General features: G+C 63.8%; 93 protein-coding genes, 5 pseudogenes and 2 riboswitches (2 of these 100 running past the window's edge). Of the genes and pseudogenes, 36 read left to right on the top strand and 62 right to left on the bottom strand.

Features of this window, described 5'->3' with window-relative positions; all coding sequences use genetic code 11:
- Together PQB87_RS36845 and PQB87_RS36840 are read right to left on the bottom strand one after the other, a co-directional pair.
- On the bottom strand, positions 1-693 hold the 5' portion of the coding sequence (locus tag PQB87_RS36845; protein WP_081072693.1) for a helix-turn-helix domain-containing protein. The gene continues 240 nt to the left of window position 1, outside the view; only the first 693 of its 933 coding nucleotides appear in the window; its start codon is at positions 691-693; the stop codon falls past the left edge of the window.
- 236 nt (positions 694-929) lie between these two features.
- Positions 930-2,396 (bottom strand): efflux transporter outer membrane subunit, encoded by a 1,467-nt coding sequence (locus tag PQB87_RS36840; protein WP_124674217.1) that lies wholly within the window; start codon positions 2,394-2,396, stop codon positions 930-932.
- Positions 2,397-2,492: 96 nt separating this feature from the next.
- Here PQB87_RS36840 and PQB87_RS36835 point away from each other — a divergent pair, with 96 nt between their 5' ends.
- The 4 genes from PQB87_RS36835 to PQB87_RS36820 all read left to right on the top strand — a co-directional run bounded on the left by PQB87_RS36835 (position 2,493) and on the right by PQB87_RS36820 (position 7,989).
- The gene (locus PQB87_RS36835; RefSeq protein ID WP_021156923.1) at positions 2,493-3,110 is read left to right on the top strand and encodes a TetR/AcrR family transcriptional regulator; all 618 of its coding nucleotides are present in this window, start codon (positions 2,493-2,495) and stop codon (positions 3,108-3,110) included.
- A 76-nt stretch (positions 3,111-3,186) separates the two neighbouring features.
- Positions 3,187-4,308, top strand: a complete 1,122-nt coding sequence (locus PQB87_RS36830) for an efflux RND transporter periplasmic adaptor subunit (RefSeq protein ID WP_301863698.1) — start codon at positions 3,187-3,189, stop codon at positions 4,306-4,308.
- Positions 4,305-7,403 carry an efflux RND transporter permease subunit gene (locus PQB87_RS36825; protein WP_301863696.1) on the top strand — a complete coding sequence of 1,033 codons (3,099 nt, stop codon included), beginning with the start codon at positions 4,305-4,307 and terminating at the stop codon, positions 7,401-7,403. Before PQB87_RS36830 ends, PQB87_RS36825 begins: the two co-directional genes overlap by 4 nt.
- A gap of 151 nt (positions 7,404-7,554) precedes the next feature.
- Positions 7,555-7,989 carry a hypothetical protein gene (locus tag PQB87_RS36820; RefSeq protein WP_301863694.1) on the top strand — a complete coding sequence of 145 codons (435 nt, stop codon included), beginning with the start codon at positions 7,555-7,557 and terminating at the stop codon, positions 7,987-7,989.
- Positions 7,990-8,090: 101 nt separating this feature from the next.
- Here the strand turns inward: PQB87_RS36820 and PQB87_RS36815 are convergent, their stop codons facing one another.
- Positions 8,091-9,224 carry a lipid II-degrading bacteriocin gene (locus tag PQB87_RS36815; protein ID WP_111940923.1) on the bottom strand — a complete coding sequence of 378 codons (1,134 nt, stop codon included), beginning with the start codon at positions 9,222-9,224 and terminating at the stop codon, positions 8,091-8,093.
- 159 nt (positions 9,225-9,383) lie between these two features.
- On the opposite strand from PQB87_RS36815, the gene PQB87_RS36810 reads away from it, so the two are divergent.
- The 4 genes and pseudogenes from PQB87_RS36810 (at position 9,384) to PQB87_RS36795 (ending at position 13,147) form a co-directional block, all read left to right on the top strand.
- The gene (locus tag PQB87_RS36810) at positions 9,384-9,716 is read left to right on the top strand and encodes a hypothetical protein (RefSeq protein ID WP_111940921.1); all 333 of its coding nucleotides are present in this window, start codon (positions 9,384-9,386) and stop codon (positions 9,714-9,716) included.
- Between the two features lie 717 nt (positions 9,717-10,433).
- Entirely contained in the window at positions 10,434-11,849 is a 1,416-nt protein-coding gene (locus PQB87_RS36805; RefSeq protein WP_301861659.1) for an ISNCY family transposase, read from the top strand.
- 141 nt (positions 11,850-11,990) lie between these two features.
- Positions 11,991-12,404, top strand: a pseudogene (locus PQB87_RS36800) (DDE-type integrase/transposase/recombinase); the annotation flags it as partial.
- Positions 12,405-12,616: 212 nt separating this feature from the next.
- A complete protein-coding gene (locus PQB87_RS36795; protein ID WP_233345184.1) occupies positions 12,617-13,147 on the top strand; it encodes a hypothetical protein in 531 nt (176 codons plus the stop codon).
- An 89-nt stretch (positions 13,148-13,236) separates the two neighbouring features.
- Here the strand turns inward: PQB87_RS36795 and PQB87_RS36790 are convergent, their stop codons facing one another.
- From PQB87_RS36790 to PQB87_RS36770, 5 genes are all read right to left on the bottom strand, one after another.
- Positions 13,237-14,298 (bottom strand): helix-turn-helix transcriptional regulator, encoded by a 1,062-nt coding sequence (locus PQB87_RS36790; protein ID WP_111941157.1) that lies wholly within the window; start codon positions 14,296-14,298, stop codon positions 13,237-13,239.
- A gap of 316 nt (positions 14,299-14,614) precedes the next feature.
- Positions 14,615-14,767, bottom strand: coding sequence for a hypothetical protein (locus PQB87_RS36785; RefSeq protein WP_181523061.1), 153 nt, complete (start codon positions 14,765-14,767; stop codon positions 14,615-14,617).
- A 118-nt stretch (positions 14,768-14,885) separates the two neighbouring features.
- A complete protein-coding gene (locus PQB87_RS36780) occupies positions 14,886-16,364 on the bottom strand; it encodes a GTPase (RefSeq protein ID WP_181523062.1) in 1,479 nt (492 codons plus the stop codon).
- Between the two features lie 49 nt (positions 16,365-16,413).
- The gene (locus tag PQB87_RS36775; RefSeq protein ID WP_181523063.1) at positions 16,414-18,198 is read right to left on the bottom strand and encodes a dynamin family protein; all 1,785 of its coding nucleotides are present in this window, start codon (positions 18,196-18,198) and stop codon (positions 16,414-16,416) included.
- A 36-nt stretch (positions 18,199-18,234) separates the two neighbouring features.
- Positions 18,235-18,495: a hypothetical protein gene (locus tag PQB87_RS36770; RefSeq protein WP_146756331.1), complete on the bottom strand. Its 261-nt coding sequence runs from the start codon at positions 18,493-18,495 to the stop codon at positions 18,235-18,237.
- A gap of 22 nt (positions 18,496-18,517) precedes the next feature.
- Between PQB87_RS36770 and PQB87_RS36765 the strand changes: the two genes are divergently transcribed.
- The gene (locus PQB87_RS36765) at positions 18,518-18,721 is read left to right on the top strand and encodes a hypothetical protein (protein ID WP_146756332.1); all 204 of its coding nucleotides are present in this window, start codon (positions 18,518-18,520) and stop codon (positions 18,719-18,721) included.
- On the opposite strand, the gene PQB87_RS36760 is transcribed toward PQB87_RS36765, so the two are convergent.
- Positions 18,708-19,520, bottom strand: coding sequence for a GTP-binding protein (locus PQB87_RS36760; RefSeq protein ID WP_111941165.1), 813 nt, complete (start codon positions 19,518-19,520; stop codon positions 18,708-18,710). The genes PQB87_RS36765 and PQB87_RS36760 overlap by 14 nt on opposite strands.
- Positions 19,521-19,586: 66 nt before the next feature.
- On the bottom strand, positions 19,587-19,997 hold the full coding sequence (locus PQB87_RS36755; protein WP_233345181.1) for a hypothetical protein: 411 nt from the start codon (positions 19,995-19,997) through the stop codon (positions 19,587-19,589).
- A gap of 556 nt (positions 19,998-20,553) precedes the next feature.
- Here PQB87_RS36755 and PQB87_RS36750 point away from each other — a divergent pair.
- On the top strand, positions 20,554-21,024 hold the full coding sequence (locus PQB87_RS36750; RefSeq protein ID WP_233345180.1) for a helix-turn-helix domain-containing protein: 471 nt from the start codon (positions 20,554-20,556) through the stop codon (positions 21,022-21,024).
- A gap of 139 nt (positions 21,025-21,163) precedes the next feature.
- Here PQB87_RS36750 and PQB87_RS36745 read toward each other — a convergent pair whose 3' ends face one another.
- Both PQB87_RS36745 and PQB87_RS36740 read right to left on the bottom strand, forming a co-directional pair.
- Positions 21,164-21,373 carry a 5'-nucleotidase gene (locus PQB87_RS36745; protein ID WP_233345196.1) on the bottom strand — a complete coding sequence of 70 codons (210 nt, stop codon included), beginning with the start codon at positions 21,371-21,373 and terminating at the stop codon, positions 21,164-21,166.
- Between the two features lie 4 nt (positions 21,374-21,377).
- The gene (locus PQB87_RS36740) at positions 21,378-21,788 is read right to left on the bottom strand and encodes a 5'-nucleotidase (protein ID WP_233345179.1); all 411 of its coding nucleotides are present in this window, start codon (positions 21,786-21,788) and stop codon (positions 21,378-21,380) included.
- A gap of 69 nt (positions 21,789-21,857) precedes the next feature.
- Here PQB87_RS36740 and PQB87_RS36735 point away from each other — a divergent pair, with 69 nt between their 5' ends.
- The 5 genes from PQB87_RS36735 to PQB87_RS36715 all read left to right on the top strand — a co-directional run bounded on the left by PQB87_RS36735 (position 21,858) and on the right by PQB87_RS36715 (position 30,227).
- Positions 21,858-23,009 carry a helix-turn-helix transcriptional regulator gene (locus tag PQB87_RS36735; RefSeq protein WP_309251662.1) on the top strand — a complete coding sequence of 384 codons (1,152 nt, stop codon included), beginning with the start codon at positions 21,858-21,860 and terminating at the stop codon, positions 23,007-23,009.
- Between the two features lie 202 nt (positions 23,010-23,211).
- Complete coding sequence (locus PQB87_RS36730; protein WP_111941169.1) at positions 23,212-24,474, top strand: hypothetical protein; 1,263 nt, start codon at positions 23,212-23,214, stop codon at positions 24,472-24,474.
- Positions 24,471-26,471 (top strand): phospholipase D-like domain-containing protein, encoded by a 2,001-nt coding sequence (locus tag PQB87_RS36725; protein WP_111941171.1) that lies wholly within the window; start codon positions 24,471-24,473, stop codon positions 26,469-26,471. The genes PQB87_RS36730 and PQB87_RS36725 overlap by 4 nt, the downstream gene beginning before the upstream one ends.
- The gene (locus PQB87_RS36720) at positions 26,468-29,935 is read left to right on the top strand and encodes a helicase-related protein (RefSeq protein WP_233345178.1); all 3,468 of its coding nucleotides are present in this window, start codon (positions 26,468-26,470) and stop codon (positions 29,933-29,935) included. The genes PQB87_RS36725 and PQB87_RS36720 overlap by 4 nt, the downstream gene beginning before the upstream one ends.
- A gap of 100 nt (positions 29,936-30,035) precedes the next feature.
- Positions 30,036-30,227, top strand: coding sequence for a DUF445 family protein (locus PQB87_RS36715; RefSeq protein ID WP_309568974.1), 192 nt, complete (start codon positions 30,036-30,038; stop codon positions 30,225-30,227).
- A gap of 104 nt (positions 30,228-30,331) precedes the next feature.
- Here PQB87_RS36715 and PQB87_RS36710 read toward each other — a convergent pair whose 3' ends face one another.
- From PQB87_RS36710 to PQB87_RS36695, 4 genes and pseudogenes are all read right to left on the bottom strand, one after another.
- A complete protein-coding gene (locus PQB87_RS36710; RefSeq protein ID WP_111941175.1) occupies positions 30,332-31,969 on the bottom strand; it encodes an AAA family ATPase in 1,638 nt (545 codons plus the stop codon).
- A 432-nt stretch (positions 31,970-32,401) separates the two neighbouring features.
- A complete protein-coding gene (locus tag PQB87_RS36705) occupies positions 32,402-33,049 on the bottom strand; it encodes an EcsC family protein (protein ID WP_111941177.1) in 648 nt (215 codons plus the stop codon).
- 704 nt (positions 33,050-33,753) lie between these two features.
- Positions 33,754-34,471, bottom strand: a pseudogene (locus tag PQB87_RS36700) (integrase); the annotation flags it as partial.
- A gap of 2 nt (positions 34,472-34,473) precedes the next feature.
- Positions 34,474-35,385, bottom strand: coding sequence for a 5'-nucleotidase (locus PQB87_RS36695; RefSeq protein WP_111941179.1), 912 nt, complete (start codon positions 35,383-35,385; stop codon positions 34,474-34,476).
- A 1,377-nt stretch (positions 35,386-36,762) separates the two neighbouring features.
- On the opposite strand from PQB87_RS36695, the gene PQB87_RS36690 reads away from it, so the two are divergent.
- The 3 genes and pseudogenes from PQB87_RS36690 to PQB87_RS36680 all read left to right on the top strand — a co-directional run.
- Positions 36,763-37,332, top strand: a complete 570-nt coding sequence (locus PQB87_RS36690; protein WP_146756333.1) for a hypothetical protein — start codon at positions 36,763-36,765, stop codon at positions 37,330-37,332.
- A 553-nt stretch (positions 37,333-37,885) separates the two neighbouring features.
- Positions 37,886-38,692 carry a hypothetical protein gene (locus PQB87_RS36685; protein ID WP_146756334.1) on the top strand — a complete coding sequence of 269 codons (807 nt, stop codon included), beginning with the start codon at positions 37,886-37,888 and terminating at the stop codon, positions 38,690-38,692.
- A 482-nt stretch (positions 38,693-39,174) separates the two neighbouring features.
- Positions 39,175-39,339: pseudogene (locus PQB87_RS36680) on the top strand (helicase-related protein); the annotation flags it as partial.
- A gap of 156 nt (positions 39,340-39,495) precedes the next feature.
- Here PQB87_RS36680 and PQB87_RS36675 read toward each other — a convergent pair.
- The 4 genes from PQB87_RS36675 to PQB87_RS36660 form a co-directional block, all read right to left on the bottom strand.
- Positions 39,496-40,068, bottom strand: a complete 573-nt coding sequence (locus PQB87_RS36675) for a hypothetical protein (protein WP_146756335.1) — start codon at positions 40,066-40,068, stop codon at positions 39,496-39,498.
- A 765-nt stretch (positions 40,069-40,833) separates the two neighbouring features.
- Positions 40,834-41,424: a hypothetical protein gene (locus PQB87_RS36670; RefSeq protein ID WP_146756336.1), complete on the bottom strand. Its 591-nt coding sequence runs from the start codon at positions 41,422-41,424 to the stop codon at positions 40,834-40,836.
- 37 nt (positions 41,425-41,461) lie between these two features.
- Positions 41,462-43,876, bottom strand: a complete 2,415-nt coding sequence (locus PQB87_RS36665) for a dynamin family protein (RefSeq protein ID WP_111941189.1) — start codon at positions 43,874-43,876, stop codon at positions 41,462-41,464.
- Entirely contained in the window at positions 43,877-45,187 is a 1,311-nt protein-coding gene (locus tag PQB87_RS36660) for a hypothetical protein (RefSeq protein WP_146756337.1), read from the bottom strand.
- Between the two features lie 375 nt (positions 45,188-45,562).
- On the opposite strand from PQB87_RS36660, the gene PQB87_RS36655 reads away from it, so the two are divergent.
- Positions 45,563-46,704, top strand: a protein-coding gene (locus PQB87_RS36655) for an IS3 family transposase (RefSeq protein WP_111941195.1) whose coding sequence is annotated in 2 segments (ribosomal slippage) — positions 45,563-45,815 and positions 45,815-46,704 — 1,143 coding nt in all. Because the reading frame shifts where the segments join, the coding sequence is not laid out codon by codon here.
- Positions 46,704-47,213: a zinc-binding dehydrogenase gene (locus PQB87_RS36650; protein ID WP_489245141.1), complete on the top strand. Its 510-nt coding sequence runs from the start codon at positions 46,704-46,706 to the stop codon at positions 47,211-47,213. The genes PQB87_RS36655 and PQB87_RS36650 overlap by 1 nt, the downstream gene beginning before the upstream one ends.
- A gap of 127 nt (positions 47,214-47,340) precedes the next feature.
- On the opposite strand, the gene PQB87_RS36645 is transcribed toward PQB87_RS36650, so the two are convergent.
- Positions 47,341-47,679 (bottom strand): hypothetical protein, encoded by a 339-nt coding sequence (locus tag PQB87_RS36645; RefSeq protein WP_146756338.1) that lies wholly within the window; start codon positions 47,677-47,679, stop codon positions 47,341-47,343.
- Between the two features lie 184 nt (positions 47,680-47,863).
- On the opposite strand from PQB87_RS36645, the gene PQB87_RS36640 reads away from it, so the two are divergent.
- Complete coding sequence (locus tag PQB87_RS36640; RefSeq protein ID WP_060063925.1) at positions 47,864-49,306, top strand: sensor histidine kinase; 1,443 nt, start codon at positions 47,864-47,866, stop codon at positions 49,304-49,306.
- A 13-nt stretch (positions 49,307-49,319) separates the two neighbouring features.
- On the opposite strand, the gene PQB87_RS36635 is transcribed toward PQB87_RS36640, so the two are convergent.
- Entirely contained in the window at positions 49,320-49,793 is a 474-nt protein-coding gene (locus tag PQB87_RS36635; protein WP_059688183.1) for an acyl-CoA thioesterase, read from the bottom strand.
- Positions 49,794-50,036: 243 nt separating this feature from the next.
- Between PQB87_RS36635 and PQB87_RS36630 the strand changes: the two genes are divergently transcribed.
- Entirely contained in the window at positions 50,037-50,975 is a 939-nt protein-coding gene (locus tag PQB87_RS36630; protein ID WP_489245125.1) for a response regulator, read from the top strand.
- Between the two features lie 661 nt (positions 50,976-51,636).
- On the opposite strand, the pseudogene PQB87_RS36625 reads toward PQB87_RS36630, so the two are convergent.
- Positions 51,637-52,436, bottom strand: a pseudogene (locus tag PQB87_RS36625) (Fic family protein).
- A 192-nt stretch (positions 52,437-52,628) separates the two neighbouring features.
- Between PQB87_RS36625 and PQB87_RS36620 the strand changes: the two are divergent.
- On the top strand, positions 52,629-52,943 hold the full coding sequence (locus PQB87_RS36620) for a hypothetical protein (protein ID WP_027792681.1): 315 nt from the start codon (positions 52,629-52,631) through the stop codon (positions 52,941-52,943).
- Positions 52,944-53,124: 181 nt separating this feature from the next.
- On the opposite strand, the gene PQB87_RS36615 is transcribed toward PQB87_RS36620, so the two are convergent.
- The 5 genes from PQB87_RS36615 to PQB87_RS36595 form a co-directional block, all read right to left on the bottom strand.
- Positions 53,125-53,310: a hypothetical protein gene (locus PQB87_RS36615; protein ID WP_489245123.1), complete on the bottom strand. Its 186-nt coding sequence runs from the start codon at positions 53,308-53,310 to the stop codon at positions 53,125-53,127.
- A gap of 515 nt (positions 53,311-53,825) precedes the next feature.
- Positions 53,826-54,068 (bottom strand): hypothetical protein, encoded by a 243-nt coding sequence (locus tag PQB87_RS36610; protein WP_059699325.1) that lies wholly within the window; start codon positions 54,066-54,068, stop codon positions 53,826-53,828.
- Positions 54,069-54,135: 67 nt separating this feature from the next.
- Positions 54,136-54,699, bottom strand: a complete 564-nt coding sequence (locus PQB87_RS36605; protein ID WP_060084675.1) for an Hsp20/alpha crystallin family protein — start codon at positions 54,697-54,699, stop codon at positions 54,136-54,138.
- A gap of 341 nt (positions 54,700-55,040) precedes the next feature.
- A complete protein-coding gene (locus PQB87_RS36600; protein WP_059688187.1) occupies positions 55,041-55,448 on the bottom strand; it encodes an Hsp20/alpha crystallin family protein in 408 nt (135 codons plus the stop codon).
- A 15-nt stretch (positions 55,449-55,463) separates the two neighbouring features.
- Positions 55,464-55,904: an Hsp20/alpha crystallin family protein gene (locus PQB87_RS36595; protein ID WP_153490874.1), complete on the bottom strand. Its 441-nt coding sequence runs from the start codon at positions 55,902-55,904 to the stop codon at positions 55,464-55,466.
- A 249-nt stretch (positions 55,905-56,153) separates the two neighbouring features.
- On the opposite strand from PQB87_RS36595, the gene PQB87_RS36590 reads away from it, so the two are divergent.
- Together PQB87_RS36590 and PQB87_RS36585 are read left to right on the top strand one after the other, a co-directional pair.
- Positions 56,154-56,537: a hypothetical protein gene (locus PQB87_RS36590; RefSeq protein WP_489245121.1), complete on the top strand. Its 384-nt coding sequence runs from the start codon at positions 56,154-56,156 to the stop codon at positions 56,535-56,537.
- A gap of 229 nt (positions 56,538-56,766) precedes the next feature.
- Positions 56,767-56,946 (top strand): annotated as a pseudogene (locus tag PQB87_RS36585) (hypothetical protein); the annotation flags it as partial.
- Here the strand turns inward: PQB87_RS36585 and PQB87_RS36580 are convergent.
- The gene (locus PQB87_RS36580) at positions 56,904-57,212 is read right to left on the bottom strand and encodes an H-NS histone family protein (protein WP_111941207.1); all 309 of its coding nucleotides are present in this window, start codon (positions 57,210-57,212) and stop codon (positions 56,904-56,906) included. The pseudogene PQB87_RS36585 and the gene PQB87_RS36580 sit on opposite strands and share 43 nt — an antisense overlap.
- A gap of 106 nt (positions 57,213-57,318) precedes the next feature.
- Complete coding sequence (locus PQB87_RS36575) at positions 57,319-57,591, bottom strand: flagellar transcriptional regulator FlhD (protein WP_226127175.1); 273 nt, start codon at positions 57,589-57,591, stop codon at positions 57,319-57,321.
- A 317-nt stretch (positions 57,592-57,908) separates the two neighbouring features.
- Between PQB87_RS36575 and galU the strand changes: the two genes are divergently transcribed.
- The 4 genes from galU (at position 57,909) to PQB87_RS36555 (ending at position 62,127) form a co-directional block, all read left to right on the top strand.
- Positions 57,909-58,793, top strand: a complete 885-nt coding sequence (gene galU, locus PQB87_RS36570) for a UTP--glucose-1-phosphate uridylyltransferase GalU (protein WP_021158092.1) — start codon at positions 57,909-57,911, stop codon at positions 58,791-58,793.
- Between the two features lie 29 nt (positions 58,794-58,822).
- Entirely contained in the window at positions 58,823-59,422 is a 600-nt protein-coding gene (locus PQB87_RS36565; protein WP_233345176.1) for a phosphatase PAP2 family protein, read from the top strand.
- Between the two features lie 312 nt (positions 59,423-59,734).
- Positions 59,735-60,928 carry a hypothetical protein gene (locus PQB87_RS36560; protein ID WP_060063991.1) on the top strand — a complete coding sequence of 398 codons (1,194 nt, stop codon included), beginning with the start codon at positions 59,735-59,737 and terminating at the stop codon, positions 60,926-60,928.
- A 71-nt stretch (positions 60,929-60,999) separates the two neighbouring features.
- Positions 61,000-62,127 carry a sialidase family protein gene (locus PQB87_RS36555; protein ID WP_489245139.1) on the top strand — a complete coding sequence of 376 codons (1,128 nt, stop codon included), beginning with the start codon at positions 61,000-61,002 and terminating at the stop codon, positions 62,125-62,127.
- A gap of 63 nt (positions 62,128-62,190) precedes the next feature.
- Here the strand turns inward: PQB87_RS36555 and PQB87_RS36550 are convergent, their stop codons facing one another.
- From PQB87_RS36550 to PQB87_RS36445, 22 genes are all read right to left on the bottom strand, one after another.
- Positions 62,191-63,126, bottom strand: coding sequence for a KpsF/GutQ family sugar-phosphate isomerase (locus tag PQB87_RS36550; RefSeq protein WP_059485706.1), 936 nt, complete (start codon positions 63,124-63,126; stop codon positions 62,191-62,193).
- On the bottom strand, positions 63,104-63,937 hold the full coding sequence (gene kdsB / locus PQB87_RS36545; protein ID WP_489245117.1) for a 3-deoxy-manno-octulosonate cytidylyltransferase: 834 nt from the start codon (positions 63,935-63,937) through the stop codon (positions 63,104-63,106). The genes PQB87_RS36550 and kdsB overlap by 23 nt, the downstream gene beginning before the upstream one ends.
- A complete protein-coding gene (locus PQB87_RS36540; RefSeq protein ID WP_021158098.1) occupies positions 63,921-64,472 on the bottom strand; it encodes a KdsC family phosphatase in 552 nt (183 codons plus the stop codon). Before PQB87_RS36540 ends, kdsB begins: the two co-directional genes overlap by 17 nt.
- Complete coding sequence (gene kdsA, locus PQB87_RS36535) at positions 64,469-65,314, bottom strand: 3-deoxy-8-phosphooctulonate synthase (RefSeq protein ID WP_111941217.1); 846 nt, start codon at positions 65,312-65,314, stop codon at positions 64,469-64,471. The genes PQB87_RS36540 and kdsA overlap by 4 nt, the downstream gene beginning before the upstream one ends.
- A 50-nt stretch (positions 65,315-65,364) precedes the next feature.
- Positions 65,365-66,447, bottom strand: a complete 1,083-nt coding sequence (locus PQB87_RS36530; RefSeq protein WP_489245115.1) for a glycosyltransferase — start codon at positions 66,445-66,447, stop codon at positions 65,365-65,367.
- A 54-nt stretch (positions 66,448-66,501) separates the two neighbouring features.
- A complete protein-coding gene (locus tag PQB87_RS36525; RefSeq protein WP_489245113.1) occupies positions 66,502-67,476 on the bottom strand; it encodes a glycosyltransferase in 975 nt (324 codons plus the stop codon).
- Positions 67,473-68,003 carry a serine O-acetyltransferase gene (locus PQB87_RS36520; RefSeq protein WP_301861652.1) on the bottom strand — a complete coding sequence of 177 codons (531 nt, stop codon included), beginning with the start codon at positions 68,001-68,003 and terminating at the stop codon, positions 67,473-67,475. The genes PQB87_RS36525 and PQB87_RS36520 overlap by 4 nt, the downstream gene beginning before the upstream one ends.
- A gap of 1 nt (position 68,004) precedes the next feature.
- Positions 68,005-69,204, bottom strand: coding sequence for a capsular polysaccharide export protein, LipB/KpsS family (locus tag PQB87_RS36515; protein WP_301861651.1), 1,200 nt, complete (start codon positions 69,202-69,204; stop codon positions 68,005-68,007).
- Positions 69,205-69,232: 28 nt separating this feature from the next.
- A complete protein-coding gene (locus PQB87_RS36510) occupies positions 69,233-70,465 on the bottom strand; it encodes a lipopolysaccharide biosynthesis protein (RefSeq protein WP_489245111.1) in 1,233 nt (410 codons plus the stop codon).
- A 63-nt stretch (positions 70,466-70,528) separates the two neighbouring features.
- Positions 70,529-72,766: a polysaccharide biosynthesis tyrosine autokinase gene (locus PQB87_RS36505; protein ID WP_060063883.1), complete on the bottom strand. Its 2,238-nt coding sequence runs from the start codon at positions 72,764-72,766 to the stop codon at positions 70,529-70,531.
- A 54-nt stretch (positions 72,767-72,820) separates the two neighbouring features.
- The gene (locus PQB87_RS36500; RefSeq protein WP_042973863.1) at positions 72,821-73,255 is read right to left on the bottom strand and encodes a low molecular weight protein-tyrosine-phosphatase; all 435 of its coding nucleotides are present in this window, start codon (positions 73,253-73,255) and stop codon (positions 72,821-72,823) included.
- Entirely contained in the window at positions 73,252-74,427 is a 1,176-nt protein-coding gene (locus PQB87_RS36495; RefSeq protein ID WP_059813363.1) for a polysaccharide biosynthesis/export family protein, read from the bottom strand. Before PQB87_RS36495 ends, PQB87_RS36500 begins: the two co-directional genes overlap by 4 nt.
- A 183-nt stretch (positions 74,428-74,610) precedes the next feature.
- Complete coding sequence (locus PQB87_RS36490) at positions 74,611-75,687, bottom strand: sugar transferase (protein ID WP_489245109.1); 1,077 nt, start codon at positions 75,685-75,687, stop codon at positions 74,611-74,613.
- Positions 75,688-75,774: 87 nt separating this feature from the next.
- The gene (locus PQB87_RS36485) at positions 75,775-75,945 is read right to left on the bottom strand and encodes a hypothetical protein (protein ID WP_155632041.1); all 171 of its coding nucleotides are present in this window, start codon (positions 75,943-75,945) and stop codon (positions 75,775-75,777) included.
- A 566-nt stretch (positions 75,946-76,511) separates the two neighbouring features.
- Entirely contained in the window at positions 76,512-77,483 is a 972-nt protein-coding gene (locus PQB87_RS36480) for a GlxA family transcriptional regulator (protein ID WP_059688279.1), read from the bottom strand.
- 765 nt (positions 77,484-78,248) lie between these two features.
- A complete protein-coding gene (locus PQB87_RS36475) occupies positions 78,249-78,566 on the bottom strand; it encodes a hypothetical protein (protein WP_489245107.1) in 318 nt (105 codons plus the stop codon).
- Positions 78,567-78,868: 302 nt separating this feature from the next.
- Positions 78,869-79,783 carry an ABC transporter ATP-binding protein gene (locus PQB87_RS36470; protein WP_048027214.1) on the bottom strand — a complete coding sequence of 305 codons (915 nt, stop codon included), beginning with the start codon at positions 79,781-79,783 and terminating at the stop codon, positions 78,869-78,871.
- A 45-nt stretch (positions 79,784-79,828) separates the two neighbouring features.
- Positions 79,829-80,803: an ABC transporter permease gene (locus PQB87_RS36465; protein ID WP_021158112.1), complete on the bottom strand. Its 975-nt coding sequence runs from the start codon at positions 80,801-80,803 to the stop codon at positions 79,829-79,831.
- Positions 80,804-80,867: 64 nt separating this feature from the next.
- On the bottom strand, positions 80,868-82,727 hold the full coding sequence (gene atzF, locus PQB87_RS36460) for an allophanate hydrolase (RefSeq protein WP_174414834.1): 1,860 nt from the start codon (positions 82,725-82,727) through the stop codon (positions 80,868-80,870).
- The gene (uca, locus tag PQB87_RS36455) at positions 82,724-86,329 is read right to left on the bottom strand and encodes an urea carboxylase (RefSeq protein ID WP_489245104.1); all 3,606 of its coding nucleotides are present in this window, start codon (positions 86,327-86,329) and stop codon (positions 82,724-82,726) included. Before uca ends, atzF begins: the two co-directional genes overlap by 4 nt.
- On the bottom strand, positions 86,326-86,982 hold the full coding sequence (locus tag PQB87_RS36450; protein WP_027792692.1) for an urea amidolyase associated protein UAAP2: 657 nt from the start codon (positions 86,980-86,982) through the stop codon (positions 86,326-86,328). The genes uca and PQB87_RS36450 overlap by 4 nt, the downstream gene beginning before the upstream one ends.
- Before the next feature lie 11 nt (positions 86,983-86,993).
- Positions 86,994-87,749: an urea amidolyase associated protein UAAP1 gene (locus PQB87_RS36445; RefSeq protein ID WP_027792693.1), complete on the bottom strand. Its 756-nt coding sequence runs from the start codon at positions 87,747-87,749 to the stop codon at positions 86,994-86,996.
- Positions 87,750-87,806: 57 nt separating this feature from the next.
- Positions 87,807-87,940, bottom strand: a riboswitch (guanidine-I (ykkC/yxkD leader).
- A gap of 202 nt (positions 87,941-88,142) precedes the next feature.
- Here PQB87_RS36445 and PQB87_RS36440 point away from each other — a divergent pair.
- The 3 genes from PQB87_RS36440 (at position 88,143) to PQB87_RS36430 (ending at position 92,470) form a co-directional block, all read left to right on the top strand.
- On the top strand, positions 88,143-88,304 hold the full coding sequence (locus PQB87_RS36440) for a hypothetical protein (RefSeq protein WP_174414832.1): 162 nt from the start codon (positions 88,143-88,145) through the stop codon (positions 88,302-88,304).
- A 70-nt stretch (positions 88,305-88,374) separates the two neighbouring features.
- Positions 88,375-88,496: riboswitch (guanidine-I (ykkC/yxkD leader) on the top strand.
- 138 nt (positions 88,497-88,634) lie between these two features.
- A complete protein-coding gene (locus PQB87_RS36435) occupies positions 88,635-89,657 on the top strand; it encodes an ABC transporter substrate-binding protein (RefSeq protein WP_060063862.1) in 1,023 nt (340 codons plus the stop codon).
- A 668-nt stretch (positions 89,658-90,325) separates the two neighbouring features.
- On the top strand, positions 90,326-92,470 hold the full coding sequence (locus tag PQB87_RS36430) for a flavin monoamine oxidase family protein (RefSeq protein WP_111941231.1): 2,145 nt from the start codon (positions 90,326-90,328) through the stop codon (positions 92,468-92,470).
- A gap of 117 nt (positions 92,471-92,587) precedes the next feature.
- Here PQB87_RS36430 and PQB87_RS36425 read toward each other — a convergent pair whose 3' ends face one another.
- On the bottom strand, positions 92,588-92,776 hold the full coding sequence (locus PQB87_RS36425; protein WP_021158119.1) for a hypothetical protein: 189 nt from the start codon (positions 92,774-92,776) through the stop codon (positions 92,588-92,590).
- 137 nt (positions 92,777-92,913) lie between these two features.
- On the opposite strand from PQB87_RS36425, the gene PQB87_RS36420 reads away from it, so the two are divergent.
- Positions 92,914-93,099, top strand: coding sequence for a hypothetical protein (locus tag PQB87_RS36420; RefSeq protein ID WP_174414830.1), 186 nt, complete (start codon positions 92,914-92,916; stop codon positions 93,097-93,099).
- Positions 93,100-93,390: 291 nt separating this feature from the next.
- Entirely contained in the window at positions 93,391-95,502 is a 2,112-nt protein-coding gene (locus PQB87_RS36415; protein WP_489245101.1) for a radical SAM protein, read from the top strand.
- A gap of 104 nt (positions 95,503-95,606) precedes the next feature.
- Here the strand turns inward: PQB87_RS36415 and PQB87_RS36410 are convergent, their stop codons facing one another.
- The 4 genes from PQB87_RS36410 to PQB87_RS36395 all read right to left on the bottom strand — a co-directional run bounded on the left by PQB87_RS36410 (position 95,607) and on the right by PQB87_RS36395 (position 104,215).
- Positions 95,607-97,937, bottom strand: a complete 2,331-nt coding sequence (locus PQB87_RS36410) for a putative bifunctional diguanylate cyclase/phosphodiesterase (protein WP_489245099.1) — start codon at positions 97,935-97,937, stop codon at positions 95,607-95,609.
- Positions 97,938-97,990: 53 nt separating this feature from the next.
- A complete protein-coding gene (locus PQB87_RS36405; RefSeq protein ID WP_489245098.1) occupies positions 97,991-100,093 on the bottom strand; it encodes a putative bifunctional diguanylate cyclase/phosphodiesterase in 2,103 nt (700 codons plus the stop codon).
- Positions 100,094-100,657: 564 nt separating this feature from the next.
- Positions 100,658-102,355, bottom strand: a complete 1,698-nt coding sequence (locus PQB87_RS36400; RefSeq protein WP_431208787.1) for a M4 family metallopeptidase — start codon at positions 102,353-102,355, stop codon at positions 100,658-100,660.
- A gap of 645 nt (positions 102,356-103,000) precedes the next feature.
- Positions 103,001-104,215, bottom strand: a complete 1,215-nt coding sequence (locus PQB87_RS36395; RefSeq protein WP_502291571.1) for an MFS transporter — start codon at positions 104,213-104,215, stop codon at positions 103,001-103,003.
- A gap of 401 nt (positions 104,216-104,616) precedes the next feature.
- Here PQB87_RS36395 and PQB87_RS36390 point away from each other — a divergent pair, with 401 nt between their 5' ends.
- Positions 104,617-105,147: a P-loop NTPase family protein gene (locus PQB87_RS36390; RefSeq protein ID WP_174414826.1), complete on the top strand. Its 531-nt coding sequence runs from the start codon at positions 104,617-104,619 to the stop codon at positions 105,145-105,147.
- A gap of 34 nt (positions 105,148-105,181) precedes the next feature.
- Here PQB87_RS36390 and PQB87_RS36385 read toward each other — a convergent pair whose 3' ends face one another.
- From PQB87_RS36385 to PQB87_RS36370, 4 genes are all read right to left on the bottom strand, one after another.
- Positions 105,182-105,931 carry an SDR family oxidoreductase gene (locus PQB87_RS36385; RefSeq protein WP_489245095.1) on the bottom strand — a complete coding sequence of 250 codons (750 nt, stop codon included), beginning with the start codon at positions 105,929-105,931 and terminating at the stop codon, positions 105,182-105,184.
- A gap of 237 nt (positions 105,932-106,168) precedes the next feature.
- Entirely contained in the window at positions 106,169-106,576 is a 408-nt protein-coding gene (locus PQB87_RS36380) for a VOC family protein (protein ID WP_174414824.1), read from the bottom strand.
- 321 nt (positions 106,577-106,897) lie between these two features.
- The gene (locus PQB87_RS36375; RefSeq protein WP_301861638.1) at positions 106,898-107,812 is read right to left on the bottom strand and encodes a hypothetical protein; all 915 of its coding nucleotides are present in this window, start codon (positions 107,810-107,812) and stop codon (positions 106,898-106,900) included.
- Positions 107,813-108,383: 571 nt separating this feature from the next.
- The gene (locus PQB87_RS36370) at positions 108,384-112,718 is read right to left on the bottom strand and encodes a YadA-like family protein (RefSeq protein ID WP_489245093.1); all 4,335 of its coding nucleotides are present in this window, start codon (positions 112,716-112,718) and stop codon (positions 108,384-108,386) included.
- A gap of 1,146 nt (positions 112,719-113,864) precedes the next feature.
- Between PQB87_RS36370 and PQB87_RS36365 the strand changes: the two genes are divergently transcribed.
- Positions 113,865-114,671, top strand: a complete 807-nt coding sequence (locus tag PQB87_RS36365; protein ID WP_042973870.1) for a response regulator transcription factor — start codon at positions 113,865-113,867, stop codon at positions 114,669-114,671.
- A gap of 22 nt (positions 114,672-114,693) precedes the next feature.
- Here PQB87_RS36365 and PQB87_RS36360 read toward each other — a convergent pair whose 3' ends face one another.
- Positions 114,694-115,343: the final stretch of a TonB-dependent siderophore receptor gene (locus tag PQB87_RS36360; RefSeq protein ID WP_489245092.1), read on the bottom strand. The gene runs 1,531 nt beyond the window's last position; the window shows 650 of its 2,181 coding nt (coding positions 1,532-2,181); the start codon falls outside the window, past its right edge; its stop codon occupies positions 114,694-114,696.

Genomic DNA, 115,343 nt, shown 5'->3' with positions numbered 1-115,343 from the left:
GCGCGCGAGATCGGCGATCGACGGATTGTCGTGCAGGTGGGACGCGAAATAATCCTCGATGCGCCGCATCTGCCAAGGAGCGAGTCCGGAGCGGCGTGGCCGGAGCACCGGATCGGCTCGGCCATAGCGTGTGACGACGTGTTCGCAAAACGCCAGCGCGAGGTAATCGATGAACAGCGCGCTCGTCAGGTCGGGCTGCTGCAGGACCGTCTGCAGCGTATGCGACAGACTGAACAGCACCGGGTCGCTGGCGCCGAGATGCGGCTGCACGAGTCCTCCTATGCGCCGGCGCCGCTTTTGATCGGTGAACTCCTCGATCGCACCCTGGGCCAGATAGAGCCGCATGGTATCGAACGGCATGTCGAGACGGCGCGTCGGGCTCGCGCGCAGGTCGAGCAGATAACAGCTGCCGGGACTGCACGATGCGGACGCGTCGAGGTTGCCGCTTGAATAACGGAGGCCGGGATCGGGGCCGAGTATCAGCGGCATCTGGAAGACAAAGGCTTCCTCCGGTTGCGGCGTGAGCGAGCGCCCCGGTTGGGGCCGCGGGTTGATCAACCGGGTGAACGAGATCGGTTGCCCGTGGGAGAAAACGCCGGCCCGTACGGTGGGCGCATCTCGCAGGAGAAACCGCCTGGCGAGCGTGTCGTCTGCAACGGGTTGCCCGAAATCGACAGGATCCTTGTCGTTCATTCATCGCGCCCTGGAGTGCGCCCGTTCGGGCGTGGTGTGCCTTTACCCGGCGGCGTGTTCAAACGAAATCTGGCCCAATTTAGCGCAATTCGATGACGGCCGCGCGATGGGTGTTGTGACGCGCGAGACGCTGTCCGATTGCGGGCGCGACGCGCACCGCAATGGCGCGGTTCGCACTCGCGCGGACCCGGAAAGTGCGCGGGTTTCGTTGCACGCGCCAATGCTGGGCGGTTTCGTCAGCGTGAAGTCAGCGACGTCTGCCCGACGTGCGATGCCGGATCCCAGCCGCCACCGAGTGCCTTGAACGTCGAGATCGCCGCACGTGCGGATTCCGTTTGTGCTTGCGCACGCGCGTCGGCGGCCTGGAGCAACGTCTCGTTGGCGTGCAATACGTCGATGAAACTCGCCGCACCGCTGCGGTACGCGGTCATCGACGCATCCTTGGCGCGGGAAAACGACGACTCGGCATGCGACAGCGTGGCCGCCTGCGCCTGTCGGTTCACCAATGACGAGAGCGAGTTTTCGACGTCCTCGGACGCGCGGAGCACGGCCTGCCGATAGGCCGCGAGCGCTTGCGCGTCGGCGCCTTTCGCCGCTTCGACATCGGCGCCGATGCGCACGAAATCGAACAGGCGCCAGCGCAGCCCGACGAGGCCGGCCGCCTGGTTGGCGCCGCCCGAGAACAACGTGCCGGTGGCGGCGGCGGTCGCGCTGCCGAGGAAGGCGTTCAGCGAGACCGTCGGGTAGTACTCGCCGATCGCGGCGCCAATGCGCGCATTGGCCGCAGCGAGGTGACGTTCGGCGGCGATCAGGTCGGGACGTCTTTGCAGCAGATCGGCCGGCGTGCCCATTTCCGCGAGCGACGGCGCAACGGGGATCAGGGACGGCGGGCTCAGCTCCGCGCGGTGCGTGCCGGGAGGGGAGCCGAGCATCACGTCGAGGGCGTTCGACGCTGCATCGAGCGCCGCGAGCAGGACGGGCACGCCGGCCTGAACCTGGTCGAGCGCACCCTGCGCCTGCTGAACCTGATAGTCGGCCGCCGCGCCTTTCGAATACAGGAGTTTCACGTCCGAGAGCAGCGCCTGCTGCGTCTGCACCTGCCGGGTCGCGATGTCCAGACGGGCCTGAAGCCCCCGGATCGTGACGTAGATATCAGCGGTCTGGGCCGCGACGGCAAGGCGGGTGGCGACTGCCGCCGCCTGCGTCGCCGAGTAATCGGCGAGCGCGGCTTCACGCTGACGGCGCAGACCGCCAAAGATGTCGATCTCCCAACCGGCCTCCAGGTTGGTTTCGTACTCGGTGCCCCAGCGCGAGTAACCCGGCGTGGCATTGAGCAATTGTCCCAGCGGCGTGTCGACGGACTGATAGGCGCGTGCGGCCGACGCAGAGACGGAGGCCGACGGAAGGAGCGCCGCGTTGGCCGTGCCGAGGCGCGCACGCGCCTGAGTGATTTGCGCAACGGCCTGGGCCAGGTCCAGGTTCTGCGCCAGCGCCAGCGAAACGTAACGCGTGAGCAGCGGGTCGTTGAAGCTTTCCCACCACGCGGACAGATCGGCGACCGGAGCCTTTGCCGTGCCGGCGGGCGGCTGGGTCATGTAGTGCTGCGCCAGCGGCGCATCCGGGCGGTGGTAGTCGGGACCCACGGCGCACGCCGAGAGGGCGGCGACGCTGGTCAGGAGAACAAGTGAACGGTGCAGGGGCATGATCATTTCGGGAGCGCAACGGTGAGCGGATATTGTGACCAATATACAATATGGTCACACGTTGTCAACTCGCGAGTGAGGGGCTAAGCTTGAGACATGAACAAACCGACTCCCTCCGCCTCCCCGTCCCGCGGCCCCTCGGACCACGAAGTTCGCGCCCAGATCGTCGACGCCGCAACGGAATACTTCAGCCGCTACGGCTACGAAAAGACCACCGTTTCCGACCTCGCGAAGGAAATCGGGTTTTCAAAAGCCTATATCTACAAATTCTTCGATTCCAAACAGGCGATCGGTCAGGTCATCTGCGCGAATCGCCTCGCCGCGATGATCACCGCCGTCAGGGAAAACATCGACGGCGTACACAGTGCGACGGAAAAATTTCGCCGTATGTTCAAGACCTTGCTTTCATCCGGAAGCGAGCTCTTCTTCCAGGATCGCAAGCTTTACGACATCGCCGCCGTGTCGGCCGCATCACCCTGGCCATCGGTCCAGGGTTATGAGGACCAGATCCGGCAACTCGTCGCCGAGATCCTGCGGCTCGGGCGCGAAACCGGCGAATTCGAACGCAAGACCCCGCAGGACGAGGCGGTGAACGCGATCTTCCTGGTGATGAAGCCCTATTTCAATCCGCTGCTGCTCCAGTACAACCTCGAGGGTGCGGAAGAGGCGACGACCCAACTTGCGAACCTGGTACTCAGAAGTCTCGCTCCATGAATCTTGTTGTGACTGTTGACTGAATTGGTCACCGGTATCAGAATGAGGGCTCCTGTTCTTTGCGAGAGGGGACCTCATGTTCCGGCGCCATCATTTTGTCTACACATTGGGCGTGGCTTCGCTTGCGCTCGCGGCATGCGGCGAGCATCCGGCCGCCGATCCGCGTACCGAGGCGCCACTTGTGCGTACGAGCGCCGTTCACGGCGCGGCAGGGGCGAGCCGGTCGTTTTCGGGTATCGTGGGCGCCCGCGTTCAGAGCGATCTCGGTTTCCGGGTTCAGGGCAAGGTCATCGAGCGGCTGGTCGACGCGGGCCAGACGGTCAAGCGCGGCCAGCCGCTGATGCGCATCGATCCGATCGATCTGGGGCTGCAGGCCCGTGCCCAGCAGAAGCTCGTGGATGCCGCGCAGGCGCGCGCGACGCAGACGGCCGCTGACGAGGCGCGCTATCGGGATCTCGTCGCCGCAGGCGCGGTTTCGGCATCGACCTACGACCAGCTCAAGGCGGCGGCGGACTCCGCCAAGGCCCAGCTCGTCGCGGCGCAGGCGCAGGCCGTGCTCGCCAACAACGCGTCCGGATACGCCGTCGTCATGGCGGACGCCGACGGCGTGGTGGTCGAGACGCTGGCGGAGCCCGGCCAGGTCGTCGCGCCGGGACAAATCGTCGTGCGGCTCGCGCATGCCGGCCCCCGCGAAGCCGTCGTCCAGCTTCCCGAGACGCTGCGTCCCGCATCCGGCTCGATTGCCGAGGCGACGCTGTACGGCGCGGCCCAGAAGCCTGTTCCCGCCGTCCTGCGCCAGCTCTCCGACTCCGCCGATCGGCTGACACGGACCTACGAGGCGCGGTACGTCCTCCAGGGCGCGCTGTCGAATGCGCCGCTCGGCGCGACCGTGACGCTCGATCTCGCCGGCGATGCCGGCCACGCACCCGCCGGCATGGTGGTCCCGGTCGGCGCCGTGTTCGATCCGGGCACGGGCGCCGGGGTCTGGACGGTCGACCGGGCCCAGTCGCGCGTGACCTGGCGCAAGGTGCGTGTCACCGCATTGAGCGACGACAGTGCGACGGTGACGGGCGACCTTCGCGACGGCGACCAGGTCGTCGCGCTCGGTGCCCAGTTGTTGCACGACGGAGAGCATGTGCGTCTCGCCAACGACAAGATGATCGCGGCATCCGTCTCCGCGCAAGGAGCGGCGCAATGAGCGGCTTCAACTTGTCGGCGCTCGCGGTGCGGGAGCGCTCGGTCACGCTGTTTCTGATCATCCTGATCTCGATCGCAGGCGTGGTTGCCTTCCTGAAACTGGGGCGGGCCGAAGATCCGCCCTTTACCGTCAAGTCGATGACGGTCATCACGGCATGGCCCGGCGCGACCGCGCAGGAAATGCAAGACCAGGTGGCCGAGCCGCTCGAAAAGCGCATGCAGGAACTGCGCTGGTACGACCGGACCGAGACCTATACGCGTCCGGGGCTGGCCTTCACCACGGTGACCTTGCTCGACAGTACGCCGCCCGCGGACGTACCCGAGGAGTTCTATCAGGCACGCAAGAAGCTGCATGACGAAGCGGGCAACCTGCCGCCCGGCGTGATCGGCCCGCTCGTCAACGATGAGTACTCCGACGTAACGTTCGCGCTGTTCGCGCTCAAGGCAAAAGGCGAGCCGCAACGAGTGCTGGTGCGCGACGCCGAGGGATTGCGCCAGCGGCTTCTTCATGTGCCGGGCGTCAAGAAGGTGAACATCATCGGCGAGCAGGCGGAACGGATCTATGTCTCGTTTTCGCACGACCGGCTCGCGACGCTCGGCGTGACGCCCCAGGAGATCTTTGCCGCGTTGAACAACCAGAACGTGCTGACGCCGGCCGGTTCGATCGATACGGCGGGCGCGCAGGTCTTCATTCGTGTCGAAGGCGCGTTCGACAAGCTGCAGACCATTCGTGACACGCCGATCGTCGTTCAGGGCCGCACGTTGAAGCTCTCCGACGTGGCGACCGTCGAACGCGGTTACGAAGACCCGGCCACGTTCCAGATTCGCAACAACGGCGAACCGGCGTTGCTGCTCGGCGTCGTGATGCGGGACGGCTGGAATGGGCTCAACCTCGGCAACGCGCTCGACGCGGAGGTCGCATCGATCAATGCCGGGATGCCGCTGGGCATGAGCCTCACGAAGGTGACCGACCAGGCCGTCAATATCCATTCGGCCGTCGACGAATTCATGGTCAAGTTCTTCGTCGCGCTGCTCGTGGTGATGGTCGTGAGCTTCGCGAGCATGGGATGGCGCGTCGGCATCGTCGTGTCGGCGGCGGTGCCGCTGACGCTCGCGGGGGTCTTCGTCGTGATGGCCGCCACGGGCAAGAGCTTCGACCGCATCACGCTCGGTTCGCTGATTCTCGCGCTGGGCCTGCTCGTCGACGACGCGATCATCGCCATCGAAATGATGGTCGTGAAAATGGAGGAGGGCTACAACCGCGTCCAGGCGTCGGCTTACGCGTGGAGCCATACGGCCGCGCCGATGCTGTCGGGCACGCTGGTCACGGCGGTCGGCTTCATGCCGAACGGCTTCGCGCGCTCGACGGCCGGCGAATACACGAGCAACATGTTCTGGATCGTCGGCATCGCGCTGATCACCTCGTGGGTCGTGGCCGTCGTCTTCACACCGTACCTCGGCGTCAAGCTGTTACCCGACATTGCCGTGATCGAAGGCGGCCACGAAGCGATCTACAACACGCGGAACTACCAGCGCTTTCGCCGTTTCCTCGGGCGCGTGATCGGCCGCAAGTGGATGGTCGCCGGGATCGTGGTGGCATCGTTCGTGGTTGCCGTGATGGGCATGGGACTGGTGAAGAAGCAGTTCTTCCCGACGTCCGATCGCCCGGAAGTGCTCGTCGAAGTGCAGATGCCCTATGGGACGTCGATCGAGCAGACCGCGTCGGCAACGGAAAAGGTCGAGGCGTGGCTTGCGAAGCAGCCGGAAGCGCAGATCGTGACCTCGTACATCGGGCAGGGCGCGCCGCGCTTCTATCTGGCCATGTCTCCGGAGCTGCCGGATTCGTCCTTCTCGAAGATCGTGATCCGCACGAGCGATGAGCACCAGCGGGAAGCGCTCAAATTCCGTCTGCGCAAGGTCGTCGCCGAAGGATTGGTGCCCGGGGCGCAGGTTCGCGTCACGCAGCTGGTGTTCGGCCCTTACTCGCCTTACCCCGTTGCGTTCAGGGTCATGGGCCCGGACGCGGGGACGTTGCGCACCATCGCCGCGCAGGTCGAGCGGACCATGAAGGCCAGCCCGATGATGCGAACGGTGAACGCCGACTGGGGGCCGCGCGTTCCCACCGTGCATTTCACGCTCGATCAAAATCGTCTCGGGTCGTTCGGGCTGACGTCCAGCTCGGTCGCGCAGCAACTGCAATTCCTGCTGACCGGCATTCCCGTCACGCACGTGCGCGAGGACATTCGTTCGGTGGAGCTGGTCGCGCGTTCGGCGGGAGACTCCCGGCTCGACCCGCAACGGATCGAGGGATTCACGCTGATCGGTAACGCAGGGCAGCGGGTGCCGCTCTCGCAGGTCGGCAAGGTCGATATCCGCATGGAGGATCCGATCCTGCGCCGTCGCGATCGAACGCCGACGATTACCGTGCGTGGCGATATCGCCGAAGGATTGCAACCGCCCGACGTGTCGACCGCGATGCTCGCGCAATTGCAGCCCATCATCGCGAAGCTGCCGGGCGGCTACCGGATCGAGGAGGCCGGCTCCATCGAGGAGGCCAACAAGGCGACCAATGCGCTCGCGCCGCTGTTCCCGATCATGATTGCGCTGACGCTGCTCATCATCATTTTCCAGACGCGCTCGATTGCCGCGACCATGATGGTGTTCGCGACCAGTCCGCTGGGTTTGATCGGCGTGGTGCCGACACTCCTGCTGTTCAATCAGCCCTTCGGCATCAACGCATTGGTGGGGCTCATTGCGCTCTCCGGCATCCTGATGCGCAACACGCTGATCCTGATCGGCCAGATCGAAGAGAACACGCGTGCGGGCATGGCGCCGTTCGATGCGGTAGTGGAGGCCACCCTGCAGCGCTCGAGGCCCGTGATCCTGACTGCGGTTGCCGCGATGCTTGCGTTCATTCCGCTGACCCATTCCGTGTTCTGGGGCACGCTGGCCTATACGCTGATCGGAGGAACTTTCGCCGGAACGATACTGACGTTGGTGTTTCTGCCGGCTATGTACTCGATCTGGTTCAAGATCCGGCCCGGGGCAGAGGAAAGCCACTCTGCGCTCGAACCCAGCGCCAGCGTGACTTCGTAGACATGTGGGCTCCGGGCGATGATGGTCTCGCCCCGGGGCCGTCGATGTGAATCAGCAACACGACGCGTCCGGCCGGAACGCAACGCCGCGCAATGGGCACGCTTCATTTTTCCGGTCAGTAGCGCACGCTTGGCGCGCCTCTTGGCGCGAAATGCTCTACACGAAAAATGTGCCTTTGGAGGATGCGCTCCAGCAAATGACAATGCGCGCTGGGGCGCCGGGCTTCTTCGGCAAGCGCGAGGATCCCGGCGAACTGACGCATGCGGTCCGCGTGGTGGCAGAGGGCTTTCCTTGCTTCAGCGCGGAACTGGCCGCGCAAACGGACTCAAGTGCCACGCCCAACCCGCGCGTGACCAATACGAAGGTGGCGAACAGGGATGCTGCGCCGTCAGCCACGTCGGGACGGTCGACCGACCTAGGTTTCAGCTCGCGGTGTCATACCCGGCGCGCTCTACACCGTATGATCGCCAGCGATAGTCACTTCGACCGCGCGAAGACAAAAACTGCCGTGAATAGCCTGACGTCCAACCAGCCACTCGCCGATGACGAATTCTTCCGCCCTGCAGAGTTTTCCGACCGTCAGTGATACCGTGATTTACCGATTGTGAGATGTCAGCCATAGGGCGTGCATACTTCTTAATTCTGCCGCACTATGGCCGGCGATTTTGCATACGATGGTATTACAGATTAACGGGGCGGGCGCTGACGACCACCGAATGATGCACGGTGAACAGCATCTCCGGGATTAGCGGGCTGCTGATAGGCTACGGGTTTCTTTCCGCTGAACTGTATGTTTTGACTGCCGGTGAAAAGAATGTCGTAATCTTTGTGCCCAAATGTGCCAAGTAGGCCGAGAAATTTTGTGAGTACCTCTTGCGTAACTGTTCTATTTGAGTCGTATGCCTTGTATCGATCGGGATTGAGCGTAAAGCTACCATTGAAGACGTAGTCGCCTGTTGCGCCTACTTCCAGTGTTCCAGTGACCCGGCCGCCAACTCGACCAATGACGCCCGCAGCCCAAAGGTCCTTGGTTTGGTGGTTGAATAGATTGGTCGAGAACTCGGCGTCGAACGGGTAGGTGCCTGGTCCGTATGCTGGATTTTGAACAGCCTGATTGATTGGCCCAAAATCGTCTAGACTCATTTTTAAATTAAGGGACGCAATATTCATGGTCCGCTGGGAGCCGTCTCCAAACATCCAGTAATAGATCGCCGCTACAGACATGAACGGCGTGCCATAAAATTTGAACTCTGTCGCCGGACGCGAAGGCAGATTATTGAAGTACCACGTGCTGAAGGTGCCGAACAGCGTGCTCATGCTCCCTACGTTCGTGAATGCATACTCGGTGGCACCGGGCTGATTGGTGTAGCCACGGTCTGCCAGCCAGAGTGTGATCAACCCGTAGACGGCTGCGTGGGAACGCACCGCGGCTTCAGTGGCGTTCTGTAACCCTGTAGCAAACTCGACCAGAGCACCCGTGGAATCTCCGCGTTCGATGGCATCAAGAATTTTCTTGCCGTTGACCAGAAAAAAATCGCCGACCTTAAATACTGGGCCGGTGATGTTGCCGTTTGTGAGGACAGGAGGCAATCTGAACGGGACGACTTCGCCAGTTCCCAGCGTACCAGACCCGGGATAGTAAGGGTCCGTAATGGGCGAGGCCGAGATCGTGATCGCGGGCAACGTGGGATCGCCGGCAGCGAAGCTTTTTGCCGATTTCAAGAGCCCCACCAGCGATGCCGACCCCGAGGCAAGCAACATGAGACGCCGGATGTGATTCGTATCGGCCGGCTGTACATTTTTTGACGACTTCTTATCCATAGCGGCAATTCCTAGACAATGTGTAATTTGACAGGAATCCGAAATGCAATGTAAGGTGAAAGTAGGCGCAAGTGAAAACAGAATGGCAAGCTGTTTCGGTGCAGAGGGTTTTCAATCAGCGACAAACCCGACATTTGAGTCTTGGGAGTGCTTTGTGAAATGGAGATGACAAAATCGTGGTTTTTAGCGGTCGGCCTTCCGGCGTTGATCTGTTTGTTTAGTTTTGGCTATGCGTTGTTTCATGCCTTCCGGCTCGGTCGGACGCGGCCGACGCGTGCGGCTCGGGTTTATTGGATCGCATGCGCATCGGCGATGGTGCTGGGCACAGCTATCACCATCGACATTGCCAGGCGGTCGCCTGATGCGACAGCATTGGCGTCGCTGGGGATGCTGATTGTCGGCGTGGGGATCTTGGGCGTTTTGGTGGGGGCTGTGGTCCATGCTGCAGCATGGATGGCTCGCCACTGCAGGCGAAAACGCACTACCAGCTAATCGCACGCGCCACTCAGAAGATAGAGCCGAAGGGCTTCTGCAGCGAACAAGCACCCGCATGCCACTTGCAGAAATACGACCCTTGCTCGACGCAGATACGCCGCTGCTTGGCTGTCACGTAGACGGCGGAGTCTGCAACAACGCGTGATCGAGCATGCGTATAGCGGGACTCCCGTGGACCGTTGCGTGCCCCTGTGTTCGGCGATGACGGCAACATGATCGGCGCGACGATCGCGAACGGCTTGGTGCCAGCATTGAAATCAGTGCCGAGATCGCCGCTGGCCGCGCACGGTCGATCTGCGTGCGTGTGATGTACCGGCCTCGGATCACGCATCGCATGTCACGGGTTGCCGGCTAGGTACGCGCTCAGGAGATCAATCAGGCGTTCGGATGGCGCTAGTATCGAACTCGGCCAACTTTAGCGGGCAATATTTTTCCGTTTTCTGAAGCCGCCCCAAGTTCTCCCGCAGCCCGAAGACGATTGGCGCGCAAATGCAATCGGCTTTTCGAAACTGGGCATTCGGAGCGATGCTGATCTGTTTGTGTCTCGAAAAAACATGTTTGGACAGGTGCTTTTTGAATTTTACATAATATGTATAATCATTTTTTTTGATTGTAGCAGCTATATCCTAATGTCGTGTTCTGGCTATTTACAGATGTCGTGTTTTTGACTGCTGGCATGCTGGACGGCTCGTTGAGCAAGCACGGGGGCCGACCATGCAGCCAGCCGGATTGGTGACACTGACGATGCGAGAGCTTGATCGACTCAAGGTAATCCAGGCCGTGGTGGACACGGGCTTGAAGCCTGGGCGTGCGGCTGAACGGCTGGGCCTGAGCGTGCGCCAGGTGGAACGGCTGATCATCCGATATCGAGAGCAAGGAGCCAGCGGCGTAGCTTCGGGCCGTCGCGGCCGGCCGGGCAACCGCAAGCTCGACGACGGGCTGGCGTTACGTGCCCTGACCGTTATTCGCGATCGCTACGCCGATTTCGGGCCGACGCTGGCCTGCGAGAAGCTCTGGGAATGTCACGGCATCCGGTTGGCCAAGGAAACGGTCAGGAAGCTGATGACGGAGGCTGGTTTGTGGATTCCTCGCCGGCAGCGACCGCCGAAGGTTTATCAGCCACGAGCGCGTCGGGCGTGCCTGGGTGAACTGATCCAGATCGACGGCAGCGACCATCGGTGGTTCGAGCAACGGGCGCCGGCCTGCACGCTGCTGGTGTACGTCGATGACGCAACGAGCCGGTTGATGATGCTGCACTTCACGCAGACCGAATCGACCTTCAGCTACTTCGAGGCCACGCGGGCATATCTGGAGCGCCACGGCAAGCCGGTGGCGTTCTACAGCGACAAATACAGCGTGTTTCGCAATACGAGTGCCGGCAAGACAGGCCAGAGCGTGACGCACTTCGGCCGGGCCATGTACGAACTGAACATCGACACGTTCTGTGCGAACAGCAGTTCGGCCAAGGGACGTGTCGAGCGTGCACACCTGACGTTGCAGGATCGGCTGGTCAAGGAGTTGAGACTGCGTGGCATCAGCACGGTAGCCGACGCCAACGCTTATGCGCCCTCCTTCATGGCCGCCTACAACGCGCGCTTCGCGAAGCCGCCGCGCAGCGACTTCGACGCGCACCGGCCGCTGCGGGATGACGAGGATCTGGATGTCTTGCTGACGTGGCGCGAAACACGGCGGGTCACGAAGGCGCTGACGGTGCAATACGACCGGGTGCTGTACCTGCTGGACGACACACCGGAGAATCGGGCGTGGATACATCGCGACATCGAGGTGTGGGAGTACCCGGACGGGCGCATCGAGCTTCGAGCGGCGGGTCAGATTCTGTCGGCCCGAGCCTATGACCGGCTGGCCGAGGTGGATCAAGGCGCGATCGTGGATCACAAGCGCTTGAGTCATGCGTTGCAGGTCGCACAAGCGTTTCAGGCGCAGCGCGACAGCCGGCGGATCGGAACCGCGCCGTCGCGAACCCATCGAGGGCTGCCAGTGCGGGCGAACGAAGCGCATCCCGGCACGAAGAAGCCACGCCGGTTCACGGAGGCAGACATGGACGCAGCAATTCTGCAGGTTACATCTCAAGCGGAATCGAACCGGCGGTCTGCCAAGGCCCGCGGGTGAACGTAAGCGCCCTGCTGCTTCAGGCTCGGCGCTTCAACACGGCATGACGGAAAACCGATGAAACATGCGACATCTGTATTTAGCTGGCGCTACGACATCTGAATCCGGGTATGACATGATGTAAGAGCAAAGTTGTAATGTCGCCGGGTGCGCGCGGCACTGGGCAGGCAGAAGGTCTTCATCTCAGAGAAGGTCGTTCGGCGGTTGATGAAGCAGGAGCGCTTAAGCGCAGCCACAACGAGGCGACGTCGATACGGCTCCTACGCCGGCGAAATAGGTCCTGCTCCAGAAAACCTTATCAACCGGGATTTCCGGGCCGCAGCGCCGAATGAAAAGTGGCTCACAGACATTGCGGAGTTCCAGATTCCTGCCGGTAAAGTCTATCTGTCTCCGGTCATCGATTGCTTCGATGGGCTTGTGATCAGTTGGTCGATCGGTACGCGACCACACGCCGAGCTTGTGAACACAATGCTCGATGCTGCCATCGAAGCAATCGGGAGTAGCAACAGCCGGCCTGTGGTCCATTCAGATCGCGGCGCGCACTATCGCTGGCCATCTGGTATCCCCTGTCGCGTTGTTCAGGCTTTCATGGAAACGCCGCGTCGGCGCCTTCGTCCGCAAGAACGATAGGCCGGCAACGAGACAATTCATGTCCCGCAGACGGCCCCGTGTCGCAACGAGCGGAAAGCGATTGCGTGATTCGCGACAGGGTATGTCGCAAGCACGTCGCATACTGTCCGTCAGATTCAGGAACAGGAGATGCACACGTGAATACCCGCATGACGAAACCGGCGAGCGGCGAGCGCGCCGACCTGGCGCGACTAACTCGTTGTCACCGCAACTATTCCACAGCGCTGCGTATCGCATTGCGCCCGTGGGGATTCGATGCCTGCGTCGTCCAGTCGTGGATCAACGCACTGCCTACGCTGGATCGGGCTATCGCGTGGGAGATCGCGACCGATCGACGGGCGCCCGGCGCGGATATCGTGGTCCACGTCGTCAGGCCGGCGCCGGCAGCGCGCGGCCAGTTCTGCTGGAACGGCATCGGTGCGAACTATGCTCTCAGGCAATCGCTCGCGGCGTGTGGCACGGAGCTAGCACTTCTGATCGGCGATTCGAACCAGATGCCGGCCGAGTGCGTCGGGCACTGGGTCGCCGCCGGGGCATTGCCGCCGGCCGCAGCGCTTGCCAGGCTCGGCCGATTGATCGCGGCGTGCGCAGCGCCGCAGCAGCAGACGCAGCCGCCGGTGCGGCGCACGCTCATGCGCCTGATCTCGCGCGATCTGGACATGGCCTGAATGGCTTCGCGCGGCGGCCGCAGACGGAACGCCGCGCCGCCGCCCGCTTGTTTCTACTACAACGACGAATGCCTCCGCACGTCAAGCGGTCACTCCGGCCGCTCCGCAGCGTCGGCGCGGCTTGCACCGGCCGGCTTACCGTACATACGCGCAAGCTCGCTCGCCTCCCGCACGAACTCGGCACGCAAACCGGCGGGCGCAAGCACCTCAACGTTCGGCCCGAACGAGCGCAACCACCACCGCAACCGCTGGCTCAACAGCACCGTGCCCTTGACGAAAAGCGCATCGCCGTCGCGCGTATGCGCCTGATCCTTCGACATGGGTGCTTCGAGCAGATGCTCGCCCGCACCTTCGACGAACTTCAGCTTGAGCATCACCTCCTTCTCGACCATGAAGTCGAAGCGACGCTGTTGCTTCACATAGGCATCGAGCGAAAAGGTCGGCGGATAGTCGAAAGTTTCGAGCAACGCGCTGGCACGCGTGAAGCGGTCCATGCGGTACATCGTCGGTTCGGTCTTGCCCGGAGTGCCGCCCACCAGGTATACGAGCCCGCCCACCTCCACGAACCCGAGCGGGAGAATGATCCTGGCCCGGTCGTTGTCGGTGTTGTGACGCGGGCGGTAGACGATTTCGAGCTTGCGCTCTTCAAAGAGCGCGCGCGACACGATTGCGAACAATTCCCGGTCGATCAGCGGGTAATGCAGCGAGAAGCCGCCGCTTTCGACCGCGACCTTGCTCGCCCAGCGCGAATAGCGCCGCTCGGTTTCATTGCTCGTCCGCTTCAGCCGTGCTTCCGCGACGTCGAACATTGACGACAGCGATTCGGCCACCAACTCCGGAATCTGGCGCGACGAAAAGCGCCGCAACGTCTGCAGCGCGAGCGCCTCGTCGAACGTCATCATCGAGCCCGCCTTCGCGGCCATGCCACTCGCGCCCGCCTTCTTGCGCCACACCAGCGCCGTGCCGCGTTCGAGCACTTCGACGAGCCCGTCGCGCTCGAGCTTTGCGAGGCGCCGGTTGATCGTCCTGACGGTTGGCGTGTCCAGCGCGGTCCGCGACAGCCAGCGGTGAATGTCGGGGGTGCTGATGTAGTCGTTGTGCGTCGCCGCGTCGGGCAACGCGCGCATGATTTCGCGATCGAGATCGGACATGATGGGTAAGCGTGTCTCGCAAAGGGTCGATCACGCTATATCGGCCGGCGACGCGTATTCTTAAGCGCGCCGCATCAACGCTTCGCGCGACGCAAGCCCTTCAGGCGACGCAGCACGTGATCGAGCAGTGCTGCACGGTGCATCGAACGGACCCGCCGGGCGCAGATCCAGGGCGGCGCTACCGCATGCCGGACATTCAGGTTGAACGATGACCACGTCGCTGCGCGGCCTCAAAACGCGGCGCCAGCCGCACGCGCGGCACGTCATCCTGATCGGGGAAACGGGGATCCGCACGGCACGAACCCCAACCAGGCGGTCAGGCCGGGGGCGATGCGCCGTTCGCGGCGTTCACAGCATCCCGGCGCACCTTCTCGATGTACTTGCTCAACGCAACCGTGGAAAAGACGCCGACCGCAAACGTGATCGCAAATGCGGCAAGGCTCTCGAGCGGTGAATTGTTGTTCAGCATGATGGATGCTCCGTGGGTGTGCATGCGTGATTCGTTGTGTCCGTTCGGAGGATAGCCTTGCATCGCGACATTTCGTGTCGCGATGCACGGGGCAATGCGATGCCGCAAGCCGGCCGGACTAAAACCTGATGGCCGCGAAGGCGGTCACGCGCGCGGCCCAGTCGCTGCGATCCCGTTCCAGCCCACCGGCCTTCGACCGCAATTCGTCACGCTTCGTCTGTAGCGGTTGCAACTGCTCGTGCAAGGCGAGCGCGATGACTTCGTCGACGCTTTCGATCAGCCCCGAATAGAGCTGCGAGCACGTCTCCTCGATCCATTGGCCGCGTTGCAGCGCCCGATCGTGCCGGCTCTGGTTGTCACGCTCTTCGCCGTGATATTCGCGTGCGACATCGATCGCGACCGCGGCCAGCTGAATCACCGGCGCGGCCTTGTTTGCCCATGAGCCGAGCGTCTTCGACCAGCGCCCCTTGAGCCCGGGAATCTTCAATTTGCGCCCGAATTCCAGCAGCGTCTTGATTTCGTCCTGGTGGACGCCTCGCAACCTGCCGAGCGCGGCGTCGAGCATCTTGCCGGTGAACTCCCCACCGCATTCGTCTTCCGCGAGCGGATACTGGAGCCCGTCGGCGGCCAGCGCAGCGCCGATCCGGCCTTTGATGTTGCGCTTGAGCTCCTGTTGCAGCCACGTCTGTATCGTCTCGCTTACCGATTCGGCGACCTGCGTCAACATGGCGAGAATGGCGTCGTTCGATCCGCCGCGCGCAATGGCGTCGCCGATCGCCGGACGCTTCAGCGTCAGCTCGCTGCGGATCTTGTTCGAAGCCGCATTCGTCAGCAGCCTGAATTCGCGTGTGACGTGGTCGATCTGCGCATCGACCGCACGCATGTCGGTTTGCGCGGGCGCCTCCTTGTCGATCGCGTCGGCAACGGGCTTCAAAAGCGAACGGTCCAGGCCTTCATGGATCTGCTGCAGCAGTTTCCTCTCCCCGTCGAAATCGACGAGCCACTGCCGGAACCGGAGCATGAACACATCGAAGCGCGCATGCTCGAGCAGCACCGCCTTGTTTTCGAGCCGCGCGCGGCAAGCCGATTTGACGTTCATCAGAATCGTGGGGATCGCATCGAGACGCTGCGTGTCGAATCCCCGCTGCTCGGCATGGTTCAGCATCGCTTCTGCGAAACGCGCCTGAACCTCCTCGATGTGCCCGGGGGTGCCGTCCTCGTAGTTGAGCACGATGAAAAGTGGCCGCTTCCGTTCCAGCAGGTCGAAGATCCGACCCATGATGTCGCTCGAATCCTGGTCCTCTTGGCGCAGCACGAACACGATCAGGTCGGTGCGCTCGAGCTGTGCGAGGCTGATCGCTTCGTGCTCGATGGGCGCGTTGATCCCGGGCGTATCGAGCAGTACATGACCATCCCAGTCATGGACATGCACCTCGTCGGTCGTGGGAACGTCTCTGACCTTCGCGACTTCGCGCCCGACCAGCGTGTTGATCAGCGTGCTCTTGCCTGCGTTGTACGCGCCGAACAGCATGACGTGAATCTTCCGCTCGTCGATCCGCGCGTGCCAGTCGGCGGCAATGGCTTGCACGCCCGGCATGTATCGCTGCGCCAACGGGAGTGCCTCGTCGAGCAGCGTCTTGTATTGTTCAAACGGACTCATGTGCAATCTCCTCTTTCAACGCTTCCAGTTCATGTTCGCTGACGGATACGACCCGATCGACGCGCTCGACTTCCCGCATCATCAGTTCGATCGACGCCTTGAAGCTTTCCACATATGCAGTGACCGCGTTCGGCAGGCGCTTGCGCAAGTCCTGCTCGATCTCGGCATGCAATCGCTCGTAGCTCACGCCGACGGTCACGCGCTTGCGCTCGGTGTCGACGAGGTAGTCGCCCCCCTTCTCGCCGAGGAACGTGCTCGCCGCGCCGGCCAACAGGCCGCCGACGGCTTCGCCCACGCCGACGCCCGCGAAGGTTCCGAGGCCGGGAAGCAGGATCGAGCCGAGCACGGCGCCGAGCGCTGCGCCGGCCGCGCCCGCAGCGGCCGCTTTCTTCCAGCGACCTTTGGTTTCCTCGTATTCCTCGCTGACATCGTCGAAACCACCATATTGCCCGTCGCTCATCGCGAGCAGCGCCGCGTTGATCTCGCCCGCGTACTCCTCGAGCTCGCGCGCCAGGTGTTCGTCGATGGCGCTCCGGCTCAGTGCCGAGAGTTCCCGGTACACCGCTTGGGCGTCGCGACGCTGCTTGTGGCGCTCGAGCAGGCCAGGCAATTCGCCGAGAACCTCGTCCACGACGCGTACCGCGATGTGCGGGCCGTTCTTGTCGAGCGCCTGGACGGCATCAAGCGCCGTGTTCTTCACCGTGTCGAGATACGGGCGAATCTCCTTCTGCAACGAGCCGGCCACGTTTCTTTCGAGGTGATTGATCGTCAGCTCGACGGCCTTGCGCTCCTTGTACTTCGCGGCTTTCTTCAAGGTTGCACGCAGTTCCTCGTAGAGGCGCTGAAAGCCCGCTTCGTCGAGCGCCGCATCCGGATCGCCGCTTGAGCGAACGACATGGGCCGAGACCGACACCGGCCGGCGAACCAGTTCGACGTCCATCTCCGACTGATGGAGCTTCGTCCGTGCGCGTTCGAGCACGTCGCTTTCCTGCAACGCTCGGTTTTGCGCCGACTTGTTCCGCAGAACCTTGACGATTGCGCCGTCAACCTCGTCTTCGTCCGTGACGTCGCTTTTGGTGATGACCGGGACAAGCGGTTTGCGGCTCTTCAACTCCGCGCTCAGCGCGTCGAGCTCCTGCACCTGGCCGGGCGACGTTGAACTGGTGAGCCACAGTACCGCGTCGGCGCTGTCCGTGAACCGCTTCGTCAGGTCGCCGTTTTCCTTCGTGACCGAATGCAATCCCGGCGTATCGAGCAAGATCAGCTTTTCCCCGAGCTTGACGCCCTGAATGCGGGCGGTGGCCTCCGTTGCCGCTTCGACGAACGGCCCCGGAGCGTCGACAATCGCGTCGGCTACGAGGTAGAAATACTGGACCCGTTCTCCGTGGTGCCTGAAGCGTTCGCCGAGGAAATTGCAGAACGAGCTCTTTCCGGCATTGACTTTGCCGAACACCAGCAGGACGGCCTTGTCGCCGAAGGCTTCGCTCAGACGCCTCATCGGCGCGCTGCTGTCCCGATCACGTGCCCACCCTGCAATGCATTCCGTGATCCGCTTGCGCAGTTCCTCGACCTGTCCCGTCAGCGCACTGCCCTGCTTGAGTCCGCTCGCCTCGGCAGGCTCCATCTCCAGCCGGCGCGCCAGCCTTGACGACCACCCGTCGAGTTTGGCGAGATCGTCCTTCATCGCACGGGCGACATGCTCGAATTTTTCCAGCTCGCGGACAAAGCATGCTTCCTGGGTTTGCGGTTTCGCGATTTCTTTCACTTCCATGCCCCGTTGGCTATCCGTTGTTCTCATGCGGCACGCTCACGCCTGAGCGGATCGCGCGTCGCCGGTTTCCGGCGCGGCAGCCAGCGCCGCTTCGCTCTTCGACGAGAGCGAGTGCAACGTCCGCGCGACGTCTTCCAGGCGGTCGATTTCCGTCTTGACGACGTCGATCGAGTCGCGATTCGCACACATCTTCGCCGTGTCCTCGAAGCGACGTTCGAACGCCGCGTAGACGCCGGCATCCGGACTGGCCGAGCACGCGCGAACCAGCGCATCGATTTGCGCATCGGGAATCGTCATCTGATGTTTCTGGAAAAAGCTCTTGAACGCGATGGCCGACTCCTTTTCGGCGGCGAGTCGCAGCGCGTCGCGCGCCGATGTGGATACGACGCGGTTCGACGACGAAGAGTCGGAAGGCGAAGGAATGGCCTCCGCGATCCTGTTGATGCCGTCGGCGACGGATTCCAGCGCCGATTCGAGCAAATCCGTCAATGTCGAAAAGAAGGCCATGGTCATACCTCGCTGAATTTCTTGTAAACGTCGGCTTCAAGCCGCCAGAATTCGCGCTTGAATTCCGCAATCATCTGGTTTCGATCCAGCTTCAGCATGGCCAGCCGATCACGAAGCGCTGCATCTGCGATTGCGAGATGACCTCGCAGCACGTTGCAGCACGTCAGCAACTCGCCGGCGCGCGCTGCATGGACGTGGGCGGCGACTTGCGTGATCCGGCTCTTCAGCGCGCGCATGCCGCTCTTTTCGATCATCAGATGCTTGCCGTCCTCGCGCCCGCGCTTGTAGCGCGTTGCCGAGACGGGAAAGACCTCCAGCGCGCCGACCTGGTCGCGCACGATGCGCTCCACGTCGGCGAGCGTGGCTTCGTCCACCTGGTCGATCTGGGTCAGCACGACCAGCGCCGCGCGCCCCGAATGCATGGTGTCGGCGGCAAGGTCGGTGACCAGCGCCTGTTCGCTGCCATCGAGTTCGCCCTCCCGAACCGAGTGGACGAACAGGCGAATGTCGGCCACTTCCCACGTACCGCGCAGCGCAAGCCGATCGTCTTCGGACATGACGTCGGCATCGAGGCCCGGCGCGTCGAGCCAGCGCACGCCGTCTTGCTCAAGTGCGTCCAGTTGCGTGGTCTGTCGCGCATCGGATACGGCGAACACGCTTACGCCGATCAGCTCGTTCAGCAAGGAGCTCTTGCCGTGGTTGAATTTCCCCAGCACGGTGACGACCGGCGACCTATCGGCATCCGCCAGTTGCTCGAGACGCGAGATTTCCGCGTCGCGTCCGGGAAAGTACGCTCGAATTGCTGTCAAATTCATGAAATCAACGGTTTGAATGACGACACAAGGAGCGCGCGATGCAGCTGCGCGCGGCAATGCACCCGGTCAGGGCCGGCTGCCGGTCGGAAATGGCCATGCGGCGGCAGGGTTGAGGGCTGTCTTGGGGCCCGCCATCGGCTGCTGCGATGCGGGTACGTCAGGCATCATTTCCGGAGAGCCCCTGACTACGCGTTTGGGCTTCATCGATTTGCCGCCGTGCGTGCGCGATGGATCGGGAGACTTCCGGGGCGCCACCTTTTTGGTCGCGGAAGCGATGACAGGCGATGAATCGGGGCCAGGGGAAACGTTTGCGGGAGCCGCTTTGCCGCGATAACCGAATACCTGCTCCGGCGTAAAGCGATATTTCGTGATGCTCGCCCTTATTTCGTCGAGTACTTGCTGAACTTCTTCAAGGTACGCCTTCCGGGAAATCACCGTGGAGGACTCACATTGACTCGTCACCTTCCGCGAGGACATTTTTCATACTCTCCATGTGCGGGAACCGTGCACCCGAAGATGCAACGGGTTTTCCCGGTACAACGCCATAGCCACACGATTTCACGAACGAATCTCATTCATGCCGGATCGTCCGGAATCTGGGAACAAGGCAACGTTTTGTTAACGGAATGCAATATGCATTTCTTTATAGAGCCCAGTCAAATTTCTCGTTCGTGTTGCTACTGGAGGGCGAATCGGATATTCACGCCGGCGAACGGGCCCAGAGAGGAAGTGTGCCGTGCGATTCGGACAATTGGTGTCCCGATGGTGGATTCGATTCCGCAGCGGCGTGAACAACGATGTGTATGCATCGATCACGACTCCGATGCCGGAGATGCATAACCACATTCGACATCAAGACACCGTATGTCCGAACGGGCGTCGACAATACCAACTCGACAACTACAGGACAATATTCTCGATGCCATTCTCATCGGACATGCGGTGCCCGACGTTCCAGGCTTGGAATTGCCCCCCGAAAGACGATTCGGATAACAAAGTACATCTGTCTGCCAATGCACGGCGAGACCAACCGATGGCTGATGACCTCACTTTCAATCACGGGGCAATCAACCCCGCCGCCATGAAAATTCCGCTGAACGAGCGGCCCATGTCCGAGAAAATGCAGCATGTGGCCAACTGGATCGCGTGCAACTTCGACAAACCCGTCAAGGCGCGACAGGCCGCCGATCTCGTCGCGATGAGCGAGCGCACCCTGCTGCGTCACTTTACGAGCGAGATCGGCGTGACACCCAGCGCCTATTTGATGCGTGTCAGGCTGGCACGCGCGTGCGCGATGCTCGAATTCACCGCACTCCCGGCAGACTCGGTCGCTCGACGTTGCGGGCTCGGGAGCGGCGAGCATCTCGCGCGCCTGTTTCGCCAGCACTTCGGCAAAACCCCGATCGAATATCGGCGAGCGCATGCGGGCATGCGTGCAGCGGAGCGCGACTGCGCAAGCGACGCGCCCGAACCTTTTTCGCGCGGCGACGCTGCCGGCCGCTGATGCGAACGAAGTCCTCGCGCCGGACGCAATTTCGGAGGCGCGAGGTTGCAGCTAACATACGAGCCGGCCGAGTGCCGGCGAAGCAGAACAGGAAATGACCGGCAATCGGCCTGGAAATCGATTCGATGCATGCCGGAATCTAAACGAGCGACGGGCGGCCCGGCGCCCGATTCAATCTCGGCAATCTTTGGTGCGGCCCGCTGTAGGACTCCTTATTGATACCGTAGGGCACATGCCCCGTCGTTATTTGTCGCGACGCTGGCTTGCAATTGCGAACGTGGAGGTCGAAGAAGATGTCGGGTCGCGATTCGACGAGGAAAGGCACCTTGGGCAGGCCGCCGAGAAACATCGCCTCATCGATGGTCACGCCCCAGGCTGGCACCCATCGGGCCCAGCGAACGATGCGGCACCGCACCGCTCGTGAATATCGCACGCCCGATTGCGATCCCGTTATGCCGTGCCGACGTGTACACCCGAAGGCTGGTCACCGGATCGGTGCGCGACAGAATCGCGACCTCGACGTCATCCGCGCCGTTCGTGTTGAATGCAAGCAGCTTGCGCAGGAGCGGAAACGCGGCGCCGGGACCGGCCGGCACGTCCGGTCGCGCCGCCTGAATCGCGCAATACGCGGCCGGGTCGTCCTCCCTGAACACCATGTTTTCTTCCTCGAAATCGAAGAGCACCCGTGCGAACACGGCAACCGTCACCTTACCAATTGCATTCATCGAACCTTCCGTCGGCCGACAACGCATCTTGCGTTGCATTCGGGACATTTATCGTCCCGATCCGTCTCGCCGATTTCGCCGTCTCACTGATCGAAAAGGGGACACTGAATGACCCTGTTCACCATACAATCGTTAAAAATGGCTCAAAGGCCAAAACAACGACAACGACCACATTCAACGGGAACAGGCATGGCCACCTCGAATCTTGACGACGCAATATTTCGCATCCTTCCAACAGAACGGGATTCGGAACCATGGCTTGCGACACCCGAGGTATATCGGCGCCTGGAGGACCGCGGGCACCGGGTCGGTTACATCAGGAAGGTTCGGCGACATCTCGCGACACTGGAAAATGACAACCTGGTCGTCTCGATCGAGAACGGCCGTGAGTTGCTCTGGCGGCGCAAGCCGTGGCTCGGGGGAATGAGCAAAGCAGTCAGCCCGATGAGCACCTCCGAAGCCGTGGCGTTCCACCCCCTTCAGCGCTTTGCCGGAGACAAGCTGCCCAACGCGGTGACCAACGACATTGAGCCGCTCTTCAAGGCTGCGGAAATCCGCCTGTCACGGGAAAAGGATGACAGCCGGCGCTATCGCGCATGGGCGGACAAGGTCGATTCGGACGATGGGACCTTTGCGCTCAGACGCCCCCCGCTCAACTCGGAGATTTTCGAGACCGTCGTCACGGCAACGTTCTTCGAACGGGAATTGCTTGTGCAGTACCGTCCCGCATACAAGGCCGACCAGCCGGACGAGACTAAACCGAGCCCCTTGTGGCCACTGGCGCTCGTCGAGTCGGGCGGCGTCATGTACATGGTCGCGCAAAATCCCGCCCATGCTCCGCGGCCCGAGGCCGGCAAGACGAAGTGGCTGCGCACGCTTTATCGCCTGGATCGCATCACCTCCGCTGTCGAATCGGGCGAGACCTTCGACTATCCCGACGACTTCAGGCTACGTGCCTATATCGACGCGGAACAGGTTTTCGACTTCCTGCCGGAGCCCCCGGCACTGCTGGAGCTCGCGTTCGAAGGGAGTGCTGGAAATCACTTGAAGGACACACCGATAGCCAAGGACCAGAAGGACGAAACGATGCCGGATGGTCGATTAAAGATAACAGGCAGGGTCGTTCCGAGTCTCAAGTTGAGATGGTGGTTGCGCTCGCTGGGTTCTGCCGTGGAAGTGCTCGCGCCGCAGGCACTGCGTGACGAATTCGCGCGCGATTACGCGCAGCTGGCTAAGCGCTACGGGCCGATGAACCGCTAACGGCAGCAGGCAGCCCTTCGGTCATACCGGCTCAGATGCGGATACCGCGTGCAGGTTGACGGGCCGGCATTCAGGACGCTGCGCGCTCACGTCAACACACGCTCTCGCGTTGCACGCCGGAAATGAATCCGCACAACGGCATTCTGCCCGGATGGCTGCCTGCTCTCAATAAAAAACGACCTCTGAATGTGAAAGATCCCATATGAAGTTCACGGAATATGTCGTGCTGGATCGCGCGGCGCAGGCCATCGATCCATTAGGATTTCGTCGGCCCGCTGGTGCGTTGCAGGACTTGCTGTTTCCGCAGTTCACGGTACTGACACTGCGTCCGGCGTACCTCGGCGCGCTGTGTTGCTTTCTCAAGATCCTCGACGAAGGGGAGCTTGACGACACGGCCGGTTTCGCGCGTCGGTTCCGCGTACTGGAAATCTTCTGGGGCATCGCGAACGCGAAGGCGGACGCCCCAGTGATCAATATCACCAAATACCGGGAGCTGTGCGAAGGCGATATTCAGCTCTCGGCGATTCCGAAGAGACACTCGATCTATCAGCGATTGTCGTATGGCACGCTCGGCCATTACACCAGCGCGGCAATCCGATGGGGGCTCGTCGACAGGCACGGCAAGCGCCTGGAACCACATGGCGCCGCGCTGGCGGACGGCTTCTCGTCCAGACGCTCCAGCGTGCCGCTGCGCGACGCACTCACACGCTGGGCTCGCGCCGAATCGTTCTCGCCGGAGGAAATGGAGGCATTCGGCCGGAATTTTGGCATCACCGCGCCCGCGTCATTGCGCGAACAGCAAACGTGGAAGCAAGTCATCCGTGATTGGTGCGCCAAGAATCCGCGAACGGCGCCGCTCTGGGTTGCGCCCATCCAGATCGGCGACATTTCGGCCAAAGATGCCGGGCACTCAGATTACGTCGCCTTTTTCCAGTTGCTTCGCCACAGGTACCCCGGCTTGAAGAACGAGATCGATGCACTCTGGAACTTCGAACGCCTTTCGGCGGCCTCGCTATTCATATTTGAATTGCGCGTCGCAGCCATGGAATTCGGCGGCGGCTTCGAGAACGCTACACCGCCCGACCCTCACGCCCTGGCCGCGAATATTGTCGCGTTGGCCAGCGCATACATGACGGCACCGTTGTTCCAGGATGCGCGAGCGCTTTTCCGCACCCTGTCCGATTGCCGCCCCGACTATCACGCGTTGACACGATGCATCGTCGAGCATCACATCGAGCACCAACGTGCCAAAGGCACTTCGCCGATCATCGATCACGACGAGCTGATCGTGATGGGACGTGTCGACGCCGAGACGATGCGTCAGACCCTCTCCGACACGCAGAAAGCACACGACATGAAAGATTGCCTCGACAGGATCCAGTTCCGGTATCGTCGCCAATGGCACTTCGACAAATGCCGCCACTGGTACGACTGGGCCGAAGATCGGACGGAGGCGCAGCAATGACAACCCGGATTGCCTCGCTGCGAGATCACTTCGGTGAAATCTTCGAGCGTTCGGATCGCGATCCGATCCAGTATATTGTCGCCCTCACCTACGAATTTGACGACCAGCAGGTGCTCAACCTGAGCGCGCTCCAGCCACTCGGCAAGCCGTTCGAGCCGCGCATGACGCACCTGGCGCGGATAGCGCAGACAGTGCCGGTCATGATCTATGACGCGCGCAAGACCGGTGCCGATTTGAGGCTGCCGCACTTCATGGAGTTGTTGCCCGTCCGCATGCCGGTATACACCTGCCATCATCCCAAGGCCTACTTGGTCATCACCGCTTCAAGCATCCATTTGGTGATTGGCTCGATGAACCTCACGCGGTCGGGTCTGTTTGCCAATCGCGAGGTATTCGACACATTCCGCTGGACCGACAAGGAGACGGAAGATCGAGGGGTGCTGGCTGAATTTGCAAGAATCCTGCGAAGCGGCTACGCGCCGTTCGACTCCGCACCGCTCGCCGCAGCACTCACGGAGATCGGGCGGCGCCTCGAGCGCTGGCGCGATCTTCCGGACACGGGTCAAGCCGTGCTGATTCACCAGGGTTATGACGCACGGCATGGGCTCGCAGCTCTCGCTGAGCAGTGGACGGTGATCTACGGATATCGCGCTTCGCCCGAACGGATCATTGTCGTATCGCCCTTCTTCGACAGCACGCCGGAAGGTCGGGTACTGGTCGACGATATGCGCGAGACTTTTCCGCAACTGACGCAGCTTGACGTCATCACGGACGAAGCCGTTTCAGAGTATCTCAGTCAGCGTCACTTCCGTGGCTTCGCGTCTACGCGGCTTTCTTTGATCCCGAAGAGTATTTCCGGTCAGGAACGTACGCGCATCGAACAAGCGAACCAGCCGATCGACACGACCGACCATGCAATCGAACGCAAGCTTCACGCCAAGATCGTGATCCTTGCCCGCGGCGACGACGCGCTCGTTTATCTCGGCAGCGGCAATTTCACGCGCAAGGCCTGGCACGGCGGCAATCGCGAGCTCGGCGTTGCGCGCCCCAGTCGCGGAAACGTCGACTCACTGCTGAAAAGCCTGTGCCGCAGCCTGTCGGTCGACGAATCCGACCGCTTCCACGCGTTGCCGGCCACTCAGCCGGCAGCCATTGCCCCGTCCGACGACGACTACGTATCGCTACCCCACTATCCCGACTTCGTGCAAGGTATCGAATTGCGCACCTCGGAGACGTCCGATCACATGGTGTTCGTCGTGAAGACGCCGGCAAACCAGGTCGATCGACTCTCCCTATACAACGTCACGTGGGGCGCTGTTGATTTACGTTTCCACGACGGTCTATCGCAGCCTCTTGACCGGGGGCTGCTGGCCCGTTGCCTGCTGGGCGGACGAAACCTGCGATTCAGTCTGCGTGACAATCCGTCGCTGCACCACTATCTGCCATTCCGGCACTCGACGGAGTTATTCGCGCACCGCGAGCACTATGTCTTTCCGACGGCCGAGGACTGGATGTACCACCACCTCTACCCGGACCAACCGCTCGATCGCGACCCCGACGAGTACATACCTGGCGACTCACCGGCTGTCGAGGACGATCCGGCGGTCCTTGCCGCGGCAACCCGCGACCAAAACCCGGTCATTCGCATGCAGGGCTACCTGAATCTGTTCTCGCGTATCGAAAAGGAATTCGGCAAGCGTGCGAAGTCCTGCGCCGAAACGACCGTCTCAGAGCTTGCCGAACGATGGGAGCGGGAGATTGCATCGCCGCTTGTTACCTTTGCCGAGGTAATCGCGCATGAAAGCAAGGCGGCGCCCACGTCTACCGATACCACTTTCAAGCTCGGCGAACTTGCACTGCTCGCCTCCAGGCTTGCATCGATCCACAACGCGGGGAAGCCGCTGCTCGATCGCCTTCGCGCGATGCTGCCTGCCGACGATTCCGACCGCGTCGTTAGTGCATACCTTCGGTTCTGCCATTCGCAAATCCAGCCATGACATCGATAGACTTCGACAAGATCATCCGCACGACAGCACCTCGGCGCGAATATCAGGCGGACTGGACGCGGCAACGCGAAACGGCCAAGGCCTTCCTGTCACGCTTTGAAGACGGCTTCGATACCCAGCTCCTTGCCGATGAGGTCGGCATGGGCAAGACGTATGTGGCGATGGCGCTGCTTGGGGCGATGCTGAGAGGAAAACCCAGGAGTCAACGCCGCGCGCTCCTGATCACGCCACCCAGTGCCGTCCTGCGCTCGAAGTGGGAGCAAGAGCTACGCAGCTTTGGCGACACGTATCTCGGCACCGAAGGCAAGAAGGTGGCACCGCTGCGGCCGTTGATCGTCAGGGACTATTGGCAGTTGGTGGCCAATCTGCACGACTACGACAACGATCCGGTGGGTCGAGTATCGGACCGACGCCAGGGAAGCGTTCTAAATTCGTTCTGGATCTGGTGCAGGACCAATCAGTTATTGCGCCATCCCAATACGAACTTTCGTGCTAACGACGGCTACGACCGAAACTCGGAGGCCGCATTGAGCTTTACTTCAGAAATATCGATCTCCGGTTGGTGGGCCTTTCTGGATGCGCTCAGGGCGGCTCAAGAGCCGTTGGTTCGCGAGATGGCATCCCGGCTTCAGACGTATGAATACGACGACGCACTCGCATGGCTCAACGGCGTTTTCAGGGAGTTCACTGCTCAACAGAGCCGCTATGTTCCGGAAGTTCTCATTCTCGGGATGTCCGGGCTGCGGCGACCAAAGCTCAATCAGTGGGAAACGCAACGATTCTGTACCTTCTTGCTCGGCGTCCTCCTCGCAGGCGCGTGGAAACAGACGCGGGACCCCATCATCAAGGCGCTGGACGACGAGAACGTGATCGTGTCCGGGATGACCAGCGAGAAGCTCAAGCAGCTCGAGCGCGCCGATCTGTACAGAACACGCCACTGCGTGAAGCGTGTCATGGACAAGAGCGAGAGGTTATCGAGCGAATGGGACAGACTGCGCGCCAACCCGGATGCACACGCCATTCGCGCGTTTTTCAGGGAGCTAATGGATGCAGTCATCCTGGAGAAGATCGCCGAATCCGGCATCGAGTTGGCCGTGGTAGACGAAGCGCACAACTGGAAGGACGGCAACAACGGGGGGAACACCTTCAAGACAGTCTTCGCCCCGTCCATTCGTTACAAGCTGCTGATGTCGGCCACGCCATTCCAGCTTGCCGAAGGCGAGATGCGCCGCGTTTTCGATCGCGCGGCCATGCCGGGCAGCCGAACCCAGGCGGTCCTGTCCGAAATTTACGCGCCACAAGGTGTCGTCACGCAATGCCTGGCGGCCAATGACCGCTTTCGCAAGCAATGGGACCGTCTGGCAGACGATCCCGACGCAGTATCGGTACTGCACGAGACGACCACCGGCGCTTCCGCGGCCATCATGAGCGAGCGCATCAAGGTGCTCGCCGAAGACCGGCTGGTCAATCCTAATGTGCGCGCCATGTGCGATGAAGCGTTGAAGTACCGCGACGCGGTCCACAAGTTGACCGATGCTCAACGCTCGATCGTGATCCGCCACACGAAGTCTCGAGCTCATCGCGCCTTCCACGCAGGTCAAGACTTTACGAAGATCGATCTGCAACCGCAGCGAACGGCACTGTATGAAACCCGCGGCATGGCCGAAAATGCCGACGCGTTTATCCATTACCTCGCCATGCGGCTCGATCAGCAGCTTCGCATCCGCGGCAAATTCATCGACACAGCCAACGCACATTTGATGGGCGGACTGACATCGAGCAAGTCCGCCTTCAAAAGCAGTGCGACGGCGCTCAAGGATATCCCGGTGCACGTGGATGCCGTCACGCAAGGCTACATCACCATGTTCGACAACGCGCTTCAGCATCATGAGCACCCGAAGGTTCGCGCCACGGTGGACAAAGCGCTCGCGAATTACCGGAATGGACGCAAGACGCTGATATTCTGCGAACGCGTGGACACGCTCAAGGAGATCGAAGGCCTGCTGCGCGACGGCATGGAGAAGGCATCATCCAGCGGAGCGTCCGGATTTGTCGAGCGGCGCAAAACAATGCTCGAACGTTCCGAACTCGTCGACATGCGGCTGATGCGCATGTTGTGGCTATGCCGCTCCGCATCCGGTACGGACGAATTTTCAACCAGGGTTGCAGGGATTCAACCGGCAGCGATGGAGTTTGCTGCAAGTACGCTGGCGTACATCGGGGTCAACGTTACGCCACGTCGTGTGCATCGTCTGATGGATATCTGGGCCGTCTCCGAGGTAAGGGGCCGCTTTGCACCTCCGAAGGCGACTCATACGCTTCTCGCTGCGCTACGCGATGCCTTTCATGACCAGCAGCAATATGACCATGGGCTGGTGCGGTCAATTCTCGGCACCGAGATCGGAAAACCGGCCGACGTCGCGGCTGTTCGCACGGAAGTACTACCACATGCCGAAACCTGGTTTGCCGATACGATCAATATCTGGGAGGGAACAGATAGCGCGGCGTTCCACAGTCTGATATGGCGCCTGCTCGAAAACGAAGCGGCCATGCTGCTGCAGAATGACGGCAAGCCATCGGATGTCGCAAGATCGTTCTACGACACCTACGTAGCACTGCAGCGAGGACTGAGAAAAGTCATCCTGCGCCCGGACTTGTTCCGCGAATACGTCAAGGACGTGGTGCTGTCCGATCGCGCCGCCATCGCCCCGGAGCAACTCGCGAACGCGGTATACCGCGGCATTCGTGCGCCGCGCGGCGAGGGTGAATCGCCGTGGAGCCGAATGCACCGATTTGTGAGTGCACTCGTTGAAGCCAACGGCAGCATCAATCCTCATGCGTCGACCAATACCCAGCGCCGCAGCCTGTGGCGCGGAGTCAATATCCAGCCGACTCGCCATGGCGCCAACGATGACGAAGGGGAGGCCAAGGTCGGAGACGATGATTTCGCAGTTCAAACTCTATACGGCGCGATCAAGCCGGATCGGCGCGTTGTCCTGTGTGCAGCGTTCAACTCCCCCCTTGCCCCCGACATTCTGATCTGCACCTCGATCGGCAGTGAGGGCATCGATCTTCACAAGGAGTGCGCGGAGGTCATTCATCACGACCTGCCATGGAACCCCGCCAAGCTCGAACAACGCATCGGACGTGTCGACCGCGTCGGCAGCCTCGCAGAAACATCGGGCCAATGGGTTCGTGTCGGCATACCGTTCCAGGAGCAAAGCTACGAGAGGCTCCAATACAGCGTGCTGCTTGCGCGCGCCCAACGCTTTCAAGTGCTGCTGGGGAAGCCTGACTTCGAGCTGAATTCCCTGGACGAGGAATCAGGGGACGATAACGACGGCGATGTGAAGGAGCTTGAGGCAGATATCGATGCCACTAACGACGAGCCGTCCCCATCATTGCCCGAGGGATTTTTGCAATGGCTATCCGTTGACTTGTCCCTTGCCCGATGAAATCCAGGCCTAAAACGCACTGGCGAGTGGCGGCCGCGGCGATGAGCGCAACCATGGCGCTTGCGTCCTGCATGCTTACCCGTCGTCGATTACCTGAACGATACTGGACGAACTGCGCCCAAGGATCGGTGGCTTCATCTCGAGCAAGATGAAAGACGGGAAGAATCACGAGATCGTGGAGAAACTCGAGCTGAACATCGGTCGTGACCTTCAGTTCATCCGTCTGAACGGCACGCTCATCGGCAGTCTCATCGGGCTGCGGATCCACACGATTACCGTGGTCCTGCATTAGGACGACGTGGGGTGGCGCGCGAATGATGCCAATTCTCGTCAGGATCATTCGCACGAGTCCTTTCAACAGGGATCTTCCCGAACGCGGCCGGGTAATCCGCGCCCTCAGGCGTCAGGATTTCCCGCGGCAGCCAGGCGCCGCTCCAGCGCCTGTGCTGCCGCCTCGGACATCACGACTTCCACGTGCATGCGCGCCCTCGTCAATCCTACAAACAGCAGACGCGGCCACAGCGCGTCGGATTGATCGAAATCGACCTCAGTGAGCACAATTGCGGGCGCGGACTGCCCTTTGAACCGACGCACGGTTTCGATCGTCAGGTTACCCTCGGAGTAGACAGGTTGCCCGAGCTCGTCATAGTCTCCCGTGAATTTCACAAACGTCCATTCCGCCAGCGTGTCTTTTACGAGCAGTTCCGAGTGCCCCCGTCCACGCCAGCACAACACGACAATGTCCTGGAGCGGGTAGCCGAGTTGCACGCACCTGCGAACCGCATCGGCGGTCGCGTGCGCAACGCTCTTCTTGTCTGAGCCATAGACCGAAAATTCCGGCGGCACTCCGGTCAGAGGCGCACATGGCGCAATCGGCTCGTCGGTCAGCCGCAAAAGATTGATCGTCTCGGCGATTCTGCGCGGGCTTCGATAGTTTTCCCGGGCGGTAATTACCACGGCATCGCCGATTTCGATCTCGGCCCGATCCGGGTAGACGCATTGCTCGGGGTCGTCGAGCATGTAAATGCGACCGTTCTCGTGCACGCGCGAGATCAATGACTGCACCCATTCCGCCTGCATGTCCTGCAGTTCATCGATCACCAGCACGTCGAGATCCGGGGGGGCTCGCTCCTGCTCGTCAAGGTAGCGCCTTGCGAGTTCTTCGAAGTCTGGCTGTATGCGCGGTCGACCTGCTGCCTTCCAGCACAGCTGGTGGAAGCTGCTCACCTCGACTCCCGATGGCGCGAACTCTCGCATCTGATCGGCCAGAGGCCGGTTGAAGCAGACATAGGATGCCTCTTTCCGGGCGACTCGGGCCTGTCGTAGTAGCGCGAGCGCCAGTTGAGTCTTGCCCGACCCCGCCGTCGCCCGCACATGGAAGACACCGCTCGCAACGTGAATACGCGGTACCCACCGCGCCAAGCCGCCGGAAATGGCGTCGACTCGCCGCTGGAGCGTCCCCACCAGCGCCGAAATGTCGGGCTGGACGGGCATGCGGTCGAGCAGGAACGCCCGCACCTGCTCTTTTGTCGGATCGGACCGGCCGGCCCCTAGCCGGCGCTGTATGAAACCAACAAGGTCCTTGCAGTCATCCGCGTCCGCGATACGCTCACGCGGGTAGCCGATTGTGCCTGCATCGCCGATACGGTAATGAGGCAACACGAGGCAATGCAACAGGCGCACATCGAGACCTTCCGTTTTCAATCGCTGCAAGATCGAGCCGAACTGCCAGCCAGCCTGCCGACCGATATCCTTCCGTTGTGCGCCGTATTGCTTAAACATGCCGTCGACGTTCGCCTCGATCTCTCCCGCCTTCACCTCCAGCACCGCGATGTCACCGGCGCTGTTGATGACCACGATGTCAAGCTCGCCATGGCTGTCGTGATGAGGCTCGGCACGTGTCCAGTCGACGCCATGGAACAACTCGTAGCATTCGGGCAGGCCGTCGGCCAGTCGCCGGAGCACGTCGAATTCGACATGCTCGCCTGCGGACGTCACATGAATTTCTGAAAGTGGAGGATGAACTTTGGCCATTTTCTTTCCGGTTGATCATGCTCACGCGTGATACATCGGCAAGCTATCATGCGGAGCCTGTGCTTCCGATATCTCTGAAACCTACCAGAACCGCTAGCAAATGTGCTCTGCCTTTTTTGCCCGACAACCCGAGCGATGATCTCGGGTTATCGCTCTGTCATGCCCATGGTGCGTCGCGGCTCGATGCAGGATCACCTGCTGCTTCACGCTTTCAACGAGCACCGGTTCGTATCGATCTGTCGCACCGGAGCTTTGATCAAGGCCTGATACCACGCCGAGCGGCCTCACGGCCCGCTCGGCTGCTTGCCGCCCGAGCAACTTGCCAAGGCACATGCAGAGCATCAGTTTCTTGGCCTTGGCCTCGGACTCTGCCCGCGATTCGAACTAGGACCAGGAACAGACCGACTCCAACTCGGTCTATCATCAGGGCTGTCACTCGACGTTTTCGACAATCTTTCCAGTAATAAAGATATCGCGCGCTGCATTACCGATCATGTTGGTTACCGTGGCATCAAACGCCGCGCCAATCACACCACCGAGAAACGGAACCATCTTCGTCAGATTAACCACGCCAGTGCTGCCGGCCTTTGTGACCAATCTGAATCCCACCGCCTGATTTATCTTGGTGATGACTGCCCCGCTAATCTTGTTGATGGCGATCTGAGCGGCCTTCTTGCCGGCCTGGATGCCGACGTCGCGCAGGATCTCCATTGTCCCGTCGCCGGCCAGACAAGCCAGCACCAGCGTTCTGATCTTGTCGTTCTTTAGATCATGACCACCCATTTTTGCGATGGCAGCGATCATCCGGATTTGCACATACAACACCGAGGCCAGGTTGGTCGGGATCGTAACCGGCATCGTTGCGAAGCCACCAAGCCCCGTGACGAAGCCGGCAGCGCCGGCTTTCGTATTTTGCCAACGGATGAGCGAGTCGACCTTTTCGACCAGTGTCCCGTCGTGCTTCGAATATTCAGCGGCCATATCTTCCGCCGAATCGGTGCCCATAACTCCATTAACGGCTTTATCGTAAGTCCACTGCAAAGCCTCGATGATTTTTTCTTGCGTAATAAGATCGCCCAAGATTTTTCCCGGAAGTTAAGAATCTGGAAAATACAGAATTAATAACAAAAACATTTAAATGAAACCGAGCCAGAAATTGTGCTGGCGCACACGATCGCCTCCAGGCGCGCCACAAAGCCGTTTCCGGTTGGCGGACTCCGAATGAGCAGCCTCTAGAACAACATTGACATCGCCATCAAGATCGGTCTCGCCCTCCTCAAGTATCGACAGCGATGTTTCTATCAGTGGCCTGCTTGGGTATGTCCGCTATTCCAAGTGAGATGTGCGGCTCACGATTGCGTTACCGAGGTTAACGGCGCGGCGCGCGAAAACATGAGGCTGTGCGCCGTGAAATGCAATGCGGCGTGAGTTCCGTTGCCCTATCCAGGAGCCGAGCGCCTACCAGTTCGTGAGTCGATGACGCTGCGCGCGGATAGCCTCGACGGCCGTCATGGATCTCATCAAGCATGGGCGATTGCGTTCACGCTTGAAGACAACTCGAGCTGTGACTGGTGTTGACACCGCCGCGAAGCTTCGCGTTTACCGCTTCGCGATCCGGGCGCCGAGGGCTGACGGAGCGGTAAAATGCTTAAAAGCGGCCGTCAGGTTGAACAGCGTTTGATGCCCTCGTTTCGCTAGTAACGGCGGTATTGTTCAATGGCATTGAGACGTTCGGTGTCCCGATATCGATTTACCTGTGCGTGCCGCTCACCCTGACGTTACGAAAGTCGAAAGTTATTGGTGACGCGGTCGCGAATCAGTTCACTTGCGCGAAAGCCGTCGCGTACCCGAAAGCCAGGGTGAAGCGCATCCGCTGCGCCGCGGCAGACTCCCAGCCGTACGACCACTCGAAACCATTGGCGATCGTCCGGACGAACAACCACTACCCTTCGGTGAACGCATGCGACATGTCGAGCGCGCTCGCGCGTTGCGTGTCGCGCACCTTGATGCCGACAAACAGATTCGCCAGCGGATAGCGTTGCTCGATCGGCCCACGGAACAATGCGCCGAACGCGGACAGCGTAGGGAGCCGACCGGGCCGACAGGCCGCCCGAGAGCGGACGCCAGTCGGTCGAGCCACGCGGCCGCACCGGACCGACCCAGCGTATCCGCGCCGTCGGGCGACGCAGGAACGCACGGTACGCAACAGCGTCCTCCGTGGTCAGCGACGGCAACGCCCGTCCGCGTTCGATGATCGCCCACAGGATCAGCCGTTCAGCTTCTTTCCCGTGGCCGCGCTGCGTCGCCGCGGACTCGTGCAACGACGGCCATGCGTGCACCGCCTAGTAGTTGTTGTCCGTATCGAGCGGCAGGTGGCGCGCGGAAGCTGCCGGCCGAGCCGTCGACCTCGTGCCGCAGCCGCAATTGCTCCCACGGCACGATGCCGCTGCGCGGCACGGCCGCGAAGAGCGTCCTCGCCCGCTCGAGCAATTCCGCGTCCGCCATCATCGAAATGCAAGCTCGGGCTCGTTGTTGATTCCATAAGGCACATGCCCCGTTGTGACATGCCGCGACGCCGACTCGCAGTTGCGCAGATGGTCATCGAAGAAAATGTCCGGTCCAAATTCGGCAAGGAAAGGGGCTTTCGGCCGACTGCCGAGAAACATCGCTTCGTCGATCGTGACACCCCACGACATCAGCGTCCGAATCGCGCGCTCGTGTGCAGGCGCGCTTCGCGCCGTGACAAGCGCCGTCCGCACGGTAACGGGCAACTTGACCCCGTTCCGCAGCCAGCAAAGCGCATCGAGGAAAGGCTTCAACGGGCCCGGCGGCAACGGTGTACGTGCGTTGCGCACTTCATGGTCGATGAACTGCTCCAGTTGCATCAATCTGAAGATGCGCTCCGCCTCGTCACTAAACAGCACGGAATCGCCGTCGAAAGCAATACGCAATTCGCCGTCGTCCTGCAGGCGTGTTGCAGCCGAAGGCTGGAGATAAACTTGGGCGGCTGGAAAACCTGCTGCCATGGCCGCACGAACATCGACCGCATTTGCCGACAGAAAGAGATTCGCTCCGAGCGGACCGAGATAACGATGCGGTGCCGCCCCGCTGGTAAAAATGGCGCGTCCGATGGGCAATCCATGATGTCGGGCCGAGGCGAAAACCCGCAGGCCGGTTACGGGGGCATTGCGTGAAAGAATCGCGACTTCGACATTGTCCGCACCGCCGCCGTTGAAGGCGAGGAGTTTGCGCACGAGCGGAAACGCGGCGCCCGGGCGAGCCGGTAGGTCGAGCCTCCCTTCTTGCAGTGCAAGATACGCGGATGGATCGTCTTCTTGAAATGCCCGGTTCTCCTCTTCAAAGTCGAACAGCGCCCTCGCCGACACTGCGACCATCACCTTTTCGCCTGGAATCATTCGCACCTCCCTCGACGCACGGCAAAGTCATCGTACTGCGGATTTGAGACATTTCATGTCTCGTTCGAAACGTCGGTTACCCTCGGCCCGACCGCTTGCGGGCGTGTGCCGATTTCACCGCCGCAAGACAGTGCGCGCATCTCGGGTGGGTCCCCGCCGGCTCAAGAGAGATAGCCAGCCGCGCCACCTTTCCCGCAAAGCCAGGTTCAGTCACGGTTGTCCCGGCCGTTTCAACTGACGACGCGTAGAGCAGTCCGGTGTTGGGGCTTCGCGTGTCGCGGTACCCACTCCTTAAGCAAACGCTCGTATTCCACAAGGTATTCCCGGTCGCGCATAATGAGACATTCGCGCTCCAGCTCGGCCTCGTCACTCTTACCCGAGTGCACAAGTGCGGCGTACAGCACTGCCCTGAGGCGGATGTAAAACAGATGCGTCCTGCTCCCCGGAGCCAGAGCGCACCGACATTCGCCTGGAAAGTCATCATCGACGGCCCGCAGCGTCGAGCGTGCCTTCCATTCAGCGATATCGTATTCGCGGTTGACAAGATGCAATGCGGCGCCGACTGACCCAGCGCACAGCAAGCCGAGTTGGTCGATAAACTCGTTCTGGGCGAGGTCCGCCTGGAAAATCTCCTGGCGTAACTGCGCCGTGGCCTCGAATTCCTCGTCCGCGCGACGGGCAGCTTCGCAAGGCTCAATCCACGCATATTCCTGACCAGCGACAACACCGTGCGGTAGCGGTAAAGCGGCTCGGCAATCGGAAGAAACGGCTTGGGCCCGGCAAGCGTCAGCCAGTCTCTTGCTCCGAAAAGCTCCGCAGTCAACTGAAAAGCATGAGGCGCGTCAAGCCGCAACGCCCCCTCAAGGCGGCTGGCGAAGGTTCGGACGCTCACCCTAGGCAACGCGGCGAGTGGGGTATCGGATGCGTCCGGCTCGTAGCATGCCGGAGGCATGTCAATCAGTTCCCATGCCTGCTCTTCGAGATCCTGCTGCGGCTGGATGTGGCCGAGCACCTCTCCTACGCGGTACCAGCTCAGCATCACGCTCGCCCGACCGATGGCGTCACTGCCGGTCTCGGGCGTGATTCCCGGCAACAGCAATTGCAGCCGCGTTGCCTTTGCTTCCATTCGTCGCTTCAATTCCTCACGGAACGGACCCAACGCCGGCCCTTCCCAAGGCGGCAATTTCAAGGCGGTCGCCAACAGGCAAAAGCGCTCGTACAATCCCTGCTCACTAATGAGTGAGTCAATCGCTCAAGTTTTTCCTCGGTCGGCGGACGTCGCCGCGCGCACGATATGGACGTATCGGGGAAGCGGGCCGCATTGCACCGCCTGTGGACGACACATTGTGAAGCGGAATCGAGTCATTCCGTGTCCCATTGATTACGACCGTGACGTGCGTCGCGAGTGAGCACAAGGAAAGCCATCGGCCCTCCGATGCGCGTCGGCTCACCTCTCCTCGCTTTGTTGCGACGGCAACCGTACAGCAGCATATGTGCATCCTGTTCAGACCAGATTCCGGTGCGCGCAGACGCAGGAAAATTGAAATCGAGACATCGAATGTCTCGGTACCACCGCAGAATGTCGACTTCTCTCGCGACAGGAGGACGTTCGATGGCGTTCAACGTGGATCTCGCCGCACAGTATATGTTGAAGCCCTCCCTGAACTGGAAGCGTGGTATCGGAACGCAGCCAAGGAGACGACCGATATTGGCGTCGACCGAGCAAGCATTCGCGGTATCGGCACCGGTCACCGAGGAGAAACCAATGGTCCTTTGGCTGCCTACAATGCATGGGCAAACGCGCAACTGGTCAAGCTGATTCGCGGCGTATGGCACATCGCTTCGTTCGCGTCGGTCTCGGGCTTTGAGACATGGCACGCCCTCCTGCTCGAATCCGCCGAAGCGTATTGGGAAATGAGGAGGTATCCTGCGCTGCCACGCAGCTAGGCGTATGGCATGGTCCACTCATTCATCAAATGGCTCCGCACTAGCCGGCCGGCGCTGGCACGGGCTGTCCTTGAGCACGACCATATCATCGTCAATGGTCCGGCGCTGGAAGCGTTTCATCGGGTTTGGACGGCGGGTCCCGTATGGTCACCGCAGATGACGCCTGTCGAGACGTCCGCTTCATACGGCGAGATTCAGGAACTCGTGCGGAAATTCTGCCGTCAGTTCGGTGGCCCCCCTTGCTAGTCGACGTTTTCGCGCGAAACCAGGGTTTCCACCTCGCTGCCATGTAGGCAAATGCGGTCGCATAGTCCGAACAGCCCGAAATGTAGACGAGCTCTGGCTGCCACGCGGCCTACACCGTGGGACCTTGACGACATGCCGCATCTGCATCCACGAATTGCATTCACGGCCGACCTGCTCGGATTGAACTTCGCTCGAACCGGTTGTGAAGACAGTCTGAGGGACACCGTACTGCATCGACTCGAAGAAAAATGCACGCGCCTGACGTGCCGTTTGCCGGGCCTCGCCCGGACGGCGGCCGAGGAGACCATTGCACAGTCGCCGATTCATACACGCGCTTGCGGCGCCGGGCTACTTCGAACAAATTTCCGCCAGCCGCTGGTTGGTGGCCGAGACGCTGCCAGCCGCCATCGACGCGAGCAACGCCAAACTTCCGCTCACCGACGGACAACGTGTCTATGCCCGTCACTTCGCCAAGCGGCTTGCGAAAGCGCTCGAACTCGAACAGCCTGACGCCCACGAACTCGCTGCGCGCCTTTATGGAGCCAGGAGCAGGCTGGCCCTCGTCGGGGAAGTCCCGCTCGTACGACCCGGCGAGGCCTTGTACGCGTATCGAGAATTTGCGCCGGACTCCAGTTCCAGCGGGTTCTTGCCCCCTTCTCTGGGATGCGCACGATTGACCGCCGAACTCGACACGGTTACCCGCTTCGTACACCCGGAGGCTGCAATTCACGCAGCACGAGCGGCGATTGTGCGGAGGCCGGAGTTTTCGACAGCCGCGCGAATCACCGTGGATGCGCTGCGGAACCTTGGTGCAACCGGAGAAGCCCTTGCCTGCACGAATCGCACGTTGCGCGCACTGAGGAACATTAGTCTTCTTGGCTCCCTGCGCCTTGCCCCTTCCCGGGTCGAGAATGTCGACTATTACTGGTTGCGCTGCATCCGCATCGTCGCGATGACAAGGCTCACGAGGTTTGACAACGCTGCTCAGGAGCGCATCGGACTGGTCGCGGAGGTCGACGCGGTTGGCACTCCGGGAGCGCCACAGGTAGCACGATGGCTGTGTCTGACCACGACACCTGGCGGGACCCGCTGGTCGGACACTATGACGTTGTGACAACGCTGTTCACAATACGCGGAGCCCAATAGTCGTGTGCACCGGCACCCTGGTCCTCGCGACCGTCGAATACATGCGCACGGCACAGCATCGCCGGCACCACCAACATGAATGCCATCGGACACCCCGTTATCGCGTGCGATACCAGTTGGAGGGCCACCCCACCCACGAGGCGCTGGTAGGCCCGAACCCACGACGATATCTGGTGGCAGACATTCGTGAAAGCAAGCCTGGAGACATTGTCGAGGTAACGTTGACCGAAGACCGGGACGGCATCGTGGATTGGATAAACAAGACGAATGAAGAGTTTTGGATGGATGCGACGGAGTATTGGGGGAAGGATGCGACTGAGGCCACCGGAAGAGCAACGGGACCTCCGCGGGCTGGGATTTGCTGAAGTCACTTGTGAGACACGCTCGGCGCTAACCCGTTGTCGTGCGACATGACGCAGAGATGGACGACGATGAAAGAATGTCGAGAAATTCAACCTGCCGTCCGCGCCGCTTGTTCTGATCGCCACGCCGAAGGCACAGGAAGGCATCGACATGCACCATTATTACCGACATGTCGTGCTCCTCGACCTCGCATGGAATCCGGCGGCAATGGAGCAGCGGATCGTCATCGCATCCCAAAGCGCTGCGAACTGATGCACGTGTTGCTTGGCGCCGGCCAGTGGCTAGATGCAGAACAGGAAATCACGGACTTGGACGAGTACAAGATGTCCTTCCCCGCGTAGTTTTCCGGATTTTGCTTCATAGACACACTCTGCCATCGCAAGTCACCTTGCTATGCCGTGAATTTCCTCAATCGTTCACCGCCATCTCGAAGGCATCGGCAACTTCGTGACCTTCCAACAAGAGCGTCAGGATTCTTTCCTTGTATCGAATGATGTCCGCGGGGAGTTCAGCTTTATTGTCACGGTAGTATGCATACAACAGTTCGCCGGCGGCGTCTTTCTTGCGCTTGACGAGCGACGTCACGCGCTCGATCTCATCGACGACGTGCGCGTTGAACGATGGCATCTCACGTTGCCAGTCGAACGCGAAAACTTGCTGCTGAATGTCGTCGGCTGAGTGGAACCCGGCATAGCCTCGCCCGGGCTGACCAGAACCCTTGCCAATAACAATGCCGGCGAGATCTGGCAAGCCGCGCTGGAGGCAAAACATCCTGACGACATCGAGCTTTTTGCCCAACGAAACCGGAATCGAATTCTGGATTCCGCTGTCATCGGGATACCGCTTCTTTGCGAGATCGATCAATTCCCCATATTCGATCAGTTGCTTCTCCCTTGCACAGTCCACCAGAATCGGAAAATACAATGCGCCAAGGCGAAGCGAATGCGCAGTCGGGCGCGGCCGATCGATCGTAGTTGTCATTGATTGAGTCATGTTCCTGTAGTTTGAGTCATACTCCTGTACCAACGGCCCCTAACATCACGGCAGTCAAAAGTCCTCGGTCCAACAGCTCTAGAACCCCAGTTTATCCCGGTGAGCGTTCTTCATCGCGTAGTCGAGCCCAATGACAAGGATGCACATGTGCGGGTAAGGTAACGAGCCGTCCGGATACTCGAGGAACGCCTCAAATTTTCTATATGCAGCGTTTCCGCAATCGAACGGCACATCGATGTATGTCGACCCGCGATCACATCGCGTCGCCAGACGGATCGTCGAAAAACGTGACGAACAGCACATCGCGCTGCTTGCGACGCGCAATGGCGTCGATATGCTCGATCATTTGCGGCATCGCAGGTCCCGCTCGAAAGAAGCAACCATTTTGGCGCCAAATCGCGACATTCGCTGTCCCAATCCGGATCGGCCGGCTGGTCGGTTTTGCTCGATGCCTCATCGATCCCGGTCAACGCCGATCCCGATATGTGTTCCACCATCATATGCCACCACGCAAGCGCAACGAGCAGAATATGGAATCCCTCCGCGAGTCTGCCGTCGCCGGTCAAGTTCAGGGCGATGTCTCCCTCGCATCACTGCCAAATGGGTGGCGTGCCCAATGGATCACGTTCGCTCAATGGGAGTGATAGCTTCTAATCTTCCTCGGTGAATGTAATCGTTGCGTTACGGCGGTTGCACCCGCATGAAAAAAGGAAGCGTGCGCTTCGAATTTGCGTCGCCGCGCATGCGTTTCGTTTATCGCTTGAATCCCAGAGGACCGAGCGCGACACCTGGCGGGATGGCATAGTACTCACCCACCCGCACGCCGTCCCGCTTGGCCGTCTGCCGGAGCAGCATCGCCGCGCTGAGGCGGGAAGCCGGCACGTCTCGGTTGTCGCCTGATAATTCGAACGAGACGACGATAACGGAATTTTCATGATGCGGAAATTCGGCCGCCGGGATCCAACCGCTTTGATCGACCGTCCGGTCCCATTCTTCACGTGTACCGGCCCACCAATGCGAGCCCCGCACAAGCAGGTCGTCGGCAGTTCCGGTATCTGCAACGTTCGTCCCAAGTTTTCCCGCAGTCGAACTTACCGCAAGAATGATCGCCCGCGCGCTGATCTCTGCCGTCTTAGCCGCTCGTTCCAACGGCAAGTTACGCTGCCGTAGCTCATGATGTTGTACATCGCTTTGCTCCGGCACATCCCGCAGCTCCGCTGCCTCACCTCGCTCGCTGCGATGCAGTGGTTGGCCAGACTCCCTTGACCTCCGCCGAAGCGCTGCGCCACCAAGAAGGGCCAAAAACAACGTCAGCCCAATCAACAACAGGTTCTCCGCTTCCATGTTTCCTCGCTTGACCGATGCTTCGTTTGCAGAGAGCTCAGCACGCGCCCCGCCAACGACGGCTGCACTCGACCGTTTCGAGCGTCTGCCGAACCACGTCTCGATACTTTCCGACGCTGTCGATCCTTGTCCGCGCGCCTTCTTCGACTTCTGCCAGACGCTGCTCTAGGGCGTTCCGATAGATCTTGATACCGTCTTTCAGACGCTCGTCGAGCAGCGCGTCGAAACGTGAAAGTGCGCCCCGGATCCAGGTGCCGACGTAGATCTCGAACTGCCCCAACGTAATAGTCGACGAAAATCCTTCCAACACTTGCTCGAATGACGCAACTTCAATGCCCTCGCGCATCGTCTCCCGCATCACCATACGTTTTTGCTCAACCTGCGATTTACCGATCCAGAGCTTCCACCAGACTCGCTTCTCGACATACTCTGTCTCCTCGACTTGCTGACGCTCGGTGGTACGCCAGGTCGTCATGGTCGGTGAAAACGGGACACGAGGCAGTTGCAACGGCACGATGTCGACTGGACCTCGGAACACTCCTTGAAGGCCCGGGAGTCCCGCTTCGGCGATCACGGCAGATGCATCCGCCTCCGTACGCTCGACAATAACGGCCGCACACGCTTCCAATGCAAGACTCATGCGCGCCGCCTGAATCACCGACTCTCGCTCGATGAGTTCACTCGCGGCGGTCGATAGCATCCGCCCGAATTCGGACATGGCATCGCGCACCTGCTTCGCCTCTGCGGCCTCGAACTTGCCGCCTGAACGCCAATGTTTGGCATACGGCCCTTCGTGCAGTTGGTCAAGCGCCGCGTCGAGCTTGATGAACGAAGGGACGGATTCGATCGATACATCGTCCGCAACTTCTCCGTTCATCCTGCAGTTCAGAAAATGCAAGAGCCTGAACAGCGGCCCATTGACCGCGTCCATCGGCGCATCAGACAGCGCCGACAGTTTTCCCGGCTCGTCGTTAGCGCCGCCGAGACCCAGCTTGGCTTCAACGTGCGGCACGGCGACGCTTAGATTGTCGATGAGGTCGCCGTCGCCATTTGCGGCCTCCGTCAGAGGGTTTAGCGGTATCAGCGCCTCCTTCTTCACAGCCTTCAATCGCTGATGCAATGCTTCGAGTTTCGCGCCGATTTCCGCGATCTTCGATGTCTCGTCGTACTGATACGCCTCGACCAATGCGTCAATTCCCTCGAGAGCTGCTCGCGCCGGGACATACGCCCCGTCCACCAGATCGGGAATGAGAAGTTCGGGCAGATTGGATTTCAGGTGCGACGCCAGCCGCGACTGGAACAGTTCGAGGCGCGACTGATAACGCGCTTCCCCGAGGAACCAGCGGCGCTGCGAGTCTGACCAGTCGGACGGCGCACGCGGCAGTGCATCAAGTTCGCTGTCGGAAAACAGAGTCGCGTATTCTTTTGCGAGCTTCCGCAACACGGCTTCGTCGTTGCTCCGCCCCAATGCGTCGGCCAACACTGCATACAGCGCCGGCTCACTCGAGAGCGCCACCGGCTCGATCGCCGCCGCTTCGCCGGCGTATTCGGGCAGCGCTTGTATAACCCCTTTCCGGATCTGCTGCGTCACGTGGTCAGTGAATGAGCGTTCACTTTCTTCCGGATTCTCGTCAGTCCGGTAGGCATCGATGCGATTCAGAACGAATAGCATACGCGCGGGCGAACCGCCAAGCTGCTTGACCTGATCGACGACTTGCCGCAGCAGCGCTTCCTGCTTGCGCGGATCGGTTTCCAGCGAGTTGTAGGCGACGAAACAAAGCGCTTTGCGCGCGTATTGGCGCATCACCGCGCCATTCAGATCGTCATTGACGTATTTCAGGCCAGGCAGATCGATGATCGTCAGGCGCGAGCCGCGCGGCAAACCGAATTCCTCATGGCGCAGCCCCATGTTGGTTGGCCACGTGATGTGGATGCGCGGCGGCTCGAGGCCCGCACCGTCACCGTCCGCGCCACCGGTGACACGGTCACGGTACGCCTTCATCGTCGCTTCGAGACGTTGACGTACGTCTTGCGCGCTCAATGCATCCCATTCGCCAACCGTCCATGTCGCACCGCGCGTATCCTCAATGACGAGACGGCGGCGCGCGTCGTCATGACGAACGATGACAACGCCCGCGCTCATTTCCTGAACAGCCTTCGGAAGCAGGGCATCGCCGATGAGCATGTTTGCGAGCGTGCTCTTGCCGGAACTCGTGGTCCCCGTCGTGGCGATCACCACTTCGGGTTCGAGCGCGGCGGCCTCGAAAATCCCAACGGCATCGCGAAGGGTATCGATATGAGACTCGACGTCATTTCCCAATCCCGCCCACGACGCGCCAATCGCGTCGCGTAGCGTACCGGTAATACGCGCGATATCGTCGGCGACAGACCGCCAGCGACTCGCTAACCGCGCGAGAATCAGCTGCACCGACTCTTGTTGCGTGTTGTCCATCTAGATCAACTCCTTGGAAATTCGTTCACGCGCATCGGCCAGGGCGGCCGGGCCGACGCGCAGCAGGTCCAGCATGTCCGCTGTCGCGAGGCTTCGATCATGGGGCAAGCCGAGTACGCGAGAGAGATCTGCCGTTGCGATTTCGTCATCGGCGCTCCCAAGTGGCCAGCCGGACAGTCGCCGCCACGCAGCGTGATCCTCAAGCGTCCGCAACTCGAGGAGCGCAGGCGCGGGCGCGTTCGCCTGATGCGCAAGCGCATGCCGCACATCCCCGAGGCCGTCGTCCCAGTGCAGTATCGCGGCGGGGCAATACGGGACAATCCGGCCGCCGTGGAACTCGATGAGGGTCGCGCTCTGCCGCGTGGCCCGATGCAAGTAGACGTATTGTGCGACCAGAAAACCCCGCTCTTCTGCGAGTGCGAACAATGACGCATGTTCGGTCAGCGCATGAAGCTCGCCCTGGATTGCGTGGCGGAGCCTGTCGATTTCCCGTCGTGCATAGCGCGGCGCTTCGTCAAGCTGATCCCGCGCGTCGACCTCGATTCGCAATGCAAAAGCACACGCGATGAATAGCGGCATCCGGTCTGCCGAGCCGACACGCAACGCTGCGAGGCGAGTCTCGACCCACGCCACCAGTTCAATCGCGACATCAACAATACGGCGCAGATCGGCCGTCGGCGGCTGTCGACCCGCCTTCATCTCCTCGGAACACGTCCGGTAATACCTGTGCAGCGTGCGCATCTGCTGTTCGAGTTCCTGAGCCTGACGTATCGCCTCGGCCGAGGTCAATGCGGCATGCACGGACTGGAACTCCTTCATGACTTCCACACGCAGCACGGCGAGGTCGCGCCCGATACGATCCTGATGTTCGACGATGAGACCCAGCGTGTGTGCATTCTCGCGAATCAATCCGTCAAGATAGTTCACCGATTCGCCAAGCAAGTATTCGACACGATCGACTTTCTCATCGATTTTCGCCACGCCATCCAGCAGCGTATCCACCTTCTTGTCGAGTTTGTGCACTTTCCAGGCAGTCCATGCGCTCACGCCGAGGTTCAGCAGGCCAACTCCGAGATTGGCTGCCTGGAGATATGGATTGAGCGCTTCCATTCCCGTGCCCAGCGGGAGTTGCGAAGGCAGCTTTTGCTGGAGCGAATCGGCCGGCAGCGTTGAAAGTACGTGCGGTACTACTGCTCCCGATGGGAGGTGACGAGTGCCGAGCCCGCCATTGGAAAGCACTTCGACCACGTAATCGTTACTTTCACCACCCTTGAAAATGACGGGTGCGAGATAGTCCAGCAGTGTGTCCATCTAGTTCGGTCCTGATTGGCCAGCCTGTCATGCGAAAAATTCAAATTGCGTGTTTCTCATACATGAACTTCGCTGACGAGAAAGCGCGTCGACACCGTCGGCGTCGGACGCACTGAGATAACAACCCCATCGAGTAAACGACTAACGGTTTCCTTTCATTTCTTGACAACCGGTTAGCACCCATACTCGGATATCGGTAACAAAAAATGGATCTTTAGCTCGAGCCATGCGTTACACGTGGCACGTCGCTGTAAGATGCTAAGGCTGGCCCAATTTCCGTCCCGGTATTAGTTTTGACCCTGAACCAAGAAATAGTCCGGTGCAAAAGTAGAGAAATTCGGCATGATGTGTCCAAGCGGACACGAAGGCCATGCCATGAAGACGAGCAAGTTTACGGAAGAGCAGATCGCATTTGCCCTGAAGCAAGCCGAGCTGGGTACGAAGGTCGAGGAGATCTGCCGCAAACTCGGAATAAGCGAGGCGACTTTCTACAACTGGAAGAAAAAATTCGGAGGGTTGGGGCCTTCTGAGCTGCGCCGCTTGCGCCAGCTCGAAGAAGAAAACGCGAAGCTGAAGCGGCTTGTGGCGGACCTGAGCCTGGACAAGGCCATGCTGCAGGACGTACTCGCAAAAAAGCTCTGAAGCCTGCCCGTCGGCGCATGTTGATCGATGAATTGCGTGATCGCTATCGAACCAGCCTGACGAAGACTTGCGCGTTGTTTGGCATGTCTCGTTCGCTGTATCGGTATCAGTCGGTTGCGCGTGATTCGTCGGCGCTGCTCATGCGTATCAAGGAAATCACCGCCACGCGCGTGCACTATGGGTATCGGCGCGTTCACGTGGTCCTGCGACGGGAAGGCTGGCGAGATAACTGCAAGCGCGTCTACAGGCTGTATCGGGCGGAGGGCCTTTCACTGCGGCATAAGCGGCCACGACGTAACAAATCGGCTCGGCTGCGACAGCCCAAGCATATCGTGACCGCGATCAACGAAATCTGTAGCATGGATTTCGTTGCAGATGCCCTGTTCGATGGGCGACGCCTTCGGACTCTGACCATCGTCGACAACTACACACGGGAATGCTTGGCCATCGAGGTTGGACAAAGCCTGAAGGGAGAACATGTGGTTGAAGCGCTGACGCGTATCACCGCCATGCGCGGGCACCCGGCCACGATCAAGGTCGACAACGGCAGCGAGTTCATCTCGAAGGCAATGGATCGCTGGGCGTATGAACATGGCGTTGAACTGGATTTCAGCCGGCCGGGCACGCCTACTGACAACGCCAAGGTCGAAAGCTTCAACGGGCGCTTCCGGCAAGAATGTCTGAACGCGCATTGGTTCTTGTCATTGGCCGACGCGCAGAGCAAAATCGACGACTGGCGCACGTACTATAACGAGGTTCGTCCCCACTCCGCATTGCAGTGGATGACGCCCGCCGAATTCGCCCGTCAGGCAAGGGAATCCGCCTCGCCTGACAACTCAACCAAGCCGGAAATCTCCACTTCCGACCGGGACTAATTCTGGTTCAGGGTCACCAGGCTATCGCGCTGCTCGCGGAGGAGCCTGGCGCGCAGGTGGTAGTCGCCGGCTACGATGACGAGCAGCGGCTTGCCGGCGTGCGCGCGCTCGGCATCGGGCGGACCGTCGACCTCAAGTACCTGTCGCCGCACGATGCCGCCGCACTGGCCGGAACGGATGCGTCCGACATCGTGATCGACGCGGCCGGCGTGCAGTCGGCCGTCGACAGCGGCCTCTCGGTGCTGCGCGCATCCGGCGTGATGGTGCTATGCGGAATTCACGCAAATCGCGTCGCCTTCGACGGCGCGCGCTTCGTGCGGATGCGTCACCAAATTCGCGGCACCTACCGTGCCACGCACCAGACCTGGCGGAACGTGGTCGATTTCGTGGTCGCCAATGAGGTGCGCCTCGCTCGGCTCATCTCCCATCGATTGCCGTTGCACGAGGCGCTCCAGTCGTTCGAGCTCGCCAAATCCAAGGTCAGCGGAAAAGTCATGCTGATTCCATGATGGCCGTGCCGCGGCCGTCGGCATCGAATTTGATTCGATAATCCGTGCGATTTTCGAGCATCGCGAAATATTCGCGAAACTCGGTGTTAATGCGTGGCCCGCGGTGTTTACCGCAAGCGTGAATCTGTTATCCGGCTGACGTCATTTTTCCGTGACAGGGAACGCGGGTTCCCGGAAAGATGTATCGGGCCGGTCGATTACTCTTGATTTCGTGTTCGATCGGCGCGATTGCTTCGAAAAATCGCTTGAAAATCGAGAACAGTTCATCCGCTGATCGAACAGTTGGCTGCGGCAAATTGTTGCATTGTTCGAATTCCCGCTTCACCCGATCGGCCGCAGCATCTGTTACTGCGCGGTTCCCGGCATTTGTCATGGCGATAGTTCGCGCGATCGCAATAACGAATGCAATCGTGAATGCATGGCTCGCATGCGGCAAAGTTTTGGCCCATGGCCAGTTCCTGATCACGACGGCGATCGATTATCCTATTCAGGATCCGCCACGCGCACGATCCGCAATCGAGATGCGCGAAACCCTCGTGGACCAACCCGCCCGCGCTCGCTCGCCTGCCGCTGCGTGCTACTCTCGCAACCGGCACCGGCCAGGACAGTACAGTGGTGCGCGACCAGTGAACATTGTGGATTCACGCATCATGTACTCGATCTTGCCCGCGTTCGTCTCTGCGTTGTTTCTCGGGTTCGGCCTCTACGTGCTGGCCACCAAGGGCCTCACGCGGGTATCCGTCCCGTTCGCCTTGATGTGCGCGGCGACCTTCGTCTGGCAGGGAACGTGGGCCTTCCTGTTCCAGACGAGCGACGCGGACGTCGCCAACTTGCTGGTCAAGGCTGGCTATCTGTTCATCCTGTTCCTGCCGACGACCTTCTATCATTTCGTGACGGAGATCGTGTCGCGTCGGGACGAGCGGCCGTTCATGTTCGCCTCCTACGGCCTTTGCGTGCTGCTGGCCGTGCTGCTGGTCACGGGCAATGGGGTCGTCGATGGATTCCGCCTGCATTTCTTCGGCCCGTATCCCAACGCGGGCCCCCTGCATCCGCTGCACGTCGTGCAGACCGTCCTCCTGGTCGGCCGCAGCGGCTGGCTCCTGATCGAGGCACGACGACAGACGCGCGCGCGGGATGTCCGGCAACTGCTCACGCAATGTCTCGTCAGCCTGGGCCTCTACTCGCTCGCGGCCACCGACTACGCAGTGAACTACGGCGTCGAGTTCTATCCGGTGGGGGTATTGTTCATTGCGATGAGTCTCGGGATTCTCGCGACGTCGATCGTCCGCTATGGCCTGATGGGCCCCTATCTCCTGGCCGCGACGGTCGCGCACGAAGTGGCCACGCCGCTGGCGGCGATCGGCCTGCATGCGGACGAGCTGCGCAACGTCCTGCCGGCACTGCTGCGCGGGTATCGGCTGGCGGTGGAGCACCGGTTGTGCGCCGACAGCTTGTATCCGGGGCAGTTGGACCGGCTGCCGACGCTAGCATCGTCGATCCGGCGCCAGGTCGACACCACGAGCACCGTGGTCGAAATGTCCCTGGCGTCCTTTACGCTGGACCGCCTCGATCGCCACGGCTTCGCGGCCTATCCGATACGGGCCTGTGTCGACGCCGCGGTGGATCGTTTTCCCTTCCGTCCGGGTGAGCGCGACCGCGTGTCGGTCGGCGCGATCGATCCGGACCTCCGGTTCTCCGGAACCGACTCGCTCGTGATCTTCGTCATCTTCAACCTGCTGAAAAACGCCCTGTATGCGATCGACGCAAGCGGCCGTGGGCAGATCGAGATCGACGCGCATCGCAGCAACGGTTATTGCGTGGTGCGTTTCAGCGACACGGGCCCGGGCATCGCTCCCGAGGTGCTCCCTCAGATCTTCGACGCCTTCTTCTCGACCAAGTCGCACGGGTGCGGCGCGGGCATGGGCTTGAGCTTCTGTCGCCGCGCCTGCGAAGCGCTCGGCGGCACCATCGCATGTGAATCCATCCCCGGCGTCCGGACCACGTTCACGATTCGGCTGCCGGAGCCCGGCTCGCCGGCGGACCAGGCATTGCGCGATCCACCGGCGCCCACCCGGCACTATCGCATCGGGTAAGGCAGTCTCACCTTCAGTTCGCGGCGGACGGCAGGATCAGTTCATACGCCTTGACGCGCTCGATGATGCCCGCCGGAAACCGGCTGATCCGCTTGTCGGGACCGGCAAACACGATCTGCTGGTACCCCAGCGACACCTGTCGTCCGTCGACGTAGAAGCGAAACAGCAGATACGCCGAACACTGCCGAACCTCGAACGTATTGAGGAAGCAGTCGACCCGCTGGAACGGGAACGTCTCCTGGACGTATTCCTGATGCGCGCGCTTCGTCACGAACGACCCGCCGGCCGCCAGCAGGTTGTTGTGGATGCATTCGTGAAACCAGCGTTCACGGCACACGCCCTGCCATTCGAAGTAGCGTGCGAAATAGGTATTCATGAAGGCATTGGAATCCTTGAGGTAAATGTCGACCACGTGGTGGAAGGTTTTTTCGGACAGATGCGCCGTTTCATTGGAAAGGACGTGAAGAATCGCGTCTTGCGTCAACATGGATAACTCCTTGAATCGCTACTGGCGGTAGCGGCGCATTCCTTCAACGAGAAGGAATGGCCAGATTCTCGCCGTGCAATTCCGTTGAGCGCTTCGGTCAATACATGCCAAATTAGTGGTTGACAAATGGTTGATGTAAATCCCACTTTCGCCGGATAATTGGCGCGGTCATGCAACGCGGCCGTCATTTGTGGAAACGCGTCTCCGTTATCGAATCTTTTTCTGCGATTTATCGACACTCGTATGCAAACCTTCGTCAGGCAACCGGTGCTCTATCCCGTGTCCGTGGTGTTTGTCGACGACAACCCGGATTTCCTGCAGGCGCTGCGGGGCGCATTTCCGGACGAACACCTGAACCGCTTTTTTACGCAACCCCGGGTGGCGCTCGACTTCGTGTCGTCGCGTGACGTGGAGATGCCGCCAACGGCCGCGGACTATTTCGGTGCGGAGAAAAAAGGCGGCAATGCGATCGGCGAGGATGCGCTCACCGATCCCGCCCGATTCGAGGCGGTGGGCGCGGTGGTCGTGGACTTTTCGATGCCGGAGGTCGACGGCATCCAGCTTCTTTCCTCCATCCGCAACGCAAACTGCATGAAAATCCTGCTCACCGGCGTTGCCGACGAGCGCGAGGCGGTGGACGCGTTCAACGCGGGACTGATCGATTGCTTTCTGAAGAAAACCGACGTCGAGATGCCACGCAAGCTGGCAACCGTGCTGGACAACGCGAAACGCAAGCACTGCGCGGCTCGCGGGCACATCAGCCTGCATGAAGCAGGGTCGACCTACCGGGATCCGAGGATCGTCAAACTGATCGACGAGGTGGCCGCGCGGGAAGGCATCGTCGAATACTACTGGCGCCCCAATCAGGACGCGGTGCTGATGTTCGACGCCGCGGGCGCGCCAAGCGTATTTCTCGCCTGGAATGAGGAGGACTGGTCGTTTCACTGCGATATCGTGTCCGACGCGAACGGTCCGGCCGAATTGCGCCAAGGCATGGAGGCGCGCAGCGTCATGCCGCTGTTCTGGCCATCGCAGGCCTATCGGCCGGGCCTCGCCGACGTCAAATGCGCGGCGCCCCTGCCCGTTCCGGGATGGAACGGCACGTTTTACAGCTGGACCCGTCTGGACGATACGGCCACCGAACGCGAGCTGCCCACGTTGGCAAAATGGCGTCACGCTTGAGGGATCATCCGCCTGTCTTCAATCAGGTCGTGCTGTCGTCGAGTCGGCAAGCACTCGATTTGAAGCAATCCCTGTCAATGTTGACAGTTATCTGCGGCACGGACTTTTGTTTCAATAGCGCCCTATTCCGAGGGCCACCCACTATTCCAATCAGGCGGCACATTCATCCAGGGCAGGTATCAGAAGCGCGGAAGGGCCATTCAGCAAGCGACTGATACCGCTGAGTATTGTTTCAGGTGCCGCTTCCTTGGCGGATCTGGTTCGATCTACGCCGATAAAACGCAGCAAAATCAAGGCTCCCTGATATCCCCACGCGACCTCGATCGGCCGGCAGCACGTTTCCGGCCGGCGCCCATCGCGGTCGATCGTGATCCCGTGCCGCGCGTGTCGCCGCGCGGCGCTTGCACGGCGAGACCGGGTGAATTCTGCCCCAGACATTTCGATGTGCTCGATCTGCGCGTGCGTATTGCAGGTGTCGTCGCCCGCGAGAACGTGATCCGCTCAGGACCTGCTGTATGAGGGCGATATCTGATCCAGGATGTCGTTGAACGCCCCTTCCGATACCGAGACGAAGGGCTCGAAATGCAGATCGTCTGCGCGTCCAAACGCTCAATAACGGGTTCGTTTCTTATAAATTCTTCTGAAACCAGTTCATATTTGATTACGGCCGAAAACCCGGCGACGGCGGAGCCGTATCCGGTGCGGGTGCATGACGCAGCCCGAGCACGTCGAGATACGTGCCAAGCGAGCGTTGTGCAGATTCGGCAACCAGTCGCGTGATGTCGCCGTATTCGCCACTCACGCATGCTTTGTCGAGCGCGTCATAGTAGGCAAGCCGATCCTCTTTGCGGATGATCGCGGGCGGATAGCCCGCCTTCATCAACTCGAAGTTGAGCAGCCGCCGCCCCGTCCGCCCGTTGCCATCGATGAACGGACGGATCTTCACGAATCGCGTGTGCAGTTCCGCCGCCCGCTCGACCGGATGCATGTCTCCGGCCGCCTCATACCAGTCGATCAGCGCGGCCATTTCAGCAGGCAGATGCATGAAATCCGGCGGGGTTGTACTCGCACCCGCGATCACCACGTTTTCGCGGCGATACCGGCCCGCTTCCTCAGCATCGATGCCCTTCAACACGAGACTGTGGATGTTGCGAATCTGCCATTCCGACAGTGCCTCCGCTTTCGCCACGATGTCCTCGACATAGCGATCGCGTCACGATGGTTTGTCGCCTCGAAGTGCTCGCGAAGGGATTTTCCGCCGACCGTGATGCCCTCGAGCACCACCTTGGTTTCTCGCAGCGTCAGCGTGTTGCCCTCGATCGCGTTCGAGTGATACGTTCACTCGAGCAACAACTTTTCGCGCAGCGAGGCGACGGTGTGCTGTGGCAGCGGACGCGCGGCGTCGAGTGTCGCCTTGTCGGCGTCGATCGTGTTCAGCAGCGCGGAAGTTTGATTCGGCATTTGCTTCTCAAGGCGAGGTTCACTATTCGTCAGCATATATCCCAATGGGGACAATCCTCAGGGAGACACATCGATGATCACACCTCGAAGGCCCACTTCCTCGCAGCGCCCACCGCCATTGCACGACATGGCCGATTTTCGGTGGATCCTCGGGCAGCGTTAGAATAGCGCCCCTTCTCATGGGAGACGAAAATGTCCTGGTTCGTTTACGAAGTACCCGAATACCACGAAGACGCTGCGCGCATCGAGCCCTTCAGCGACCTGCGCAACCGTGTGTTGAAAGTCGGTGACCCGGCCATGGCTGAAGAACTGGAAAGCGTTCGCGAGAACGCCGCGGCGACCGCAGACACGCCCGAGCGCCCCCTGCGGACTCCGGAAAATCCGCACGTCTTTCCGATTCCTTACGCCGAATCCATGATCCTGGTCGGGTTCATCTTCGATCTGAAACGCGAATTCCGGCAACTGGTCGTGTCACCCGTGGAGATGCCCTGGCTGAAAGACGCGTAAGAGGCGGTCGGAACGGAAGCGCGACCTCGCGCTCGCGTGCGCGCTACCCGTTGACGTTTGGTCAGGCCCGGCACTCACTCGCGGAAGAAACCGGTGGCGGCGTCGGGCATCGACGCAGGAGCGAACGTCGGCGGCAACGCGAAGGCGCGACAGGCGCAAGGTGCCCGTGATCGGCGGTTCTCTACAACAACGACAACTGAGCCGGCATGCTAGTGCGACCTGCCTGATCGCTTTCGTTTACCGCCAAGTCCTGCCGGTCCATGGACTGAGCATCTCCGTCGTCCTGTCGATATTTCCGCGCCCAATCGACGCCAAGCACATCAGATGAGAACACAACGCCGGGCGCAATCTGAACAAGCTGGCTCATCTGCGGATTCTCCTAAGCAGTCTGAACGTCGAAGTGTGCGGCTGCATAACGTGCACTGCAGTTCCACACCTCGACGCCGTCACGGGTAAAGGTAGCCCATCCGTCCTTGACGATCACCTCTGCACCGGGAAAGACGTCACCATATCCATTTGCCGTGGCAGCGAAAACCGTTCGCTCGCGACACGTCGCCCAGTATTTCCCGTTTTCCAGGGTTAGCGGCTTTGTGCTCAATCGTCGACTCGACTCATTGTTTGATCAAAAAACGATCGCGGCTCTTTGCTCCCGCAATCCATTGAGGCGCCCTGTCAGGGGCATGAGCAAGGTAAGCGCAATTCCCTATCATAAGCCGTGACGTCATGACATCTCTCGTTATCGGCCCGGTATTGACCCTACCCTTTCCCGTCGCTTGTATTCACGGTCGCTAACCGGCCGTAGCCACCGGAACCGGGAGCGAATCGCCCATCAATTCCGCAGGTGCCTGCTTCGCGCCCGGCCCTCGGCTTTCGACCGGCACGCTAGATCCGCCGGACATACCGCTCTGAAACGACCGAGCGTTGCTGGATCCATGCGACGGCAAGCTCCAGCGCTTCATCGCGTGCCTCCTGGGCGTTGGCGAAATCGCCATCGACGCCGAGCGTGCGTGTCTCGCCGGCCCGGTCGGTGACAATGGCCGCTGCCGCGTAGCGGCTGTTTCCGGTGACGGTTACCACCGGCCGGACCTCGCAGCCGTGATACTCCATGACGTTGTCCGTTTGCATATGACACCTCCTGCAGCGTGTTGCACCCAAAGCGGGCCCGGCGATGCGAGATCTTGGCGTGCTTGCCCTAGCCAATATCGATCGTGCGACTGGCGGACTGCACCGGTTCCGATTTCGGCACGGTCAACGTGAGTACACCGTTATCAAACTTTGCCAGGGTGTGGTCGGGATCAGCGTTTTCCGGCATCGGGATCGTGCGCATGAAGCTTCCATGGGCGCGCTCCAGCCGGTAGCAGCCGTTTTCCTCGCTGCGCACATCCTGCTTTTTCTCTCCACGCAGCACGATTGCTCCATCCTCGACGCTCAACTTCAGATCTTCGCGCTCCATTCCGGGCAGTTCGGCGGTCACGCGCAGCACCTGCCCCTCATCGACGACGTCGATGCGCGGCTGGAAGCGCGACGAGCTGAAGTCGCCAAACCAGCGTTCGAGCGCGCCACCGCCTGCAAACGGGTCGTGAAAGAACGCCTCCATTGCACGCCACGGGTCGCGTGAGAACAATCGCGGGATGTCAGGCCACGAAGCCCGCCACTGTTCGCCTGTCGGCGTGCTTTCCGCGCCTTCCGCATCGGATTTGCGGGCAGTTCCGCGAAGGAACTTGAAGGGGTTCCACTTTTTCAAATCGGTATTCATGGCGTCCTCCGATTCAGCTTCAATCTGATTTCACCGCGTACTCGACCGCATCGCGCCGCGCTTCGGTCGCGCTTGTCCAGCGTTCGCTGAAACGCGGCGGATGCCGGTCGGCCTACACCTCATCGTTCCGTTCGATTCGGACTATCCGGACGATAGCGATGTAGCCATCCAGTGCGGACAGGCGGATCACGATCCGTCGCACGGGAATGGCGCGGAGATCGATCACGTGTCCTTTCCAGGACTCCTGCGTAACATCAGACACCCGCCCCCCTGCACCTGGTCCGCGCAGGCGGCAGCGCGATCGCTGCCGCCCTGGTTGCCGGCCTGCCGTTGCCGAAGGATCAGCCGGTCCTGACTTCAACACGCCGTGGGCGCGCCTCGTCGCGGCGCGGGATTGTCAGCTTCAGCACCCCGTCCTGGAGGCTCGCCTCGATCCTTGACGTATCGAAGTCCGGTGACAGCGTGAACGTCCGGGCGAAGTGCGGTTCGCGGACCTCCGCATGCTGCAGCCGCAGATTTGCCGGCGTCGGCACCGCCGCCTCGGCCTCGATCGAGAGGCTGTTGTCGTGAACCTTGACGTCCAGCTTGTCCCTCGTCACGCCGGGCAGATCCGCCCATAGCGTGACGACCTGGCTGTCCTCGTATATGTCGACAGCCGGGACGAGCGTGATCCGGCGCCTGGGTTGTTCGGTGCCGCGACGTGCGACGGTGGACGGGCCGCGTTCGGCCAGTTGGGTCGTGTCATTCATGATCGGCTCCTCGGATTACCGGATAGTGATGGCGCGCGGCCTGGACGATTCGCGCCTGCCGACACTGATCGACAGGCAGCCATTTTCGTAGCGCGCCTGGACCTTGTCGGGATCGGCGGTGTCGGGCAGCTCGATGACGCGCCTGAAGGCACCGGCAAAGCGCTCCTGCGCATACGTACGCGTCTCGCTTCCGGTGTCGGGCTGTGTCGATTTGCGTTCGCCGCTGATGGTCAGCAAGCCCTTGTCGATCGATACGTCGAGTTCGGTGGCGTTGATGCCCGGGGCGAAGGCGACGATCTCGATCGACTCGTCGGTCGCACCGATATTGATCTGAGGAAACGCGCCAAGCCGGCCAGCGCGGATGCTGGACGGGAAGCCGCCGAAGCGTTGCGCCATCTGCTGCTGCAGGCGGTCGAACTCGCTGAAGAGGTCGGTTCCGAAGTAAAGATCGCTCATGATCGTATCCTCCTTGAATGCAGCCGGGAGGCGAACGGGCCTACGCGCTCCAGTTCGCCTGCCAGACTGTCGGCAAACAAATCGAAACACGCAGCGCGCGGGATCCGGAGGCCCGCGCGTCTGCCTGAGCGAAACCTAAGATAGGCACTCTGCGAAAAATTTCAAGGTGCGTCGGCAGATTTTTGCACTTGAAATTCCGGTGCTGGAACCTATCATCGCAGCGGCTTGGAACTGCATGCGGAGGACGCCATGGAATTCGACACGGACTGGCTTACGCTGGGCAGGCATCGTATCCGGCTGCGCTCGACGAAGGGCTTTCCGACCGAGACGATGCGCACTGTGACCGAGGTCGTCAGGCTCGCGATCGACAACAACATGAGCGCGCGGGCGCGACTCGTCGAGGTCGTCTGCCGGCACGAACAGACCTACGACGTGCTGGTCGGCACGACGATGGCGGAGGACAAGGTTTGTGCGCCGCAACTTGAAGCCGCGGTTGCGGTTGTGCTGGGCCTGTTGCCCGACCAGATCAACATCACGGTCACCCCGGTCACGCAAAAGGAGGTCGATCTGCACTTTGGCGTGTACGAGCGGATGCTGTCGGAGAAGCTGAGTGCGGCTCCGCCGCCCCGCTGATCGATCGGTCCCGCGCTCCGCCGTGCGTCAGCAGGGTCGTGACCGACATTCGGCTCGGCCAGACGCTAGGCGGGCAGCACCGGGCACTTGCTGCTGTTGCCGTATCTGAACCAGCGGGTCGCGGTGAAAGGACGCATTACCTGCCCGGATTCCGGACTCCGGTTTGCACCGACGTGTGATCCACGGGCATCGTTTCGACCGACACGGGACGACGAAGCGCGCCATCTCGATGCGATCACCGCAGATCAGCGTGTATCGGGAGACCGGCGACGCCGGTCTCGCATGCACACGCCGCGGCATCTCCAGGCCAACACTTCGCAAGCGGCTGCTCCGCTGCCGGAAAGCGGGATTCGAAAGCCGTCACATTCAACCGGCGTTGCGCTCGATCAGGAACCGGTCGCGACGGCCGCCTTTGATCCAGGCCGGCTCGCGCCCGCGCCCGCTCCAGGTCGCGCCGGTCTTCGGGTCGCGATAGCGCGGCGCCGATGCGTTCTTTCGCGGCGTCGCTTTCGCCGCGCCGCCGTGGCGGCCGAATATCTGCCCGGCGGTCAGCCCATATTCGGCGACCCGGGTGCGAATCTCCTGTATGACGGCCTCGAGTTCGGCGAGCCGGGCTTCCTCGACGCGCTTCATCAATTCATCGGCTTGCGCCTTCAATTCGCGATAACCGGGCATGCAATTCCTCCACATTCTCTTGGTGTAAAAAAACGAACGGCCGCGACGGTGCAATCTCGTGAATAGGCGCGACCGGAACATCCATTCGGGAAAACCGGAAAACGAATCACGCGCGGCCCGGCGCGTTTTCGGCGCGAAATTCACAAACCAGTTCGCCGCCGGCCGCGAGTTCATCGATCTGATCCAGCGTCAACGCGTCGATCGATGCGGCAATGGCATCCGAGATACCCAATTGCCGCTTGCCCTGTTCGTAATCGATCCGCAATATGCGCTGCGCGAGCACGAGATACGCCCGGTTGAATTCCGCAATTGCATCGAAGATATCGCCCTGTCCGGTCATGACTGCTCCTGAGCCGACGGCGGTCGTCGCATGCCGCACGCGCGGCGCCGCGACCGGCCGTCCAGTAATGGATGCCTGAATCTATGTCAGGCAATCGACGTCATGCCGACAATTCCTAGATGGCATCCGACATATTCGAAATCGGCAATTGCAATTCACCATTCGCCATTCATCCCTGTCGGATTCGGCCTAGATTCGGTCGCCACTCGAAACGGGAACGCCCATACGATTGTCGAACGGCGCGGGTCCGGCCGCGCGAACGATATGGCACCGGCGAGCGACGACTGCATGCGCGCATCGCCACCTTCCCCCGGCATTGTTGATGCCTGATCCTGAACGGATGGAATTCGAAAATCATGTTGAAAGTGACGAAAGCCGTATTTCCGGTTGCCGGTCTCGGTACGCGATTTCTGCCGGCGACCAAAGCCAGTCCGAAAGAAATGCTGCCGGTCGTGGACAAGCCGCTGATCCAGTATGCGGTCGAGGAAGCGATCGACGCGGGCATCACCGAAATGATTTTCGTGACCGGGCGCAGCAAGCGCGCGATCGAAGACCACTTCGACAAGTCCTACGAGATCGAGGCCGAGCTCGAAGCGCGCGGCAAGGAAAAGCTGCTGTCGCTGGTGCGCGGCATCAAGCCGAGCCACGTCGACTGCTTCTACGTGCGCCAGGCCGAAGCGCTGGGGCTCGGTCATGCCGTGCTGTGCGCGGAGAAGCTGGTCGGCGACCAGCCGTTCGCGGTGATCCTCGCCGACGACCTGCTCGACGGCCCGACGCCCGTGCTGCGCCAGATGATCGACGTGTTCGATCACTATCACGCGTCGGTGATCGGCGTGGAGGAAATCGCGCCCGACGCATCGAGGTCGTACGGCGTGATCGAAGGCAAGCGCTGGGAGGACAACCTGTTCAAGCTGTCCGGCATCGTCGAGAAGCCGGAGCCGGCCAAGGCGCCGTCGAATTTCGGCGTGGTGGGCCGTTACGTGCTGAAGCCGAAGGTGTTCGAGCATCTGCGCGCACTGCGGCCCGGTGCCGGCGGCGAATTGCAGCTGACGGACGCGATCCAGTCGCTGCTGTCGGACGAGCAGGTGCTCGCCCATCGCTACGACGGCACCCGTTTCGATTGCGGCAGCAAGCTCGGGTATCTGAAGGCGACGGTCGAGTTCGCGCTGCGGCACCCTGAAGTGGCCGCGGATTTCGAAAGCTACCTGGCCACGCGCATGTCGGCGCTACTGGTCGCCTGACCGGGCGGGCATCGATCACGAACCCGGTCATGTGGACCGCCGTCAGCGATCTCGGCGACGCGGCGATGACGCTGCCGCTGGCCGTCGTGTGCATCGCCTGGCTCACGCGCTCGACGGCCGGACGGCGTCACGCGGCATCGTGGGCGCTGATGCTCGCGGCCGGCATGGCGCTCGTCGGCGCGACCAAGATGCTGTACGCCGGCTGCGGAATCCAGATCCGCCCGATACATTTCCGCGTGATCAGCGGGCACACGATGCTCGCATCGGCAGTCTGGCCGATGGTGTGCGTGCTGGCGCTGAGCGATGGCGTGCATCCGCGGGCGAGCACGTCGCGATCGCTGCCGCTCGGGGTCGGTCTCGCGCTCGGCGCGCTGATCGGCGTCGCGCGCGTGTTCGACGACGCGCACACGCCGTCGGAAGTCGTCGCCGGCTGGCTCGTCGGCTCGGCGGTCGCGCTGGCGTTCGTGTGGCGGCACGGCACGCCGCGCGTCGACGCACGCTACCGCGCGCTCGTCGCCGGCTCGCTGCTGGCCGTGTCGGCCGCCGCCTATGGGCGCCACGCGCCGATTCAGGCGGCGATCGAGCTGTATTCGCCGTTCCTGTGCGGGCGGTTCGCGTTTCAGCCCTGAAAGCTGCGCCCGGACGGCGCCGTGCGAACGCCCGTCGCCCGCCTCCGGCACATGCCCCGCTCGGCCGACCCCGCCGGGAACGGACAGAATGCCGCCCGGATCGGACATCCCGGCACGCCTGGCCATCGCGTCGTCTATCCTCGGTCGCCGAAGCGCTTCGTCCCGGACGACGGACGCACATTCCGCGTGCGACGCGGCACGCAAGCCTGCCCTCTCCGGCAGGCATCTTGCCGCGCGTTGCACGACATCTCGCCGCGCGGCGCCGGCACGACCGGTACGCAGCGGCTCCGGAGCCTCCGATCGGGCACACGCATGTCGACCTTGCTCTTTTCAGCCAGCGTACTGTTCTTCTCGCTCAACGCGTTCAGCGTGCGGGCGACCTTCGCCGCGTATGTGCTGCTCTGCGCACTCGCCTTCCTGCGCGCGCCGACGCTGATGAACCGGCAGCGCCACCTGTTTCCCGTTTGCACGTACTGGCTGATCAGCACCTGCCTCGCGTTCATCCTGTCCGCGTTCGGCGATTTCTACGTGAACTTCTTCATCAAGTTCGTGCTGATCCAGACGTACATCGCGCTGAGCTACTGGATGTTCGCCGGCGGCGTGCTCACGCGGGCATCGCTCGACACCGCGTGCAAGACGCTGATCTACGTGCACGCCGCGTTCTTCACGTTCCAGCTCGTCTTCTACCTCGGAACCGGCACCTTCATCGACTTCGACAGCTATGTGCGCGAAGCCGACTCCGAAGCGCTCTATGCGACCAAGGCGCTGTCCGACAGCCTGATTTCGATCCGCGCGCTGGGCCTGTATTCCGAACCGTCGTTCTATGCGATGACGGTCGTCCCGAGCGCGGTGATCCTGCTGTTGTCGAAGCGGCGCATCACGCTCGCGCCCGTCGTCGGGTTCGCCACCGCGCTGCTCAGCTTCTCCGTCGCGTCGATGGCCGTCTGTGCGGCGCTGTGCGGGCTGCACGTGCTCACCGGGCGCGGGCGGCTGCGGACCCGGATCGCCGTCGTCGTCGTCGCGCTCGCATGCGTGCCCTGGCTCTACAGCGTGTACGACCAGCGGGTGAACCAGTCGGTCGACTACGATGCGGTCGGCAGCCGGACGCTCGTGCTGACCGAGCTGACCGAGCGCGACGTCGTCGCGGGCGTGTTCGGCGGGGGCCTGTTCTGGGACGAGCGCAACAACGTCGGGAAAACGCATCTGCGCGGTTACCAGGTGCGGGACAGCTCGTTCTACGTCTACCTCGTGTTCGCCGCGGGCATCGCCGGTTCCGTCGTGTTCCTCGGTACGCTCGTCATGCTGTTTCGCCGCAAGGGCCGGCGCAAGTATCTGCTCTATCTGCTGCCGATCCTGCTGTTCAAGTATCACGTGCTCTATGGCATGCTCTGGCTCACCATCCTGCTGTTCGTCGTGCTGGCCGACCAGGACGCGCCGTATCGGCGCATGGTTGCCCGTCCCGTCCCGCAAGCGCCCGGCGGCAAGCCGCTCGCGCACCTGACATGAACTCACTTCGACCTGCATCGACGTTCCACGCGCTGAAACGGTCGCTGATCGCCGCGCTGTGCGTGGGCTGCATGGCAACGGCGGCGCACGCGCAAGCCGTGCCCGCGCCGCCCGGCGCGGTGATCGCGCACAGCCGGGCCGCCACGCGCGTGTATCTCGGCTCGCCGTCGCTGGCCGTGCTGCCGAACGGCGACTACGTCGCGAGCTTCGACACGTTCGGCGCCGCGTCGGCGCAGAACCGGGTGTCCGTGTTCACGTCGCACGACAAGGGCACGACCTGGTCGAAGCTCGGCGACGTGCCGGATCAGTACTGGTCGTCGCTGTTCGTGCTGAACGGTGCGCTGTACCTGATGGGCACCAACCGCTCGATGGGCACGCCGACGATTCGCCGCTCCGACGACGGCGGCGAAACCTGGACCACGCCGGTCGACGCGTCCACCGGGCTGCTGCCGTATGCGGGGCGCTACATCACCGGGCCGGTGCCGGTCCTCGTCGATCGCGGACGCGTGTGGCGCGCGTATGAAAGCGTCGAGGACGGCGACCTGCGCGCGCTGGTCCTGTCCGCGCCGGTCGATCGCGACCTGCTCGACGCGCGCAACTGGCGCGTGTCCGCGCACCTGCCGTCGGACAAGCGCTGGCTCGACGGCAAGTTCCAGTCATGGGAAGAAGGCAACGTGGTCGGCCGGCAAGGCGCCGCGCCCGCCGTCATGCTGCGCGTGAACACCGCCAACGGCCCGGAAAAGGCCGCGCTGGTGGCGACGGGCAACGACGGCCGCACGCTGTCGTTCGACCCCGCACGCGATTTCGTCGACCTGCCCGGCGCCGGCAAGAAATTCACGATCCGCTTCGATCCGCAGTCGAAGCAATACTGGACGATCACGAACGCGGTGCCGAAGAGCGCCGGGCGGATGAATCTCGAACGTATGCGCAACACGCTGGTGCTGCTGTCGTCGCCCGATCTGCGGCAGTGGACCGCGCGGCGCGTCGTGTTGCAGCATGCCGACACGAAACGGCACGGTTTCCAGTACGTCGACTGGCAATTCGACGGCAGCGACCTCGTCGCGGTGCTGCGTGTCGCGTTCGACGACCAGGAAGGCGGCGCGGCAAGCCAGCACGACTCGAATTTCATCACGTTCCTGCGCGTGCGCCGGTTCCGCCAGGACGCGGCATCCGGTGCGCTGACGCAAAGCCTGCAATAGCGCACGCCGGTGTGCCGGCACGCCTCCCGCGCGTCACCCGACGCCGCGGGAGCCGCCCGTTCGCTATTTCTTGAACACGCCGACGACGTCGCCGCCGTCGACCACCAGCAACGCGCCGATCCGCTGCTGCTGCATCAGCAGCAACGCATCCTCGACCCGCGTGCCGGGCCGCACCGTCGACGGCTCGATCGACATCATGTCGGCGGCCGTGCGCCGCAGTACGCCGTCGCCATGCCGCTCGATCGCACGGCGGATGTCGCCGTCGGTCACGATGCCCCAGCCGGCGTCGCGCCTCACGATCGCGAGCCCGAGCCGCCCGCGCGTCATCGCATCCAGCACGTCGAGCGTCGACATGTCCTCCGTCACGAACGGCAGGTTGCCGCGCGCCATTTCGTCGTCGACCGTCGACAGCAGCCGGCGGCCGAGCGAGCCGCCCGGATGGAAGCGTGCGAAGTGTTCCGGCTGGAAGCCGCGCGCCCGCATCAGCGTGACCGCCAGCGCATCGCCCATCGCGAGCGTCGCCGTCGTCGACGCGGTCGGTGCGAGCTGCAGCGGGCACGCCTCGCGCTCGACGCCGATGTCCAGATGAACCCGCGCGGCGCTCGCGAGCGTCGACGCCGGGTTGCCGGTCAGCGCGATCAGGTCGTTGCCGTTGCCGCGCAGGAACGGGATCAGCTTGATCACTTCGTCCGTTTCGCCGGAATTCGAAATCGCGAGAAACGTGTCGGCCGGCGTCACCATGCCGAGGTCGCCGTGATAAGCCTCGCCCGGATGCATGAAGAAAGCCGGCGTGCCCGTGCTCGACAGCGTCGCGGCGATCTTCCGGCCGACGATGCCGGACTTGCCCATCCCGCACACGACGACGCGGCCGCTCGACGCGAGGACGATCTCGACCGCCTGCTCGAAATTCGCGTCGAGCCGCGCGGCCACGCCGGCCAATGCCCGCGACTCGATCTCGAAGACCTGCCGGGCGGATTCAATATGGTTCTGTCGCATCATGGGTTTGCCGTTTGAGAAGGGAGACGACGCGGGCGACGTCGTCGGGCGTATCGATGCCGGCGGGCGGCGCGTCGGGCCAGCGCATCACGTCGATCGGCATGCCGAGCCACAGTGCGCGCAACTGCTCGAGCTTTTCCAGTTGCTCGAGTTCGCACGGTGCCGCACTCGCCAGCGCCTGCAACGTCGCATTCGCGTAGCCGTACAGGCCGATGTGACGCAGGAACACGCCGCCGATCGAGCCGTTCAAGCCGTTCAAGCCGTTCGCACCTTCCGCCCCCGCCGGCCGCCCGTCGCGGCAGAACGGGATCGCCGCGCGCGAGAAGTACAGCGCGCGGCTGCGGTGATCGACGACGAGCTTGACGATTGCCGGCTCGTCGAGCAGCGCGACTTCCCCGACCGGGCAGGCGACCGTCGCGACACCGAGATCTGGCGCCGCGCCGCAAAACCCGGCGAACGCCTTCAGCAGCGCCGTCGGCACGAGCGGTTCGTCGCCCTGCACGTTGATTACCGCATCGGTGCCGGGCCAGCCAAACACCCGCGCGACTTCCGCCGAACGGTCGGTGCCGGACGCATGACCGGCATCGGTCATCGCGAACCGGATGCCGCGCGCGTCGAGCACGTCGGCAATGCGTGCGTCGTCGATCGCGACGACGATGTCGGTATCGGGCAGCGCGCGGCGCACGCGCGCATGCACGCGGACGATCATCGGCTCGCCGTCCAGATCGACGAGCGGCTTGCCCGGCAGCCGCGCCGAACCGTACCGCGCCGGAATCACGACGCGCACCGTCCGCCCGTTATTGAACGACGTCATGACCGCTCCATTGTTCGAGCAACGGCCGGTACGCATCGTCGAGCGACAGCCCGGCATCCATCAGCAGATGCTCGGCCACTTCGCGCGCGACGCCGCGGCCGCCGGCCGTGCACGCGACATGGTCGACGCGCGCGCGGACGAGCCGATGCGCATCGGCCGGCGCATACGACACGCCGACGCGTTCGATGACCGCGAGATCGTTCACGTCGTCGCCGACATACGCGACCTCGTGATCGTCGACCCGTTGCCGCGCCTTGATGTCCGCATAACCTGCGCCCTTGTCGTCGCAGCCGCTCACGAGCACGTCGACGCCGAGCTGCGCCGCGCGCCACGTCAATGCGCCGCTGTGCTTGCCCGACAGGATGCCGGTGCGGATGCCGTGCGCGCGCAGCAGCGCGACCGCGACGCCGTCGTGCGCGTGAAAGCTCTTCATGAACTCGCCTTCGTGCGTCACGTGCAGCAGGCCGTCGGTCAGCACGCCGTCGACGTCGAACAGCACCAGCCGCACCGGCCCGCGATACGTCGCGCCGCTCACCGGATATCGAGCGGCGGCAGCCGCTTGACCAGGTCGTCCACCGCCTTCACCTGCTGCAGGAACGGGTCGAGCAGCGCGAGCGGCAGCGCGCTCGGGCCGTCGCAGCGCGCGCGGTCGGGGTCGGGATGCGCTTCGAGGAACAGCCCGGCCAGCCCGACCGCCATCCCGGCGCGCGCGAGGTCGAGCACCTGGCGCCGCCGGCCGCCCGACGCGGCGCCGCCCGGATCGCGCATCTGCAGACTGTGCGTGACGTCGAAGATCACCGGGCAGTCGCCCGTCGTGTCGCGCATCTGGCGGAAGCCGAGCATGTCGACGACGAGATTGTCATAACCGAACGACGCGCCGCGCTCGCACAGGATCACGCGGTCGTTGCCGGCTTCGCGGCACTTCGACACGACGTGCTCGATCTGCGTCGGGCTCATGAACTGCGGCTTCTTGATGTTGACCGCGTTGCCGGTCCGCGCGATCGCGACCACGAGGTCGGTCTGTCGCGCGAGGAATGCCGGCACCTGCAGCACGTCGACGACCTTCGACGCCGGCTCGGCCTGCCACGTTTCATGCACGTCGGTGATCACGGGCACGCCGAACCGGCGCTTGACCTCGTCGAAGATCCGCAGCCCCTCGTCGAATCCGACGCCGCGATACGAGTGGATCGACGAGCGGTTGGCCTTGTCGAAGGACGCCTTGAACACCAGCGGAATGCCGAGACGGCGCGTGACCTCGACGAACGTGCCGCAGACGTCGAGCGTGAAATCCAGGCTTTCGAGCACGTTGAGGCCGCCGAACAGGACGAACGGCAGGTCGTTGCCGACGGTGACGTCCGGGTTGAGGGTTACATTCATACAGTTCTCCACGAAATTGGGGCGGTGTCGGGCGCAGCCGGATGCGGGTGTCAGCGCGCCACCCACGCAGCATAGAGCGGCACGAGCTCGCCCAACAAGCGCGCCTCGCCGAAGCGCTGCCGCGCCTCGCGGCTCGCCTGCCGGGCCAGCTCCCGGCGCAGCACGCCGTCGACGGCGAGGCGCTCGAGCCACGCGACCGCGTCGGCCGCCGTCGCGTAGATCACGCCGGTCTGCAGATGGCGCACGACATCCACGTTGCCGGCGCACTCGGACACGACGACGGGCCGCCCCGCCAGCATCGCCTCGATGACCGACACCGGCATGCCTTCCCACGACGACGTCGACAGATACACGTCCGTGCCGGCGAGCCGCCGCGCGACCTCGTCGTGCGGCAGCCATCCGGTCACCTCGACGCCCGCCTCGGCCAGCCGCGCCTTCGATGCGTCGTCGCCGTCGCCGATCCAGACGAAGCGCACGCCGCGCGCGCGCAGGCCGTGCGCGATCTGCGCGAACAGCGCCGGATTCTTTTGCGCGCGAATGCCGCCGACGGTCACCACGCGCAGGAGGCCGTCCGCCGGCCGCCCTTCATCGCCCGCCCGAGCCGACGACGGCGTATCGACTACCGCATTCTCGACCACCACCACCGGCTGGCGCAGCCATGCGCGGATCGCGCGGCCCTCGCTTTCCGAGCACGCGACGTACAGGCATTTCCGCACGCACGCGATCCATTCGAGCCCGACGAATGCCAGCCGCTTCACGCCGGAAATATCGCGACGCATGAACGAGATGCAGTGCGGGCTGTAGAAGAACGCAGCCTTCGGCAGCGCGAACAGCGTCGACAGCCGCCCGAGGAAGCCCGCGAACGACGAGTGCAGATGCACGACGTCCGGGCCGATCTCGTTGAGTGTCGCGCGCAGCCGGCCGACGGTCCGCAGCAGGCCCGTGCCCTTCATCTGGACGTGGCGCAGCGACACCCGCGTGTCGAACATCGCGGCAATGGCGGGCGGCGTGTCCGGCCGCACCGAGTAGACGACATGCACGTCGTGGCCGTCGCGCGCCAGGCGATTCGCGATCAGGCACACCATCGACAACGTGCCCGTGGCGCTGGATTCGACCATGTGGACGATCTTCATCGGAATCCGTTCCATGAGGGATGAGCCGTCGCGCACCGACGGCGAATGACGTCGTCACGCATCCGGACGACGTCCCGCGGCCGCATCGATGAACGCGAGCACGCCCGACCGCTCGATCACGCGCCCCCATTCGAGCGACTGCATCGCCGCCGGGTCGGGACGGGTCGCGCGGATCCGCGACAGCGGAAACAGTTCGTCGAAGATCGCCGCACCGGTGACGTGGCACTGGATGCCGAGTTCGTGCGCGGTGCGCACGTTCGACGGCGCGTCGTTGCAGATGATCTTCTTGCCGAGCGACGCGTATTCGAGCAGCTTCGTCGGCGTCTGGAAACAATGCGGCCGGTGATACGGAAAGAAGCACACCGCGTATTCGCTGTCGCGGACGATCCGCAGCGCGTCCGGCTGCGGCACGCGGCCGACGAAGCGGATGCCCGGCGTATCGACGAACCCGGCGTGGATTTCGGGCTCCGGCTGGCCGACCAGCACGAGCGTGTCCGACTCGTCGCGCCGCGCGTCGCGATAGGCGGCCAGCACCTTGTGAAAACCGCGCTCGCGGCTCATTTCGCCGATATAGCAGAACCTGCCGGACACAATCGGCGCGGCATCGGCGCCGCCCGGCGCGACACGGTCGCTGCCCGCATCGGCCCGATCGAAGATCCAGTCCGGCACGCCCATCGGCAACAGCAGCGCGCGCACGCCGTCGCGAAACGCCATCGCATCGCGCATCTGCTCGTTCTGGAAGATCCGCAAGTCGGGCCGCACGTTCAGCACGCGCTTCACGCCGTCCTTGACGGCCGCGAGCCGGCCGACCGACAGCGACCGGTAGTCGTGAATCACGAACCGCGCGGGCGGCAGCGCGCGATAGAAACCCATGATGCACCACAGGATGCAGACGCCCCGACCGGGAAAACGCGCGTACGCATCGAGATCGCCGTCGAACACCTCGAACCCGTGCGTGCCCAGGCGGCTGCGGTAAGCGGCGATCTCGGGGTAGTTCGCCTTGCCGGGATGCAGAATGAACACTTTCATGTCGGTTCCTGTTCGTTGTCGAGAATGCGCGCCGGAACGCCGACGGCCACGCAGCGGTCGGGCACGTCACGCAACACCACCGCGCCCGCGCCGATCCGCACGCCGTCGCCGACCCGCACCGCGCCGAGCACGACGCTGTGCACGCCGAACTCCACGTGGTCGCCGATCGTCGGCACGCCGCCGAGCGTGCCGTCCTTCCGGATCGTGTTGCCGATCGTCACGCCGTGCCGCAGCGTGCAGTAGTCGCCGATCACCGCGTAGCCGTTGATCACGAGGCCGGTGCCGTGATAGAGCGCGAGCCCCTTGCCGATCTTCGTCTTCACCGGAATCTCGATGCCCATCAGCCAGTCGCACAGCACGATGTAGAGCAGGATCAGCGGCGCGCCGGCCAGCAGCGTGAACCGGCTCCGGCACGCGAGGTAATGCACGACGCGGTAGAAGACCACCACGCTGCGCGTCTTCACGAACGCATTGCGGCGGCAGTCTTCGGCGATCGCCTCGGCGGTCTTTCGCAACGTGACGCCCATGTCAGTGCCGCGTCGCGAACACGCGCCGGGCCGCATCGGCGGGAATGCGCGCGGCGCCGAAGTAGTCGATACCGTCGACCAGGAACGAATGGATGTACTTCAGCAGCCGCTCGCGATCGAACTCCTTGTAGAAGCAGCGGCCGAGCGACACCACGCGCTTGCCGTACAGCATCGCCTCGAGCCCGACCGTCGAATTGATCGTGACGACCGCATACGCGTGCCGCAGCAGGTCGGTGGTCGGCGACGTGACGATTTCGAAGTGATACGTCTCCTGCAGGCGCACGATCGCTTCGATCTCGGCCGGATCGGTCTCGGCGGGATGCAGCTTCACGAACAGGTCGGCGCTCTCGTTCGCCGCGAACTCGAACGCATGGCGGATCGCCTCGAGGTTGTCGACGTCCGAGTGCAGCTTGATCTGCGTGTCGCCGGACACCTGCAGCGGCAGGAACACATAGCGGTTCGCGGCCAGCGTGTCGGCCGGCATGTACGTGGCCTGGCGCGGCGCCGGCATCCCGTTGCGCGCCCGCACGCTCGCCAGGCGCCGGCGGCCGACGCCGCGGCTGAGCACCTTCAGCACGTAGTTGGCCGCCGACATGGCCTTGCGCGCGAACGACGTCCGCGCCTGCGGCAGCGGCATCTGCTTGTAGCGCTCGTAGGCCGACAGCCAGCGCGCATGCGTGTGCTCGTCAGGCAGCGGCAGCCGATCGATGGCCTCGGGGTTGCGGCTGATCGTCGACAGCGCATTGACGCCCAGCGAATCGACGAACAGCTTGCCCGGCAGGTTCGAGATCTCGATGAAGCGGGTCGCGACACCGTACACCGTGCATGCCTGCCGCACCGCGCGGCACACCAGTTGCTGCCCGTTCCACATCACGCACTGCTCGACCCGCAGGCCGCGCAGCACCTCCGATGCGATATGGAAGATCGCCGCCGACTCGCGCTTCGCGCGCGCCTCGGTCATCTGCCCGTTCAGCACCTCGATCGACAGCTGGTACGGCGTGCGGTCGGCCGCCTGCCCGTCGGGCACGTCAATCGGCATCAGCCGGTTCAGGTACACCGAGCGGTAGCCGCCCAGCAGCAGGCCGAGATGCGCGACCGGCTCGCTCGTCAGGAACGCGAACTCGTATTCGTGCCGCACCGCGTTCACGAGCCGGGTCGCGAAGGTGTAACGCTCGAGGGAATCGATGACGATCAGGATCATGGTGTGCTCGTTCGTCGTTGCGGAAATCTCACGCCAGCGCGCGGGATCGGGACAGGTTCGTGTCGAGGACCCGGTACGTGAGCGCGATGCCGGCCGCCATCAGCGCCGCGCCGGTCAGCGAAAAAACCTGCACGCTCGCCGGGGCCGACAGGTTCATCAGCCGTGAGACGCCCAGCGCACCGGCCAGGCACACGCCGCAGGTCAGCTGAAACAGGAAATCGATGCGCTGCGCGCGCGTCGCGAGGAAGATCTGCGACAGCGGCACGTAGATCAGCTGCAGCGCGAACAACGGCATCAGGCTGTGATAGAACCCCACCGAGCCGCGCCAGCTTGCGCCGAAGAACTGGTTCACGAGCGGCGCGAACAGCAGCAGCCCGCCGGCCATGTACACGACCGCGAGCGCCGCGAGCGCGCGGGCGTAGGTCCGGTACACGCGCGGCACCGTCGTGCCCGCGTCCGGACGCGCCATCGCTCCGATCGCGTCGCGGCGGAACACGCCGCCGACGCTCTGTGCGATCAGCGACACCGGAAAGAAACCGAGCCGGTACGCGGCCGCGAAGTAGCCGGCGCTCTGCGCATCGAACCAGTGCGGAATCGCGATCGACAGCGCGTAGGTCAGCACCGACGCGCACAGCGTCGACGGCAGGATATACAGCGCGAAACGGCGGTTCCTGACGAAGAAAGCGCGCGACAGCCTGAACGCGTACCCGGCGCGATAGCCTGAATACAGGATCGTCGCGACCATCACGATCGACACCGCCGCGGTCACCCACGCGTACAGCGCGAACACGTCGACGCGTCCGCACGTGGAACAGGCGAGCGACAGCACGAGGCCCGCGAGGAACAGGCCGTTGACCACCACGCGCGACAGCGCGATCCAGCCGTAGCGCCGGAGGCTGTTCAGGTAGGACCCGGCGGCCAGCTGCACGAACGTGGCCAGCGCATAGACGGCGACGAGACGAAGATCCCCGCGCCCGGCGACGGCGATCACGAAACCGAACACCGCGGTCACGACCAGGCTCAGCGCCGTCACGTTGACGAACGCGTTGAACGACTCGCCCGGCGCGTCGTCGACGCACGCGAGTTCGTAACGGAACGCGAGCAGCGTGCCGACGAAGGTCGCGAGCGCGAGCAGATAGTTGAAATGGCCGAGCGATTCGGGCCCGAAGCGCCGTCCGATCACGAAGATGCAGGCGAACAGCGCGATCTGGCCGACCACGACGCCGGCGAGCGACACGATCGAATCCCGTGGATTGATCATCTCGCCTCCGTGCGCGGTGCGCGGCCGGATACGCGGGTCGGGCCGCCGGCGGCGTGGTGCGCGTCACGCATCCTGCGCCCCGTATTCGTACGCGACGTAGCGGTAACCGCCGTACTTCGACCCGTACCCGTACTGCCCGAGCCGCGGGTTGACGCCGTTGAAGATGACGCCGCTCAGGCGGACGCCGTTCTGCGCGAAGCGCTTCGCGGATTCGGCGATCTCGCCGAGCTTCGTCCTGCCCGCCATCGTGACGAGCAGCGCGGTGCCGGCGACCGCGCCGAGAATGCCGGTATCGGGCACGGCGAGCACCGGCGCCGAGTCGATCACGACGATGTCGTAGCGCGACGACAGCTCGTCGACCAGCGCCGCGAGATTGCGGTTCAGCAGCAGCTCCGCGGGATTCTTCGGCATCGTCCCGGTCGAGATGAAGTCGAGACCGTCGACCACCTCGCGATGAATCACGTCCTCCACGCGCGCGCTGCCGGCGATCAGCTCCGTGAAGCCGCGCCCGCGCGGAAAGCCGAGATAGTCGTGCAGCCGGCCCTTGCGGATGTCGCCGTCGATCAGCAGCACGCGCTTGCCGGCGCTCGCCATCACGACCGCGAGGTTCGACGACAGGAAGGTCTTGCCGACGCCCGGCGCGGGGCCGGCGATCAGCACGATGTTGTTCTTCGCCTCGAGCATCGCGAACTGCAACGCGGTGCGCAGGCTGCGCAGGCACTCGACGGCCGGCTCGTTCGGGAAGTCGATCGACAGGATCGACTTGTGGCCGCTCTTGCGCGCGGCCTCCTCGGCCAGGTCGCGCTGATGGTCGCTGATCGGCACCGTCGCGTACACCGCGAGGCCGAGGCGGCGCTCGATCTCGTTGTGATCGGAGATGCCATGGAACAGCATCGAGCGGGCGATCGCGGTGCCGCAGCCGGCGAGCAAACCGAGCAGCAGCGATGCCAGCGCGACGAGCGCCTTCTTCGGCCGCACCGCCACTTCCGGCACCGCCGCGGTGTCGACGAGGCGCACGTTGCCGGTCTTGCCGGCCTGCACGAGCTGCAATTGCTGCATGTTGTTCAGCAACGCCGTGTAGAGGTCGGTGTTGACCCTCACGTCGAGCATCAGCCGCACGGTATCCTGCTGCAGGTCCGGCAGGCGCCTGATCTGTTGCTCGGCCGTATTCCGGTAACCGTTCAGCGCGGCGATCTGCTCGTCGATCACCGCGACGCTCGGATGCCGCTCGGTGAAGCGCGACATCAGTTCCTGGCGCTTCTGCTGCAACTCGAGCAGGCGTGTCTTCGCGTCAGCGGTCTGGGCCAGCGCGAGCTTCGCCTCCTCGGTGAGGTCGACCGTGCCGTGCTCGTTGCGCAGCTTCGTCAGGCGCGCTTCGGAATCGGTCAGCTGCTGCTTGAGCTGCGGCAGTTGCCCGCTGAGAAACTCGAGCGACTGCGCGGCTTCCGCCGACTTCCGTTCGATGTTCTGCCGCACGTACTGGCGGCCGATCTCGTTCATCGTGTCGCTGACCCATTTCGGATCGGTGTCCTGCAGGCTGGCGACGACGACGTCCGATTGCTTCACGCGCTCCTGCACGTTGAGGCGGTCGCGGATGTCCTCGATCGTCTTCAGACGCGAGTTGCGCACCAGCACGAACGCGGCGCCGGGCTTCGCGGCGATCGACGCGACCAGCAGCGTGACCGGGCCGCGCGGCGAGCTGAAATGCTCGAGCGTGCCGACCGTGCCCTCGACCGGCGCATTGAAATCGCCGCCGTCGAGCCGATAGCGCTTGCCGCCGAGGCTCGTCAGCGTGAACGCATCGCCTTCGTTCTTGCGCGGCACGTCGAAGCGGGCCACGTCGATCCGTTCGCGGCCCCAAGCGTAGCCGCCGAAGCCGGCCAGGCCGGGGTCGGACAGGCCGTCGGCATGGCGTGAGATCCAGTCGCCGATCAACGGAAAACGCTTCGGCCCGGCGTCGATGAACAGGTTGAGCTTGTCGACCGCGCGCTCGACGACGAGGCGCGACGCGAGGATCTGCTGCTCGGCGGCGGCCGACGACTTCACGTCGAACAGCGCGGATACGTCGCCGAGCAACGACTTGGCGGCCGACGTGTCCGGGCTGTCCTCGACCTGGACCATGATGTTGGCTTCGAACACGGGCTTGCCGAGCATCGCGTACGCGAGGCCGGCGGCCAGCAGCACGCACGTGATGATCGCGATCAGCCAGCGGCTTTCCAGCAGGATGTCGAGCACCGCGACGAAATCGGTCTCGCTGCCGTCTTCGGCGGCGTGCTGCGGCGGGGCGGAGGGTTGGGTCATGGCAACGATGGGGAGGCGTATGGGGTTCCAGTGGGGCATCGACCTGTGGCCGCGTCAGACGATACGCAGGCGCTTCGACCACTCGGACACGCCGAGCTCGATCAGTCGCGCGCAGCGTTCGAACACGAATCGCGGCTGGCGGTAAGGGTCGTGCACGTCGAAATCCGTGTACTCGCCGAGACGGAACACGCGCCCCCGCACGAACGGGAACTGGTTCTCGAGCGACGTGCGCTGGCGACGGTCCATCACGAGGATCAGGTCGGCATCGGTACACAGCGAGCGGCCGATCTGCTGCGCGCGATGCGTCGACACGTCGAAGCCGCGCATCCGCATGACGTCCTGCGCATACGGCGCGGCCGGCAGGCCGACCAGTGCGTTCAGGCCGGCGGACGCGACGCGACGCCCGGGCATCGCGTGACGCAGCATCGCCTCGGCCATCGGGCTGCGGCAGATGTTGCCCTCGCAGACGATCAGGATCGATTCCATCATTTGGTCGCGATTGCCGCGGTCAGGCCGGCGTTGATGGCCGGCAGCAACAGGCTGAGCACGCGGCTGAAGCGGACGAGCCCGTTGCCGTCGACGTACACGACATCCTTCGGCTTCAGCTGGAACTGGTTCGCCAGCACCATCGCGACCGGCGAGCGCGCATCGAGGTGATAGACCTGCGGCTGCTCGTCCTGCATCCCGCGCACCACGTAGAGCTGCGCCGCATCGGCCGTGTTCGCGTTCAGGCTGCCGGCCTGCGAGATCGCCTCGCTCAGCGTCAGCCGGCCATTGCGCATCGGCAACGCCGTCACGGGCTTGTTGACCTCGCCCATCACGAACACCCCGCTCTCGTCGCGCGGCAGCACACGCACGAGATCGCCGTTGCGCAGCACGATCTTCGACGGGTTGCGCCCCTGCTCGGCCATCTCGGTCAGGTCGATCCGGCGTTCGACGCCGTCGCGCACCAGCACGATGCGGCTCTGGTCGGCGGATGCCGCAAAACCGCCGGCCCGCCCGATCGCGTCGTACAGCGTCATCGGGATGTCGTTCACGGGCTGCGAGCCCGGCGTATGCACCTCGCCCTCGATATACACCTGCTTCGCGCGGAACGACGCGATGCGCACCGTGACCTGCGGATTCCTGAATGTCCTGTCGAGACGCCGCGTGAGCTGCGTCTGAACCTGCTCGGCCGTCAGCCCGGCCACCGGCAGGCGCCCCGCGAACGGAAACTGCAGCGTGCCGTCCTGGTCGACGACGAAACCCGGCGGCGCATCCGCCGCGCGCGGCGCGGCCTGCGCCGGCGCGCCGAGCGCCGCCGCGAGTTCGGGATGATCCCAGACGGTGATCTGCAGCACGTCGCCGCGCCCGATCGTGTACGCATCCGGCGACGCGACGATATCGCGCGCTTCGCCGCGCGTACTGCGTTCGGTGTCGCGCATGCGCCGGATCAGCGACAGGTCGATGTTCGTGACCGGCACCGGCAGCGCGGCGCTCTCGGCCGGTGTCGCACCGCCTTGCAGCGGAATCGACGCCGGCTGCTGCATGCGCATGCCCGGCGCGATGCCGCATGCGCCCAGCAACGCACACAGCGGCAGGATCATCACGAGCGAACCGACGCGCATTGGTCGGTGCGGCGCGATCGCGCGCGCCGACTCCATTTGACGCAACCTCTGCATTACAACCTCGCACTCTTTTAATTTGAAATTGCACCGGTCGCCCCGCGTCGTGTCGCGCGCGAGTACAGCACCCCTGTCGAGACCGGACATGCCTGCCGCCACTGCTCACTGCCGAACCCCGCCGCGCCCGCTGCCGTCACGCTCCGCCGCCGCATATCCTTCGCGACGTGCGCGCGGCAGCGGCTAATACGCACCCGAACCGCGCACCACCACGTTGATCGTCCGGAACAGGATTCCGATGTCGCGGCGCAGCGACCATTCGCGCACGTAGTACACGTCGAGCGACACGCGCGTCGAATAGTCGGTGTCGTTGCGGCCGCTGACCTGCCAGAGTCCGGTCATGCCCGGTTTCGCCATCAGGTAGTAGCGCACGTCGGTGCCGTAGCGTTCGAGTTCGGCCTCGACGATCGGGCGCGGCCCGACCAGGCTCATGTCGCCCTTCAGCACGTTCAGCAGCTGCGGCAGTTCGTCGAGGCTCGTCTTGCGGAGCAGGCGGCCGATCGGCGTAATGCGGACATCGTTCTTCAGCTTGAATTCGCGATCCCATTCCGCGCGGGCGTCGGCATCGCGCTCGAGCAGCGCCTTGAGCACCGCATCGGCGTTCGTCACCATCGAGCGGAATTTCAGGCACTTGAACCGCCGGCCGTTGCGGCCGACGCGCTCGTGCCCGAAGATCGCCGGGCCGCCGTCGCGCCGCACGGTCCACGCGATACCCAGCAATACCGGCGCCAGCAGGAGGAGCAGCAACGACGCGCCGACCAGATCGAAGCCGCGCTTGACCATGCGCTTCACGCGCCCGGCCGCCCGGTGGCCGATCTCGCGCTGGCCGCGCAGGTCGGCGTGCGCGATGGCTGCCGCACGCACCTGATCGCCGGCACGCTCGATCATTCCGAAGATCGCGAGCGTCAGCGCGCGGAACACGATCAGACCGATCCCGCTGGCAAGCGTCCAGCACACGAACCACTCGCTCGACAGCACGTGCGCACGGTGCAGCATGTACAGGAGCGCCGTGCTCATGCCCTGCACGACGATCCACGCGAGCACGGTACGGCCGAGCACGTGGAGCGCCGAACGCGTGCGCGCCGTCTCGTAGATGCCGCAGGCGGGAAATACCGACAAGGCCAGCGCGGCGGCAAACGCGACGAGTGCGCCGTCGAACAGCGTCCCGCGCGCGCCGCCGGTGGCGCCGATCAATGCGGGAATGAACGCGCCCAGCACGATCAGCCCGATATCGGTCGCTCGATTGATCAACGAATTCATCGGTATGAACTCCTAATTTGTCATTCAGCACCCGTCCGCGTTGCGCACCGGCACTGCACGCCTGTCATTCAATGTCGCCCGAGGCGGTCATTCGGCCATGCCGCGGCACGCTGCAGTGCGCGTGCCGGTCAGCGTGCCCATCCGTTTGCCCGTCGGCATGCCGTCACTTCCGTGTTGCCGCAGTGCATCATATTCATCGCGACTCGCGCTTTTATCGCCTGCGTCCGAATTCGCCTTGTTGATGGCGGATGGAATCAAGGGTGATTCCGTGCCGGATTTATTCGATCGATTTCACGATTTGGCAGATAACGTTCCATGCGGAATGACGCGCGATTTTTTTATGGATTCTCGAATCCGGATCGCGATGGCGACACGCCGTTTCAAGCCACTGCATTGATTCATCTTGCCGGTGTCACCCGGCACGGCAGGTCGCGATTTCATCGCCGAATGCCGCACGGAACGTGCGAGCGAGCATCGGCGGATACCAACCGCGCGAATACTGGCTCGAGGAATAAAAAGGCCTGCACAGTGCGCTCACGAAGACACGGCAGGCAAAATTCCGAGGAGTGCCGGGGTGCCGCCTCCTCGAAAGTCCAGTCGATAACTTAATCGAGCGGGTACGCATTTCGGGCGGCTGCTGTCGGACGGCGCCACGATTGTGGCCGAATCCACCTTTGTTGCACTGCGATCGACGGATATCCGATTTTTTCGATACGAATCGAGCGCCCCGTCATTCGGTCGAAATCCCGTTTATCCGGATATTCATGACTCTCGGCACGATGAATTCACGTATCGCCTTCGAGTAACGAACGACGCGCTCGTGACTACGATGCCGTGTTGTTCATCCAGCTGCTCAGGTCCGACGCATACAGCATTTCCGCCGAAGCGTCGCCGCCTTTTCGCGCGGCGGCCCGGTATTCGGTCGGTGAAGTCTGCAAGTGCTGGCGAAACAGCTTGGCCATCCGGTCGCCACTGCCAAGGCCGGTTCGTCTCGCGACCTTGTCGGCCGGAAGATCCGTCTCGATCAGCATGCGGCAGGCCTTTTCGAGGCGGATTCTCAGCACGAACTCGGTTGGCGTCACACCAATCTCGTTCTTGAAGCGCCGCAGGAAATTGCGCTCGCTCATCGCGGCGGCCTGCGCCTCGTCCGCGATGGAGATCCGGTTCTCGCTGTTGACGCGCAGGTGATGTGCCGCGCGCCGGATCAAGGTGCTGGCGCGCGCGACACGTGCGCCGAACAGCACGTCGGTCAGCTTGCGATTCGCACCGGACACCATGCACGCCACGATTTCCTGCGCGATTTCGTAGCCCATGTCGACGCGCACGATCGACAACGCATCCGAGAACGGCCCGTCGTCTTCGTCACCGGTGCATTCGACGTCGTCGCGTCCGGCGTGCGCGGCGCCGCCGTCGTCCGCCGCCGGCAACACCTTCTCGACCTCCTTTTGCGCCAGGTGAATCTGCGTCAACAGCTTCCGGCCGCCACCGCTGCCCCTGACGACGCGCGCACGCTGATGCGCATGCCTGAGCCACGCGATCAATTGCTCGTCGAGGGCGTCGATCCCGCCCTCTCCGCTCAGGACGAACATCGCGTGAACCGTGCTTGCCTCGAGCATGCGGGTGGCATCCGTCCAGATCCCCACACCCGACGACGAACGAACCGGGCCGCCATGGATCGAATAAAGCCGCAATTCGTAGTGGTCGGCGAATACGCCGTCGGCTCGACCGAGCTGATTGGCGAGTTCGAAAACCGCTGCCAGCTTGCCCATCTGCATAATCGAAAAACCCTCGAGCAACAGTACGATCACGCTTGCCCGTTGATGCCCGGTTCCGGGGCCTCTACCACGATTCACGCTTAACCCCGCCGACGAATGATTCGATACTGTTTGCATCTTGCGGCCCTTTAACAATTGCTTACATTTCTTGATTTCTGCGCCGCATCATATGCGGCTGTGATTGTTAGCCGATTTATCAATGTCCGTTTCCGCCGTGTTGTTGTCGGAATCAATCAAGCCCGTGATGCGCCCCTATTTATTGACAATGGTCGAATCGGATGTGAATTCATTCGCAAAAATCGATAAAAAATTGACGCAAGTCATCGACAGCGGATATCGATCGGGATATCGGGATACCTCGTCAGTTCTGGCTAATTGCGACGGAATTCGGGCCGTCCGATGCATGACACATGGCGGCCGGCAGATCAGGATGAGGGGAGATGTTTCGACGACCGCGCGTGGACGGCGTGGCCTCCGCTTCGACCGCGGGCCGCCGAGTACGGCCCGCATTCGGATCTAGCCATCGTCAACTGACAGAGTCGCAATACACGTGGGCGACACGTTCAAATCGATGTCGCGCGCACCGGCTCCGGGTGTAATGCAGACGGCAATCGATGTAATTGCGTGAGCGCTGATCGGCAATTGCCGAACGCGCATTGGCGGCGCGGCATGCGATTCGAATTCGCTTCGGTGTCACGCAAACGTTCGCCGCGGAATTATGCATCCGATTTCATTGGAAATTCGTGCAGTATCCCGCGCTGAATCGGCAATCGAATATCGGTGCAGTTACCGAATATTTCGATATGGTGCCATGCAAACGTTTCCTTTCAATCCGGATCTATCCACTGATGAATGCACGACATTGGTGCGGCAATGTCGCGCCGACGCGATATTCGACATATCGATGTCGCAGGAGAAAGGTAAAGTACGCGGCGTTGCGTCCGGATGGGTTTCGACGGTAACGGTAGCGCACGCGGCGCAATCCGATACGCATTCGACTGTATCGGCCCGCGGATCGGCATCGGCACGGTCGATGCCCGACTCGCGGAAATCGGTCATGCGGCGAACGATCCCGCCGCCATGTCGCTCGATGCTCGTCGGCAAGCGCGACTCAGGTCATGGCCCCCGGTTGACAACCGGGGCCGAAAAGCACGCGTTTGGCGCCCGGAGCCGAATCCGCAAGCGGCGACATGCGCGAGGCCGCGATGGTTCGAGGCCGAGTGCGGGAAAGCGCGTGCCGAACGCCTCAAGGTACGGCTCGATCAGGGTCCTGGCCGCGACGCGGGCGGCCGAGACCAGACGCGTCGGCCCTGGGCCGGCGGCTACGACTACCAACGTGGACGGAGCCCGAACACCGCGCGCCCGACCGCGCCCGTGCCGATCGCCCGGCCGTTCCCCGTCCCGGTCTACTCGACGTTGTCCGACACGTCCGTCATCCGGATCATGTGCGGTTTCACGCCGTCGTCGTCATCGGCAGGCACGGCCTCCTTCGGATGAATCAGCGCTTCGAGCCGCGCCTTCGTCGCGACGAACGCCGGCGAATTGACCTGCGAATAATCGCGCGGCCGTGGCACCGGCACCTCGATCAGTTCCTGCACCGCTCCCGGATTCGCCTTGAGGACGAGAATGCGATCCGCCAGGAAAATCGCCTCGTCGAGATCGTGCGTGATGAACAGGATCGTCACGTCGATATTGCGCCAGATGTCGAGCAGATGCGTCTGCATCCGCGCACGCGTCTGCGCGTCGAGCGCACCGAACGGCTCGTCCATCAGCAGGATGCGCGGGCGGTTCGCCAGCGCACGGGCGATCGCCACGCGCTGCTTCATCCCGCCGGACAACTGGTGCGGATACACGTCGGCGAAACGCGTCAGCCCGACGAGATCGAGCCACTGCAGCGCTTCGCGTTCGGCCTCGCCGCTGCTGCTCCCGTTCATCCGGAGACCGAACATCACGTTCTTCTTCACGGTGAGCCACGGAAACAGCGTGTAGCCCTGGAACACCATCCCGCGATCGGCGCCCGGCCCCTGCACGGGCTTGCCGTCCAGCAACACGTCGCCGCTTGTCTGCGCTTCGAGCCCCGCCAGGATGCGGATCAGCGTCGACTTGCCGCAACCGGACGGGCCGATCACGCACACGAATTCGCGGCGGTGCGTACGGAAGCTGATGTCGTCGAGCGCGACGCACTCGCCCTGCGGCGTCGCGAAGCGCTTGCCGACGTGGCGCACGTCGAGTATCACGTCGCGGGTTTTCAGCCGTGCGAAGCGCTCGCGCACCGCGTCGGACTGCATCAGGTACTCGGGAACGGCTTGCGGATTCTGCATGATGCCCTCTGCGGAAATCGGTTGACGGTTGCGAATCGAAGGGCATCACGCTTTCAGCGTGCGGTCCCACGGAAACAGCTTGCGGCCGAGCACCCCGAGCACGATGTCGGTCCCGAGGCCGATGACCCCGATCATCAGGATCGCCGCATACACGTTGTCGAAATGCTGGTAGCGCGCCTGCTGGCTGATGTACCACGTGATGCCCGAACTGGTGCCGACGAGTTCGGCAACGATCAGGTAAGTCCACGCCCACCCGAGCAGGATCCGCTGGTCGCGATACAGGTCCGGCAGCACACCGGGAATCACGACGTGGGTGAGCAGCTTGAGCTTCTTCGTGCCGAGCGTCATCGCGGCCTCGAACAACCCGTATTCGAGCTTGCGTGTCGTGTTCGCGATGATCAGCACCTGCTGGAACAGCGTCCCGATCACGATGATCGCAATCTTCGGTGCGTCGTAGATGCCCAGAATCGCGACCATCAGCGCGCCGAACGCCGGCGCGGGCAGGTAGCGGAAGAACTCCAGGAACGGCTCCTGAAGTCTCGCGAGCGCGCTGAAGGTGCCGCAGACGATGCCGAGCGGCACACCGATCGCGGACGAGATCACGAAGCCCCAGAAAATGATCCGGATGCTGTGCCACAGGCTCTCGTGCAGCCATACGCCGTCGCGGGATGCGGGCGGTGTCGTGAATGCGGTGTAGAACGCGCGCAACACCTGGTGCGGCGCGGGCAGGTAGACCGGATTCGCGCGCACGCCCTCCGGCACCGCCGTATGCATCTCCCGTGCATGCGCGAGCTCGTCGTCGAAGACTTCACGATCGATCTGCATGCCGGTCTGGAAATAGTCGACGCTTCCCGGATTCGTGATGCGCATCTGCGGATGCCAGACGAACGGCACATAGCTGATCAGGCACCAGACGGCGAACGGCAGCAGGAAGGACGCCAGGCCGAGCGTCCATTTGCCGCGCGTCGTCAGTTCGCGGCGCACGGCCAGCCATCCGGTCGTGTTGCGGGTCATTGACATGGGGATCTCCGTATCGTTTCGGGTGCCGGTCGCGCAGCGCCCGTGGCATCGCGCGACCGGACGTTCATTGCGAGGCGCTGTTCGCGGCGTGGGCGCGATACGCCCGCCAGCCGCCGAAGCGCGTGATGTCCGTGGCCTCGTCGAGCGCCGCGCTTTCGCACAGGAAGCCCTGCACGCGCGACCCGTCGGCGAGCGTCAGCGTGCCGATGCCGAGCGGCGCCGCAATGCCCGCGACGAAGCTGCCGTAAGCGTCGACCGGCATCTCCCAGATCTCGACCGCGATCGGCGCACCGCCGTCCGGCACGCGCACGAGCCCCGGCTTGGCGACGCTGCCGCCGGATGCCGCGCCGGACAGCGCGTAGAGACGGTACGTGGCGGCCGTCGTCGTCGCCGCGACGAAACGCGCGTGTCGCTGCGTGAGCTGCCCGTTCAACGGCTCGCCTCGCAGATGCGCACCGACGACGGCCACGCGCACGACGCCGGTGGCTTCCGTCGGCGCCGCATCCGCCGTTGCGGTGCCCCCAGCCTCACGGACAGCCTGATCGCCGTCGCCCCACGCCTGCGCGAGATCGAGCAGCCGCGCATCGTCGTGCGCGCGGCCGACGAACGTGATCCCGAACGGCAACCCCGCGTGCGCCCCGGTCCTGCAGACGCCGGCAGGCACCGCGATCGCCGACAGGTCGAGCAGGTTGACGAAGTTCGTGTAGTAGCCGAAGCGCGAATTGATGCCGATCGGATCGGCTTCGAGCGCGTCCACGGTCGCGGTCGTGGCCGAGGTCGGCATCACGATCGCGTCGAGCCCGGCCCATGCGCGGCCCGCCTCGACGCGCAGCGTCGCGAGCCGGTCGAACGCGGCGAACGCGTCGGCCGCGCTGAAGCGCGACGCGCCGCCGACGATCGTGCGAATCACCGGATGGAGCGCATCGGGCTCCCGCGCGGCGAATGCGCCGAGCGCGGCAAGCCGCTCGGCAACCCACGGGCCCTCGTAGAGCAGCCGCGCGGCGGCCAGGAACGGGCTGAAATCGATCTCGACGATCCGCGCGCCCGTCGCCCGCAGGCGTTCGAGCGCCGCTTCCCAGGCCGCGCGATACGATTCGTCGCCGAAGAATTCGAGCTGATCGGCACGCGGTACGCCGAAACCCGACTGGCCGAGCGAACGCACCCGGTCGACATCCGGCAGCGGCTGCCATGCGCGTCCGTAAGGATCGCCTTCGGTCACGCCCTGCGCGACGGCGAACACCGACCGTGCGTCGTCCGGCGAGTGCGCGAACACCGACACGCAATCGAGCGACCGGCAAGCCGGCACGACGCCGAGCGTACTCAGCACGCCGCGGGTCGGCTTGAGTCCGACGAGCCCGTGAAACGCCGCCGGCACGCGCCCGGAACCGGCCGTGTCGGTCCCCAGCGAGAACGCCGCGACGCCGAGCGCGACCGCCACCGCCGACCCGGAACTCGATCCGCCCGACGCGTAGCGCGGATCGAGCGCATTGCGGCACGCGCCGTAGGGCGAGCGCTGCCCCGACAGCCCGGTCGCGAACTGGTCGAGATTGGTCTTGCCGACCGGAATCGCGCCGGCCGCGATCAATCGCTCGACGACGGGCGCGCTGCGATCCGGCGTGTACGCATAGGCCGGACAGGCCGCCGTCGTCGGAATGCCGGCGAGGTCGATGTTGTCCTTGATCGCGAACGGCACGCCGTAGAGCGGCAGCGACGCGATGTCACGCCCGGCCAGCGCGTCGGCGTAGGTCGTCATCTCGGCGTGCGTCAGCGACCGGATCCACGCATGATGCGGATCGCCCGCGTCGAAATGCGCGGCGATCGCGTCGACGAGCGCATGCGGCGTCAGGGTGCCCGCCTCGTAGCGCGCGCGCAGCGCGGCGATCGAGCCCGGTACGGGCAGCGGCGAACGTTGTGTCGTGCTCATGCCACCTCCTCGGCGGCGCCGGTCTTCTGCACCATCAGCCGCTGGCCGGCCACGACCGCCGCGCCCGGCGCGCAATCGATGGTCTCGATCGTGCCGTCTTCCATTGCCGTCACCGCCACCTCCATCTTCATCGATTCGACGATTGCGACGACCTGCCCTTCGGTCACGCGCTCGCCGGGTTCGACCAGCACCTTCCACACGCTGCCCGACACGTCCGCGGCAATCGCGCGCTGCGTATCGTCGAGCGCGGCCGTTTCCCGCGCCGCCTGCGCGTCGCCCTGCTCCGCTTCGCCGACGTACTCCGCGTGCCCGGCCGCCCGCCACCGCTCGCGCTCGGCTTCGAACGCGGTTTGCTGCGCGGCCTTGAACGTCGCGATCGACTCCGCCTCGTCGCGCAGGAAGCGGTTGTACGCGCCCAGGTCGAACACGGATTCCTCGATCTTCAACGACGCGCGGCCCGCGATGAAATCCGCGCGCAGCGCAGCCAGCTCGGCCTCGCTGACTTCGTAGAAGCGGATCTCGTCGAAGAAACGCAGCAGCCACGGCTTGCCGGCTTCGAACTCCCGCGTGGTGCGGCGACGGTTCCACATCTGGACGGTACGGCCGACGAACTGGTAACCGCCGGGCCCTTCCATGCCGTACACGCACAGATACGCGCCGCCGATGCCGACCGCGTTCTCGGGTGTCCAGGTGCGCGCGGGGTTGTATTTGGTCGTCACGAGCCGGTGCCGCGGATCGATCGGCGTCGCGACCGGCGCACCGAGGTAGACATCGCCGAGCCCCATCACCAGATAGCGCGCGTCGAACACGATGCGCTTCACGTCGTCGATGCTCGCCAGCCCGTTGATCCGCCGGATGAACTCGATATTGCTCGGGCACCACGGCGCATCGGGCCGCACCGACTGCATGTAGCGTTCGATCGCGATGCGCGTCGACGGGTCGTCCCACGACAGCGGCAAGTGCACGATGCGGTTCGGCACGCGCATGTCGGCCACGTCGGAGAGTTCTCGCTCCGCGGTCTGCAGATGCGCGAGCAGCGCATCGACCGGCAGCACGCGTGCATCGAACTGCACCTGAAGCGAGCGGATGCCCGGCGTCAGGTCGAGCATGCCGGGCAACCGGTGCGCGTCGAGCCAGCACATGAGGGCGTGCACGCGAAAGCGCAGGTTCAGGTCGAGCACGAGCGGCCCGTATTCGACCAGCACGTTGCGATCGCCCGAGCGCCGGTAGACGACGCCGACGCCGCCGGCCGACGGGTCGCGATGCAGCACGCATTCGCCGGGCGCGGCGCAGGCAGCAGTGGCGACGTCGCGCGTCGGTTGCGCGATCGCAGCAGCCGGCTTCCCGGCCGACGCGCCCGCGCGCACGAACTGCACGGTATCGCCCGGGCGCAACTGGCCGAGCTTCCACAGCTCGTCGCGCACGACCGTCACCGGGCACACGAAGCCGCCGAGGCTCGGCCCGTCCGGGCCGAGGATCACCGGCATGTCGCCGGTGAAATCGACCGCGCCGATCGCATACGCGTTGTCGTGGATGTTCGACGGATGCAGGCCGGCCTCGCCGCCGTCCGCGCGTGCCCATTGCGGTTTCGGCCCGAGCAGCCGGACGCCGGTGCGGCTCGAGTTGTAGTGGACCGTCCACTGCGTGCCGTAGAGCATCGCGATGTCGTCCGGCGTGAAGAAATCCGGCGCGCCGTGCGGGCCGTCCAGCACACCGAGCGTCCACGCATGCGTCAATGCGGGAATGTCGTCTTCGGCCAGCGTCGCGCCGGCGTCGCCGCGCCCCGCGTCCGCGTGCAGATGCAGCACGTCGCCCTTGCGCAGCGCGCGCCCTGCGTGACCGCCGAACTGGCCGAGCGTGAAGGTGGCCTTGCTGCCGAGATAGTCGGGCACCTGCAGCCCGCCTTTCACGGCCAGGCACGCGCGCACGCCCGCGCCCGTCACGCCGCCGAGCTTCAGTACCGTGCCCGGTCGAGCGCGCAGCACCTGCCAGAACGGCGCGGGCTCGCCGTCGAGCGTTGCCGCGAGCGGCGCACCGCCGAGCACGAACAGCGTCGCGGTGTTGAAGCGCAGCGTCGCGCCGACCATCGTGAATTCCAGCCCGGCCGCGTCGCGTGCGTTGCCGAGCAGCGCGTTGGCGAGATCGAACGCGCGATCGTCCATCGGACCGGACGGCGGCACGCCGACGCTCCAGTAACCGACGCGCCCGGGCGCCTGCTGCACGGTGGTCTGCACGCCGCCGTCGAGCACGTCGATCGTGTGCGGCGCGAATGCGAAGCGCGACAGGAACGCCGTCGTCGGCGCGCCGCGCGCGAACGTGTCCGAGCCGGCAATCGCGCGCAGGTAGTCGAGGTTGGTTTCGATCCCGTACAGCTCGGTCCGCGCCAGCGCGGCCTGCAGTGCCGCCAGCGCGTCGCGGCGCGTATCGCCGCGCACGATCAGCTTCGCGAGCAACGGATCGTAATGCGCGCTGACCTCGGTGCCCGCGTCGATCCAGCCGTCGACGCGCACGTCGTCCGGAAAGGCGACATGCGTGAGCACGCCGGCACTCGGCTGGAACTGCTTGTGCGGATCTTCCGCATAGAGCCGCACCTGGATGCTCGCGCCGCGCGGCGCGACGGCGAGCGTCTCGAACGGCGGCAGGTCGCCTTCGGCCTGCAGGATCATCCATTCCACGAGATCGATGCCGGTGACTGCTTCGGTCACGCAATGTTCGACCTGCAACCGCGTGTTCACTTCCAGGAAATAGAACCGGCGCGCGTTCGCGTCGAACACGAACTCGACCGTGCCGGCCGATGCGTAGCCGACCGCGCGGGCGAGCCGCACCGCGCTCGCGTGCAACGTGTCGCGCTCGGCATCGGTCAGGTCCGGCGCGGGTGTCTCCTCGATCACCTTCTGGTTACGGCGCTGCACGGAGCAATCGCGTTCGCCGAGCGCGATCGCGCCGCCGCGGCCATCGCCGAAGACCTGCACTTCGATATGCCGCGCGTGCTCGACGAATTTCTCGAGATACACGCCCGCATGCGCGAAGTTCGCCTTGCCGAGCCGCACCACGGATTCGAAGGCCGCCTCGAGCTGCGCGGCGTCACGGCACAACGACATGCCGATCCCGCCACCGCCGGCCGTACTCTTCAGCATCACCGGATAGCCGATCGCACCGGCTTCGGCAAGCGCCGTCGCCACATCGTCGAGCAGGCCCGTGCCCGGCAGCAGCGCGACACCCTGTGCGGCCGCGAGCGCGCGCGCGGTGTGCTTGAGGCCGAACGCGCGCATCTGGTCGCCGCGCGGCCCGATGAAGCGCACGCCGGCCGCTTCGCATGCATCGGCGAAACCGGCATGCTCGGACAGGAAGCCGTAGCCGGGATGCACGGCCTGTGCGCCGGTCTCGCGCGCGGCTGCGAGGATCGCCGCGACGTTCAGGTAGCTCTCCGCCGCCGGCGCGGGGCCGACCCGCACGGCTTCGTCGGCGAGCGTCACGTGCCGCGCGTCGCGGTCGGCGTCCGAGTAGATCGCGACCGACGCAATGCCGAGCCGCTTCAGCGTCCGGATCACGCGGCACGCGATTTCGCCGCGGTTCGCAACGAGGACTTTGGCGAATCTCATTCGGCCTCCCACACGGTGAGACGCACGGGCGTCGGGTTGTAGCCGTTGCACGGGTTGTTCAGCTGCGGGCAGTTCGAGATCAGCACGGTGACGTCCATCTCCGCCCGCATCTCGACGTACTTGCCGGGCGCGGAAATGCCGTCCTCGAACGTCAGCCCGCCGAGCGGCGTGACGGGTACGTTCATGAAGAAGTTGACGTTGCCGACGAGGTCGCGCTTGGTGAGCCGCGCGCCCGTGCCGCACGTGCAGTGCGCGATTGCATTGAGGAAGCTGTCGCGGCAGTTGTGCATGTGCCGCTTGTCGAGCGCATAGCGCACCGTGTTGCTCTCGGCCGCGCATGCGCCGCCGAGCGTGTCGTGACGCCCGCACGTATCGGCGACGATCGTCGCCATCGCGTTGCCCCGGCTCGACAGCAGCACGCTGCCGGCGCTCAGGTACAGGTTGCGCTGCGCGCGGATCGTGTCCTGTGCGCTGTAGCGCTCCTCGGGGTCGTCCGACCGGTAGAACAGCGTGTCGACGGCCTGGTTGCCTTCGAGGTCGAGGATGCGGAAGACCTGCCCGCGCTTCAGGTCGTGCAGCCACGGTTCGCCCGCGTTCAGCGTGATGTCGTGGATCGCGTCGCGCGGGTCGAGGCGGCTTTCGATGATCGGCATGGTGCGGCTCCTTACGCAAACAGGCGGTCGGTGTTGGTGAAGCCGCGCATGTTCTCGGCGCACGCGCGCCGGCACGGATCGTCTTCGGGTGCGGCGGCGTCCGCCGGATACGCGCGGTACGCGATCAGCTTCACCGGCTTCGGCGCATAGTCCGCGCGCGGATCGAGCGGATGCGGCGCGGTCGAGAATGCCGCGAGCGTGTTCATCTCGAAGCGCAGGTCGACGGCACTGCCGGCCGTCGAATGGCCGGGGACGAAATCGAGCGTGCCGTCGTCCCCCGTCTCGAGCTTGCTGAAGAAATTGACGTTCGCGGCGAGGTCGCGCGCCGACAGCCCGTACTTCGCGAGCTCGAGCACGAGGCTGTCGCGGCCGTTGCGGATCATCGCGTTGCGATCGGCCTGGTACGTCGTCGTGCCGTACTTGTGTGCGAACAGGCGCGCGTCGCCGACGCCGCCGAGCGGGTCGTGCCAGCCGAGCGTGTCGGCCGTGATCGACGCGATCACGCGCCCCATGTCCGTGTACAGCGCATGGCCGCGCGTGAGATGCGCGGTGTGCTGCGCCTTCAGCGTATCGGCCATGTTGTAGCGTTCGAGCGGGTCTTCCTGGCGATGAAATACGGCGGACAGGTTCGCACCGCCCTCGACATCGACGATGCGCAGCGCGAGGCCGCGGCGCAGGATGCCGGACCAGTGGGTCCCGGCGGGAATCAGCGTTTCCCACGCGACGTGCGGTGGTGGGGCGAGGACGGCTTGGGGGCTCGGCGACATGGCGGCTCCGTGGTCGGTTGGATAAAAGGCGTGAGAGGGCGACCGAACGACATCGCGACCTCCCGGGCTTTTATCCCTCCGTGGAGCCTCGCCGCTGCCTCGTATCGAGGCGAAGGCAAGACCGGATTGCTCTCGGACCAGGCATCGTGCGGCGCGAACGCCGCATGACCGGAACCCTAGCGATCCTGAAGATGATGCAAATTGCTTCGCACCTCTCGGGCAACGATCTAGCGAGTTGCGTGCCAGCCTCGACGAAACGGCTGCACAACGCGGTGCGGCGGCCCGCGCGTGCGCCGCGTGCACGACATGGCGGCGACCCCGTGCCCTCGCGGCGGGCGTGCCGCGCACCAGGCGAACGCGATCCCGCACCGGTGCAGTGCGTGTCGCCTGCGCATGCACGGCACGATCCGCAGTGGCATGGGCATTGCATCGATGGCGGCACCTTCACTCGACATCCAACCGCTCATGAACAAGCTCGACCTGCTCCGGCGCGTGCTGACAGCCCTCTTCTCCGCCCGCTTCATCGAACTGCAACGCGCCGCGCGCCGCCGCTGAGCCGCCCTCGTCGCACGTCGTTGGCACGGTTTTCGCTCGGCATGACGCCGAGAGGTGCGGCGGCGTCGCATCTTAGGGGTGCTAGGGTTCCGGTTCATCGAACGTCTGGTCCGAGAGCAGCCCGGCACGGGTTCGTCCGATCGCGAGAGCGGACGCGCACGCGCTACACGGCGGGACAAAAGCCCGGGAGACTGGCGATGGCAACGGCCATCGCGCCTCTCCGTGGCCGCTTCGTTCGTTCCGCATCCGCAGGAACCGGCTACGCAGCCGGACCGTGCTCCTGCACGGTCCGTATCGACGATCCCGATCCCGGTCTCCTGGAGAAACACGATGACCCGTCCCGCCTCGGCACTCCGCCGCCTGCTGTCCTTCCGTTCCGCCCGTCGTGCATTGGGTGCTGCCGCCACGGCGGCGGCGCTGCTCGCGGCGCCCGCCGTTCACGCGGCGGCGCCGCTGAAGATCGGCTACAGCGACTGGCCCGGCTGGGTCGCGTTCCAGGTCGCGCTCGACAAGGGCTGGTTCAAGGAGGCCGGCGTCGACGTCGATTTCGAATGGTTCGATTACTCGGCGTCGCTCGACGCGTTTTCCGCGGGCAAGCTCGACGCGGTCGCGGCAACCAACGGCGATGCGCTCGTGACGGGCGCATCCGGCGCGAAGAACGTGATGATCCTGCTGACCGACTATTCCGCCGGTAACGACATGATCATCGCGAAGCCGCCGCTGCGCAGCGTCGAGGGGCTGAAGGGCAAGAAGGTCGGCGTCGAGCTCGGCCTCGTCGATCACCTGTTGCTCGAAACCGCGCTGCAGAAGCACGGATTGAAGGATGGCGACGTGACGCTGGTCAATGCGAAGACCAACGAACTGCCGCAGGTGCTCGGCTCGTCGACCGATGTCGCCGCCGTCGCCGCATGGCAGCCGAACGCAAACGAGGCGCTGAAGCGCGCACCAGGCGCACGCGCGATCTTCACGTCGGCCGACGCGCCGGGGCTGATCTACGATGCGATCACGGTCGCGCCCGCGAGCCTCGCCGCGCGCCGGGCCGACTGGGCCAAGGTGATCAAGGTCTGGTACCGCTGCGTCGCGTACATCAACGACCCGAAGACGCAGGCAGATGCGGTCAGGATCATGTCCGCGCGCGTCGGGCTCACGCCGGAGCAATACCTCCCGTTGCTGAAAGGCACGCACCTGCTCGACGAAGCGGCCGCGAAGCGTGCGTTCCGCAAGGGCGACGGTCTCGATTCGATCTATGGCTCGACGCGCAACGCGAATGCGTTCAACGTGCGCAACGGCGTGTACAAGCAGTCGCAGAATGTCGATGCGTATATTGATCCGCGATTCGGAATGTCGAACTGACCGTTGCGCGCGGTCGGACTTTTGACGGCTCGGTCAGGCTAGCGGGCGCCTCCCCGCTTCATCGAGCACGGGGAGGCGTATTTCCGAGGATGTCGAGGCAGGTGTCGCCTGTCAGCGGCGCTTGCCCGCATCCCTGTCGAGCCGGCGCAGTCCGTCGAATCGTTCCGCGATTTTCGTCTCGATGCCGCGCGACGCCGGCCGGTATCAGTCCGGCTGCCGCACATCGTCCGGCGGATAGCGTTCTCCCGCGGCATACCCGTGCGGCTCTTCGTGCGGATTTCGGCAACCCCGTCCGAGCGCTTCAGCGTCGGCGCGCTACGCGTTCCTTGCACAGCCGATCGGCTTCGGGCTCGGCCCGACGCCGATCGCGCGCTTCACCGATCGCGTGTTCTGCAATCCGAAGAGGATCGGCGATTCGATCGCGATCCCGTGACTTTTACCGTCACGAAATCCCCCCTTCCCAAGCCCGCCTCTTTTCCATCATTTCGCTCATTCTCCCCAATCGTTTCTCAAACAAAAATTGATTGATTTGGCGAAACCGCATTCGCATACTGCGCAAGCTTCGTTCGCAATGCGTTGTCGTTGTCCTGAATCGGTCCCGACGCGCTGTGCCAGCGGCAAGCGGGATCGATATCGCGCGGTTTCCACTCTCTCGATGGAGAAACGTCATGGGCGTTACCGTCATTCCCCGGCTGCACGGCCTGAAGGGCGAGAAGAAGATTGCCACCACCGTCGGCGAAGCCCGGTTGAGCGGGATCAACTACCGGCATCCCGATTCCGCGCTGGTGTCCTATCCGGTCGCCGCCGCCGGGCCGTTGGGTACGCTGCCCGCCGGCAACTACAGGATCGCCATCGTCGGCGGCGGAGCAGGCGGCATCGCCGCACTCTACGAACTCGGCCGGCTCGCGGCGACGCTGCCGGCAGGAAGCGGCATCAACGTGCAGATCTACGAAGCCGATCCCGATTCGTTTCTTCATGACCGCCCGGGAATCAAGGCGATCAAGGTGCGCGGGCTCAAGGCCGGAAGAGTGTCGGCGGCGCTCGTCCACAACGGCGATCCCGCCAGCGGCGACACCATTTACGAAGTAGGCGCGATGCGCTTTCCGGAAATCGCCGGATTGACCTGGCATTATGCGTCCGCCGCATTCGGGGACGCGGCACCGATCAAGGTATTTCCGAATCCGGGCAAGGTGCCGACCGAATTCGTGTTCGGCAATCGGGTCGATCGTTATGTCGGGAGCGATCCGAAAGACTGGGAAGATCCGGATTCGCCGACGTTGAAGGTACTGGGTGTCGTCGCCGGCGGGCTGGCGGGCAACCCGGAAGGCGAGAATGTCGCGATGTATCCGATCGCCAATGTGGATCCGGCCAAGATCGCGGCGATCCTGAATGCGGCTACGCCGCCGGCCGATGCCCTCGAGCGGATCCAGACGAAGTACTGGCCCGAGTTCATCGCGCAATACGATGGCCTGACGCTCGGCGCGGCCGTCCGCGAGATCGTGACGGTTGCGTTCGAGAAAGGAACGCTGCCGCCGGTCGACGGTGTGCTCGACGTCGATGAATCGATCAGCTACTACGTCGAGCTGTTCGGCCGCTTCGGCTTCGGCACCGGCGGCTTCAAGCCGCTGTACAACATCTCGCTGGTCGAGATGATGCGGCTGATCCTCTGGGACTATTCGAACGAATACACGCTGCCGGTCACGGAAAACGTCGAGTTCATCCGGAATCTGTTCCGCAAGGCCCAGGACGTCGGCGCCGGCAAGCTGGCCGTCCAGGTTCGTCAGGAACGCGTCGCGAACGCCTGCCATTCCGGCACCGCGTCGGCGCGCGCGCAACTGCTGTCATACGACAGCCATAACGCCGTCCACGCCGAAGCCTACGATTTCGTGATTCTCGCCGTCCCGCACGATCAGTTGACGCCGATCGTCAGCCGCAGCGGCTTCGAACATGCCGCGAGCCAGAATCTGGGGGACGCGGGCCTGGGCCTCGAAACGCATACGTACAACCAGGTTTATCCGCCGCTGCTGCTGAGCGATAACAGCGCCGCCGCGAACGCCCGGATCGTCACGGCGATCGGCCAGCTTCACATGGCGCGCTCGTCGAAGGTGTTCGCCACCGTCAAGACCGCTGCGCTCGACCAGCCGTGGGTCCCGCAATGGCGCGGCGAACCGATCAAGGCCGTCGTCTCCGACAGCGGCCTCGCGGCGAGTTATGTGGTACCGAGCCCCATCGTCGAAGACGGCCAGGCGCCCGAGTATTCGAGCCTGCTCGCCAGCTACACGTGGGAAGACGATTCGACCCGGCTTCAGCACGATTTCGGGTTGTATCCGCAAAACCCGGCAACCGAGGCCGGTACGGCGGACGGGATGTACCGGACGATGGTGAATCGCGCGTATCGGTACGTGAAGTATGCGGGCGCGTCGAACGCACAACCGTGGTGGTTCTATCGGCTGCTCGCGGAAGCACGCACGGCGGACCGTTTTGTCTTCGACTGGACGACCAACAAGACGGCCGGCGGCTTCAAGCTCGACATGACGGGCGACCATCACCAGAGCAACCTGTGCTTCCGGTATCACACGCATGCGCTCGCCGCGTCGCTCGACAACCGCTTCTTCATTGCCAGCGACAGCTACAGCCACCTCGGCGGCTGGCTCGAAGGCGCGTTCATGAGTGCACTGAATGCGGTGGCGGGCCTGATCGTGCGCGCCAATCGCGGCGACGTGAACGCGCTGTCCAGTGCCGCGCGTCCGCTCGTGGCCGGTTTGCGGCCCGTCGTGAAGGTTCCCGCAGCGGAGCTGGCCACCAGCAAGTAATCCGCGAACGAGGAGACGCGCGCGTCGCGCGTCATCATGCGCCCGCCGTCCGGCGGGCGCGTTTCACATCGATCGAAACAGGGCGCGCGGCCGGACGGCGGAATCGGTGTATCCGGATTACCGCTCGCTCACCTTCACGCGCGGCAGCCATTCCGCCTCGGCACCCTGCGTGCCTTTCAATTGGGCGGGGATCGCGTCTTGCACTTGCGCGTCGTGGCGGCGTACCGCCTCGGTGTCGAGATGACGGCCGTCGAACGTCGACTGGCGACGGGTAATCATGTTGATGCGAAGGCGTTTTGCCGCCATGGTCGGTCTTCCTTGAAAAATCGGCCCCCCGCCGACTGGCGAAGTGCAATAGATGTACGTGAGAAAGATGTCGCCAGGATGACGTGATGTGAAACGCACGTCTCCCGCCATCCTACGGCGGCGGCGCATGCACCGCAATGACTTCGAGCAAGCATCGCAGCTCACTCCTCCGCGATCCGCTTGCCGTCCGGCCTGAAAGTCGTTTCAGGGAAGGCAACGAGGCGCGCCGCACGATCGACACGATCGGCACCTGGTGCGGCGTCGAGGTACAACGGTTCGGAGGCCTGCCGGACGTGACGCCGTTCAACTTCGACCGCATCTGACCTTGCCGGCGGGGCCTTGATCGGGTCGCCGCTATAATCGGTGCGACTCTACGGCGGCCGCGCATGTCGGCTGCCGGCTACACGCCGGGATGATTTCCCTTTCGGGTGCGACGCGCTCGAGGATTCCTTTCTCCCCGCGCGTGAAGCGCCTTGCGCCATTCCCCGCGCCTGCCATTCATGCCCGGCCGGGCAACGGATGGTGACTGCGCGAGTTGCTTCAAATATGACGGTTTCCCGTGCTGCCACCGGGTTCACGGGAATCCTCGACAAAAAAGACAGAGGGCCTCGCCGATGCCGGTTTCCACTGGTTTTGACCGCAACGCATTCAGGGCGTATCCGCTGGACGGCGCGCTGCTGCGCTTTCACCCCGCGACAGGAACGCACGTCCGGATCGAGAACGCGGCGACCCGCCACTTGCGGCGCCTCGCACCCCGGGTCGTGATGTTCGGGATAACGAACAAGTGCAATCTGTCTTGCGACTTCTGCTCGCGTGATGTGCGGCGCGACAGCGCCTGGTCCGTCCAGTCGGCCGCCAACGTCCTTCGCGGCCTCGCCGCGGCAGGCACGCTGGAAGTCGCCTTCGGCGGCGGAGAGCCGTTCGCGTTCCGCGGATTCGCCGAGCTGATCGACATCCTCCATCACACCACTCCGCTTGCACTGAACGTCACGACCAATGGAACGCTGATCCGGCACAACACGTTTGCGCCCTACGCGGGCCGCTTCGGCCAGGTCCGCGTCTCGCTGTACGACGACGTGCGCTGGCGCGACGCGGGCACGGTCCTGTCGGAATACGGGCAAAGATGGGGCGCCAACCTGATCGTCGACGACGCGGTGCTGCCAAGCCTCCCCGCACTGCTGGCCGAACTGGCCGCGCTGGGTTGTCAGGATGTCTCGTTGCTGTCCTACATCGGCCCCGATTTGCGCAGGCACCTTTCGCCGAAGGGGCGCGCGCAGCTCGCGGCCATCGTGCAGGATTCGCCGATCGCCTGCCGCCTGTCGGTGTGCTTCGGCGACGCGGTGCCCGTATCCAGATTGTTCGACGGAGCCGATGGCAGTGGCGACTGCGGCGCAGGGCTCGACTTCGTCTCCATCACGCCCGATCAACGCATGCAGGGCTGTTCGTTCCAGGACGGCGGCCTGCCTGCCGCCAGTGCGGAGGACATCCTGCACGGATGGCGCAACGCGCGTGCGCATCTCGAGCAGCCCAGTGCGCGGCGCGGTTGTGCACGTCGCGGCGCAGATGCCGGTCGAACCCGGTCAACGCCGCCGGTCAGCGTGTGGCAGGCATTCTCCGGCAACAACAGCGGCGAGTGCGTGATGGTCGCGAAATTCGAGACCATCGCGGATGCGGACGCCTACCTCGCCCAACTGCTGCCGTCATGGGCGCCCGATGCCGAGTATTCGTCCGAGTGGAAGCGCCTGTTCAAGGAAGAAGCGGTCGCGGGGCCGGGCTTGTCGGGCGGAGGGTCGCCTCGCGAGCTGGCGGCGATCGGCCGCTCGGTGATCGCGACGGGATACGAGGCAGACGACCTGTTTCCGGAATTGCGTGCGCTGGCCTGGAAGAAAGGCGCATACGTGGTGCCTGGCGGCATCCACGCCCACGACGTGTTCCTGCTGGCCGCGGTGCGTGCGTCAGGCGCGGATGACGCACACGATCTGGCCGCCCGGAAGCCCCATCCCGCCGCCAGAACCTGGCTGCACGGAGAGGTCGTCCTCGTCACGCTCGAGCTGCAGGGTGATGGCGCGCCAGGTGAACTCGTCGAGATTCGCCAACTGCTCACCGACTATTGCGCCGGTCGACCGCTCGCCGCGGAACTCGTGTTCGACGACATCGACGACGCGGCCATGCTGTCGGTCAAGAAGCGGCTCGGCGCGGAAATCGGTCGAACGCCAAGGCTTGCGTTGCATTTCGGCTCGCGCGAGGATTCCGCCGAGCGGGCGGTTCGATTCGCGCACATGATCGCGGAAGGCCAGGCCGACGTCGCCGGCACGTGTGTCCTGGTATCGGGAATCGAGCGCCGCAAGCGGCTCGCGGTGCTCGCCTATCGGCAGGGTGCGTATGTCGGCGCCATCGACGGCCCGGAAGTGCGCGTCAGCGCCAGTTTTTTCGTGCGTGATGCCACACCCCGGAAAGGCCGGCGCGCGGAACCCGGCGAGATCGATATCGGCCTGGTTCGCGAAGCGCTTCACCAGCGCTTTCCGGGCGGCGTTCGCATCGAAGTCAAGGCGGGATATCGTCGGGGTATGGCCTTCGTGAACATCGTCACCGCGGACCCCGGATACGCTTTCGGTCAACTCGAGCAGCTTGCGGCGTCGTTCGACGCGAGGCTCGGCATCGGGGTGCACGAGGTCGATCCGCTGGCGTTTGCCGTTCGACGCGTGATCGCGGACGTGTATTCCTGACCCGCAACGCAACCCGCCGGGCGCGCGCGATCGTCTTCCTGGAATGCGCGTTTTCGGCCTTCAATCGATCCGGGTATCGCGCAGTCCGGTCGCGTCGCCGCCCCTCACGCCCGCCTGCCCGTAGCCTGCGCCGCCAACGCGGCCCGCTCGATCCAGCGGATGGCCGGCGCATCGTGCTCGCCCGGCGCGGGCCTGCCGATCAGGAAACCCTGCACCTCGCGGCAGCCGGCATCCGTGATGCACGCCAGTTGCTCCTCCGTCTCGACGCCTTCCGCGACGGTCGTCACGCCGAGACGCTTGCCGAGATCGGCCACCGCGCGCACGACGGCCGCGCAGTCCGGTCGCGAGATCGCGTCGCGCACGAAGCTGCCGTCGATCTTGATCTTGTCGAACGGAAACGCACGCAGATGCGCGAGCGACGAGAAGCCGGTGCCGAAATCGTCGAGGGCGACGCGCACGCCCATCGAGCGCAGCGCGCGCAGGTCCGCGATGGCCTCGCCCTCGTCATGCAGCAGCGCGGTTTCCGTCACCTCGATTTCCAGCCGGTCGGGTGTGAGACCCGCGCCGGCCAGCGCCGCCGCGAAGGCCGGCACGATCGTGCCGTGGCCGAGCTGCGCCGCCGACACGTTGACGGCGACGCGCGCACCGTCCGGCCAGCGCGCCGCCTCCCGGCAGGCATGGTCGAGCACGAAGCGGCCGAGCCGGTCGATCAGGCCGCCGCGCTCGGCCACCGGAATGAAGTAGCTCGGCGAAATCCAGCCGGAACGCGGATGATGCCAGCGCAGCAGGGCCTCGCGCGTCGTCACCTGGCGGGTCCGGACATCGACGATCGGCTGGTAGAACACGTACAGCCCCTGGTTCTCGTCCAGCGCGACGCGCAGCTTCGATTCGAGCGCGATCCGCTCCTGCGCGCGCGTTTCCATGTCCGGCGAGAACATCCGGTACGTCCCCTTCCCGGCTTTCTTGGCCGCATAGAGCGCCATGTCCGCGCGTGACAGCAGCACGCCGGCGTCGTTGCCGTGATGCGGCGCCAGCACGCAGCCGATCGACGCGCCGATGCGGAACTGCCGCTCGGGCGACGGCGCATAGGGCGCGACGAGCGTGTCGACGAGCCGCGCGGCCGCGCCCATCGCGCCGTCCGCGTCGGTGTCGCGCAGCAGCACCGCGAACTCGTCGCCGCCGATGCGCCCGAGCATCATCCCCGGCTCGGGGCACTGCCCGCGAAGGCGTTCCGCGACCTGGCGCAGCACCTCGTCGCCCGCCGAATGCCCGCACGCGTCGTTGATCAGCTTGAAGCCGTCGAGGTCGATGAAGAGCAGCCCGAGCGTCTTGTCCGAGCGGCGCAGGCTCGTGTCGAATTCGGCGAGGAAGGTCGCGCGGTTCGGCAGGCCGGTGAGCGAATCGTGATGCGCGAGCTGGTGGATGCGCGCTTCCGCCTCGGCCTGCTGCGTGACGATCGACCACGACAGCATCGGGCCGATGTAGCCCCCCTCGGCATCGCGCACCGCCGAGACCTGGAAGTCGAGCACTTCCGGCCCGAGCCGCACGCGGCCGCGATGCGGCAGGTTCGCCGGATCGGCGAGCAGGCGGCGCTGGTGCTGCGGGTGCGGATGGAAGAAGTCGATCGACGCGCCGAGCGCGTCGTCGGCGCGGATCGGCAGCAGATGCTCGATCGAGCGCAGCAGGTTTCGCGACGCCGTGTTCAGGTAGTTGATGCGGAACGTCTCCGGGTCGGCCGTCATCACGGCCACCGGCATGTCGTCGATCATCCGCATCAGCCGCGTCTGCGCCTGCTCGCGCATCCGCGATTCGGCCTGCGCGTCGACGGTGCGCACGAAGCCCCGGTAGTTGACCGAGATGACGGCGATCAGCGCTGCCGACACGAAAGCCATGTTGACCGCGGTGGCGACGAGCGTCGGCTGGCCCGTCGAGAGGAAGAACGCGATGAACACGGCGTTGACGATCACGGCCACGATCAGCGCGGCCGTGCGCAGGTACATCAGGCTGAAGATGCAGCCGATCACCGTGATCGCCATGTAGAACGCGACCTGGGCCTTCTGCCACGCGTCGCCGTACGGGAACAGCAGCAGCGCCCAGAGGGTGAACGTCACCGCGATCGGGATCACCAGCCAGTTCGTCATCGTGAGCGCACGCGACACGGTGTCCGGCGTCGGCTCCACCAGCCGCGCGCGGCGCCAGTGCAGCAGCCGCGCGAGCGACACGAGCGTCATCGCGGCCGGCATCGCGACCGACAGCCACCACGGCGTGCTGCGCAGGTGCGTGACGGCGAGGCTCCAGGTGCTCGAGATGAGGATCAGGTACATCACCGGGAGCTGGCCGGCGAATACCCGGAATTGCGCCGCGAGCAGGTCCGGGTTCCGGGCCGGCGCCGCGATGCTTGCCAGTCTGACCATCCGTACGTAGTGGGTTTTCATGTGAGCCTGCCTGCTGCAACCCGCGTGCGGATTGCCGTATCCGGCGTCGTCGGTTACCGGCGCGGGCCCGGGCCCAGCTCGGCCGTGACGGCCGATCCGGACGCGGGAACCGTCGCGCTGGCGCGGTTGCTGCCGGTCAGCGCGATCTGCCCGCTGCCGACAATCTCGTTGAGTGGTGCGGGCCTGCCGAGCAGGAAGCCCTGCGCTTCGTCGCAGCCTTCGTCGGCCAGCAGCACGAGCTGGTCGCGCGTCTCGATGCCTTCGGCCAGGATCGGAATGCCCAGGCTCTTGCCGAGCGCGAGCACGGCGCGGATGATCGCGCGATCCTGCGGTTTCGCTTCCGCGTCCGCGACGAACGACTGGTCGAGCTTGATGCGGTCGAACGGGAACGAGCGCAGCGTGTCCAGCGACGAATAGCCGGTACCGAAATCGTCGAGCGCGATGCTCACGCCCAGCGCCTTGATCTGCCGCAGCGTGTCCAGCGCGCGCTCGCGGCCGGCGAAGATCGTCGATTCGGTCAGCTCAAGCTGCAGGCGCGACGCCGGCAGGCCGGTTGCCTCGAGCACGTCCGCCACGAGCGCCGTCAGGTCCGCGTGCATGAACTGCACGGCCGATACGTTCACCGCGACCGTATAGGGCGGCTCCCACGTGGCCGCCCGCGCGCATGCCTCGCGCAGCACCCACGCGCCGATCTCCAGGATCACGCCGTTTTCCTCGGCGAGCGGAATGAACTCGGTGGGCGGGATCGTGCCGAGCGTCGCATGCTGCCAGCGCAGCAGCGCCTCGTAGCCGCGGATCTCGCCGGTCGTCAGCGAGGTCTGCACCTGGTAGTGGATGCTCAGCTGGTTGTCGGCCACCGCGCGGCGCAGGTCGGCCGCGAGGCTGCGGCGCGCGCGGACGATCAGGTCCATCGCCGGCTCGTAGAAGCAGATCGATTGCGCGACGCTGCCCTTGGCACGGTACATCGCGAGGTCCGCGTTGTTGATGAGGATCGCCTTGGTGGCTGCGTCGTCCGGGTAGATGGCAACGCCGAAGCTCGCGCCCGGCACGACCTCGTAGTCGTCCAGCCTGACCGGCTTGTAGAGCGCCGGCTCGAGCCGTTCGAGCAGATCCATCAGGCGTGTGTCGTCGCCCATCCGGCAGAGTGCCGCGAATTCGTCGCCGCCGATGCGGGCGACGAATTCGCCTTCGCGCAGCACGTTCGACATGCGCCGCGCGAGGATGCGCAGCACCTCGTCGCCGGCGTGATGGCCGCGCAGGTCGTTGATTTCCTTGAAGCGGTTCAGGTCGATGCCGATCAGCGCGAGCTTCGTGCCCTGCTCTTGCGCCAGCGCGATTTCGAGGTCCAGCCGCTCGTTGAAGCTCGCCCGGTTCGGCAGGCCGGTCAGCATGTCGCTCAGTGCCAGCCGGCGCAGGTGCTCGAGCGATTCGGCCCGTACATTGCTGTCGATCACGTAGCTCACGAGCCCCGTGCAGACGATCACGAGCGACGTACCCGCGACCCCCAGCGCGAGCGGACGCAGCGTGTTCACGTCGGTCCACGCGCCGTCGAGCGTCAGCGGCGTGATGCTCAGCGCGGACATCCCGGTGAAATGCAGCGCGAGGATCGCGAGCGACAGCACGCCAGCCATCTGGTTGACCGCGTGCGGCGACGGCCGCAGCGCGAGGTGCAGCGCGAGCGCCGCGAGGGTCATCGCCAGCAGCACCGACGCGACCAGGTAGCCGATGTCCCACGACACGATGCCCTCGACCCGCCACGCAAGCATGCCGGTGTAATGCATCAGCACGATCGCGACGCCGACGATCGCGCCGCCGAGCGCGGGCGCGATCCTGACGATGCGGCAGGTCGTCAGCGCGAAGCCGATCGTGCTGCCGCCGACCGCGATGAGCAGCGACACGAGCGTGAGCGGCAGGTCGAATTGCACGGGCGCGCCGGCATCGAAGCCGAGCATCGCGATGAAGTGCGTGCACCAGATCGCCACGCCGGCCGAAATGGCCGTCAGCACCTGCCAGCCGAGCCGCTGCATGCCGGAGGTGTTCACCGTGCGCTGGAACAGGCGCGCGGTGACCCACGAACCGGCCCCGCACAACAGCGCGGCAAGCAGGACCAGCCAGTGATTGTGCCGATGAACGATGCACCCTAAAACTGTCGCCAAAACCTTTCTTCCCCTATCCGTCGCATGGGTGGATGCCGTTCCCGATCGAAACCGCGGGGCGATGCCGCTTCGATCAGGCGCGCCTTCCGGATATCGGCATGTGATGAATAAACTGAACGCCGCGCGGCGGCACGCAAACGATTGCCCGGAAGATATTTTTTCTGGAAAAAGTGCCGGAACGAGACGGGGCGGGATATCGAAGGATCGGCCGATGGTTTGCCGATCGACCGAAGGGTGTGGGCGATGGGTGATACGGCCGGATTCCGCCGCGTTTCACCGTCAGGTTTCTTTCGGGTTCGTCACGGACGGCCGGGGAACGCGGCGCGGTTATCGAGGAAGGTGCGGCAGGTGCAACCGTGTCGACACGCCGTGCCGAAGAACGGGATATGTGGCTGGCGCGATAACCGGATTCCAGAGATCGACCGCCCGCAATTGCAGGCGGTCGATCAACACGTCCGTCATTTGCCCGGGCGTCGCGTGGCCTCGACCGGCTCTCCGTTCTCCGACACGAAATGCCGCCACGCGATCGATCCTCGGGCATTCAACGCACTGGCACCAACGCCGTCAATTCACCCCGACCGCGCTCCAAGCACGAGCGACCGTCGCGCTTTCGGCCGAATTCGCGCCGTACAGGTCGTTCGCCGCCTGGATCGATGCACGCCGCGCGTTCGGGTAGCTGGAGTTCGCGTTCAGATACACGGTCAGCGTCCGGTACCAGATCTTCCCGGCTTTCTCGCGCCCCAGCCCGGTGAAGGTCGTGTCGCCGTTGCAGACCAGTTTCGCTTTCGTCAGGCCGGTATCGGTCGACGGCACCGTCGGGCCTTCGGCCAGCAGGTAGAACAGGCGATTGCCGACGCCCGACGTGAAATGCGGATCGTGGCGCGGATTCGACCACGAGAATCCGCCGGACGGGTAACAGCTGAACGACCGGCCATCGAGGTCCTGCTTGTACATCTTGCGCAGGCCGCCGCTCACCACGCGCGCACCGATCACGTAGTTGCCGGGATCGTTCGGGTTGTTCGCGTAGTACTTGACGAGCGTGCCGAAAATGTCGGAAGTCGCTTCGTTCAGCCCACCCGCGTCGCCCGAATAGTTCAGGTTGGCCGTGGCCTCGGTCACGCCGTGGCTCATCTCGTGTCCGGCCACGTCGACCGACACGACCGGCTTCGGCAGGCTCGTGCCCGGCTGGCCGTCGCCGTACACCATGATGTGCGACGGCATCCATGCCGCGTTCGCGCCGGTCGTGCCGCTGCCGGTGTCGAACACCACGTGCGCGAAACTCTTCACGCCGCGCCCGTCGTTGAAGATACCGTTGCGGTTGTGCGTCGTCTTGTAGTAGTCCCAAGTTAACGCCAGACCGTAATCGATGTCGGCGGCGACGGTCTGCCGGTCGGTGGTCGCGTTGTTGCCCCACACGTTCGTGCTGCTCGTGAAGATCGGCAGGTCGGTCGCCTGCTCGACGTCCTCCGCGATCAGTCCGCGACCGTCGTACACGGAGCCGCCGCCGCGATTCGGATCGAGCATCCGGTACGCGTTCGTGCCGGTCTGGTCGGTGGTCAGCGTCAGGTTGCCGTAGTACAGCGAGCGGCCGGTGCCGGTCGCGGCGGCGGTCTTGATCAGGTCCTGCGCATCGAGCACGGCGCCCGTGCGTGCGTCGACGTAGTACAGCACCGCATCGCCGTGCACGTCGTTCGACTTGCCGTATACGCGCACCGCGTAGGCCAGCGTCGGCGTGACGTCGCGTGCGAACACCACGAGCTCCGCGTCGTCGACGCGGCGCACGTCCGAGTTGAAACGCGCGGTCGCGATGCGCTTGACCCTGGCGTTGCCGATGTCGGGCGCGTTGCGTACCACGGCGCGGTTTCCGACCTTGCCGATCGTGCCGGCGAGATTGATCGGCGCAAGCTGGGTCACGCTCGCCTGCTTCAACTGCCCCTTGCTCGAATGGACGACCACGTCACCGCCGATCACGGGCAGGCCCGCGTAGAAGCGGTCGAAACGCACGTGCTCGGTGCCGTCGGGATCGACGATCACGTCGCGCACCTCGAATTGATCGCCGTCCGTCGGCGCACTCGCCTGCGGCCCTGCGAACTTCAACGTGCGTGCTGCGCCGCCAGCGGCCAGACTGAAGGCGGACGGGTTCTGCTGGATCAGTTGCAGTGCCTTGTCGACCGTGGCCGACTGGTCGCCGGCCTGGGCAAAAGCACTGAGACTCGCGACGGTAATCGCGGTGATGGACAGCAGGCGAGACAGTTTCTTCATGTAATCCCCCGGTTATGTATGGGTGATGTTCGAGGAATGCATCAAGTACAGACTTTGATCCAGGACATGTCACGAACTGCAGAGGGATGCTAGAAGGTCATTTTTATAATTACAAGATATTTTCTGACAGGTTAATAACTTCTTTCGGCGATGTTAATCGAGTCATGATTTGGTTATAAATCTGAAATGATCGCGTCGGTTGCGATGCCGGTTTCGGCAACGCTGCATCGGCGGAATGTGCGTGCCGAGCCCGCCGTTATTGGGGAAAGGCAGTGCGTGGCGCGGGTCGGGCGGGACGGAGGATGTGAAGCTCGGGGTAACGCGGCAGATGCTATTTGCTTTATTAAATATTGATTTTGATTATTGCCGTTCCAGGCATGCCACCGGGGTTTTTAATGCCCCTCCGATTCTCGCCCTTGATGACACTGCCTTTTAATTCGTAGTAAAAGCCTCACGAACGACGCATGAGAACGTGTTTTCTACGAATCTTTCGATTGAGCCGCACGGCACGGCCGGCAGCATGAGCGCGTCACACTGCCTTTTGCATCGCCCTATCCGCGCAGCGTGAAGCGGACGCGCGGCCGCACACCGAGGTTTTCGCGCGAGAAGCATACGGCCGATGAACCGTCCGTCGACGTCGGCCGCCTACCTGCCCCGCACCTTGACCTGCACCACCAGCCACGTCAGCGCCCCCAGCACGAATACGGCGAGCGTCCACGTGCCGCCATGGTGCTGCAGCACCGCGGCCGTCGCGGCGATGCCCGCCAGTCCTTGCTGCAGGAAACCGCACAAGGCCATCGCATGCGCGCCATGTTCATGCGCATCGCTGACGGCGGTCGCCATGCTGTTCGGAAACAGCACCGCCTGGCCGAAGATCGCCAGGCAATACAGCGCGATGAAGATCCACAGCCCGGTGAAATGGGTCAGCAGGCCGCTCAGCCACGACACCAGCATCAACGTGGTTGCGAACGCAAGCAACGCGGCGCCGGCATGCATCAGCCGGACGCCGCCGAGCCGCCTGACGAGACGGTTGACCAGCATCGCCCCGCTGAAATAGGCCACGCCGAGCAGCAGGCCGATACTGCCGAAGCTCGTCACGGCCAGCTGGAAATGCTCCTGGAACACGAACGGGCTCACCTCCTGCAAGGTGACGGTCGTCGCGAACCCCAGCCCGCCCGCGCAGGCTGGCCACAGGAAGCCCGGGCGCCGCAGCAGGAGCCAGTAAGTACCGGTCAGGCCCGACGGTTTGGCGGCACGGCTTCCCGCCTTCAACGGCAACGCGTAAGACAGCGCGACCGCCAGTGCGGCGACAGCGGCCATCAGCACGAAACCCGTTTGCCAATGACTGTATCGGCCGATGAGCCCGCCGATGAACTGGCCACCGCCCAGGGCCGTGATGAAGGCGATCGACAACACGGAGAGGCGTCGTGCCAGTTCGTCGCCGCGCCAGTTGTCGCGGACGACGATTCGGGCGATGATCGCCGCGCCGCCGCCGCCGATGCCCTGGATGGCGCGCAACACGAGCAGCGCCGGTGCGACCGTGCAGCTGGCGAGCAGCAGGCTGCTGCCGATGAACAGCAGCAGCGAAATCAGCAGCGGGCCGCGCCGGCCCCAGCGTTCCGCGGCAGCGCCCCAGAATGGCACCGGCAGCGCGGCACCGATCACATAGGCGGAGATGGATAACTCGGCGCCGCCTTGCGTCATCTTCAACTCGCGCATGACGACAGGCAGCGACGGCAGGTACACCGTCGTCGCCATTTGCGCCATGAATACGACCAGGCACGCCAGCGCCATCAGGGAAGCGGCCGACGCCGCGGGTTCGCACGGCGCACCGGCGGCAAGAACGGGTTTGTCGCTCATGCCAGCCCTCGATCCGATCGGGACGCGCACCCGGTCGTTACCCAACCGGGCGCACATGACGGGCTCCCGTCGCGGGCGCTATCCGCGTACATGCGCGTCTGAAATCCGGGTTCGGTCGCCATCGTTTCTCTCACGTTTTTTTTCGGGGTTTGCCGCGGTTGTGTGCGGCAGGACTGAAGCGGCTGATTGTACAAAGGTGCGGGAAACGAATGGTAGACGCCGAATTCAAATGACCGTTGGGGAGCGGCGAGGGGCTCCCTGCGCCGCCCGCCGCGACAATGCAGGACGTGCGGTGCGGCAAGCCGGGCCATGACCGGTATTCAATGACGAACCGCCGTCGAGCGACCGCTTCGTGCATGAGGCACAATAGCCGGCTTCAACATTCAACCGTGATCAAACCCATGCGCTTCGTCGTCGTCGGAACCAGCGGGGCGGGGAAATCCACCTTTTCCAGCGCACTGGCGGCGGCCGCGGGCTGCCCGTACATCGAGCTGGATCGACTCTACTGGGGCCCCGACTGGACAGCCGTGCCGCCGGAACAGTTCGAGCGCGCCGTGCTGGCCGCGACGGCCGGCGACCGATGGGTCGCCGACGGGAACTACAGCGCCGTGCGCGACGTGCTCTGGTCGAGAGCCACCCACGTGATCTGGCTCAACTTCGGGCGGCGGACGGTGTTCTCCCGCGTGCTCTGGCGCACGTTGAGCCGCGGGCTGATGCGCACCGAGCTTTCGCACGGCAACCGCGAGTCGCTGCGGATGGCATTTTCGCGAGAGTCGGTGCTGCTGTGGTCGTACACCACGTTCGCCAGGAATCGTGTCAAGTTCGCCGGCCTGCGCGACGACCCGAAATACGCGCATCTGCACTGGACGGAGATCACCCGGCCTTCGCGCACCCGCGCGGTCATCGACATGCTGGCTCGCGCCGGCGGTTGAGCGCGGCGCGACGCGCGTTTGCGGCGATGCGAATTCACTTCACGGCCGCATTGCCTCCGTCGGCGAACAGGGCCGAGCCGGCAACGAAACTGGCCATCGGGCTCGCCAGAAACAGCGCCGCGGATGCGATCTCGTCGGGGCGGGCGATGCGCTCCATCGCGTGGAGCCCGGCCGCCCATTCCTTCTGCTCGCGGTCTCCCCCCATCGCGGTGTCCACACCGCCCGGCAACAGAGCGTTTGCCCGAATCCCCCGTGCCGCGTAGTCCGCGGTGATGCCCTTCACCAGTCCCATCAAGCCGGCCTTGGACGCACCATACGCGGACATGCCGGGTAGCCCGACGCTGGTTCCGACGAAGCTGGACGTGAAGACGACCGAGCCGCCTCCGCGTTCGAGCATCGCGGGAATCTGGTTGCTTGCGCCCAGGAAGGCCGCCGTCAGATTGGTAGACAGCGTGTGCTGCCAATCGTCGAGCGAGATGTCCGCGAGCGGTTTGAGCGGCCCGACGGTTCCCGCGTTGTTGATCGCGATGTCGAGACCGCCGAACTCGCGCAGGGCCGTCGCGACGAGCCTTCGATGCGTATCGACGTGACAGACGTCGCCGGCGCAGGCGAACGCCTGCCCGCCGTGACCACGAATCTCGTCGGCCACCTCATTCAACGTCGATTCGCTTCGCGCGCCCAATACGATCGACGCGCCATGCGCCGCGAACATCAATGCGATCGCCCGGCCGATTCCGGTGGAGGCACCGGTGACGATGGCGACTTTCCCTTCGAGTAAGGTCATCTTCTTCACATCCCGTGAGTGAGGTCAGTCACGGCAATGTAGGCGACCGTTTGCAGGCAGGCACTCCGTTTCTTGCTGTTGAAGTCCGGTGCAACGGCATCGCGGGTGGTGCGGCACGGCCATGTCGCGCGCTGCGGCGATCTGCACGGGATGGAGATGCGCAGCCTTCCCGACCTGCACGGTCATTGAAACGGCGGCCCGCGCCGGCACCCGAACGCGGCATGACGCTTGCCGGCGTCAGTCGTCGAACGTGCCTTGATATTCCGGTGCGGCATCCGCACGCGTGTTCAGCTCGAACATCACGCCGCCCGGCGCGCGGCAGAAGAAACGCGAACCGCGCCCGTTGTTGAAGACGTCCGTCACCATCTCGACGTCCTCTTCCCTGAAGCGTTCGAACAACGTGCGAACGGCATCGAGGCTCGGCAGTTCGAACCCGACGTGGAAATTCGTCGGCCACGCGGTCTCATCGTCGCCGGCGTGATCGATCACTACGTCGAAGCCCGGGCGCTTGAGGATCCAGGATTTGTCCCAGCTTCCCGCGATCGTGAAGCCGAGATGCCGCTCGAAGAATCGGGCCGTCGCCAGTGTGTCGGTGGAGGGGAAGCTCAGGTGATTGAGCTTCATGGTTTGCGTCATGGCAGTCATTGCGAGTCTCCGTCATGCGTCGATCGGCGGAGGCCCCATGCCGTTCCGCCCGACGCACCCAGAATACGAGCCGCGGCTCGCATTCGACAATTCGCATTCGCCGCCTGGCTCGACAGCGCGCGAACCCGCGAGAAATCGCGGATCGGGGCGCGGTTGCGAGCGCTGCGGATCGCGCCATTCGCATTTGTATTTGTCCGTGATTTGGCTGAGCCACATCACTTCCGGCAGTCGCCCACCTTGTTTCTCGAGAGAGCCATCTCCATTGGATCCGCTTTCCGGACAGGTGGAACCATCGTTGAAAGCGACACGCCCCATGCCGCCCTACGTCTTCGCCGCTTCGTAAACCTTCGTCTTCGGATTGAACCGGTATTCGACGACATCCGCGGCGCCGTCAGTCTTTTTCCGGCCGGCGTTGTCGATGCCCGTCCCGTTCATTGCCACGCGAAGGCGCGGCCAGTCCCGGCCGTCTGCCGGCAGGAACGTCAGCGTCGACGAGCTTTTCACGCACGGTATCCGGTTGCGGGTACCTGCGGCATCGCATGCCGCGCCGCTGTCGTTGCCGCGAAATACGTTGCCGGCATAGGTCCAGTCGGTATCGTCAGGATTGCTTGACGCATCGGTGCGCCGATAGACGAACAGGCCGAACGACTTGATCCGGGTACCGGAAGCCAGGTGCCAGGTCGGCACGGCCAGCACGATCCGCCCGTCCGGCAGGGTCGTGCTCACGGCGGATTCCCGGTCGTCGATCGTGTCGGCCTTTTCGTCGCCGCCAAACTCGCCGATCGAGCGTTCCGACTCGACCATGTTCCAGCCGGCCACGCCGCCGTCCGTGATCCATTCGAAGGTCGCCTCCGTGATCGTCACCCTGGCATCGTGCACCGGCTCGGCGGTGTTCTCCTGTTCGGCGTACTTGTTCGGCGTCTCGTAGGCGAAGCCGGTGAAGTAGTGGCCGCCGTTCAGGTCGAACGCGTGGCCGTACCAGTACGTGGCCTGGCTTCCATTGGCGATCTCCATCGAGGCCCCGCCATGCGCGTCCTTCTGGTAAATGCCCTCCAGCACCTGGCCCGGCCTGGGCGGCACGGGCGAGTCGCGCCCTTCGCGCGGCGAGGTAACGGCCTGCGTCGCCGATGCAGCCGCCGGCTGCGCATTCGATGCGGTATCGGCCTGACCGGAACGATCCCCGCATGCCGCGACCAGAAGCGAAACGACGGACAGCCATGCAACTTTCCCGATCATGTGCCTTTACCCCGGATGCGTCTTCAAGTGACCCGATGCACGCTCACGGGTGCACCGATTGATATCGCCGTTCGATACCGGTTGCCCGGCCGATCGATTCGGGCACCGGTTCTCTTGTCGAACCCATGGCGCGGACTGTCCGGGCGCTAGCGGCACCTGCCGCCGTAACCGGCCGGCAAAGCCGACGGCAACGCGGCGCTCGCCGCGAAGGCAGGCAGCCCAATGTGACGCGGCAACGCGACGCGCTGCGCGGGAAGCATCCTGTTCTCGGGTTTCATCGTTTTCATTTTTCGTTGTCGGCGCCAATACGGGACTGGAAGACGTGCTCGGACACGCTCAATGCGGAGTGCATTGCGCCAGCGCCGATTATCTCCACAATCGGCGAATAAATCATCCATCGACGGCATCGGCTGCCGGACAGGCCCGGCATAACCACACCGCTTTTCGCGACGCATCAAGCGTCGATGGCCCGGGGTCGACAGACACACCCCGGGCCACGGATCGCCCGCCGGTGCCGGGCATCACGACCGCTGCCCGACACCACCGTTCGATCGATACTGCGCAGACAACGTCAGAACTGGTAACCCGCGCCCACCACCGCGCCGAAGTCCGAACGCGTGTTGCCCGTCACCGACGCCTTGACGACCCAGCGATTGCTTTCCGTCACATACGAGTACCCGGCGGCGAAACCCTGCTGGCCGTGATAGTTCGACGTCGCCGCCGAGACCATCGAGCGGCCCGCGCCCGTCGGTTGCGGCAGGCCGGCCACGGCCATTGCCGATGCCACGCCGCCGTACATGTCCTTCTTCAGGTCGTTGAACGAGTTGTACACCTGGCCGATGCGCTGGTCGGTGTAGCCCTTCGCCTGCGACGTGGCGGTCGACAGGTTGTCGTTCAGCTGCTGCACGTTGACCGCGTCGGTCGGCGCCGTGCCGGCCGCGACGTTCGTGACCTGGCGCTCGCTGCCCTTCGCACCGACCGAGAACGAGTTGTCGCGATCGGCGACGGAGCCCTGGCCGACCGCCACCGCGTTCTTGCCGGTTGCGGTTGCCGTCGACCCGATCGAACCGGCATCGGCACGTGCGATCCACGTCGTGTTCGCATCGGTCGCCGCCGCGCGGATCTGGTCGTTGGCCGCCGCGTTCTTCAGCGCGTTGTTGAACTGGCCCATGTTGACCGCGTCGTTGTCCTTCACGCCCGCCGCGACACCGGTCAGCACGCGGTCGCCCGACGTGCCGGAGAAGTTCACGCTGGTGCCGCCGGTGTCCTTCCCGACCGTGATCGCGCCGTTCGGATCCTGCTGCTGCACGAGGCCGGCCTTGCCGTTCGCGATGTTGTTCACGTTCCCCTGCAGGTTCGTGATGTCGGTCGTGTTCTTCGCGACCTGCTGGTTGGTCGCGTAGAGCTGCGAGCCGTTCACCGCATCCGTGCTGGTTGCGCTGAGCGTGCCGGCCTGCACGTTGGTGATGCGCGTGCCGCCCGCGCCGCCGAGCGTGATCGAGCTCTTCGACGCGTCGTCGTACTGCACCGCGAGCGCACCGAGCTGGTTGAGGCTCGACTCCACGCCCTTCAGCTGCTTGACGTTCACCGCGTCGGTATCGGCGGTGCCCGCGGCGACGTTCTTCAGCACGACGGCCGCGTTCGGGTCGCCGCCGATGAGCGATACCGAATTCAACCGGTTGCCGTTCGCGTCGACGTCGTACTTGACGACATTCTTCACGGCCTCGCCCGCCTGGTTGGACACCTGCGTGATCTGCTGTTCGAGCGACGACTTCACGCCCGACAACTGGCCGCCGTTCACCGCGTCCGTGCTGCCCGCGGCGACGTTGCCGTCGGCCACGTTCGTCAGCTTCGTCGGTGCACCGCCGCGCGCCGCGTTGTAGGCACCGAGCGTCGGGTCGAACTGCAGCGCGTCCTGCTGCAGCCCCGCGATCGCGGCCGTGTTGCCGGCGATGTTCGTTTCGGCATTGCCGATACGCGTTTCGTGATTCTCGAGCGTCGTCGTGTTGTTGAGAACACGACCGTCAAGGTTCGTGAGCGCGTCGCCGACATTGTTGAACGAACCGCCGCCGACCTTATAGTCCGGCGCGCTGATCGAGCCGTCCGGATTCGCCGTCGCGCCGCCGCCCAGCGCGGCCGCCGTGCCGTCGGTTGCACGGCGCAGTTGCGCGCCGTTCACCGCATCCGTGCTGCCGGCCGCGACGTTGCCTTCCGCGACGTTGGTCAGGCGCACCGGGCTCCCGCCGTTGCCCGCGCCGAGCGAAACCTGCTTCTTGCTCGCGTCGTCGTACTTCACGGCGAGTGCATCGAGCTGGCTCGTGCCGTCCTGGATCGCCGCGTTCAACTGGTCGACGTTGACCGCGTCCGTGCCGTTCTTGCCGGCCGCGACGTTGCCGATGCGTTGCGGGCCGTTGCCGCCGTGGCTCGCGTCGTAGGTGCCGAGGTTCGCGTTCCACTGGAGCGCGTCCTGCTGAAGTGCCGCGATGTTGCCGGTGTTCGTCGTCACCTGGTTGCCGAGCGTCGTCACGTTGTTGCTGACGTTCGTAATCGACTGGTTCAGCGAGTCGGTTGCCTTGCCGAGCTGGCCGACGTTCACGGCGTCGCTCGCGGCAGTGCCGTCCGCCACGTTGTGCAGGCCGACCGGCGACTGCGCGCCCTTGCCGCCGAGCGTCACGCCGCTGTGCGCGTCATCGTCGTACTGCACCGCGTTCTTCGTCGCGTTGCCGATCTGGTTGTTGATCGACGTGCTCAGGTTGCCGAGCGTCGTATTGATGTTGTTCGTCACGCTCGTGCTGAGCGACGACAGGCCGCCGTTCAGTTGCCCCACGTTCACCGCGTCGGTGTTCGCGACACCGGCCGCGACATTGTGCAGCGTCGTGCCGTTCGTGCCGGCGAACGTCACCGAGTCGAAGCCGCTCTGGCCGTCGTACTTCACGTTGCGCGTGTCGGCGGCCTGCAGGTTGCTGATGTTGGTGGTCGCCGTGCTCAGCGATGCGTTGATGCCGGTGACGTTGCTCTGCAGGTTCGTGATGTTCGACGCGGCGGTCGAGATCGACGATTGCAGCGGCGCGATGCTGCCGTTCAACTGACCGACGTTGACCGCATCGGTGTCGGCGACGCCGGCCGCGACGTTGCCGATGCGTTGCGGGCCGTTGCCGCCGTGGCTCGCATCGTATGCGCCGAGGTTCGCGTTCCACAGAAGCGCGTCCTGCTGGAGCGCCGCGATGTTGCCCGTGTTCGTCGTGACCTGGTTGCCGACATTCGTGATCGACTGGTTCAGCGTATCGGTTGCCTTGCCGAGCTGGCCGACGTTCACGGCGTCGCTCGCGGCAGTGCCGTCCGCCACGTTGTGCAGGCCGACCGGCGACTGCGCGCCCTTGCCGCCGAGCGTCACGCCGCTGTGCGCGTCATCGTCGTACTGCACCGCGTTCTTCGTCGCGTTGCCGATCTGGCTGGTGATCGACGTGCTCAGGTTGCCGAGCGTCGTGCTGAGGTTGTTCGTCACGCTCGTGCTGAGCGACGACAGGCCGCCGTTCAGTTGCCCGACGTTCACCGCGTCGGTATCGGCGACACCGGCCGCGACGTTGTGCAGCGTCGTGCCGTTCGTGCCGGCGAACGTCACCGAATCGAAGCCGCTCTGGCCGTCGTACTTGACGTTGCGTGCGTCGGCCGCCTGCAGGTTGCTGATGTTGGTGGTTGCCGTGCTCAGCGATGTATTGATGCCCGTGACGCTGGTCTGCAGGTTCGTGATGTTCGACGCCGCCGTCGAAATGGACGTCTGCAGCGGGGCGACACTGCCCTTCAGCTGGCCGACGTTGACCGCATCGGTGTCGGCGACACCGGCCGCGACGCCGCCGATCGTGGTGCCGTTGCTGCCGTCGAGCGCGATCGCCGCGTGCGAATCGTCGGTGTATTTCACGACGTTCTTGGTCGCCGTCACGATGCTGGTGCTGAGGCTGTTGCCCACGCTGGTCACACGCTGGTCGACGTTCGAAATCGTGGTCGACAGCGAATTGCCGACCGACGTCACGCGCGCGTCGACGTTGGCGATGCTCGTGCTGAGCGTGCCGTTCACGTTCTTCAGCTGCTGGACGTTGACGGCATCCGTATCGGCCGCGCCCGCCGCGACGTTCTTGAGCTGACGCTCGGCGCCGATCGCGCCGAACGACACCGCGCCGCCGACCGGCGCAGCCGTGCCGCCGAACACCGGCGTGCCGCCGTTGTTCGCGCCGACGCTGCCCGAGCCGATCGCCACCTGGTTGTTGTCGTTCGTCTGCGCGCCCGCACCGATCGCCACGGATTGCGTACCGCCGGCGCGCGTCTGTGTCGCCGCGTCATACGACGCGCCGGCCGACACGCCGTCGCTCGAAGTCGGGTTCGCACCGCCGATCGCAACCGAACGGTCGCCGCTTGCCAGCGCCGAGTGGCCGAGTGCGATCGAGCTCGTGCCGCGCGCATCGGCGACGTTGCCGAGCGCCATCGAGAAGTCGCCGACCGCGGCCGACTGGCGGCCGACGGCGAGCGACGTATTGCCTTGCGCGACGGCTACCGTGCCGATGGCGGTGGCAGAGTTCGCCAGCGCCTGCGAACCGACGCCGATCGCAATCGCGCCGCCGCTGCTGGTGCCGCCCTTGCTGCTCGCATTCGACTGGTCGCCGATCGCGATCCCGCTGGTACCGGCCCTGGCGTTCGTCCCCATCGTGACGTTTGCCGTGCTCACCGCCACGTAACTTCCGCTCTTGGTCGACACGCACAGCGGGTTCGTCCCGTCGATGCACTGGCCGTTCAGCGCGTTGTCCGGGTTGCCGCGGTCGACGAAGTTGTCCGCATGCGCGGCCCCCGCGATCAGGACACCTGCGCCCGTGAACATGGCGGCGGCAAGCGCCGAAATCTGCTTCCTCTTCATGGTCTTCTGCTCCGTTTTGTAGCGTCTGGTTTGTATACGGACTACTTAATTTTCTTGAAGGATTCAGCTGCGATTACGACTGCAATTACGATTACGACTTCAGTGCGGAACCCGATTCCGATGCCCGGCCCGAGCGTGCCGAAGACGACACGCATCGCCCGCCCGTAGCGACGGGACGTTCGAAAGCCCGGGCACGCCGCTGGTGTGACGGCCCGTTCCGTTAATTCGGTTAATGCATTAGGAATGCATATCGTTTGATATGGGCGAACTCGCCCATCGACTGAATCCGGAGATTCAACCGCCGTTATGGACACCCCTGATTTGATGTCGCGCCGACCGCGACCAACCCCGCTTCTTTTATTTCATCGACGGCAACCGGACGTGCGCCTGAGCGCTCCGGACATGCGTTCGGATGAGCATCAATTGATGCCACGCCCCCCGAATCACGCAACGTCCGTCACGACCCTCCGTGCCTTGTGCTGCCCCGTGCAACCCTGCATTCAAAGTTCGGACGAATTATGAGACACGCACCTGAATTATTGAAGGTGACATTCTTTATAGATTGTAAAATCCCGTATATTCAATAAGTTGCGTGAAAAACGCGCACCTCGCAAACGATTTCGCGGCGCCGGAATTAATCCAGATGTTTTGTCGGGCGGACAAATGCTTTGCCGAAGCGGATTAAAAATAAATTCCGGCGAAAATATTTCCGCAGAAAAAACCACGGAGCCGCGCGATCGCGTGCAGGCAAGAATGAAAATGGCGGAAATGGACAGGCATCAGGGTGCCACACCGCTCACGCAAATCACAATACCTGATGAAGAATCAGAAAATCGGAATGAAGCAAATAGAGTCAATGCGTCTGGCAAGAATCGAAATATCCCCCTACAATTCGGCTCGCATCGACACGGTCAGCCGCGCCCTTTTCCACGCGCGGCGACGGCAACGCGTCGCGTCCTTACCGGATCAGCGATCAATACAAGCAACACCGGGTATTACGCCGACCGGTCGTCTGTCGCGCGGTTTGCGCGAAATCCGAATATCGATGCGCTTGTGCGTTGCCATAGAGCAGTTTCCAACGATTATCCGAACCGGGCCGGCCACCCGCAGGAACGCAGCCAGCAGCCATTCCAGAACAGGTGCACGATGCATCCATCGACCTCCGTATTGGGCGACGCCCATATCCTGATCGTCGACGATCAGCCCGACCAGCTTCGCTTGCTGATCGACATCCTGCGCGGCACCGGGTGCCGGATCAGCATTGCATCCGACGGGCTGCAGGCGTGCCAGCGCGCGCAGGCGCTCATGCCCGACCTGATCCTGATGGATGTGCGGATGCCGCGCATGGACGGCTTCACCGCATGCCGGCTGCTGGCCGCCGATCCGCTGACGTGCGCGATTCCGGTCATCTTCCTGACCGTGGCGGGCGCGTTGCACGAACGCCTCGAGGGGTTCGAGATCGGCTGCGTCGACTACGTGGTGAAGCCGTTCGAGCCGGCCGAAGTGCTCGCGCGGATTCGCGTGCAGCTCGCGCGGGCGACACGCGAGCGGCCCGTCGACACGGAAAGCGTGTTCGTGACCGGCAAGGACGACGACATCATCGTGCGCGCGGCCATCCGCCATCTGGCGCGGACGCTGAACGATCCGCCGACGGTGGAACAACTGGCACGCGCGGTCGGCACGCATGAAAAGCGGCTGTCGCGGGCGTTTCGCGACAACCTCGGCCAGACGGTGTTCGAGTATCTGCGGCACGAGCGGCTGCGGATCGCGCAGGATCTGCTGGATTCGACGTCGCTCAGCATTGCCAGCATCGCGAAGGAGATCGGTTTTTCCACGCCGGCGAATTTCGCGACCGCATTCCGCGAACGTTTCGGCCTCACGCCGACCGAGTGGCGGCGCCAGCGCCACGCCGGTGAACGCGCCGCGCGCCGGGAGCCGCAACGCGACGCATAGGACGCGTTCCGCACGCTCGCGCCTACCAGTTGTATTTCGCGCTGGCGAGCACGGTCCGCTCGTTGCCGAACACGCACACGTTGTACGACTGGCAACCGCTGACATAACGCCGGTCGAACAGGTTCGCGACGTTCAGCGCGAACCGCCAGTGCGGCATCTCGTAGTGCAGCGCCAGGTCGACCAGCGTCACGCTCGGCACCGTCAGCGAGTTGTCGGGCGCGCCCGCCGACGCGCTCTGGTAACGCACACCGCCGCCGAACCCGAGGCCCGACAGCGCGCCCGTGCGCCAGGTCCAGTCGGCCCACATCGAAGCCATCTGCCGCGGCAGCGGCACGGCCACCGGCCAGTGGTTCAGCGACGCGTCGTTCGCCTGCACGTTCTTGACGTCCTGATGGACATACGACGCGACGACCGACAGCTCGCGGGTGACCTTACCGACCGCGCTCAGCTCGATCCCGCGCGAGCGCACCTTGCCGGTCTGCACGGACGTCGTGCCGGTCGGGTCGAGATTGACCGGCGTCGGCGTCGCGACGTTGGTCTGGTCGATCTGGTAGAGGGCCGCACTCAGCATCAGGTTCCGGCCCGGCGGCTGCCAGCGCAACCCGGCTTCCGTCTGCGTGCCGCGTGTCGGCTTCGGCAGCCCGCCGCCATACAGCCGCACGCCGATGACGG

This window comes from Burkholderia sp. KL41 (genome assembly GCF_057005415.2).
The sequence above is the reverse complement of the archived record's forward strand: the minus strand, read 5'-3'. Positions and strand labels throughout refer to the sequence as shown.

Excerpts from the sequence above, each read along its gene's own strand:
- PQB87_RS36825 (WP_301863696.1), top strand. The coding sequence starts at position 4,305 with ATGAGCGGCTTCAACTTGTCGGCGCTCGCGGTGCGGGAGCGCTCGGTC.
- PQB87_RS36445 (WP_027792693.1), bottom strand. The coding sequence starts at position 87,749 with ATGTCGCCGAGCCCCCAAGCCGTCCTCGCCCCACCACCGCACGTCGCG.
- PQB87_RS36620 (WP_027792681.1), top strand. The coding sequence starts at position 52,629 with ATGTCCTGGTTCGTTTACGAAGTACCCGAATACCACGAAGACGCTGCG.
- PQB87_RS36435 (WP_060063862.1), top strand. The coding sequence starts at position 88,635 with ATGACCCGTCCCGCCTCGGCACTCCGCCGCCTGCTGTCCTTCCGTTCC.
- PQB87_RS36720 (WP_233345178.1), top strand. The coding sequence starts at position 26,468 with ATGACATCGATAGACTTCGACAAGATCATCCGCACGACAGCACCTCGG.
- PQB87_RS36735 (WP_309251662.1), top strand. The coding sequence starts at position 21,858 with ATGACCCTGTTCACCATACAATCGTTAAAAATGGCTCAAAGGCCAAAA.
- PQB87_RS36505 (WP_060063883.1), bottom strand. The coding sequence starts at position 72,766 with ATGACCCAACCCTCCGCCCCGCCGCAGCACGCCGCCGAAGACGGCAGC.
- PQB87_RS36615 (WP_489245123.1), bottom strand. The coding sequence starts at position 53,310 with ATGAGCCAGCTTGTTCAGATTGCGCCCGGCGTTGTGTTCTCATCTGAT.
- PQB87_RS36500 (WP_042973863.1), bottom strand. The coding sequence starts at position 73,255 with ATGATGGAATCGATCCTGATCGTCTGCGAGGGCAACATCTGCCGCAGC.
- PQB87_RS36520 (WP_301861652.1), bottom strand. The coding sequence starts at position 68,003 with ATGGGCGTCACGTTGCGAAAGACCGCCGAGGCGATCGCCGAAGACTGC.
- PQB87_RS36605 (WP_060084675.1), bottom strand. The coding sequence starts at position 54,699 with ATGAATACCGATTTGAAAAAGTGGAACCCCTTCAAGTTCCTTCGCGGA.
- PQB87_RS36785 (WP_181523061.1), bottom strand. The coding sequence starts at position 14,767 with ATGCTGAACAACAATTCACCGCTCGAGAGCCTTGCCGCATTTGCGATC.
- PQB87_RS36470 (WP_048027214.1), bottom strand. The coding sequence starts at position 79,783 with ATGCAGAATCCGCAAGCCGTTCCCGAGTACCTGATGCAGTCCGACGCG.
- PQB87_RS36835 (WP_021156923.1), top strand. The coding sequence starts at position 2,493 with ATGAACAAACCGACTCCCTCCGCCTCCCCGTCCCGCGGCCCCTCGGAC.
- kdsB (WP_489245117.1), bottom strand. The coding sequence starts at position 63,937 with ATGACGTCGTTCAATAACGGGCGGACGGTGCGCGTCGTGATTCCGGCG.
- PQB87_RS36495 (WP_059813363.1), bottom strand. The coding sequence starts at position 74,427 with ATGCAGAGGTTGCGTCAAATGGAGTCGGCGCGCGCGATCGCGCCGCAC.
- PQB87_RS36630 (WP_489245125.1), top strand. The coding sequence starts at position 50,037 with ATGCAAACCTTCGTCAGGCAACCGGTGCTCTATCCCGTGTCCGTGGTG.
- PQB87_RS36595 (WP_153490874.1), bottom strand. The coding sequence starts at position 55,904 with ATGAGCGATCTTTACTTCGGAACCGACCTCTTCAGCGAGTTCGACCGC.
- PQB87_RS36760 (WP_111941165.1), bottom strand. The coding sequence starts at position 19,520 with ATGAATTTGACAGCAATTCGAGCGTACTTTCCCGGACGCGACGCGGAA.
- PQB87_RS36400 (WP_431208787.1), bottom strand. The coding sequence starts at position 102,355 with ATGAAGAAACTGTCTCGCCTGCTGTCCATCACCGCGATTACCGTCGCG.
- PQB87_RS36640 (WP_060063925.1), top strand. The coding sequence starts at position 47,864 with ATGTACTCGATCTTGCCCGCGTTCGTCTCTGCGTTGTTTCTCGGGTTC.
- PQB87_RS36745 (WP_233345196.1), bottom strand. The coding sequence starts at position 21,373 with ATGTTTCTCGGCGGCCTGCCCAAGGTGCCTTTCCTCGTCGAATCGCGA.
- PQB87_RS36670 (WP_146756336.1), bottom strand. The coding sequence starts at position 41,424 with ATGGAAGCGGAGAACCTGTTGTTGATTGGGCTGACGTTGTTTTTGGCC.
- PQB87_RS36565 (WP_233345176.1), top strand. The coding sequence starts at position 58,823 with ATGTGGACCGCCGTCAGCGATCTCGGCGACGCGGCGATGACGCTGCCG.
- PQB87_RS36660 (WP_146756337.1), bottom strand. The coding sequence starts at position 45,187 with ATGGACACACTGCTGGACTATCTCGCACCCGTCATTTTCAAGGGTGGT.
- PQB87_RS36590 (WP_489245121.1), top strand. The coding sequence starts at position 56,154 with ATGGAATTCGACACGGACTGGCTTACGCTGGGCAGGCATCGTATCCGG.
- PQB87_RS36410 (WP_489245099.1), bottom strand. The coding sequence starts at position 97,937 with ATGAAAACCCACTACGTACGGATGGTCAGACTGGCAAGCATCGCGGCG.
- PQB87_RS36525 (WP_489245113.1), bottom strand. The coding sequence starts at position 67,476 with ATGAAAGTGTTCATTCTGCATCCCGGCAAGGCGAACTACCCCGAGATC.
- PQB87_RS36550 (WP_059485706.1), bottom strand. The coding sequence starts at position 63,126 with ATGATGCGACAGAACCATATTGAATCCGCCCGGCAGGTCTTCGAGATC.
- PQB87_RS36425 (WP_021158119.1), bottom strand. The coding sequence starts at position 92,776 with ATGGCGGCAAAACGCCTTCGCATCAACATGATTACCCGTCGCCAGTCG.
- PQB87_RS36710 (WP_111941175.1), bottom strand. The coding sequence starts at position 31,969 with ATGGCCAAAGTTCATCCTCCACTTTCAGAAATTCATGTGACGTCCGCA.
- PQB87_RS36790 (WP_111941157.1), bottom strand. The coding sequence starts at position 14,298 with ATGTCCGATCTCGATCGCGAAATCATGCGCGCGTTGCCCGACGCGGCG.
- PQB87_RS36515 (WP_301861651.1), bottom strand. The coding sequence starts at position 69,204 with ATGATCCTGATCGTCATCGATTCCCTCGAGCGTTACACCTTCGCGACC.
- PQB87_RS36490 (WP_489245109.1), bottom strand. The coding sequence starts at position 75,687 with ATGAATTCGTTGATCAATCGAGCGACCGATATCGGGCTGATCGTGCTG.
- PQB87_RS36775 (WP_181523063.1), bottom strand. The coding sequence starts at position 18,198 with ATGGAAGTGAAAGAAATCGCGAAACCGCAAACCCAGGAAGCATGCTTT.
- PQB87_RS36555 (WP_489245139.1), top strand. The coding sequence starts at position 61,000 with ATGGCAACGGCGGCGCACGCGCAAGCCGTGCCCGCGCCGCCCGGCGCG.
- PQB87_RS36600 (WP_059688187.1), bottom strand. The coding sequence starts at position 55,448 with ATGAATGACACGACCCAACTGGCCGAACGCGGCCCGTCCACCGTCGCA.
- PQB87_RS36610 (WP_059699325.1), bottom strand. The coding sequence starts at position 54,068 with ATGCAAACGGACAACGTCATGGAGTATCACGGCTGCGAGGTCCGGCCG.
- PQB87_RS36395 (WP_502291571.1), bottom strand. The coding sequence starts at position 104,215 with ATGAGCGACAAACCCGTTCTTGCCGCCGGTGCGCCGTGCGAACCCGCG.
- PQB87_RS36810 (WP_111940921.1), top strand. The coding sequence starts at position 9,384 with ATGGAGATGACAAAATCGTGGTTTTTAGCGGTCGGCCTTCCGGCGTTG.
- atzF (WP_174414834.1), bottom strand. The coding sequence starts at position 82,727 with ATGAGCACGACACAACGTTCGCCGCTGCCCGTACCGGGCTCGATCGCC.
- PQB87_RS36780 (WP_181523062.1), bottom strand. The coding sequence starts at position 16,364 with ATGCCGGGCGTGCAAGCCATTGCCGCCGACTGGCACGCGCGGATCGAC.
- PQB87_RS36820 (WP_301863694.1), top strand. The coding sequence starts at position 7,555 with ATGCTCTACACGAAAAATGTGCCTTTGGAGGATGCGCTCCAGCAAATG.
- PQB87_RS36675 (WP_146756335.1), bottom strand. The coding sequence starts at position 40,068 with ATGACAACTACGATCGATCGGCCGCGCCCGACTGCGCATTCGCTTCGC.
- PQB87_RS36740 (WP_233345179.1), bottom strand. The coding sequence starts at position 21,788 with ATGCAACGCAAGATGCGTTGTCGGCCGACGGAAGGTTCGATGAATGCA.
- uca (WP_489245104.1), bottom strand. The coding sequence starts at position 86,329 with ATGAGATTCGCCAAAGTCCTCGTTGCGAACCGCGGCGAAATCGCGTGC.
- PQB87_RS36390 (WP_174414826.1), top strand. The coding sequence starts at position 104,617 with ATGCGCTTCGTCGTCGTCGGAACCAGCGGGGCGGGGAAATCCACCTTT.
- PQB87_RS36560 (WP_060063991.1), top strand. The coding sequence starts at position 59,735 with ATGTCGACCTTGCTCTTTTCAGCCAGCGTACTGTTCTTCTCGCTCAAC.
- PQB87_RS36375 (WP_301861638.1), bottom strand. The coding sequence starts at position 107,812 with ATGATCGGGAAAGTTGCATGGCTGTCCGTCGTTTCGCTTCTGGTCGCG.
- PQB87_RS36830 (WP_301863698.1), top strand. The coding sequence starts at position 3,187 with ATGTTCCGGCGCCATCATTTTGTCTACACATTGGGCGTGGCTTCGCTT.
- PQB87_RS36430 (WP_111941231.1), top strand. The coding sequence starts at position 90,326 with ATGGGCGTTACCGTCATTCCCCGGCTGCACGGCCTGAAGGGCGAGAAG.
- PQB87_RS36635 (WP_059688183.1), bottom strand. The coding sequence starts at position 49,793 with ATGTTGACGCAAGACGCGATTCTTCACGTCCTTTCCAATGAAACGGCG.
- PQB87_RS36840 (WP_124674217.1), bottom strand. The coding sequence starts at position 2,396 with ATGCCCCTGCACCGTTCACTTGTTCTCCTGACCAGCGTCGCCGCCCTC.
- PQB87_RS36815 (WP_111940923.1), bottom strand. The coding sequence starts at position 9,224 with ATGGATAAGAAGTCGTCAAAAAATGTACAGCCGGCCGATACGAATCAC.
- PQB87_RS36365 (WP_042973870.1), top strand. The coding sequence starts at position 113,865 with ATGCATCCATCGACCTCCGTATTGGGCGACGCCCATATCCTGATCGTC.
- PQB87_RS36440 (WP_174414832.1), top strand. The coding sequence starts at position 88,143 with ATGCACGGCACGATCCGCAGTGGCATGGGCATTGCATCGATGGCGGCA.
- PQB87_RS36755 (WP_233345181.1), bottom strand. The coding sequence starts at position 19,997 with ATGTCCTCGCGGAAGGTGACGAGTCAATGTGAGTCCTCCACGGTGATT.
- galU (WP_021158092.1), top strand. The coding sequence starts at position 57,909 with ATGTTGAAAGTGACGAAAGCCGTATTTCCGGTTGCCGGTCTCGGTACG.
- PQB87_RS36725 (WP_111941171.1), top strand. The coding sequence starts at position 24,471 with ATGACAACCCGGATTGCCTCGCTGCGAGATCACTTCGGTGAAATCTTC.
- PQB87_RS36530 (WP_489245115.1), bottom strand. The coding sequence starts at position 66,447 with ATGAAGATCGTCCACATGGTCGAATCCAGCGCCACGGGCACGTTGTCG.
- PQB87_RS36805 (WP_301861659.1), top strand. The coding sequence starts at position 10,434 with ATGCAGCCAGCCGGATTGGTGACACTGACGATGCGAGAGCTTGATCGA.
- PQB87_RS36415 (WP_489245101.1), top strand. The coding sequence starts at position 93,391 with ATGCCGGTTTCCACTGGTTTTGACCGCAACGCATTCAGGGCGTATCCG.
- PQB87_RS36580 (WP_111941207.1), bottom strand. The coding sequence starts at position 57,212 with ATGCCCGGTTATCGCGAATTGAAGGCGCAAGCCGATGAATTGATGAAG.
- PQB87_RS36730 (WP_111941169.1), top strand. The coding sequence starts at position 23,212 with ATGAAGTTCACGGAATATGTCGTGCTGGATCGCGCGGCGCAGGCCATC.
- PQB87_RS36450 (WP_027792692.1), bottom strand. The coding sequence starts at position 86,982 with ATGCCGATCATCGAAAGCCGCCTCGACCCGCGCGACGCGATCCACGAC.
- kdsA (WP_111941217.1), bottom strand. The coding sequence starts at position 65,314 with ATGAATGTAACCCTCAACCCGGACGTCACCGTCGGCAACGACCTGCCG.
- PQB87_RS36695 (WP_111941179.1), bottom strand. The coding sequence starts at position 35,385 with ATGATTCCAGGCGAAAAGGTGATGGTCGCAGTGTCGGCGAGGGCGCTG.
- PQB87_RS36380 (WP_174414824.1), bottom strand. The coding sequence starts at position 106,576 with ATGACTGCCATGACGCAAACCATGAAGCTCAATCACCTGAGCTTCCCC.
- PQB87_RS36770 (WP_146756331.1), bottom strand. The coding sequence starts at position 18,495 with ATGACGATTCCCGATGCGCAAATCGATGCGCTGGTTCGCGCGTGCTCG.
- PQB87_RS36420 (WP_174414830.1), top strand. The coding sequence starts at position 92,914 with ATGACTTCGAGCAAGCATCGCAGCTCACTCCTCCGCGATCCGCTTGCC.
- PQB87_RS36750 (WP_233345180.1), top strand. The coding sequence starts at position 20,554 with ATGGCTGATGACCTCACTTTCAATCACGGGGCAATCAACCCCGCCGCC.
- PQB87_RS36370 (WP_489245093.1), bottom strand. The coding sequence starts at position 112,718 with ATGAAGAGGAAGCAGATTTCGGCGCTTGCCGCCGCCATGTTCACGGGC.
- PQB87_RS36510 (WP_489245111.1), bottom strand. The coding sequence starts at position 70,465 with ATGATCAATCCACGGGATTCGATCGTGTCGCTCGCCGGCGTCGTGGTC.
- PQB87_RS36385 (WP_489245095.1), bottom strand. The coding sequence starts at position 105,931 with ATGACCTTACTCGAAGGGAAAGTCGCCATCGTCACCGGTGCCTCCACC.
- PQB87_RS36465 (WP_021158112.1), bottom strand. The coding sequence starts at position 80,803 with ATGTCAATGACCCGCAACACGACCGGATGGCTGGCCGTGCGCCGCGAA.
- PQB87_RS36665 (WP_111941189.1), bottom strand. The coding sequence starts at position 43,876 with ATGGACAACACGCAACAAGAGTCGGTGCAGCTGATTCTCGCGCGGTTA.